Origin of the sequence: Corynebacterium sp. c25Ua_47 (genome assembly GCF_039907205.1) — a bacterium.
Classification (GTDB): Bacteria; Actinomycetota; Actinomycetes; order Mycobacteriales; family Mycobacteriaceae; genus Corynebacterium; species Corynebacterium hiratae.
Map to the genome: position 1 here is coordinate 56563 of NZ_JASBOH010000005.1, position 112391 is coordinate 168953.

The window sequence follows — 112391 nt, forward strand, 5'->3', positions numbered from 1 at the left end:
CGCAGCTCCTCCGGGTTCTGCTCCACCGTGATGGCGTGCAGGTCCGGGATGAAGTAAAAGGCCTCGTGCGAGTCTTGCAGGTCAATCCACTGCTTGAGCGCACCGAGGTAGTTACCGAGGTGGTAGGAGTCCGCCGTGGGCTGGATGCCAGAAAGGACTCGAGAAGCGGAGGTCGATGCAGAAGTGGAGTCAGTCATGGTTGACTACTCTACTCTGCCGCCTCCCGCGGGGAGGCGGTGCGTCGATTAAATCTTGCGGGAGGTCGGGCTAATGACGTCCATCATGACGGCGAAACCGGCCACCATGAACGCGCCGCCAACGCCCTGGAGGACGATCGGGCCAAGGAAGGCAAAGGACGGTCCGACGATGGTCCACCACCAGATACCCAGGGCAAGCAGAATAGCGCCGAGGACAAAGTAGATGATTGCGCGGGTCATGAGCATCTCCTGCGAAATAGAAAAGGACGTTAAGACGGGATTATCGTACCACTACTTGAATTCGGCTACTTGTACTTCACCAGAAGAGGAGAGTGATCGGACCAGCGCTCCTCCACCGTCGGCGCCTTCTCCACCCACGTGCGCTGCGCGCGCTCCAGCATAGACTTCGTGGCCGCTTGATAATCGATGCGCCACCCAGCGTCGTTATTGAAAGCCTGGCCGCGGTAGGTCCACCAGGTATAGGGCCCCTCAGCCTCCGGGTGCAGGCGCCTGGCGACGTCAAACCACTGCGGGTCCGCGGCCGCCTCCCAGGCGGTCTTGGTCTCATAATCCACCACGCCGAGCCAATCCCCGAGCCCCTTCTTCTCCTGCGGCTGCGCATCCGGGAAGGAGCCAAAGACGCGATCCATGAAAGCGCGCTCCTCCGGCAGGTGGCCGGACTTCTTCTCGTTGGGCTTGTTGTTCTTCAAGTCCTGGGCGCGGTGGCAAATATTCCAGTCGCCGCCGATAACGGCCTCCGGGTAGGCCGCAGCCATCTCATCTAAAACTTCAGAGAATTCATCCAAGAAGAGGTACTTCTCATCCTGCTTCGGCGAATCCACATCGCCGGAGGGCAGATACAAAGAGGCCACGCGCACGCCTTCCACGGTGGCAGCAATGAAGCGGCCGGATTCGGCGAAGGAGCCGAAGCCCACGGAGACGTCGCCAAGCGCATGCTTCGATAAGATGCCCACGCCCGCGCGGCCCTTGGCGGCGGATTCGGCCTGCACCAGGTTCCATCCGGCCTCCAGAGCCGGGGCCAGGGCCTTCTGGGTCTGCTCGGGGTTGGCTCGCACCTCCTGCATGAGGACGACATCGGCGGAGGTGGTATCCAACCACGCGTTCATCCCCGGGTTGTTCTCATTGCGCTGTTTGCAGGCCGCGCGGATGCCGTTGACGTTGACGGAGGCGATGGTGAAACTCATGCCGGTCAGTCTAACTCTGTTCAATAATCTTCACGGAAGGGCCCCGGCGGCGCTTGTCCCACATGGTGACGACCCAGGTGATGCAGCCGGCCACCGCCAGGCCTGCACCTGCCAGCGCGGTGGAATTATAGGAATACCCAGCGCCCACGACCGCACCGCCGATGGCCGCGCCCGCCGCATTGGCGATGTTGAGGGCGGACTGATTCAACGCCGCCGCGAGGGTCTGCGCATCCCCCGCCACGTTGACCAGGCGCAGCTGCAGGGAGGGCACGAGAATGGAACCGAAGAAGGCCAAGACACCAAAGGCAATCGTGCCCGCCCATGCGTTGTGGGCCAGGAAGTAGAAGGCCACGGACACACCGACCATGCAGATGAGAGCAAAGATGATGCCGAATTCCAGGTTTCGGTCCGCCAGCGCACCGCCGGCGACGTTGCCGACAGTCATACCGATGCCATAGGCCATGAGCACAATCCACGTGTGGCTCGGGTCCATGCCGGCGACCTCCGTCATGGTCCACGTGATGTAGGTGTAGACGGCAAACATGCCACCGAAGCCGACGGTGCCGAGGAATACGGTGAGCAGGACCTGGCTGTTTTTCAGCGCGCCGAGCTCGGTGAACATATCCGTTTCCGGCATGCGCGTCATGTGCGGGAAGAGGAAAAAGAGCAGGACCATCGTGAGCCCCGCAATGGCCACGACCACAAAGTACGCCGCATGCCAGCCCAATCCTTGGCCTAGGGCCTGGGCCGCGGGCACACCGATCACGGTGGCGATGGACAGACCCATGCCCACCATCGACATGGCAAACCCTTGTTTGCCCGGTGGCGCCATCGATGCCGCAGCCAGATTAGCTACGGAAAAGTATGCGCCATGCGGCAGACCCGCGATGAAGCGCGCCACCAGCAGGACGCCGTAGTTCGGGGCCAGGGCTGTCAGCAGGTTACCCACGAGCAAGAAGGCGATGAGCAGGATGATGAGGCGGCGGCGTGGGAGCTTGCCTGTAAGTGCGGCGATGACTGGGGCGCCCACGACGACACCGAGCGCGTAGACGGAGATGACTACCGACGCCGTGTCTTCCGTAATCCCGAAATCATCCGCGATGAGCGGCAGCAGGCCCATGGAGGTGAACTCCGTGGTACCGATGGCGAAAGCACCCAGCGCCATGGCAATCATGACGATGGTGCGGCGCGTCGCGGAGATTTCCGTCTGGCGTGGGACGGGGCGGCGTTGGATACGGGTATTCATCGGTTTCACGTGGGCAGACCTTAGTACTTCCCCTCCCGAGCTCGTAAGTCCAGCCGGAAAGGTTGTGCCAAGTACACAGACTTCCCCCGCTGGTGGTGCGAGTCACAGGGGGACCGGCACCGCGAGAAAATAAGACAGGTATCCTGTGAGGTTGAACAGTTTTCAACTTCTTTAGGAGAACCATGGCAAAGATTATCTGGACCCGTACCGACGAGGCGCCGTTGCTGGCGACCTACTCCTTCAAGCCCGTCGTGGAGGCCTTCGCGTCCACCGCAGGCATCGAGGTGGAAACCCGCGACATTTCCCTGGCCGGCCGCATCCTGGCCCAGTTCCCGGAGCGCCTTGGTGACAAGAAGGTCTCCGATGCCCTGGCTGAGCTCGGCGAGCTGGCCAAGACCCCGGAAGCTAACATCATTAAGCTGCCGAACATCTCCGCTTCCCTGGTGCAGCTGAAGAAGGCTATTGCTGAGCTGCAGGCAGACGGCTACGACCTCCCGGAGTACGAAGAGGCTCAGGAGAAGTACGACGCAGTCAAGGGCTCCGCCGTCAACCCGGTTCTGCGTGAGGGCAACTCCGACCGCCGCGCCCCGATTGCGGTCAAGAACTTTGCTAAGAAGAACCCGCACAAGATGGGCGCGTGGTCCGCTGATTCCAAGACCAACGTGGCCACCATGGACGCTAACGACTTCCGCCACAACGAGAAGTCCGTCATCATGCCGGAGGAGGATACCCTCTCCATCGTTCTGAAGACCGCCGAGGGTGAGCAGACCCTGCTGGAGAAGCTGCCGGTGCTCAAGGGCGAGGTTATCGACGGCACCTTCATGTCCGCCAAGGCACTCGATGAGTTCCTCAAGGCGCAGGTTGCTCGTGCCAAGGAGGAGGGCGTTCTCTTCTCCGCTCACCTCAAGGCCACCATGATGAAGGTTTCTGACCCCATCATCTTCGGCCACGTCGTGCGCGCTTTCTTCGCTGACGTCTTTGAGAAGTACGGCGAAGAGCTCGAGGCCGCTGGCCTCAACGGCGAGAACGGCCTGGGTGCTATCTACGAGGGCCTGGACAAGCTGGAGAATGGTGCTGAGATCAAGGCTGCCTTCGACGCCGCGCTTGTCGACGGTCCTGACCTCGCCATGGTCAACTCCCACAAGGGTATTACCAACCTGCACGTTCCGTCTGACGTCATTATCGACGCCTCCATGCCGGCCATGATCCGCACCTCCGGCCACATGTGGAACAAGAACGACGAGGAGCAGGACACCCTCGCCGTCATCCCAGATTCCTCCTACGCCGGCGTCTACCAGGCCGTGATCGAGGATTGCAAGGCCAACGGCGCTTACGACCCGACCACCATGGGTACCGTCCCGAACGTCGGCCTCATGGCACAGAAGGCTGAGGAGTACGGCTCCCACAACAAGACCTTCAAGGTCCCGGCTGCGGGCACCGTCGAGGTCCGCAACTCCAAGGGCGAGGCCCTCATCTCCCACGACGTCGAGGCCGGCGACATCTGGCGCGCCTGCCAGACCAAGGACGCCCCGATCCAGGACTGGGTCAAGCTGGCTGTCAACCGTGCTCGCCTGTCCGGCATGAAGGCTATCTTCTGGCTCGACCCGGAGCGCGGCCACGACGCCAACCTCATCGAGCTGGTCAAGAAGTACCTGCAGGATCACGACACCGAGGGCCTCGACATCTCCATCGAGGACCCGGTCACCGCGACCAAGATCTCCGTCGAGCGCATCCGCAAGGGCGAGGACACCATCTCCGTCACCGGTAACGTGCTGCGTGACTACAACACCGACCTCTTCCCCATCCTCGAGCTGGGCACCTCCGCCAAGATGCTGTCCGTGGTTCCGCTCATGGCTGGCGGCGGCCTGTTCGAGACTGGTGCCGGCGGCTCCGCCCCGAAGCACGTCCAGCAGGTTCAAGAGGAGAACCACCTGCGTTGGGATTCCCTCGGTGAGTTCCTGGCTCTGGCTGAGTCCTTCCGCCACGAGCACAACACCAACGGCAACGCCAAGGCTGGCGTGCTGGCTGCTGCTCTGGACAAGGCCACCGAGACCCTGCTGGATGAGGGCAAGTCCCCGTCCCGCAAGGTCGGCGAGAACGACAACCGCGGCTCCCACTTCTTCCTGACCCTCAACTGGGCCAAGGAGCTGGCTGCACAGTCTGACGACGCCGAGCTGGCCGAGGCCTTCAAGCCGGTTGCTGAGGCCCTCGAGGCCAAGGCAGGCGAGATTGAGCAGGCGCTTCTCGACGTCCAGGGCTCCCCCGTCGACCTCGGCGGCTACTACGCCCCGAACGAGGAGAAGCTCAACGAGACCATGCGCCCGGTTGCTGCCTTCAACGAGATCATTGATGGCCTGAAGAAGTAGTTCGGCGCTTCTCCTCTAGCCCCCACCGGCTCAGGCTTGGGCGGGCTCAGGCTAGGCCACCACAGAGGCTCGATCCACGACGAGTGGGTCGAGCCTCTTTTCTTGCTTCATTAGCCGCAAACAGGCCCAAACCAGCACTCCGCGACGCTATTTTTACCCGTTGAGCTGCGAAGACTTTTTCTTGACTGTTTCTTGCTTCTCGCGCATACTTTTACTCATGACTCCCATCAATTCTGCGCCTGAGGAACAACTTGTAGCCCGCGTGAAACGGTTTACAGCGCTTCCGGCTGAGCTACCGTGGCTCGAGTTCAAGGTAAACAAGCTGTCCTCTGGCGCGGAGATTGCAAAGTATGCCTGCGCTTTAGGCAACTCGGCGCGTCTGCACGATGAGCCAGCAGGATACCTCATATGGGGAGTAAACGATGACCACGCTGTCGTTGGGACGTCGTTTGACTGGCAACGCGCAAAGGGGAAAGGCAACGAAGACCTACTCCCCTGGCTCAACCGCGTCATTAGCCCAGCACCTGATGTGACATTCGACGAGGTAACGGTTGATGGGCACCTTGTTGTACTTCTGCGTATACCAGCTTCCTGGTCTTCCCCGTATTCTTTCGATGAAAAGCGTTATTTTCGCAAGGGCAGCTACGTAAAGAACCTCATGGATTTTCCCAATGAGGAACGTCAGCTCTGGCAGAAACTCAACCAGTTCGAATTTGAAAACACTGTAGTTGCTGAGAACCTTGAGCCCGAATCAATCACCGAACTTCTTGATCCCGAAGCCTTCTTCCTCAACCGACCAGAGCTCCCTCGCACGACCGGCGATGCTCTGATCGATACGCTACGAACCGCTAAGGCCATCTCCTACTCACACGAGCAAGGCTGGCATATTCCGGCATGGTCCGCGCTCATGTACGCACGTTCCCTTCAGGACTTTCCGGAGCTGCGCGAGCGTGCTCCCCGCGTCATGCATTTCAAAGGCACCTCGCGCACCGAAGTAGAACGTGAATGGGAATTCCCTGAAGGATACGCCTCTTCCTTCACCCACATAGTCACGCTCTTCAACACCATTCGCCCAGGCGGCGAACATATTGATTCCAGCGGCAAGCGCGTGGTAACTCCACTGCTACCAACGGTGGCCTTCCGCGAGGTCCTAGCAAATGCGCTCATGCACCAGGATCTCGAGCAACGTGGCCGATTCTTGACCGTAGAGATTTTCAGCGATCGAGTCGAAGTAACCAACCCTGGTACCCCTCTCATCGATCCCCAAAGGTTCATTGACTCGGCTTCCACCACACGCAATACCTATCTTGGCGAGGCTTTACGCCTGGCACACTTCGTCGAACAGCGAGGAAGCGGCTGGGACAAGATCGTTTCTTCACTCGAAGCGGAGCATTTCCCACCTGCTCTCATTCGCGCCAACGGAAGTACCACCGTCTCCCTCAGCGCCTACCGCCCCTTTGCGCTGATGACCATGGAAGAAAAGACCCAAGCCGTCTATCAACACGCTTGCCTTCGCTTCCTTGAGAACCTTCCCGTCAACAATTCGTCGATCCGTCAGCGCTTCGGGCTGAAGAACTCACAAGCCGCTCAAGCCACACGCCTGCTTGCTGCCACCGTCGAGGAAGGCCTCATCCACCCTTACGATCCCAGCGCAGGCCCGCGGTCATTGCGTTATGTTCCGTTCTGGAGCGAATAGGGATCGCTTTCTTGCTTCATTAACCACAATCAGGCCTAAAACAACACTCCGCGACGCCATTTGTGCCCGTTGAGCTGCGAAGACTTTTTCTTGACTGTTTCTTGCTTCTCGCGCCTTACTTCGCGCGTTTTCATCCTTTGAACACCGAGGAACCCAGTTAGTTAAAAAGTTTTTCACTACTTGGGAACCGAGAAGCCATCACCTCCGACTAGTAGTGCAGTTGATATCAGCGCCTGTCCATCGCCCCTCCTGAACGCCCCGCGAACGTTCAGCAGGGGCCTTCACCAAAGACCCTGAAAAGAGCACTACCTATGAGTCGGACGGCTCTGCGATCTTTCATTCAGCGCATTCACTTTTATGGCGGTATGTTCGTCGGCCCCTTCATTCTCGTTGCGGCATTGACTGGCTGCCTCTATGCCATGGCACCCACCCTGGAGAAGGTGGTGTACCACGACGTCATGTCCGTTCCGGCGGTCGAGCACCCCGTGAGCTTGGAGGAACAAATCCAGGCCGCGCAGCACAAACACCCTGACATGCCGGTCACGCAGGTCTGGCCAGCCACAACACCGACGGATTCCACGCGCGTGCTGGTTTCCGATGACAGCATCGACGAAAGCCTCCAGCGCACCGTCTTCATCAATCCTGCCAACGCCGAGGTCATCGGGGACTACCCCACCTACTCGGGCCTGGGTGAGATGCCGCTGCGCCGCTGGATTTCCTCCCTGCACGAAAGCTTCCGCTTGGGCAAGGTCGGTGAGCTCTACTCGGAGCTGGCCGCTTCCTGGTTGTGGGTCATGGCCTGCGGCGGACTTTATATGTGGTGGATTCGCCGCCGTCCGAAGAACAAGGCAACCTCGAACGCAGCGCAGCAGCAGCCCAAGCGCTCTGCCCGCTGGAAGGCCACCCGCCTGCATTCCACTGTTGGCGCCTGGATCTTCATCGGTCTGCTTGGCCTCTCTGCCACCGGCATCACCTGGTCCGGTCTGGCCGGCGACAACGTCGATTCCCTCGTCGAGCGCATGAACTGGAAGGCCACCCCCATCGAGACTGCCCTCCCCGGCACCACCGCTGAAACGCATGAGCACACCGGCCATGAAGGACATGAAGGTCATGGGGTTGGAGGGGCGTCGTCAAGCGCGAACGTGGCTGCCGAGGCCGAACGTGTCCTTGCCACCGGCCGCGCCGAGGGGCTGACCGGACCGCTGCGCCTGTACCCACCGGAGGACGCCAACTCCGCCTGGCAGGTCAGCGAACGCTGGGTGGAATGGCGCACCACCTCCGATGCAATTTCGGTAGATGGCACTACCGGCGACGTCATCGACCGCCAGCCTTTCTCCAGCCTGCCGCTGTTTAGCAAGCTCAGCAGCTGGGGCATATACCTGCACATGGGCATCATGTTCGGCCTTCCACTGCAGATTGCACTGCTCGCACTGGGTCTCGCCACCGCCGCTCTCGTAGTACTGGGGTACTACATGTGGTGGAAACGTCGCCCACGCTTCCTCCCGACTGCCCACTTCTCCTGGGCCACCACAGGGTTGGGCGCGCTTTTCGCCGCCACCGTGGGCGTCTTCCTGCCGCTCTTAGGAATCACTTTGGCAGCGTTCCTGATTCTCGATGTCATCCTTGTGAACCGTGCCACCGCCCCGCGCAGGGAACGCACGCCAATCCCGGTCGGATAATTTAGTGAAAGCCATCACATAGGGCGGAGCTTATTAGGTACGGTAGTTTCTTATGACTAACCCACTACTGACACCTTCCACGCTGCCCTACCAGCTCCCGCCGTTTGCGGAGATCAAGGTCGAGCACTACCGCCCCGCCTTCGACGAAGCACTCGCGCTTCACGACGCCGAAATCGCCTCCATCACCGACAACCCCACCACGCCTACGTGGGAAAACACCGTGGAGGCGCTCGAGCGCTCCGGCCAGGACCTCGACCGCGTCATGGCCGTCTTCGGCAACCTCTCCGGCACGGATGTCACCGATGAAATGGAGGAGATCGCCGCCGACATCTACCCGCGCCTGTCCGCGCACTATGACGCGATCTACCAGAACGAGGTGCTCTACGCGCGCATCAAGGAGGCCACGCCGCCTGCCGACGACGCGGAAGGCCAGCGCCTCCACGACCACCTCCTGCGCACCTTTGCCCGCAAGGGCGCGGACCTCGACGCTGCCGGCAAGGCCCGCCTGTCCGAGATCAACCAGCGCCTCTCCGCGCTCTCTGAAGAATTTGGCCGCAACCTCATGGCGTCTACCCGCGAGCGCGCGGTCTCCTTCACCGAGGAAGAACTCGAGGGCCTGCCCGCCGAGCGCATCGCCTCCGCCAAGGCCGATGCCGAAGCATTAGGCCGCGAGGGCTTCGTCATCCCGCTGGAGCTGCCGACCGTGCAGTCGGAGCTGAGCCGTCTGGCGCGGGAGGATGCGAGGGGGAGGCTGTATGCGGCGTCGGCAAGCAGGGGCTCCGAGAACAACATCCCGGGGCTCATCGAGGCCGTGCAGCTGCGCGCCGAGCGAGCCGAGCTGCTGGGCTTTGCCACGCATGCCGACTACGTCATCGCCGAGGAAACCGCCGCGACTGCCGACGCCGCCCGCACCATGCTCTTCGACCTCGCCCCCGCCGCCGCGGCCAACGCCGAAGGCGAGCAGAAGCTCCTCACGGAGGAAGCAACGCTCAACGGCCAGGGTTTCAGCTCCGCGGACTGGCCTTATTGGGAATCCAAGGTCCGCGCCCGCGACTTCTCCCTCGATGAGGAGGAGCTGCGCAAGTACTTCCCACTCGACCAGGTCCTGGAGAAGGGCGTCTTTGCCGCCGCCGAGCGCCTCTACGGCATCACCGTCACCCCGCGCGATGACCTCGAGGGCTACGCGGAGGGGGTTCGCGTCTGGGAGGTGCGGGACGGCAATCACGAGAGTAAGGGGATCGGTCTTCTTCTTACCGACTACTTCGGGCGTCCCACCAAGCGCGGCGGCGCATGGATGAGCGAGTTCGTGGGCCAGTCCCGTCTGCTGGAGCGCAAGCCGGTCATCGTCAACGTCATGGGCATCACCAAGCCCGCCGACGGCTCCCAGCCGCTGCTGAGCATGGACGAGGTCCGCACCGTCTTCCACGAATTCGGCCACGCCCTGCACGGCCTGCTTTCCGACGTCCGCTACCCCACCTTCGCCGGCACCAACGTCCCGCGCGACTGGGTGGAGTTCCCCTCGCAGATCAACGAGAACTGGGCGCTCGATAAGAACTTGGTCAAGGAGTACGCCCGCCACGTCGAGACGGGCGAACCTATTCCAGACGAACTTCTCGACGCCATCACCGCCGCCTCCGAATTCGGCCAAGGTTTCGCCACCTCAGAGTATCTGGGAGCGTCGATCATCGACCTCGCGTGGCATTCCCTGAGTGCTGCCGACGCCGCCAAGCTAGAGGCCACCCCGGAGGCCGTCGCCGAGTTTGAAGCCGAGGCCCTACGCGCGGCCGGGCTGGACAACGAGCTCATCGCCCCGCGCTACCGCTCGACGTACTTCAACCACATCTTTGCCGGTGGCTACTCCGCGGGCTACTACTCCTATCTCTGGGCCGAGGCACTCGATGCCGATGGTTTCGAGTGGTTCAAGGAGCAGACCGACCTGCGCGCGGCTGGCCAAAAGTTCCGCGACGTGATCCTGTCGAAGGGCGCATCCCGCGACTTCACGGAGGCTTACCGCGAGTTCCGCGGCCGCGACAAGGACGTTGCGCCGCTGCTCAAGCGCCGCGGCCTCGCCGGTGCCTAGTTCCCCGATGGCACTAGTGCCCACCATCAAGGCGTCCGGTGAGCTGCTCCAAGCGATGCCGGCTCGGGCCGTTTAAGCCGACGATGTCCACGGTCTTGCCCTTTTCGTGGAACTTGCTAGTAATGCCGTCCAAGGTAGCAACCGTGGAAGCATCCCACACCTCGGCACCGGTGAGGTCGATGACAATGTGCTCAGCCTCATCGGTGTAATCAAATTGGTACACCAAGTCATTCGACGACGCCCAGAAAAGCTGTCCGTGCAGCTGGTAGGACCGTACACCGTCGACAAGCTCGGAAGCATCCACTCGCACCAAATGAGCCACGCGGCGGGCAAAGCTCACCATCGCTGCCAGCACACCGAGCACTACGCCGACCGCCAGGTTATGCGTCACCAACGTGCCAGCCATGGTCACCAGCATCACCACGGTTTCCGACAGCGGCATAAATTTTAGCGTGCGCGGGTGCACTGAGTGCCAGTCCACGGTGCCTACCGAAACCATGATCATGATGGCTACCAGCGCTGCCATTGGGATCTGGCCAACAATGTCCCCCAACGCCAAGATGAGAACTAGTAGGAAAGAACCGGCAACCAGCGTGGACAAGCGTGTGCGCGCCCCGGACTCGCGGACATTGATCATGGTCTGGCCAATCATCGCGCAGCCTCCCATTCCCCCGAACAGTCCGGTAGCGATGTTCGACACGCCTTGTCCCCAGCTTTCACGGGTTTTGTTGGAGTGGGTATCCGTGATGTCGTCGACAAGCTTGGCAGTCATCAGCGATTCCATCAACCCCACCACGGCCACTGCCAGCGCATACGGCGCAATAATCTTGACGGTCTCCAGATTTAGCGGCACGTTCGGCCAGAACAGCGCCGGCAGCGAAGTCGGTAGATCGCCCATATCGCGCACGCGCGGAACATTAAGGCCCGCCAGAACCACCGCAGCTGTCAACACAACAATCGTCACCAGTGGAGCTGGCACCGCAGCAGTAATCTTGGGAAAGCCCACCATGATGCCGAGCCCCACGACGACGAGAACATAGACCATCCACGGCACATCGATAAGGTGCTCCAACTGTGCTGTAAATATGAGAATACCCAGCGCATTGACAAACCCCAGCATCACGGAGCGTGGGATAAAGCGTTGCAGCTTGGGCACGCCCAACAGCGCGAGCACAATCTGAAGCACCCCGCCCAGCATGACTGTGGCCACGAGATAATCCAGGCCGTGGTCTTGTGCCACCGGTGCCACTACAAGGGCGATAGCACCAGTTGCTGCGGAAATCATTGCCGGGCGGCCGCCAGTAAAGGCAATCACCACAGCCATAATCACGGAAGAGAACAAACCCACCGCCGGGCTCACCCCGGCGAGGATGGAAAACGCAATCGCCTCCGGAATCAGCGCCAAGGCAACGGCTAGTCCGGCCAACACCTCGATGCGCAGTCGCGTAGCTGAGGAAAAGGCATAGCGGAAGGAGGCCACAACACCCATGGGCGCTTCAGTGACCGTGGTAGTTTCAGTCATAGCAATCCTGTCGTTCGTATCCCCCGAGCTTAACCCTCAAGTAGCTTTAGGGTTTTGGACTTGCATAACTTTAACCGCTGCATAGGCGCGCGACAAAACATGGTCCCTAAGGAGGAAAGCCATGGCTGAATCTGGCTACAAAATCGGCGAGATAGCCGAGCGCACCGGCATTTCACTACCCACATTGCGCCACTACGACTCCGTCGGGCTAGTCTCTCCCTCTCACCGCAGCCCCGGAGGCTTCCGTCTGTACAGCGAAGAGGATCTGCACCGCATTTTGCTAGTCCGCCGCATGAAGCCGCTGGGGTTTTCGCTGGAAGATATGCGCTCATTTCTTGAGGCCGCTAATTCTTCCACGCCGGCTGCGCGCGAGACTGTCGCTCGCGTCCAACTGGAGGCACGTACGCGCTACGAGAAGCTGTCCAAGCAGCTGGCGTATGCCGAAGAGTTCCTCGATATAGTGAACAACTTGGCTTAGCACCCCCGAGAAGTTATCCACAGATTTCGTGGCGGGCGGGAGCTCGCCCTTGTTGGCAGGGTGCGGCGCTTTTACTCTGAGGTTCATGAGAGTTCAGACGTTCTTCGCCGCCCTCGGCCGCGCCATTGACCTGGTGGCCGAGTGCGCGGGCCTGTCTGAATCTGACTTAGTGTCTTTCGGAGCCACGTCTGCCGACGCCACCGTGTTCCTCTCCCTCCACCACACCTACTTCGGGCACACCTCTTCGACGAAGAAGCAGCGCACGGCGGTTGAAGCCGCCCGCCGGCGCGGGCACGGGCTGGTGACCTTGCAGCTTATCGAGCACTTCGTTGCCAAAGTCCGGGACCATAACAAAGCGTGGGATTTGCGGGTAGAGCTGTGCCAGACCAGCGCGGAGCTGGTGGAAAAGGTAGCGCGCAAGAGACTGCGTCAGATGCGCAAGCCCCGCACGTATGCCGAGCGTGCCAAGCTCACCCAGCACGGCAATGGCCTGGCCACCCTCACGGTAACTGCGGACTCGCTGCAGCTGACCGGTGTCTTTGAAGGCATCGACCAGGAACGCCCCGGCGAGAGTTTCTTGGAGAATCTGGAGGGCGGTGGCGTCAAAACTGAGGTTGCCACCATGGCGGTCCTGCAGCTCGATGACTACGCAGAGCTGCTCAAGGGCAATACCGACAAGGATGGCGAAGAATTCATCGTCCGCACAACAAGTGGCGCGACGATGACCGGCTCGCAGCTAGTGGAGCGCGCTCTGCTGGACAAGGGAGTTATTGTGGCGGTCAGCCGCGAGCATGGCCCACTCGATGTGTTTCGTTTCCAGCGCTTCGCCACGGCCAAACAACGCCTCGCCCTAGCTGCGGAGAACCCGTGCTGTGCGTGGGAGGGCTGCAAAGTTCCCTTTGAGAAGTGCCAAATCCACCACATCAAAGCCTGGGCCCGCGGCGGGCCCACCAACATCCTCAACCTGGTGCCGCTGTGTCCGTACCATAACGGCGTCAACGACGATGACCCCGATGCCCCGCCCTCACGTGGCCGCATGGATCGCATCGGCGGGCGGACGGCATGGATTCCACCTTATGACGCCGCTCCGGTCTTCACCAGCGCCTTCAACTAACACTTCAACTAAACCTTCCGCGAAGGCATTCCGCCACTGCCATGTAGTGCTCGAACCCCGCAGGAAATCCCCTCCTCGCGGGGCCTTCAGCGTGCCGGTTTAGCCGGCGTTACGCAGCGCTGTGGCGAGACCATTCATCGTGACCTGGATGGTCTTGGACACCAGGAACTGATCGTCGCCGCGGCGGTAGCGACGCAGCAGCTCCAACTGGATGGCGTTGAGCGGAAGCAGGTACGGGTAGCGCCGCTTGAGCGACCGCGCCTGGCGCTGGTTCTCACTGACTAACTCCGCGTTGCCGGTGACCTTGAGGTAGACCTCGCGGGTGCGCTCAAACTCCGCGGAAATCAGGCTGAAGATACGGTCCGCAGTTTCTTTGTCATCAACCAGGTTGGCATAGAGGCGTGCCAGCTGCATCTCCGCCTTGGCCATGACCTGCGCCATGTTGGCGAACACGGAGCGGAAGAAAGGCCACGTACGGTACAGCTCACGCAGCTCCTCCCAGCGCTTCTCCACTTCTCCATCGCCGCTTTTTACTCCGGCCTTTCCGGTTTCTGCTCCATCCGCAGTGGCATTTACTTCTTCTACGCTGGCCAGTCCTACTCCACATTCACCACTGGAGGATTGCTTAACCCACGCTGTCACCGCACTGCCCACGCCGAACCAGCCCGGAATGTTGGTGCGGGACTGTGACCACGACAGCACCCAGGGAATCGCTCGCAAATCCGTAATCGCGGTGGTCTGCTTACGCGAGGTCGGGCGCGAGCCCAGGTTAAGCTCGCCGATTTCGTGCAGCGGAGTGGACTGGGTGAAGTAGGCGATAAACCCGGGGTCATCAACCAGCTGGCAGTACGCCGTACCGCTCAAGTCCGCCAGCTCCCGCATGATGTCGTAGGCCCGCTCGGGATCCGCAATCGGCTCGGTATCCAACAACGATGCCTCCAACGCACCGGAAACGAAAGCCTCCAAATGACGGCGCGCGGTCTCCGGAGCTCCATACTTCGCAGAAATCACCTCGCCCTGCTCAGTAATACGCACCGAACCCGAGACCGCGCCCTTCGGCTGCGCCAGAATCGCATCATAGGTCGGGCCGCCGCCGCGGCCCACCGCACCACCACGGCCATGCGCCAAACGCAGCTCCACGCCGTGGCGCTCACACAGCTCAACTAGGGCCAATTCGGCGTCGTACAGCGCCCAATTCGCCTGCAGATACCCGCCGTCCTTGTTGGAGTCCGAATACCCCAACATAACCTCTTGCACATCCCCGCGCGAGCGCAGATGCTCGCGGTACACGGGCACCTGCCAGAGCTTCTCCAGGATGCCAGCACCCGCTTTCAAATCCTCGATGGTCTCAAACAGCGGCACCACATCTACCTGGTTCAGCCCCACCTCCTTGAGCAGCACCATCGGCTCCAAAATATCGGAGACCGTTCCCGTCATAGAGATAATGCAGTGCGACACCGACTTCGGTCCAAAGTCCCGCACAGCGCGGGCCGCCGCACGGAAAATCCCCAGCTCCTTGGCTGTATCCTCGGTGAATTCCTTTTCAGTGCCCGGGAAGAGCAGCGGACGATTTGTCTGCAACTCCCGCACCAGCAGCGCGACCTTCTCCTCCTCCCCCAGCCCGCGATAGTCCGAGGTAATGCTGGCTGCGGCGAAAATCTCGGTGAGGACGTTCTCAAAGGATTCCGAATTCTGGCGCATATCCAGCGTCGAGAGGTGGAATCCAAACGTGGTCACCGCCGAGCGCAATCGGGCAAGGCGGTCATCGGCGATGATGTCATCGTTGAACTGGCGCAGCGAGCGGTCGATCACATCCAGGTCCCGCTTGAGCTCCTCCGGAGACGCATAGGCGCTTGGCGACGCCTCCCCTTCCAACCTCGCCAGCACCTTCTTCCGGATGCCGAAGATGGCCCGGCGATAGGGCTCGTCGACGCGGGATTTTTCGTCGTTGTGGGCGGCGTCGGCAAGCGCGCCCAGTTCCTTGGAACTGGAGGAATATCGATCCGACAGGGAGAGCTCGCGCTCCAACTCGCCGAGCTCGTCGGCGTAGTACTGCAGCACCGTCGCCGCGGCCTTGCGGGTGGCGTAGGTCAAGGTGTGCTCGTTAACAAAGGGGTTGCCGTCATGGTCGCCACCAATCCAGGAGCCGGGGCGGACGACGGGGGAATCGGGAAGCTGCTGGCCAAAGGTCTCACGCATGGCGTGGCGAATGGCGCGGTTGAGGGCGGGAACCTGGTCGAGCAGTGAAAGCTTGTAGTAGCGCAAGCCGACGTCAATCTCGTCTTCGAGGGTAGGGCGGGCAATACGAATCAGCGCGGTCTGCCACAACAGAGTCATGCGCAGGTACATTTCCTTCTCGATCGCCGCCATGTCGCCGCCGCGGTGAGCTTCCTTGAGGAGATTCTTGATGCGGGTCTGGGTATCGAAGACGGTGCGGCGGCGGGTTTCGGTGGGGTGCGCGGTGAGAACGGGGGCGACGTGAGCGCCTCGGATGACGGAGGCGGCATCGGCGGGCGCGACGCCTTCTTCTTTGAGCTTGGCGAATGTCTTGCGCAGGGAAACCGGCGCCTCGACGGACTCGTCATCCAAGTCCTCCGCTAGATTCGCGATGAGCGCGAAATAGCTGAACGCTCGCGCCACGAGGTTGACTTTGGTGATGTCGAGGTCGCGGAAGATAGCGACGAGGTCTTCCGGCTTGGCATCGCCGTGGGCGATGTCGAAGGCCATGCGGCGGGTGGATTCGACGAGCTCAAAGACGTCCTCGCCCTCCTGCTGCGCGATAACTCGGCCGAGCACCCGGCCGAGGAAGCGGATGTCTTCGCGGACTTGTTCTGGGGCGGGTGTGCTCACGGCGAGGAGCCTTTCTGGGAGTGATGTGTTCGGCTGGCACATCTCAATGTAGCCCAGAGCACTATTGGGTGATAGTTATTTGCCGGAAGAGCTCGCGGGCAGAAAGGGGTGCGGACAGAAAGAGTTAATGGGCAAAGGACGCGAGCCACGCGGCGTGGAGGCGCGAGTCGCCGTTTTCTTCCGGATGGAAGCTCAGCGCTGTGACGTGTCCCTGCCTCACACCGACGATCACTTCGTGTCCCGCAGTAAGACGAGTTAGCTCCCCGTCATGCCCGGCACTAGCTGCGCACGCCACACCAGATTTAGCGCTCGCACCCGCACTGAGAACTTCACTGCTGCTTGCCGCGCCACTAGCCCTTGCCGCGCCACCAGCCGCAGTACCACGCGCAGGGGCAGGCACCGTGGCGATGACCTCGACGCCTTCACCCACGCGGGTAACGATGGGCGCGCGGATGAAGCTCGCCTCAATGTCTAGCGTGATGCTTCGGGCCCCTGTGTCATGAGCCTCGGTGTCGTCATGCGCCGCGGCGTCTCGGGACTCGGTGCGCCGCGTCCCGGCCTCGGAGGTCTCTACATCGGGTCGCTGACTTTGCATCGCGACGGGAACGACGCGCTCCTCGGAGAAGCGTTGGTTCCCGAAGGCGTTGCGGCGCACGGTGACGTCGATAAGCCCCAGCGTCTGCTGGCCCGGCGCGGGGTTCTCCAGGTCGCGAGCGCTGTAGATGAGCCCCGCGCAGGTGGCAAGAACCGGCAGCCCGCCCTCGACGGCTCGGCGCAACGGCTCCGCGACGCCGAAGGAGCGCGCCAGCTTATCGATGGTGCTCGACTCTCCACCGGGCAGAATGATTCCGCCCAGCCCGTCGAGATCCTGCGGCAGGCGCACCCGGCGTGTTTCAGCGCCGAGACTCTCCAACACGGAGAGATGTTCCTCCACACCACCCTGCAGGGCAAGCACGCCGACGAGTGGTCGCACCGCGTTTACCAACCGCGCTCAGCCAGGCGGTGCGGGGCGGGGATATCGTTGACGTTGATGCCCACCATGGCCTCACCCAGGCCGCGGCTGATCTTGGCCAGCTCGGCCGGCTGGTCGTAGAGGGTGGCCGCCTTAACGATGGCCTCCGCGCGCTTCGCAGGCTCGCCGGACTTGAAGATTCCGGAGCCAACGAAGACGCCTTCGGCGCCCATCTGGCGGACGAGGGCGGCGTCGGCAGGCGTGGCCACGCCACCAGCGACGAACAGCACGACCGGCAGCTTGCCGGTCTCCGCAACCTCAGCAACCAGGTCATACGGCGCCTGCAACTCCTTGGCTGCGACGTAGAGCTCATCGCGATCCAGGTTCTGGAGGCGCGCGATTTCACCCTTGATAGTGCGCAGGTGCTTGACGGCCTCGGAGACGTCGCCAGTGCCGGCCTCACCCTTGGAGCGAATCATGGCCGCACCCTCGGTGATGCGGCGCAGGGCCTCGCCCAGGTTGGTGGCGCCACAGACGAAAGGCACGTCAAAGTCCCACTTGTTGATGTGGTTGACGTAGTCGGCCGGGCTGAGCACCTCGGACTCGTCGATGGAATCTACGCCCAGCTCGCCGAGAATCTGCGCCTCCACGAAGTGGCCGATGCGGGCCTTCGCCATCACCGGAATGTCCACAGCGTTGACGATGCCCTCAATGAGGTCCGGGTCAGACATGCGGGCCACGCCACCCTGAGCGCGAATATCGGCCGGCACGCGCTCCAGCGCCATGACGGCGGACGCACCTGCGTCCTCAGCAATTCGGGCCTGCTCCGGGGTGACTACATCCATGATGACGCCGCCCTTGAGCATGTCAGCCAGTCCACGCTTGACGCGCGTCGTGGCGCGTCCCTGTTCAATCTTCTGTTCAGTCATGGCTCACATAGTGGCCCAGAAAATTGGTCCAAGACAAGAGCCATTTTCCGAGTGTCGAATTAGACCACTTATGATGGGGTCGTGTCTTTCCGCCTCGATCCATCTGATACGCGCGCGTTGCCGGTGCAGATTGCCGAAGCCCTCCGCACCCAAGTCGCGGCGGGCATTTTGCTGCCCGGCGAGCAGGTGCCGTCGACGCGTTCACTGGCGCGCGATCTGGGCATTTCCCGAGGCAGCGTGGTTACCGCCTACGAGCAGCTCACCGCCGAGGGCTACCTCACCGCGTCGGTTGGCTCGGGCACAGTCATCAACCCGCACCTGCCCCATGGGCGCACCCCACAGCCTCACCCCGCGCCGCGGCCCAGCTCTGCCCCACCGCGCGTGGAGTTGACCCCCGGCTTGCCCGATACGGCCGGAATCATCACCCCCGAATGGAGGGCGGCGTGGCGCAAGGCCGCGGTGAATCCTTCCGGCGATCTTCCCCGCGAGGTGGCCGCGCACCTGCGCCACATGCGCGGGCTCACCGTCGACCCGGCCTACGTCGTCATCACCGCCGGCGCCCGCGACGGCCTCTCGGTGCTGCTGCGCGCGCTGGGCGGCCACTTGCGCGTGGGCGTGGAGTCCCCCGGCTACCCCAGCCTGCGCCGCGTTCCCCAAGCTTTGGGCCACACGCTTGTCGACGTCCCCACCGACGCCCACGGCGTCACCGTCCCCACCGTTGACCTCGACGTTCTCATCGTCACCCCCTCCCACCAGCACCCTTATGGTGGTTCGCTGCCGGCGGCCCGGCGCGCGGAACTCGTCGAGTGGGCACGCAGCAACGACGTGCTCATCATCGAGGATGACTTCGATTCCGAGCTGCGCTACGTCGGCCAGCCTTTGCCCGCGCTGACCGCGCTCGCCCCGGAACACACGGTGTTGCTGGGCACGTTTTCTTCGGTGATTTCGCCATCGATTGCCTGCGGCTATCTGGTCGTGCCGCCGAGCTTGCGCTCGGCGGTGGATCGGGTGCGGGAGGTCTTCGGCCAGCCTGTCGGCGCAATCCCCCAGGCGGCGTTGGCGAACTATCTGGCCAGCGGTGCGCTGCGGCGGCATACCGGACGGATGCGCCGCGCCTACAAGCGCCGCCGCGACCTCGTCCAAGCCGCGCTGGAAGACGCCCCCGCTACCCTTCTGCCCATCCACGGCGGGCTCCATGCGGTGTTGCTGTGCGATAACGCCGTGGTCGACCGCGCGGCTTCCCTAGGGCTAACGCTCACCCCGCTGCGCGATTATTGGGGCGGCGTGGCCGCCGAGGAAGGCGTGGTCTTGGGCTTTGGGCATTTGAGCGATGTCGAACTCGCCGCCGCGCTGGATCTGGTCAAGCAGGCCTTAACTAGCTGACACGTAGCTAGCCTGGCGCGTAGCTGCCCTATCGCATACCGGGCTAGCTAGCGCTGGCCAAGGTCACGGTGGCGAGGGTACGACCGGTGGGTTGCTCGCTGCCACCCGCGGGTTCCTCGGTAACCATGACTTTGACCGCGGCACCGTCGAAGGGCATCCACACCCCATCGTGTGGGGCCTGACCGATAACCCCGGCTGAGGCCATCTCACCATCTGCACTGACTGCCCACACCTGGGCGCCCATGCCGTCGGCCAGTTGCGGCTGGCCATCGACCATCGCGCCGGATTTCGCCATCGAGGCGGAGGAAACGATATCCAGTTGCGCTCCCGAGGCATCCGCATTGCCCTGCATAAGGTCCTCTGCGCCCATGATGTCGTGCATGGATTTCTCGCCCGGCGATTCAGCCTCTACTTGCGCGCTATCCGGTGCATCTTGCTGACCCAACTGCAAGAGCTGCGGCGCGGCTACCACGCCTGCGACGAGCACTGCGGCGGCAGCCGGCACCGCTACGAAGGCCCGCCAGCGGCGGCGTGGAAGCTCGATGACCTCAGCAGCTTCGCCACCGTCAATTTCCGCAAAGACAGCATCTTTCATTCGCGCTGGCGGATGCACGTCTGGGAGGGAATCGAGGAAGTCGTCGAAAGTCTCATCAGAAAACTCATGCGTATTGCTCATCTTCCCTCCTTTCCGAGAATCGCTTTTAGCTTCTTAACGCCGTCGCGCACGCGCGTCTTCGCCGTACCCAGCGGTACTCCCGTTGATTCTGCCAGTTCAGCATGCGTCAAGCCATTGAAAAATGCGAGGGCTACCGCGGTGGAATGCGGCTCCCCAATCTCGTCGATGGCCCAGCGCAGGCGCTGCGCTTCGACATGTCCTAGGGCCTCATCTTCAAGAGGCTCGGTGTAGGTAGCCTGGTCCAACAGCGCGTCGCGGTCATCACGTTGCACTGCAGCAACGTGGCTACGCAGCTTATCGACGGCCCTCCCATGCGCCAACCTGCCCACCCACGACCGCGCGTTTCCCCGCTGCGGGTCAAATTTCGCAGCGGAAGTCCACACCTCAACGAAGACATCTTGGGCAACCTCTTCGGCTAAGGCAGGATTGCGCAGAACGCTCAGGCACACGCTGTACACGGTGGGCGCGAGGGCGTCGTATAGCGCGCTGAAGGCATGCTTGTCTGCCGCAGCGGTCTGAACGAGCAGGTCGTTCAGCCGCGCATGTTCATCAGGTGACATCGCAGACACGGGTGTAGAGCTTACCTCCAGCAGCGGGGCGGACATGGCACTTTTACTTGGTCATTTCTTCGCTTGGCGCCATCATCTCATCGCTCTTCATTTCCTCTGTCATCATGGAATCCGACTCCATGGCGTCCGAGCTCGGGGCCATCATCTCGGAGCTGGGCTTCATGTCCACCTCTTCCTTCTTGTCGTTGCAGGCAACCAGCCCACTGGCGGCAATGGCAAGTGCAGCGGCGGCGGTAACAAGCTTCTTCATTTCGGTGCTCCTTCTTTAGGTCTGCGGGTCCGGTGTTTCCGGGCCCTGTATCTCACCATTCGGAGCAACCCCCTGAAGCGGATTGGATGATTTAAAAGCAATCCGCTTTTCACTCGTGTTCCGAACTAGTTGCATACCCACTCCGCACACCAAACGAAGGAGCACAGGATGTTATCTACGCTATTCATCGGGTTTACCGGTGGCCTTATCACCGGCATCTCGCCCTGCATCTTGCCGGTCTTGCCGCTGGTCCTCGCAGTCAGCGGCGGCTCACGGTGGCGGCCATGGCAGGTCGTCGGCGGGCTGGTGACGAGTTTTAGCCTCGTCACTCTTTTCGCCACAACGCTGCTCAATGCCTTGGGCCTGCCCGCCGACGTCCTGTGGAAAGTGGGAATCGCGCTGCTCGTTCTCGTGGGCCTGGGAATGGTGTTCCCTCGCGTGCAGGAAGCCCTCGAGTGGCCTTTCCAGAAGCTCCCGAAAGCTGGCGGCTTGCAAGCCACAGCCCGCGACAAGGGCGGCTTCGTCGTTGGCCTAGCCATGGGGGCTGTCTTCGTTCCCTGCGCGGGCCCAGTACTGGCCGCAATCTCCGTGGCGGGCGCCACCGGGACTGTCGACGCCCACATCCTCCTCCTCTGCCTCTCCTTCGCCCTCGGCGTGGCGATCCCGCTGCTGGCTTTCGCTTTAGGTGGCAACGAGGTGGGCAAACGCGTCGATGCTTTCCGCTCCCACCAGCGCGAGGTGCGCATCACCGCGGGAATTGTGGTGATCGCTATGGCCGGCGCCATCTCACTCGGCGCGCCCGCGTGGCTGCAGCACAAACTCCCCAGCATCAACGCCGACGCCACGCCCGTTGAACAGGCCACCCTCACAGCCGAAGGAACCCCCGTGCCCGCGTTCGCGGGGCTGACCGGCTGGTTCAACACGGATGCGCCCGTCGATCCGCGGACCTCCGGCAAGGTCACGCTCATCGATTTTTGGGCCTATGCCTGCATCAACTGCCAGCGCAACAACACGCACCTGACTAAGCTCTATGCGCACTACAAGGACTACGGCTTCGACATCATCGGCATCCATGCACCGGAGTACGCCTTCGAGCACGAGGTCGACAACGTGCGCCGCGCTGCCCGCGAGCAGGGAATCGAGTACCCGGTGGCACAGGATAATGACTTCGCCACGTGGAAGAACTTTGGGAATCGGTACTGGCCGGCGCACTATCTCGTCGACAAGCACGGCATGTTGCGCCAATCCCACCACGGCGAAGGCGACTACGCCGAGACCGAGCGCCTCATTCGCGAGCTTCTCCTCGAGCGCGACCCCAGCATAGAACTGCCTGAGCCCATTGAAGCCGCCGATACTCACAGCGCTCCGCGCTCGCCGGAGACCTACCTCGGCACCGCACGCGCACAGTATTTCACCAACCCCGATTACCACGACGGCACGCACCAGTTCACCACGAGCGAGCCGCCGTTAGGTCAGTATTCGCTGGGCGGGACGTGGACGCTGGCCGGCCAGCCCATTACCGCCGGACCTCACGCGCGCCTGCGACTGAATTATCGCGCCGCCTGGGTACAGCTCGTAACATCAGGGAGCGGAACGGTTCGCGTGCACCGCGCGGATGGTTCGGTCCGCACCTTCGACATCACCCAGGACGGCACGGTGGATCTCGTCCGGGAACTTGACAATCACACCGAAACAATCGAGCTGGAAGTAAGCGAAGGGCTCTCGCTGTATTCCTTTACTTTTGGCTAGCGTGGGGATCATGAAGCTATCTCTACATGGACAATCCGCCGTGGCTGTCGAGGCTCCCCAGGGGCGCATCGTCATCGACCCCGGCCCCCTTTCAGACCTCAGCTGCCTGGAAGGCGCCGAAGCGGTGCTGCTCACGCACGCGCACGGTGACCACCTCGACGTCGATGCCGTGCGCGCGAGCGGCCTGCCAGTGTGGGGAACGCGCGAGGCCGTCGACGCCATCGGCTCCGGCACCGCAGTCCACACAGGCGAGGAGTTCGAAGTCCTGGGCCTGAAAATCCGCGCGGTGGGCGGGCTCCACGAGGAAATCCACCCCAACATCCCACGTCCGGAGAACCTGGGCTATTTCTTCAATGGAGTGCTGCACCCCGGCGACCAGTGGGTCACCTCGGAAGGACGCACGGTAGACGTCCTCCTGCTCCCCATCGCCGGGCCGTGGGTGCGCGGGGCGGATGCCGCAGATTACGCCATGCGCATCGGCGCGCGACTTACGGTTCCCATCCATGACGCCGTGCTTTCCGACGCCGGCAAGCAAATCACCGACGGCATGCTCCAACGCGCCGGCGTGAGCGGCTATCGGCGCCTGCGGGTTGGTGAAAGCATCGACGTTTAAGCCGAACCAACCGCTCGGTCTATTTTTATTCTCGGTCTTGCCTGCGGTTTCCACAAAGCCACTAACGGCACTGAACCGCTTGGTCTAGCCTTTGTGGCATGAGCACCAAATACGATAATTCCGAAGTCAACGAGTGGTCGTTCGCGACCCGCGCCCTCCACGCCGGACAGAACCTGGACGGCTCCACCAACGCACGCAACGTTCCGATTTACCAAACCACCTCGTATGTCTTCAACGACGCCGAGCACGCCGCCAACCGCTTCAACCTCTCGGATGCCGGCCCGATTTATACCCGCCTGACCAACCCCACCCAGGACGCACTCGAGGAGCGCCTCGCTTCCCTCGAGGGCGGCGTCGCCGCCGTAGCTTTCGCCTCCGGCCAGGCCGCCGAAACCGCGGCCATCCTGAACCTGGCCTCCGCCGGCGACCATATCGTGACCTCCCCGCGCCTCTACGGCGGCACCTCCACGCTCTTTACCGTGACCTTGAAGCGCCTCGGCATTGACGTCACCCTCGTCGAGAACCCGGATGACCCGGCCTCCTGGCAGGACGCCGTCCAGCCAAACACGAAGGCTTTTTACGGCGAGACCTTCGGCAACCCAGTCGCCGATGTTCTCGACATCCCTGCCATCGCCGAGGTAGCTCACAAGAACCAGGTCCCGCTCATCGTGGATAACACCATCGCCACCGGCGCGCTCGCCCGCCCGCTGGAGCTGGGCGCGGACATCGTCGTGGTTTCCACCACCAAGTTCTATACCGGCAATGGCTCCGCCATCGGTGGTGCCATCATCGACGGCGGCTCCTTCGACTGGACCATCGAGCGTGACGGCGAGCCCGTCTTCCCCTACTTCGTCACCCCGGACGAGGCTTACCATGGCCTCAAGTACGCCGACCTGGGCGCACCGGCCTTCGCCATCAAGGCGCGTGCGGGCCTGCTGCGCGATACCGGTGCCGCCATCTCCCCCTTCAACGCCTGGCTGACGCTGAATGGCATCGAGACGTTGCAGTTGCGCGTCGAGAAGCACAATGCCAACGCCCAGGCCGTGGCAGAGTACCTGGAGTCCCACGCCAAGGTCACCACCGTCAATTACGCCGGCTTGGACTCCTCGCCGTACAAGGCCACCAAGGAGAAGCTCGGTTACGCCTACACCGGCTCCGTGCTCTCCTTCGACATCGACGGCGGCCGCGAGGAGGCGTGGGCCTTTATCGATGCGCTGAAGCTGCACTCGAACCTGGCCAACATCGGCGATACCCGCTCCCTGGTGGTGCACCCGGCGACCACGACACACTCGCAGTCCGATGAGGCCGCGCTTAAGGCCGCGGGCATTACGCAGGCCACGGTGCGCCTGTCGGTGGGCATCGAGGATGTCAACGACATCATCGCCGACCTCGAGCGTGGGTTCGCGGCCATTGGTTAGCGCCATCCCGGAACTCGCGCCCGAAGGCGAGCTCGCCGTCGTCCCCATCGGTGATTTCACCACGGAAGCAGGCGCCGTGCTTGCCGACGCCCACGTGGCCTACCAACGCTGGGGCGCTTTTGCCGGCGACCCAGACGGCGTCAACAACGTCCTCGTGGTTGAGCATGCGCTGACCGGTGATTCCAATGTGGCGGACTGGTGGTCCGACCTGGTGGGGCCTGGCAAGGCTCTGGACACCACGCGCTGGTGCGTTATCGCGACTAATGCGCTGGGCGGCTGCAATGGCTCGACGGGGCCGAAGTCGCTGCACCCGGATGGAAAGCCGTGGGGCGGGCGCTTCCCGGCGCTGTCGATTCGGGACTTGGTGGAGGCCGAGCACGACTGCTTGAAGGAACTGGGCATTTCGCGTGTGCACGCGGTGCTCGGCGGTTCGATGGGCGGCGCGCGAACTTTGGAGTGGAGCTTGCTGCACCCGGAAAGCGTGTCCGCGGTGTGTGTGATTGCGGTGTCTGCCCGGGCTTCGGGCTGGCAGATTGGCATCCAATCCGCGCAGATTTCTGCCATCGAGCGCGACCCGTTTTGGCATGGCGGAAATTACTACCTCACGGACAAGACTCCGCGGGATGGTCTGGCAGCGGCGCGCCGCATCGCGCATTTGACGTATCGCGGCGAGCAGGAGATCGACGAGCGCTTCGGCGCTACCGCACAGCAAGGCGAGAATCCCTTGGGTCCGCACCGCCAGCTGAACCAGCGTTTCGCGGTGAACTCCTACCTGGATTACCAGGGGGCGAAACTCACCGAGCGCTTCGATGCGGGTTCCTATGTGGTGCTCACGGAGGCGTTGAACCGGCATGACGTCGGCCGCGGGCGCGGCGGGCTCATCAAAGCACTGGCCGCCTCCCAGGTGCCGACGATGGTCGTGGGCGTGGACACGGATATCCTCTACCCCTATCACCAGCAGGAGCACATCTCCCGCAACGTCAACCACCTGCTGGCGATGGCCAAGATTGTCTCCCCCGTGGGCCACGACGCCTTCCTGACGGAGACCCGGCAGATGAACCGCATCCTGCGCAACTTCCTGCTGCTCTCCGCGCCGAATGGCCTCGACGTGGGCCCTGCGTACGTCGGCGACGAATACTACATCTAGGAGCCCAGCGCGTCGATGGAGAAGGCCAAGAACGCCATCGCCGCGCCCAAGATTCCGGTAAACCAGGCATCGAAGCGCCGGGAGCGTACCGCAAGCACGCCGACACGGGAGGAGTCGCAGGTCAAGCGCACCAATGTAAGCCACACCAGCGCCCCGCCCAACAGCAGCGTGGCGCGGCGCCAGTGCTCGAACACGGCATAGAAACCCGACACCACAACCGCCACGACGAACAGGCCGATGGCCAGCCACTGGAGAGCCGGCGGCAGCGCCGAGGGCTTCAGGTGCGCATCGTGCGGGTTCGACAGGGACACCGGTGGCGTGGTTTTCCCGCGGGCTTGGCTTTCAGTCTGGCTTCCATTCTGGCTTCGAGGCTGGCCTTGAACAGGGCCCTGAGCTGGGCGCCGGGGCATTCGTTGTGCTCGGTGCTGCGGGCTTCCTTCTGATTGTGGGGACATGCTCATTACTTGGGCGTTCGTGTTGCGCCGTTAGTGAGCGGCAAGCTTTTCGGCGCGCTCGACAATGTTGCTCACCAGGAACGCGCGCGTCAGCGGGCCCACGCCGCCCGGGTTCGGGGAGACGTAGCCGGCCTTCTCCCAGACGTCCTCGGCCACGTCGCCGGCGAGTTTGCCGTCAACGCGGGACACGCCGACGTCGAGAACCGCAGCACCTTCCTTGACCATGTCGGCGGTGAGCATGTGTGCCTTGCCGGCTGCCGCGATAATGACATCGGCCTCACGGGTCTCCGCAGCGAGGTCCTTGGTGCCAGTGTGGCACAGCGTCACCGTGGAGTTTTCGCTGCGGCGGGTGAGCATCAGACCAATCGGGCGGCCCACGGTCACGCCGCGGCCAATAACCACGACCTTGGCGCCATCGAGCTCTACCCCAAAGCGGCGCAGCAGGTGGATGCAGCCATTCGGAGTGCAGGGCAGCGGGGCTTCCTCGTTGAGCACCAGCTTGCCCAGGTTGATCGGGTGCAGGCCATCAGCGTCCTTGGCCGGATCGATGAGCTCGAGCACGCGGTTTTCATCCAGGTGCTTCGGCAGCGGCAGCTGCACGATGTAGCCAGTGCAGGCGTCATCATTGTTGAGTTCCTCGATGACGCGCTCCAGCTCCTCCTGGGAGATATCTCCCGGCAGGTCCTTGCGAATCGAGTTGATACCGAGCTTCTCGCAATCACGGTGCTTCATCTTCACGTAGGAATGCGAACCCGGATCATCGCCCACCAAGACCGTAGCCAGGCCCGGGGTAATCCCCTTCTCCTTGAGGGCGGCCACGCGCTGGGCCAGGTCCTCAAAAATCTCGTCGCGGTACAAGTTGCCATCTAGTTTGGTAGCGCTCATGCACACCATCCTAGACTGATGCCTATGAGCAGCTTGCACATCGTCTTCGACAACCCCGTGATCCCTACCAACACCGGCAACGCCATCCGCACCGCCGCCGTCACGGGCGCGAGCCTGCACCTCATCGAGCCGCTCGGCTTCAACTTCGAGGACAAACACCTCAAGCGCGCAGGCTTGGACTACCACGACTTAGCGGACCTCACGATCCACAAGGATTTCGACGCCTGCATGGACAGCTTGCCCGGCGCGCGCGTTTTCGCTTTCACCACCCACACGGACAAGTGGTTCACCGACGTGGAATACCAGGAGGGCGATGTCCTGCTTTTCGGCACCGAACCCACGGGCCTGCCGGGGGAACACGCCTTTCACCCGCGGGTAACGGAGCGCGTACGCATCCCCATGATGCCGGCGCGACGCTCGATGAATTTATCTAACGCGGCGTCGACAGCCGTGTATGAGGCCTGGCGGCAGCTCGGCTTCCGTGGCGCGGTCTAACAAGTCGCGGCACAATATGGGTGAACTTTCACACCGAAGGAGACACCTTGCCTAGCCTGCGCCCACTGCTTGATTCCCTCATCACCCGCGTCGAAGCTTCGTCTGCCGCCCACGCCACGCAGATCGCGCGCGTGGATCCCATCCACCGCCCCGGCGCGGTCAACCTCGTGCGCTACATGGAATTGCGCTCCCAAGACGCCGTCGAACTCCAGGAAGGCCTCACGGCGTTGGGCGCCACGAGCCTCAGCCACCCGGAGCCCGCAGTGCTTGAGCGCCTCCACGCCGCGCGCAACGTGCTCGACGCCTTCGATGGCCACGCGCCAACCTACTCCGTGCAGCCCATCGCCACGGCTTATGCGGACGCGGACGATATCCTCGACGCCAACACCGAAGCCCTCCTCGGCCCTACCCAGGAGGACACGCACGCGCGCATCATGGTGACTCTTCCTGCTGAGGCTGCGGAGGATTATGAACTGGTCCTCGGTTTCGCCCGCGCGGGCATGGAGTTAGCCCGCATCAACTGTGCGCACGATGACCAGGCGGCGTGGACAAAGATGGTGGAGCACGTCCACCGCGCCGCTGAAGAGGTGGGGCGCGAGATTCTGATTTCCTGCGATATTGCTGGCCCCAAGGTCCGCACCGGCAGCATCGAGCCGGGTCCGCAGGTCATTCGCGTGCGCGGCGAGCGCACCGCTGCGGGCGAGCTGCTGAGCCCAGCAACGCTCGTGCTTCACGACGCCCCCTCCTCTACCCGCGCCCACGGGGTGGCGGGGGAGGCGTCGCCAAGCGCGGCCCGCCCGGCGGTAGCGCTGGAGGTGGATGACGAGTGGTTGGCGCGCCTGCACCCCGGCAGCGAGGTGCGCTTCACGGAAGCGCGCGGGCGCTCGCGTGTGTTCACCGTGGAGAGCGCGGAAGCAGGCGTGGCGGTGCTGCACGGTGATCGCAACTGCTACCTCGCCGAGGGAACGGTGTTGAGCCACGGCGGGGACGTCACGCAGGTGCATGGGGTTCCGGCACTGGAGCAGAAGATTCGCCTGCACCGCGGCGAGGAGTTGGTGCTGAGCACTTCGCAGGAGCCGGCGCGCATCGTCGAGGGCGAGGTGACCACGATTGGGTGCACGCTGCCGGAGGTGGTCGGTGCGCTCGAAGTGGGGCACCGGGTGATTTTCGATGATGGCGCCATCGCCGGCCGCGTCCGCGAGGTGCGGGAGAATGGTGCGGCGCACGAGGCCGTCGTCACCGTGGAGCATGCGGGACCGACCGGCACCAACCTGGCCGCCTATAAGGGAATCAACCTGCCGGATACCGACGTCCCGCTGCCCAGCCTCACCGAGGAAGACATCGAAGCACTTCGTTTTGTGGCCACGCACTGCGATATCGCGGCGGTTTCTTTCATCCGCACGCCGGCTGATGTGGCTTTCCTCTACGACACGCTCGAGGCGATTGCCGCCGAGCAGGAGTCCGAGGAGATGTCGCAGCGCGTGCGTGACCTGGGCATCGTGCTCAAGATTGAAACGGTTCCCGCCTATGAACAGCTGGGAAGTGTGTTGCTGGAGGGGATGCGGCACGCCAAGTTCGGCATCATGATTGCGCGCGGTGACTTGGCCGTGGAGTTGGGATTCGAGGAGATGGTCCAGGTGCCGGGGCGCATCATGAAGGTCGCGGAGGCGGCCCACATCCCGGTCATCATGGCCACGCAGGTTCTGGAGACCCTAGCCAAGACCGGGCTTCCCTCCCGCGCGGAAATCACGGACGCTGGCTATGCGCTGCGCGCGGAGTGCGTGATGCTCAACAAGGGGCCGCACATCACGGAGGCCATCCAGATTCTGGACCGCATGTCCCGCAAGCTAGGCCAATCGCGGCTGAAGAATCGCCAGAGGCTGCGCCAGGTCAGCAGCTGGACCAATCCACTCGCTTGATACGCGGCGTACCTGCGCCGCGTGGTGAGGATCACCTAAGAGATAGCCCTCAAAACCTAGACGGACCTATGTTTACTAAGGGTAACCTATAAAGGTAATGCTTATTCGGTAGTGCTTATTTAAGGAAGAGGGCTCACCGTGAAGTTATCTGAGTGCTCACGGCAAACCGCCGACGCTATCCCCACGGGGTGCACCATCACCCTGAGAGACGAGTGTATCTCCTGCACCTGCGACGCCGCACTGGCGGTGCGCCTCGGCGAGCTGGGTATCCGCCCCGGCGCCACGCTAACGATGGGCCCGCGCGTGGCCGGTGGCGCGCGTGTTGTCTCGGTGGGCAGCTGCCGCTATGCCATCGATAAAGCGACGCTACAGGCCATCGAGGTCTAAGCCATGTCCACCACGAAACCCAGCTGTCACGGCGATCCGGGCGGCGCGGTAGCCCCTGCTGGCGCGCCCATCATCGCGCTCGTTGGCTCCCCCAACTCTGGCAAGTCCACTCTCTTTAACGCCCTGACCGGCGCGAAGGCGCAGACCGGCAACTGGCCGGGAACCACGGTTGAGGTCAGCCGCGGTGCGTGGAAGATCGGTGACGCAACCGCCGATCTCATCGATTTTCCCGGCACCTACTCACTCGACCCGCTCAGCCCCGATGAGGCGCTGACCCGCGCCATGCTCATCGATTGCCCAGATGATGAGCGCCCCGACGCCGTCGTCGTGGTCGTCGATGCCAGCGCCGTGGCGCGCGGCCTCAACGTCGCGCTCCAGTTAGCGGAGCAGCCCTACCGCCTCATCATCGCGCTGACGAAGACCGACGTGGCCCTCAACCAGGGCCAAACAGTGGATCCCGTTGCGCTCGCTGAATCCACCTCCATCCCGGTGGTGGTGGTTGATGGGCGTAAGCGGGAGGGCGTCGAGAAGCTGCGAGAGGTTGTTGTTGATTCTCTGGCGGCTGAGCCCGTGCAGCTGCGCGAGGACGCAGGTTTGGAGGCCCGCTTCGCGGAGTTGGATGCGGCGGCGAAGGCCTCGGTGAGCGAGGTCGAGCACGCCACGCCCCTCTCCCACCGCCTCGATGCGGTGGCCCTTCACCCGGTAGTGGGGCCGCTGCTGTTTCTGGCCGTGATGTGGGTGGTCTTCCAGATCACCACCACGGTGGCCGCTCCCCTCCAGGATGGCCTGGAGGCACTGGTCTCGGGCCCCTTGAGTGACTGGGCGCGGGCGGGGCTAGAAGCCATCGGCTTAGGCCACCCTCTCATCACGGGCCTGCTTGTCGACGGCCTCATCGGCGGCGTCGGCATGGTCCTCACCTTCGCCCCGCTCATGGCGCTGATGTTCTTGTGCTTGGCGGTGTTGGAGGATTCCGGCTACATGGCGCGTGCCGCGGTGGTCACGGACCGTCTCATGCGGGCCATCGGTCTGCCGGGCAAGGCTTTCATCCCCATTGTCGTGGGCTTTGGCTGCAACGTGCCGGCGATCTCGGCCACGCGCGTGCTGGGCAGCCCGCGGCATCGCATCATGACCGCGCTGCTCATTCCGTTTACCTCGTGCTCGGCGCGCTTGGTGGTCTTCGTCATGCTTTCGGCCACGTTTTTCCCAGATCATGCCGGCAGCGTGGTGTTCATCATGTACGTCATTTCCATCGCGCTGCTCGTGCTCGTGGGTTTGGTGCTGCGCAAGACTCTGTGGCGCGCGGTTCCGGAAGAGGCACTGGTTATTGATTTGCCGACGTACCAGCTGCCCACCGTGCGCCTAGCACTGAGCGTGATGTGGACGCGCTTGAAGGGCTTCTTGCAGACGGCCGGTGGCATCATCGTGAGCACCGTGGTCGTGGTGTGGCTGCTCATGGCCATCCCGGTGGGTGCGGCGGTCCAGGACTCCTCCTGGGGAGAACCGCCGGCGCCGGAGGATTCGGCCTACGGGGCGGTCGCGCACGCCATCGCTCCAGCCTTTGCCCCGGCCGGCTTCGACTCGTGGTCCTTGGCGGGTCCGCTAGTCACTGGTTTCGTGGCCAAGGAGGCGCTGATTTCGACGTGGGCGCAGACCTACGCGGTCGAGGATGTCACCGACGCCTCCGCGGAGGAACAATCCCATAGCGCGCTGAGCGATCACGTGCGCACGGACTTCGAGCAGGCTTCTGGCGGCCACCCCCTCGCCGCGGTGTGGGCCTACATGCTCTTCCTGCTGGCCTACACGCCCTGCGTGGCCACGATTGCCGCGCAGCGGCGAGAGATTGGCTGGCGCTGGACGCTCTTCGGCTTCGGCGTCCAGCTGGCCACAGCGTGGGTGCTGGCTGTAGCGGCCTTCCAGATTCTGAAGGTGTTTATCTAATGCCCGCCTCCCCCATCCAGGCCGTGCAGGAAGCCATCGAATCCGGCGTGCGCTCGCGGGCGGCCATCGCGGCACAGACCGGGCTGGAGCCCGGCACGGTGGACCTCATCCTGGATCACCTCACCGCCAGCGGGGTACTCGATATGGAGCCACTCGGCTCCTGCCCCGCGGGCGGATGCGGGTCCTGTTCGGCGGCCTCGGCGTGTGCCGGCCCCAGCAGCACGCGTGGGCCGGTTCTGCTTAAGCTTCGTCGCTGCCCCTAACCGCGCTGTCACGGGAGTCTTCACGTGGGTTCTGCCGCGGCTCAACCTGTGAGATGTTGACGGATGAGTCCATGGGACTTAGCGCTGACTCCATGGCAGGCAGGCGGCGGGAGCGCAGGCGGGTGAGGAGCTCGGAGGCGTCGGCAGGCGTGAGGTCTTGACCAGCCATCTTCACGGGGCCAGCCACGAGGTCGAAGCGCACGGTCCGCACGCCCGCAAGGTGCCCCAACGGCCCCACTTTCAGCGTGAGCTCCTGGATGTGCGGGGTTCCAATCACCATGACGCGGCGGTTAATGCGGCCGCGGTGCACGATGGTCACGGGAAGCGGGGAATCCACGAGCGTCACCGACTGCTGCTTGCGGTCGAGGGGGCTGATCCACGTCGCCCGGCGCGGGGAGGTATAAGTGGGCTGGGTGTGCCCTTCGGGGCGCGCGAAATCCTCAATCTGCGCACGATCCAGATCGGAGATGAGCTCTAAAAGCTCCAGCGCCTGCTCGCGGGTGCCCACCGGCAGGATGCGCGTAGAACCAGATTGCTTGCCACTGCCCTTAGCGCCGTAGCCGGCCACCGACACGTTTACTTCGTACCAGCCGAAGCGCCGCCACAGGAAAGGCTGGCTCACCCGCACGCCGTGGATGCGACTGATGCGGATGGTCTGGCGGCGGCGGTCGGCAAGGCCATAGGAGACGTTGAGGGCGTTGGCGGGGACGTCGTGAAGCGCGGTGAATTTCCAGGAGGAATCTACCAGCCCCCACACGCGCCCCACGAAACCCACAATGATGGGCAGCAGCGCGGTCCACATACCGGGGATGAAGAGCAAGCCGCCGAGGACCAGCGCGGTAATCAGCGTGGGTAGGCGCAGAGCCTCGGCGGCAATCGTGCGCAGGATGGGAATGGCCGGGATCACAGCGGCAGGGGCTTCCTCTGCCGGCCGTCCTGGCTCCTCCGCCGGTCCACCGTTCGTGCGTCGCAACAGCTCAGCGCGCAGCTCTTCCGCTTTCGCCTTGGACAGGTACTCAATTTTGATCACCGAGGACGTACCGCCGGCGGTTTCCACGCGCACCGCCGCTAGGCCTAATAGGCGAGCAATGATGGATTCCACCACGTCCACTGCCTGGATGCGCTCATAGCGCGCGGAACGAAAAGACGTCGAGATAGCCCCGTGCCGCAGAGCGATTTCATCCTCCGTGAGCTTATATCCCAGCTTGCGCCACCAGATTCCGGAGACCAGCCAAATCACCGCACACAACAGCACGAAACCGCCAACGCCTAGCAGTGTGCCACGGCCAACCTCGCCGAGGTTGCCGCCCTGTAGGTAAGACACCACATCCGAAATCATGGAGGCGTTGATATTCACCGCGAAAATGGCCACCAGCGCCAGGATCAGCGACCAAAAGCGCAGCAGCGGGGTGAGGCGGTGGACGCGGGTGTAGCCGTCGACGTCGATAAGCGCGCGGTCCTTCACAGCCCACTCATCCTCTCACGTGCCTTGACGGCGAGGCGCTCGCGCAGGGCGTCGGCGTCGGCAGCAAGGAGGCCGGGGATGGTGGCGTCGCTGCTGGGCGACGCCGTGTGCAGCTTCACCTTCTTGAGCCCCATCGCCCGCTCGACGGGGCCGGCGGTGACGTCGACGAATTGGATGCGGCCATAGGGCACGACGGTGAAGGTGTGCCAGATTTTCCCGCGGGTGACGAGCAATTCGTCGGCGGTTTCCTGCCAACCTAGGTTTTTGACCTGCGCGGGGATGAGCCAGAGCTGATAGAGCGCCCACGCAACGAGCGCTCCGGCGACCCAATAGAGCCAATCCCACCAGAAATACGCCGCCGCGGCCGCCAGGGCGGCGAGGATGACGTCCCAGCTCAAGCGCGAAATGTAGCGGGCTTTAGTGAGTGACGGGGATACGGGGTTCATGCCAACACACTAACATGAACCCTTGACAAGTCGTTGGGTTTATACAACACTGTGGTGCATGTCCCCAAAGAAAAAGCCAACCCGCCCACTATTTAACCGGGTCCGCGTGCTCCGCGTTGAACGGGACATGACGCGCGCACAGCTTGCCGACGCCATCGGGGTCAACCCCCAAACCATCGGCGCTCTCGAGCGCGGCGACCACTCCCCCAGCTTGGACCTCGCCTTCAACATCTGCGAAGTTTTCAATCTACCCGTGGAAGCCGTGTTCTCCCGGACCGAATTCACCCCCATGTCCTCCGAAATCTACCGAAAGGACTAAACCACACATGTCCGCCTCTATTCCCGATTCCGTTAAGACCCGCAAGCGCTACATCACCCTGACCGACCTGTCCACCGCCCTCATCATTGCATCCATCCCCCTGCAGTTCTGGAGCGCCTTTACCTCACTCATGGTGGCCGCCCTTGGAACTTTGCTGTGCGCGTTGATGACCGCTCGCCTCCGCACAACGATTGGTGCCGCAGACCTGCCCAGGACAGAACTGGATGAGTATCAGATGCAGCAGCACCTTGAAGCCCGCGACGACGGCCTCAAATTCTCCCTCGCAGCACTCGTCATCCTGCTTCCGGTGACTGGCCTTATCGCCTGGGGTGCCCGAACCATGCCCATCATGGACGGCGTATTCGTCTCCCAGCTCTACCTCAAAATCATCCTGCTACTCATGGTGTGGGTGCCCTTCTCCGTGGCACGTTCCCTGGCCGGAAAGATGAACCGCGACGAGCTCATCTCTAAGGAATAAGCCGCTTAGCGGAAATCCCGCGAGCCGCGCGAGAGCGCCTCACCGAAGGCCAGCGGCTCCAGCTGGTCCGCGGCAACGGTGACCGCGCCGGAGGCGTTCTGCACGATGCCGCGCACGATGAGCGCGGGCGCTGTTCGCGCGGTGACTTTATCCCGGGCCCACAGGCCTGGCGTGACCATCACGTTCATCAACCTGGTCTCATCCTCCAAACCAAAAAAGACCACCCCGCCCGCTGTCTGCGGGCGCTGGCGGTGCGTGACCACCCCGGCGATGCGCACGCGGGTGCCATCCTCCACTGCCGGCAAATCCGCCGCGGATAGGATGCCGCGGGCCTGCAATTCCCCGCGGACCTGCTCCATCGGCTGCTGGTTGTGAGTCACGCCGGTGCTCGCCACATCCGCCGCCATGAGCTCAAAGGCGCTCATCCCCGGCAAAGACGGCGCTTCAATCGCCGAAAGCCCTGGCAACATCCCCGCCCGTTCTGTTGCGGCCACGCCCGCCTGCCACAGCGCCTGGCGGCGATCCACCCCAAAGACGTCCAAGGCCCCCGCCACGGCGAGGGCCTCCACGTGATCGACGGTGAGGTCGGCGCGGCGGGAGAGATCGGGGACGTCGCCAAACGGCGCGGCCGCTTCAATGCGATCGGCGGCCTTATCACCCAACCCCTTGATGAGGTTAAGCCCCAAGCGGATACGCGCCTGACCGTCCGAGCCCACCACCACGCGCGCCTCGCGGCCCGACTCGTTGACGCTGACCGGCAGCACCTCCACCCCGTGGCGGCGGGCATCCTGAATAAGCGACTGCGGCGAGTAGAAACCCATCGGCTGCGCGCGCAGCAGGCCCACGCAAAACTGCGCCGGGTAATAGCGCTTAAACCACGCCGAAAAGTACACCAAGGAAGCAAAAGACTGCGAGTGGGACTCCGGGAAGCCATAAGCAGCGAAGGCCACAATCTTGGCCCACAACTTATCCGCCACCTCCCCGACGATCCCGTTGGTTTCCTCCAAGCCCTCATAAAAGCGCTGCTTGAGCGCTGCCATCTTGGCCGGCGAGCGCTTCGAGCCCATCGCGCGCCGCAGGTCATCCGCCTCCGCGCCGCTGAACCCGGCGGCATCAACCGCAATCTGCATGAGCTGCTCCTGAAAGAGCGGAATCCCCAGTGTCTTGCCCAGGGACTTCTCCAGCACCGGGTGGTCATAGGTCACCGGCTCCTTGCCATCGCGGCGGCGCAGGTAGGGGTGCACCGAGCCGCCCTGGATGGGGCCCGGCCGGATGAGCGCGACCTCCACCACGAGATCGAAGAAGACCCGCGGCTTGAGCCTCGGCAGCGTGCTCAGCTGCGCGCGTGATTCCACCTGGAACACGCCCACTGCATCCGCGCGGCAGAGCATGTCATAGACTTCCGGGTCAGCCAGGTCCAGCTCCCACAGGTTGACCACCCGGCCGGTGCTCTCCTCCACCAAGTCCATCATGTGGTGCAGCGCTTCGAGCATGCCCAGGCCCAGCAGGTCGAACTTCACCAGCCCGGCCGCGGCGCAATCATCCTTATCCCATTGCAGCACCGAACGATTCTCCATGCGCGCCCACTCCACGGGCACAACATCCGCAATCGGCCGGTCGCACAGCACCATGCCGCCGGAGTGAATGCCCAGGTGGCGCGGCTGACCCAGAAACTGCTCGGCCAAGCATTCAACGTCCGAAGGCGCGAGCGCAATGCCCTTCGACCAGGCATCGGCCGAGCCCTGCGGGTAGCCCAACGCGCGGGCGGCATCCCGCAACGCCCCTTTGCGGCGGTACGTAATCACGTTGGCCACCTGCGCCGCCTTCTCGCGGCCGTGCTTGGCGTAGACGTACTGGATGACTTCCTCGCGCCGGCCGGATTCAATATCGATGTCGATATCCGGCGGGCCATCACGGTCCGGGGAGAGGAAGCGCTCAAAGAGCAGTCCCGCGGAAATCGGCTCCGCGTTCGTAATCCCTAGCGCGAAGCACACCGCCGAATTCGCCGCCGAGCCGCGCCCCTGGCACAGGATGTTCTCCCGTTTACAAAAGTCCACGAGGTCACACACGATGAGGAAGTAGCCGGGAAAGCCCAGCTGCTTGACGACACCCAGCTCATACCGCATCTGCTCCCACGCCCGCTCCCGAATCTCCTCTGGGCGCGTGGCATAACGTTCGGCAGCGCGCTCAAAGGTAAGGTGCTCCAGCCAGGACATCTCGGTATAGCCTTCCGGCACGTCGAAATCAGGCAGGTTCGGGGCCAGCGCCTCCCACGTGAAGCTGCAGTCCTCGAGGACGCGGACGGTTTCGGCAATGAGCTCGGGGCGCTCAGGCAGCAGGCGCGCCATTTGTTCCCCGGAGCGCAGCCAGGACGAGCCCATGGGGTGGGAGCTGGGGGAGGCGTCGGCAAGCGCGAGGCGTCTGGACAGGGCTTGTTTGGCTCCAGCCAACCGCGCGTGTTCACGCGTGGCGGCAGCCGGGCGCGCAGTGGCAATGGCGCGCGAAACCGGCAAGGAATCCAACAGTAGGTGGTGGTCCGCGTCCTCCGGGAGCTGGGTACATGCATACTCCAGAACCATGCTGTCTATTTTTATTCCCTCGACCAAAAGATCGAAATGCTCTACCCATTCCCAGCCCACCAGGAAGAGGCACTCGTCCTGCAGCTGCGCACCAATCTCCGCCAAAGAAGGATAGGATACAGCCCCCTTCTCCCCCGCCTCCATGTGAGCGCGGGAGATAAGCCGAGATAGACGCCTATAGCCCTCCGGGGTGCGCGCCAGGACGGTCAGCGGGGCTGGGTCGAGGCTGAGCTCCGCCCCGAAGACCGCAGGCAGGCCAACGTTGGCGGCGGCCTCCGCAAACTTCATAAGACCATAGAATCCATCCCGATCTACCAGCGCAATCCCCCGCAGGCCCAGCTCGACGGCGCGCGCCACAAGCCCCTCCGGCTCGGAAGCGCCACACAGAAAGCTATAGGAGCTCACCGCATGTAGCTCCGCGAAAGGCACGGCGGAATGCCCCACCTTCGGCACGTCCGTGGCCTGCGGTAGGTGGTCCACCGAGACCGGGACGGGCCCCGGGCGACCAGAGAGAATCCTCTCCACCCGGGACCACGGCAGCGCCTCACCCCCATTGAATCTCATAGCCCCACACACTATATTCGAACACAGGTTCCAGTCAAGGTTTTCGTTGAACAATTCTCCGAATAGACAAAGCGGTTCAATCGTTGCTAGTTTTTCGTGCAGCGCACAAATCCTGCGGTGACACGACTTGCCGCACAAACCAAGAAGGGACACTAGGAACCCACCATGAGCATCCGTCGCGTACTTGCTGCCACCTCGGCAGCCGTCATCGCCGCAACCGGCCTGGTTGCTTGCTCCTCGGACTCCGCTGAGTCCAAGGATTCCGGCGAGGCCATCACCAAGGACTCCACCATCACCATCGGCACCACTGACGCCAACATGGAAGAGTGGGCCGTCTTCCAGGACCTGGCCAAGGAAGCCGGCTACGACGTCAAGCTGGAGAACTTCGCCGACTACAACACTCCGAACCAGGCTCTGGACCAGGGCCAGCTGAGCACCAACAAGTTCCAGCACCTGAAGTTCCTGGCTGAGTACAACAAGGGCAACGGCACCGATCTGGTCCCGCTGGCCTCCACCGAGATCTACCCGCTGGCCATCTACTGGAAGGACCACAAGGATCTCGCTGGCATCGAGGGCCAGGAAGTCGCCATCCCGAACGACTCCACTAACCAGGGCCGCGCCATCGGCCTGCTGGTTCAGGAAGGCCTGGTCACTCTCAAGGAGAACAGCCCGCTGACCCCCACCCCGCTAGACATCGATGAGGACAAGTCCAAGGTTAAGGTCACCCCGGTAGATGCTGCCCAGACCCCGGCCGCCTACGGCGAGGGCAAGCCGGCTGTCATCAACAACTCCTTCCTCGAGCGCGCCGGCATTGACCCGAAGTCCGCCGTCGCTCAGGACGACCCAGACTCCGCCGAGGCTGAGCCCTACATCAACGTCTGGGCCGTGCGCGCCGACGACGCCGACAACGAGGCCCTTCACGAGCTGGCCAAGCTGTGGAAGGACCCGAAGGTCACCGAGGCCGTCCTGAAGTCCTCCGGCGACACCGCCGTGGCCGTCGACCGCTCCCAGGAAGAGCTCCAGGAAATCCTGGACCGCCTCGAAGAGCAGGTCTAAGCCCCGCGTAATCCACATGTCCCCCGCGCTCACGCTTGATTGCGTGACCCGGGGGATTTTGCCCGTTACTCCCTCCTCACTCATCACACGGACACGTACAAAGGAAACCCACGTGACTGAACAAACTGGCGCCCACCGGGGCACCCGGATTGAATTCCGCAACATCACCAAAGTCTTTAAAAACAAGAAAACCACCACCACCGCACTCGATAATGTCTCCCTGACCGTCGAGCCTGGCGAAATCATCGGCATCATCGGTTTCTCCGGCGCGGGTAAGTCCACGCTGGTGCGCATGATCAACGGTCTGGATAAGCCGACCTCGGGGCAGCTGCTTCTCGACGGCACCGATGTCGTCCCCCTCCCCGAATCCAAGCTGCGCGGCATCCGCCGCAACATCGGCATGATCTTCCAGCAGTTCAACCTCATGTCCTCGCGCACCGCGGCGGGCAATATTGAGTACCCGCTGAAGCTGCAGGGCGTCGAGAAGCAGGAGCGTAAAAAGCGCGTCCAGGAACTGCTGGAATTCGTCGGCCTGGCGGACAAGGGCGATAACTACCCGGAGCAGCTCTCCGGCGGCCAGAAGCAGCGCGTCGGCATCGCCCGCGCCCTGGCTAATAACCCTTCCCTGCTGCTGGCGGACGAGGCCACCTCGGCGCTCGACCCCACCACCACCCACGAGGTGCTCGACCTGCTACGCAAGGTCAACCGCGACCTCGGCATCACCATCGTGGTCATCACCCACGAGATGGACGTCGTTCGCTCCATCGCCGACAAGGTAGCCGTCATGGAAAACGGCCACGTCATCGAGGCCGGCAGCGTCTATGAGGTCTTTTCCAATCCGCAGACCAAGGTGGCGGAGAAGTTCGTGGCCACCTCGCTGCGCAACACCCCGGACGTCGTTGAGGCCGATGACCTGCTGGCCCACGAGGGCCGCCTGTTCACCATCAACTTGACGGAAAAGTCGGGCTTCTTCGACGCCGCCGGCAAGCTCGCGGACCAAGGCGTGTCCATCGCCGTGGTCCACGGCGGCATCACCACCTTGCAGAAGCATTCCTTCGGCAAGATCACCGTGCGCCTCAACGGCCCGGATGCGGCCATCGAAGATTTCTACGCACACATGCAACGCACCACCGATATTGAGGAGATCCAACGATGAACGTCACCTACCTCGCGCAGGCCAATTGGGACCGACTGGGCAGCACGCTTGTCGACGCCATCAAGGACACCCTCATCATGGTCGCCACCACCCTGGTGGTCGCCGGCATCATCGGCTTGGTTCTCGGCATCCTGCTCTACACCACCCGCCCGGGCGGCATCCTGCAGAACAAGCCCATCTACTTCATCATCAACATCCTGGTGAACTTTGTTCGCCCGATTCCCTTCATCATCTTGCTGGCCTTTGTCCAGCCGCTGACGGTGGCGGTGCTGGGCAGCTCTATCGGCCGTGAGCCGGCCACGTTCGTCATGGTGATTGCGGCTACCTTCGCGGTGGCGCGCATCGTGGAGCAGAATCTCGTGGCGCTGGACCCAGGCGTGATTGAAGCAGCCCGCGCGATGGGCGCTTCGCCGTGGAAGATCATCACCACGGTCATCATTCCGGAGGCGCTGGGCCCGCTGGTGCTGGGCTACACCTTCCTGTTCATCGGCATCGTCGATATGTCCGCGATGGCCGGCTACGTCGGCGGCGGTGGCTTGGGTGACTTCGCCATCGTCTACGGCTACCGCGCCTTCGAGTGGGAGGTCACCGTGGTGGCTACCCTCATCATCATTGTGCTGGTGCAGGCAGCGCAGTTCTTTGGCAACTGGCTCTCGGCCAAGATTATGCGCCGCTAACCGCGCGCCGCGTCCTGCGACGCGGCGCGTAGGATACGGACGCGGCGCGCGGCATAGAAACGAGAGGTCTTCGGTTCGTCTCCGCAGGAGGAGACGACGCCGGAGGCCTCTTTTTCTTCGAGTTCTACGTCCCATGCACGGCCATCACGGTGGCGCACAACGACGCCATTTCGCGCGGCGGGGTTTTCCGTTGCGGTGTTTTCCGCTGCGTCGACGGTGAGGTCGCCGTAGTGGAGGGGCTCGGAGGCGTCGAGAAGCTGGCGTGCCACCGCAAGCTCCGCCACTTGCCCTTGGGGCGTGGTGAGGCCGGAACCGCGGTTGGCGGGGTAGAAATACTCGCCGTGCAGCGCCTTGCCCACGAGCTCGCGGCCAGCTTCCACGTTGAGGCGGCCAAAGGAATAGCCCCACGGCATCAGCAGCACCGACGGCGCGAAGCGGTGCCCCTTGGTGTGGGAGGTTTCCCACACGGTCTCCTCAAATTCGCATGCCAGGGAGGCAGCAAGCGGGCGGCCCTTGATTGCGCAGCAGGCATCGCGCTTGGCGTGGGTGCACACGAGCACCAGCGGCAGGCACGTGCCGGTGGGGTGCTCCAGATCCAGATCGAGGATGTCCTCCGGGCCGTTCAGGACGTAATCCTGCACTAACCCCTCGCGTGCCCACACGACGAAACAACGGAAGTGCCCCGTCCCCCGCTCGTGCCCGGCGCGCCCGGGGCGGCGAATGAGCTGCAGGCCCGCCACGCCTTTGAGCTTGGCCTTGAGCTTCTCGGTGAGGCCTGGGCCAAAAGTACGACCATCCAGCACGTCGCGAGACCAGGCCGTAGGCCACTCAAAAAGGACATAAACAGATTCTTGTTTAGCGGTACCAGCCAGGGGCTCGACCTGGACATCGGAGCAGAAGGTCATGGCGCCATCTTAACTGGTATCACTCCTTTCACAACAATGTGGTTACGATGTTTACTTCAATGCATAGAATGTCTCGCGGTACCGCTACCCTCGGAGTTATGCCGAAACACAATCTCTTGCGCACAGCCGCCCCCGTGGCCGCACTCGTTGTCTCGGGTGCGCTCGTGCTTCAGGGATGCGCTCCGTCTTCCTCCTCGGACGGCGGTACCGACGGCCCCACGAAGACTCTCGACGCTACCTTGTCCGGCGCCTCCACCTCCACTGCCACAGTCACTCCTGCTGCCCCCTCCCCCGCCGCACCGGCTGGGCTGACTCCGCTGGGCGACGCCAACATGGAGATGAAAACCCTCCGCCCACCGGCTCCCTCGGAGCTGGTGGTGACCGATGTCCGCGTGGGCAAGCATGAAGGTTTTGACCGCGTGGTCTTCGAATTCGTCGGGAACGGTTCACCGGGCTGGTTCATTGATTACACCGATGCCCCCGCCCAGCAGGGCTCCGGCAACCCGATTCCTTTCAAGGGTTCCACCGCGCTCGACGTCAGCATCGACGGCACTGCTTATCCCTTCCAGCTCGATATGGAAGACCCGAATATCGGCACCGTAAACGGCGCCGGCGGGCTGGTAACCCAGGTGGTCAGCGGCGGTACCTTCGAGGCTCGCTCGCAGTTCGTTATCGGGCTTAATGAACGCCACCCGTACTCGGTTCAGGTGCTCACGGGGCCGACGCGCCTGGTCATCGACATCTTGAATTAAGCCGTTCAGGCATAGGTTGCCTCCACAGACCAGCGCCCGCCTGCCCACACGAGGAGCCAGGCGCGCTGGCCTTTCTCGTTTTCTCCGACGACTTGCAGACGCGCGCAGCGCTGCGCCGCGCCTGCTTCCCACCACCCGGTGTCTACGGGCCACGGGCCGGCCCAACCGGTCACCCGGTAGCGGTGGCACCCCCATCCCAGACCCGCCGGCTCCCCGGAAAGGAGGGCCTCGGCGGTGACGATGACCTCCTTCGAGGAGACGTCGATAAGCCGAATCCGCGCGGCCGGGTGCGCCAGGCTCGCCGGGAGCGGCGCCGGGATGCGCCCCGGCCAGGTGCCCTCCGGCTGCGGATCGCGCTGCTCGCCATAGGGGACGTACTCGATGCGCTCGGCCACCCCACGCCCGCCCGCTGGGCGGGGCTGCAGCACGCGGTCCACCCCCAGCTGGGATTGCACCCGCGCGATAACGCGCTTGGCCTGCTCCGCGGATTCGCCTGCGCCCCACAGGAGCCCATCCCCCGGCGGGGCGACCTCCACCGGCTCCAACGCCAGCTTGACGACGCCCCCTCCCTCACCCGGCGCACTTCCCGCCCGCGCAGCACTCAGCCAGCCATCGAGCTGCCAGCGCACGCGGTCTGCTGTAGCGGCCTCGCTGAGCGCTTCCTGGGTACGCCAGATCCGCTCCAAACGCTCGCCGCCCTCGAACTCCGCAGCAACGCGCAGCCGCAGACACACCACGCCGGCCTCATCGAGCACCACATGCAGGCGCGCCGCGAGCTGGCGCGCAGCAAAGGCCGCGGCGTCTACGCGCTCTAAGGGTTCTTCGAAGCCCTGCTCCACGCCCAGGTCCGGGCGTGCAAGCTCCGGCGCCACGCGCCGATCCGGTGCGGCCGCGGCCACCGCGTGGCACCGCCGTCCAGCCTCGCCGAAACGGGTGGTGACTTGGCGCAGCGGCAAACTCGCCAGCTCCCCTAACGTGCGCACGCCCAGCTGCTCCAAGGCATGCACCACGTCCGCCGCACACCCCAGCGCCACTTCCGCGGCCAATACTCCCACCGGCTGCTGAGCCAGAAAGTCGCGCGAGCCGCCTGCCGGGACTACCGCGCCCAGGTTGTGGTGGCGCGCGGCAATCAGCGCGGTGGCGATCTCATCGGCGACGCCGACGGTGGCGTCGAGGCGGGATCTGGAGGTGGCGTCGACAAGCATCTCTACCGCCTTCGCCTCACTGCCGTGGAAACGCCCGGCCGCGCCCGCATCCACAATGACCAAGCCCGGACGCAGCACCTCCACCGAGGAGGCCACCGCATCCAGCCCCGCGGCAATCTCCGCGAACACCACCCCGTCCCGGTCCGGGTTGACCTCCTCCACACGCAGCTCCGGTAGGAGAGCTTGGGCTTGGCGCACCCGCATCCCGCGGCGCACCCCCGCCCGGCGCGCTGCCGCGTTGCAGACCGCCACGCGGTGCTGGGCGGCGATAGCGCACGCCATCCTGTCGGCGTCCTGCAGCGCCTGGATAGGCCAATCCGGGAACCACAGCGCCGCGACCCTCACACGACCTCCAGGCGTGGGCGCGCGTCCAGACGCTGCCCACACGTGAGCACTCCACGGCGCGGGCGCATGCTTGCCGACGCCACCCGCACCCCTATATCAACTCCCCAAATACGCCCGCTGCCCCGGCCCAAGCCATGCACCGCGACGACCTCCGCACCTATCTCCATCGCCGTTCCTGGCAGCCGGGTTCCCACGGTGAGCAGGGCCGCCTGCCCTGCCCGCACTTTCGCCAGCACGGGGCGCGCCCGCGTGGGGCTCAGCTCGCCTGTGCCTTTGTGCACCACCAGGTCCAGCCCCTCACACAGCACGCTAGTTACCGCCCAGGGTTCCGCGCCCGGTTCGGGCACCGCGATGACCCGGGAGATATCTCCATCCTCAACCACCTGTGCGAGTGAGAGATCGGGCCAGCCCACCACCGCAACGTGTCCGCCCGCCGCGCTAACATGGGATATCAGCTCCACCACGAGAGCGGCACATTCCGCACAGACGGTTGCCCGCTTGCGGGGAAGGCCACCGCCCGGGAGCAGCTCAGATAGCCCTTCGGGGACGCCGAGAAGCTCCACCTCCGGCTGCACCTGCGCGGCAACATCCGGGGTTTCCAGGCGTTGAATCTGGGCGCGCAGGATCGCAATTTGCTCGGCCTGCGGTCCTCCCACCACACGAACACCTGTTTGATTCATGGCTCCTATTATGAACCTCTCTCCGGACGCGCGCAATTGCGCTGGTAGCGTTAGGCGCCATGAATCCCCTCCGCGCGCACACCACCCCAATCCCCACTCCGCTGTGGGTGCGACTCGGTTCCTCACTGTTGGCTGGTGCCGCCGTGGCGGTGGGTACCAGCCGCATCCACTTCGGTCTCGCGCTGGGGCTCAGCCTGCTCTTCCTCCTCGCGGCCTGCGCGCTCGTACTCCTACACCCCTACCGCGCGGACCTGCGTGATTATGCCCAGCGCCACAACGTCACCATGCTGCCCAACGCGGCACAGCTCATCCCGCTTATGGTGCTGTGGTTGATGGTCATGTTCTCCCCACTCCTCGCGCTGCCTGCCTGGGGCAGCGCGCTGGTGTGGGTGCTCGTTTCAGGCGCGGCCTTCCTGCTCTTTCCCCACGTCGACGGCTCCCGCAAGCTCGCCTACGCACCCCCTGCCTAAACCCAACCCGCCTAGGCCAGGCTGTTTAAGCCAGGTCGCGCGAGGTGGCCCAGCGCGTGAGCTGATGGCGGTTGGACTGCTGGGTCTTGCGCAAAATATTGGAGGCGTGTGTTTCCACCGTCTTCACCGAAATAAACAGCTGCTTGCCAATCTCGCGGTACGTATAGCCGCGCGCAAGCAACCGCAAGACCTCTAGCTCGCGCCGCGTGAGCGCATCCACCGCCGGGTCTTGTCCCTCCTCCGGCTCCGGCGCGGGCGAACCGGAAGCAAAAGCGTCGAGGACAAAACCCGCCAGGCGCGGCGAGAAATACGCATCCCCGCTGTGCACCTGCACCACCGCCTCGGCCAGATCCGGGCCGGAAATATTCTTCGTCACATACCCGCGCGCGCCCGCCCGAATCAGCGCAATCACGTCCTCCGCCGCATCCGACACGCTCAGCGCCAAAAACACCGGCCGCGCCGGCTGATTAGCCGTCGCGTTAATAACGGCGAGGCCACCGCCGTCGGGCATGTGGACGTCGAGAAGCACCACGTCCGGGGAGGTACGCGCAATGCCCTCCAGCGCCTCCGCAACGGTCCCGGCATCGCCCACGATCTCAATCTCCGAGGACGCCGCCAGCTCCGCGCGAACGCCCGCGCGAAAGACGGAGTGATCATCAACCAAAAAGACCTTCACCATGCTCATAACGCTACCGCGAGCTCCACCTCGGTGCCCTCCCCCGGGGTCGAGGAAATCCGCACGCGCCCACCAGATCCTTCTACGCGCGCGCGAATACTGTCACGAATCCCGTGCCTATCAGCGGGAATATCCTCCACGTCGAAACCCACCCCGCGGTCGCGCACAAAGATACTCAGCTCGCCCGCCAACAACTCCGCATAAACATCCACCGCGTCCACACCCGCATGCTTGCCGGCATTCACCATGGCCTCACGCGCGGCCTGGATAAGCAGCTTCGCGGACTCCGTCAGCTCCATGTCCTCACCCACCGTCACAGCAGATACCCGCATGTCGAAGAGATCTTCCACCTCCCCGCACGCCGATTCGAGGGCACCGAAACAGGTGGTGGGGGCGGCGGAGGGGGCATCGAAAAGCCAGGCGCGCAGCTCGCGTTCTTGGGCGCGCGCCAAACGCGTCACCTCGCGCGAATCCCCCGCCCGCTTCTGAATCAGCGCCAGCGTCTGCAGCACCGAATCGTGCAGGCGGGCGGCAATCTCGGCGCGCTCCTCCGAAACCGCCTTCGCCGCCTGTTCCTGAGATAGCGAGCGCCAGAGCTTCAGCACCAGCGGCACCACCAGCGCGCCAAAGCCCACCAGCGTCAGCGCCGTGGCCAGGATCGCCGAACCCGATCCGCTCTCCCACGTCACCGCCGCCACCACGACGCCACCGATGACCAGGACGGCACCGGCCGCCACAGCAACCAGGCCCACCGGCGTGTTCAGTCCGCGGTCATACGCCAACCACGCCAGCACCGCGCCGATGGCCACCACCGCCAATGGCACCGCCACGCTTAGCGACGCCCCCGAAACCCCCAACACACCCACCGCACTACCCGCCAGCGCCAGGAACACCAGCACGAGGGAGAGGGGGCTGCGGCGGGTGGAGGGGGCGTCGTCAAGCGCGGGCGTGAAAATCCACAGCCCGGCATAGGCCATCGCCCCCACCCCACCCAGCAGGGTCAACGCGGTCAAGGCGATGCGCACGGAGAGCGCCGAAACCCCCAGATTCTGCGCCAGCCCCGCCGCCACGCCGGCGACCACGCGGCCAGATTGGGGACGCGACATCACGGGATAGGGCGCCGCGTTTTCTGCGGGCACATAGGGCGAAGTCATACTAGCCATAGTCCCACGCGCCACCCCTCGGGCACATCAGGGACAACCCTGAGGTCAAAAAATCAGGGCGATTACCGATACCGCCGCGAGGCCCCACGCGGCACCATAAAAGCATGACGAAGAACAGCACACTCAACCAGATGTGGACGACCCGCCCCGTCCGCCTTCCCAAGAAACAGGGCGGTGACGCGCACATCGCTGGTGTCTGCGAAGGCATCGCGGTGCGCTACCAGCTTGACCCCACGATTGTGCGCGTGGCCTTCGTGGTCGCAGCACTCGCCTTCGGCGGCGGCATCGCCGCCTACCTCCTCGCGTGGGCGCTCATGCCGCGCTTCGGTTCGCCCTACTGCCCGCTCGATGCGGCCATGGGCAAGGATGGCGTCAAGGAGGAACAAGAGCTCGGCTGGGTGCTGATTATCGGCGTCCTTCTGACGTTTGGCTCCGGCCCGCTGTTCCTCAGCGGACAATTCCTCGCCGGCCTTCCGCCCGCTGCGCTGACCTTCGGCCTGTTGGCGCTGGCGTGGTACGCCCTTCACCAACGCGAACCGCTACCGCCCAGCGGGCTGTTGGCTGCCGAACAGCCGGTGCGCGAGGAACCGGTCAACCTCAACCCTTATACCCCAGCAGACGGCCACCCCTTCCCACCGGGGCGTACGACCCCGCCGTCCTGGGATCCACTCGGCGTGGTGCCCGATGCCTGGGACCTGCCGGAGCCGGGCCCGCGGGAGGAACCGACAAAGAAACGCGGTTCGCAGTGGGTCGAGGGTGCAATTGCCCTCGGCGCTGTGGGAGCTGCCCTGACGATTGCCTTCCTTGGCGTTACCTTCGTCACCGAGGCCGACGACGAGTCCGGTTTCAGCTTCCGCTTTAACGCCGGTGAACAGCACTTTGCCCCCACCAGCGTGGAGGAGCTCCAGGAGTACTATGACCTAGGTATTGGCACCTCAACGGTGGACTTGAGCCAAATCGAAGACCTCAAGGAAAAGCACGATGTCACCATCGACGTCGGCATCGGCAGCGTCGAGGTCATCCTCCCGAAGGACGTCCCTGTATCACTCACCTGTGACAGTGGCTTAGGAGAAAGCAACTGCACCAACCGCCATGACGATGATGCGCTGCTAGATATCCGCATCGACCAAGGCATCGGCGAGCTCACCGTCACCGGCTAAACTGGCCCACCATGATTCACTTCGGCAACGACTACCACCGCTCAGCCCACCCCCGCGTCCTCGAAGCCATTGCGGAGGCGGGTGGGGCTTATGCCGGCTATGGCGCCGACGAGCTGTGCGCCACGGCCGCTGAGCGCATCCGCACTGCCTGCCAGGCGCCGAACGCTGAGGTGCATTTCATGGTCGGTGGCACGCAGGCCAACGCCACCATCATCGCCCACCGGCTGCGCCCCTGGGAGGGGGTTATCGCGGCGGATAGCGGGCACATCGCCACCCATGAGACGGGCGCCATCGAGCACACCGGGCACAAGGTCATCACGTTGCCAAACCAGCTGGGAAAAATCACCGCCGCGCAGGTTCGCGCATACATGGATGAGTACCGTTCCTCCGGGGTGGAGGAACACATGCCGGAGCCCGCACTGGTCTACATCACGCAGCCCACCGAGTTCGGCACCGCCTATTCCCGCGCCGAACTCGTGGCCATGCGCGAGGTCTGCGATGAGTACGAGTTGGGCCTGTTTGTCGACGGCGCCCGCCTCGGCTACGGCCTGTCCGCTGCGGATATCACCCTGCCGGACCTGGCCACGCTTGTCGACGTCTTCACCATCGGCGGCACCAAATGCGGCGCCCTCTTCGGCGAAGCCATCGTCTTCCCCGCGGGTGCGCCGCGCTTTCGCAATGCGATGAAGCAAAACGGTGGCCTGCTGGCCAAGGGCTGGTTGCTCGGTGCGCAATTCGCCGCCCTCTTCAGCGCCCCTCCTACTGCCTCCGCCGACGCAGCAACGACCCTCTACGAGCAGATCTGCGCCCGCGCCAACGCCCAGGCCCAGCGCATCGCCGAGGCCTTCCACGCCGCAGGCATCGACATGCTCTTTGACTCCCCCACCAATCAGCAGTTCGCTCTGCTGACCCGCGAGCAGGAAGAGAAGCTCTCGCAAGACTTCGTGTGCCAGTTCTTCGAAGAACACGAAAACCTACGCGTGGTGCGGTTCTGTACGGCGTGGTCGACGGAGGAGGGGGACGTCGATAAGCTCTGCGCTGCGATTTCTGCGCTCAAGTAGCGAGGCTGCCCAACCTGGTTTAGGCTGTGGGCTATGCAACTGGGGGGTTACATTCAAGCACTAGCGCGCGGGCTGGACATCGTCGAGCAATGCGCCGGTATCACGCGCGCGCAGCTGGTGCAGATGGGCGCGCGGCCGGATTTCGCGGAGAAGCTCCTAGGGCTGCACGCGGTGTATTTCGGAGACACGATGTTCCGCTCCCGGCAGCGCAAGGCCCGCCGCACGGGCCACGACGTGTTCACGCTCCTCGATATCGAGCGCTACTGCTCCAAGCTCAAGGCCCGCAGGGCCTGGGAGCTGCGTCAGCTACTAGCTGCCACCCCGCGGGAGAAAATCCCCATGGTGGCGAAGGCCAAGCTCAAAGAATGGCGCCCGCCCAAGGACCCCGCCCCAGGCGTGCGGGTGACGCGGCGCGCGGGCCGCAACCACACGCTGAGCATTACGGATTCCTCGCTCAACATCTCGAAGCTGCTGGCCGTGCTGAAGACCACCGACAAGGACTTGCTCACCGCGGCGCATACCGTGTTTCGCGGCGGAGGCGGTTCCGGCCAGAAGCTGCAGTCCAACGTCATCGTGCGCTTGGATGAACTCGACCGCATCGTCGACGGTGATGGCGAGGAGATTGAACTGCAGCTGACCAATGGGGCCACGATGACGGGTGCGGAGTTCGTGCGCGAAAAGCTTGCCGACGTCGGACTCATCACCCTCGTCCATCCCCACCACGGCCCCGTGAACCTGTACATGGCGAGCCGTTTCGCCAACACTAAGCAGCGCCTCGCGCTGTCTGCGGAGCACCCGACGTGCGCGTGGCCGGGTTGCAACGCGCCCGCGGAGGATTCGCAAATTCATCACCTCACCCGTTTCCAGGACGGCGGGCCGACAAACATGGCCAACTTAGTGCCGCTGTGCGCGTATCACAATGCGGTCAATGACGATGATCCGGAAAAGCCCACCGGCCGCGGGCACCTCGACCGCATCGATGGCCGCGTGCACTACCTTCCGCCGTGGGCGGGGCCGCCAATTCCCATTGAAAGCCCGGCCCACCCGCCGCGCTCCGCTCCGGGGCCAGCTCGCGCATCGTCAGGTTCGTCGACATCCGGCCCGCCCGACCCACGCTCCACGCCGCGTGGGACACCAGCCCCTGTCTCCGGCGCGCCACCACATAACTCCGGCGAACCTCCGGACCCGCCACCGAGTTCATGAGTGCTTTTAGTCCGTAGACTTCGCCCTGATCTCACGGTGGAAGCGCCACCCCGCCGGCTCAATGGTTCAGCGGCTCGCGGGTCACCGCTCCGCCGAACCAACCGGTCGCAGGCTGCCGCTCCACAGCCCCACCAGCCGGAGACGCCCTACGACACACAGCCGCTTTAACCAGCCGCTCGCTGAGAAAATTTGCTCGGCGTGCGGCTACTCGCGCGCGCGATATAGAGGTATGCGTCCTTGTGCCGTGCGTACTAACGCCATCGATACTGGCAACGGGCACGCTAACGCCATGCAGACTGGTGCCTGTCGCGACCACCCCCTGGAGGGTACGCAGGAGCCTGGCACCGCGCCATCTGCCCCCATTCCGCGGAGCTGAGTGCTGGGAACCGAAAACGGGGAACGCGGCCGCGCCCTGTTAATTCAAGGCGCGGCCGCGCTACACAGCGTCTGGGAGTTTGCTTCGCTACCCGCTTTCTAGCACTGCGCTATCTCACTGAGATACTCCACTGCACTGCTACAGTGCGTGTCCCAGTGCCTTTCGGCTGCGCTTACTCCCACTCGATGGTTCCCGGCGGCTTCGACGTCACGTCGAGCACTACTCGGTTAACTTCCTTGACCTCGTTGGTGATACGGGTAGAAATCTTCTCCAGCACGTCATAGGGCAGGCGCGTCCAGTCCGCGGTCATAGCGTCCTCAGAGGACACCGGGCGCAGGACGATCGGGTGGCCATAGGTGCGGCCGTCGCCTTGCACGCCGACAGAGCGGACGTCGGCAAGCAGCACCACCGGGCACTGCCAGATCTCGCCATCCAGGCCAGCGTTGGTCAGCTCGGTACGCGCGATGAGGTCCGCCTGGCGCAGCGTCTCGAGGCGCTCCTCGGTGACCTCGCCGATGATGCGGATACCCAGGCCCGGGCCCGGGAAAGGCTGGCGCGCCACGATTTCCTCCGGCAGGCCCAGTTCACGGCCAACCGCGCGCACCTCATCCTTGAAGAGCAGGCGGAGCGGCTCGACGAGCTCGAACTCGACGTCGTCAGGCAGGCCGCCCACGTTGTGGTGGGACTTAATGTTCGCGGTACCGTCACCGCCACCGGACTCCACCACGTCCGGGTACAGCGTGCCCTGCACCAGGAAGGCGGCATCCTGGCCGTCCAGGGCCTGGTCGACGGCGCGCTCGAAGGAGCGGATGAACTCCGCACCGATGGCCTTACGCTTGGCCTCCGGCTCGGTCACACCAGCCAGCTTGGAAAGGAAAGCCTCGCGCTCATCAGCGGTGATGAGCTTGGCGCCAGTCGACGCCACGAAGTCCTTCTCCACCTGCTCACGCTCGCCCGCGCGCAGCAGACCGTGGTCGACGAAGACACAGGTCAAGCGATCACCGATGGCGCGCTGCACGAGGGCTGCGGCCACGGCGGAATCCACGCCACCGGACAGGCCGCAGATTGCGCGGCCTTCCTCGCCGATCTGCTCGCGCACATCGTTAATGAGCTGCTCCGCGATGTTCTCCGCGGTCCAGTTCTGCTCCAAGCCTGCCACCTCAGTCAGGAAGCGCGTGAGCACCTCCTGGCCGTGCGGCGAGTGGAGAACTTCCGGGTGGTATTGCACGCCGGCCATCTGCTTGGACAGGCACTCGAAGGCTGCCACGGGAGCGCCCTCGGAAGAGGCGGTGACCTCAAAGCCCTCCGGGGCTTCCGTGACCGAATCGCCGTGCGACATCCACACCTTGTGGGTGTCCTCCAGGCCCTTGTGCAGCACGCCGCCGGACACGGTCATGTCCGTGCGGCCGTACTCGCGGGCACCAGTGGAGGCCACGGTGCCGCCCAGGGCTTGGGTCATGGACTGGAAGCCGTAGCAGATACCAAAGACCGGGATGCCGAGCTCGAGCAGCTCCGGCTTCAGCGCAGGGGCGCCGTCCGCGTATACGGAAGACGGGCCACCGGAAAGGATCAGCGCGGCCGGGTTCTTGGCCTTGATGTCCTCCACGGAGGCGGAATTGGGGACAACCTCGGAGTAGATGTTGGCCTCACGCACGCGCCGGGCGATGAGCTGCGCGTACTGGGCGCCAAAGTCCACCACGAGGACAGGACGCGGGGTTGTATTTGGGTTAGTCACGGTCATCAGTTTAACGCAAGAACCCGCACCCTAGACCGCAGGGAGTGGCCCATAATCTTTCGCGGTGGCAGCTGCCTTGCTCAACGCTGCCCGAAACGCCCGCAAGGCTGGGTGTCCCTCGCGCCCAGCGCGAACCGCGGTGTAGAGCGTGCGGGTGGGATTACCAGGCAAGGCAACCACACGCACGCCTTCGATCTCTTCGAGAAAAAGGTCCGAGATCACCGCCACCGCGTGGCCCGTACGCACCAGGTGCGCGTGCAGGAACGGGTCCGGGGTTTCATAGAGCACACTGGGGTTAAACCCATGCCTGCGGCACAGCCGGTGGACGAACCTCCCCAACAAAAACTCCTCCGGGTCCATGGCAAAAGGGATTTCGTCATCGAACGCTGCAAAATCCTCCAATCGCAACTCGCTCCAGGGGCCGGTGAGTGGGGTGATGAGGCGGAGGGGGTCGTCGAGAAGCAGCTCCCGATGGGTGTGCTCATCCGTGGCGGGCATGTCCGACTCGTACTCCTCACCCAGGATGAGGTCCACCTCCCGGCGCGCCAGCAGCTCCATCGCGCCATCGGCTTCGCGCTGGATGATCTGCACGCGCAGGTCCGGGTACTCCCTGGCTAGCTCCGTCAGCGCCCGCGGGACCAGCGAGGACATGATCGTTTGAAACGTCGTGACCTTGATCGTGCCACGCACCGCGTTGGTTGATGCGATGACCTGTGACTCGGCCTCATCCGCCAAGGCGAGCATCCGCTCCGCGTAGGAGGCAAGGATTTCTCCCTGCTCCGTCAACCGCACTCGTCGGCCGACTTTTTCATAGAGCGCCACGCCTACTTCTTTTTCACACTGCGCCAGTTGTTGGGAGATAGCCGAGTGCGTATAGCGCAGCGATTCCGCCACAGCGGTGACGGTGCCGAGGCGTTGCAGCTCGTAGAGAATGCGCAGACGGTGCAGATCCAACATGACAGAATCCCTAACAGGTACGTGTTAAAAACTGTAGATAGACTAACAGTTCTTCCCGCCCCACAATGGACTGCATGACCAATCCGTTTGCAGTTTTGTGCGTCATCGGCTCGTGCATTTCGCTCCAGTTGGGAGCGAGCCTCGCCATCCAGCTTTTCCCCATTGGCGGCCCGTGGGGCACTGCCTCGCTGCGTCTGCTTTTCGCCGCCGTGATTCTGCTCGCCATTGCGCGACCGCGCGTGCGCACATGGAGCCGCGAGAAATGGATCTCTGCCACCATTTTCGGTCTCACTCTGGGCCTGATGAATGGCTTCTTCTATTCCGGCATCGAGCTGGTTGCGCTGGGGCCTGCCGTGACCATCGAGTTCCTCGGCCCGCTGCTGCTGGCGGCGTGTCTCTCCCGCTCGCTTCGCGACGCCACCTGCGTCGCCCTCGCCCTCATCGGCATGGGCCTGATGGGGCTGGACTCCTTCAACGGAGACCCCCTCGACCTGCGAGGTGTGTTCTTCCTGCTGTGCGCCGGCGCGATGTGGGCTGCTTATATCTTGGCCAGCAAGAAGGCCGGCGCGCTCTTTAGCGGTGCAGACGGCTTGGCTATGGCTTTCCTCATCGGCGGCCTCGTTCTCCTTCCAGTGGGTGGGCGCGGGGCGGTGGCGTTGGCCAGCGACCCCACCCTATTGCTGTTTGCCCTGGGCACGGGCGTGCTGGCCTCGCTCATCCCCTATTCGTTGGAGTTCCTGGCGCTGCGCAAGCTTGCGCCCAACGTCTTTTCCATCCTGATCGCTTTGGAGCCCGTTTTCGCCGCGCTCTTTGGCTGGCTCCTGCTTTCACAGAATATTTCTCAGCTCAAGCTGGCGGCTATCGGGCTGGTGGTGGTGGCCTCGGTGCTCCAAACCATGGCGCCGGCGCGAGGGCGCGTGGTTTTCCGCAAGGTGGCACTGCGCCCACGCCGCCTGAAGAAGCCCCGGCTGCTGTGGTTTCACAAGCCACGCAATCGCGGCTCTAACTCTAACGTTGAAGCACCATCGGTGCTCAACCCAGCAGAACGCTAAGCCAGCGCACGAGCCGCCGGGGGCAGCGAAGAAAACTCCGTCCCGAGCCAGGCTGAGCGGCGCAGCGCCCCAATGGACAGCTGCGCCTGCAGGACTAGCGAACGGCCAGACCAACCTTCTGGAAGGACTTCAGATCCGTGTAGCCGCACTTGGCCATAGCGCGCTTGAGCCCACCGACCAGGTTGAGCTCACCCAGCGGCTCGTTGGACGGGCCGTGGAGCACGACCTCCAAGGAAGGCGCACCCGCTGAGGCATCCTCGGCGGTGCCAGAAGCTGCGTTGCCAGAAGCAGCGGCGTCAAAGGCATCGGCGCCAAAAGTGCCGGTGCCCAGGAGGGCATCGGCCACGCCAACCGGCTCGATGAGGCCGCGCGGGAAACGCGGGTGGCCGGCCGTGGACGGCCAGTACCAGCCCTTGCCGCCGGCCTCCGCCGCGCGGGCCAGGACTGGCCCTAGAACGACACCATCGGCGCCACAGGCAATGGCCTTGGCGATGTCGGCGGAGGTGAAGATGTCGCCGTCGGCAAGCACGTGCACGTAGCGGCCCTCGGTCTCATCCAGGTAGTCGCGGCGTGCGGCCGCAACATCCGCGATGGTCGTCGCCATGGGGATATCGATGCCGACGGTCTCCGGGTTGGTGTTCACTCCGGAGCCAACGATAATGCCCGCAGCACCCGCGCGCATCAGGTGCAGCGCCGTGGTGTAATCCGCCACGCCACCGGCAATCACCGGGGTATCCAGCGAGCCGATGAACTCCTTCAAGTTGAGCGGCTCGCCACCAGTCTGCACGTGCTCGGCGGAAATCAAAGTGCCGTGGATGAACAGCAGCTCCGCGCCGGCCTTAATAACCACGGGCGCCAGCTCGCGGGCGTGCTGCGGGGATACGCGCACGGCCACGGTGACGCCGGAATCGCGCACCTGCGCGATGCGCTCGGCCAGCAGTTCCTCGTTCAGCGGTGCTGCGTGCAGCTCCTGCAGCGTCGACAGGTCGCCGAAGTTCTCCGTCACGCGGGCAATCGCGCCCTCCAGATCCTCGTGGCGGCCCCACAAACCCTCTGCGTTGATAACACCGAGGCCGCCCTGCTTGCCCATCTCGATAACGAACTCGGGAGTGGCCAGCGCATCGGTCGGCGCCGAGACGAACGGCACGTCAAAAGTGTAGGCATCGATGTGCCACGAGGTGTCCACATCCTTGGAGGAACGGGTGCGGCGAGTCGGCACCAGGGAGATCTGGTTCAGGTCATAGGTGCGGCGTGCCTCGCGGCCGACGCCGATTTCTACGTAATCGCGCATTGTTAGTCCTTAGCGGTAGTTCGGAGCTTCGACGATCTGCTGAAGGTGGTGCGGGTGAGACTCCTTGAGGCCCGCAGCGGTGATCTGGACAAACTGCTTGGTCTTGAGCTCAGCCAAGGTGGCGGAGCCGGTGTAGCCCATCGAGGCGCGCAGGCCGCCCACAATCTGGTGGACGATGGCATCGATATCACCGCGGAATGGCACGCGTCCCTCGACGCCCTCCGGCACTAGCTTGTCCTCACTCTTGACGTCGGCCTGGAAGTAGCGGTCCTTGGAGTAGGAACGCTTCTCCCCTGACAGGCCGCGGCCCTGCATAGCACCCATGGAGCCCATGCCGCGGTAGCGCTTGTACTGCTTGCCCTGGACCACGACGATGTCACCCGGCGCCTCCGTGGTGCCGGCCAGCATGGAGCCCAGCATGACGGCATCGGCGCCGGCTGCCAAGGCCTTGGCGACGTCACCGGAGTACTGCATACCGCCATCGCCGATAACCGGCACGCCCGCCGGGCCTGCCACGGCGGCGGCCTCCATGATGGCGGTGATCTGCGGGGCACCTACGCCCGCCACGACGCGCGTGGTGCAAATGGATCCAGGTCCGATGCCGACCTTGATGGCGTCGGCGCCGGCCTCAATCATGTCGCGGGCTGCTTCACGGGTGGCCAGGTTGCCGCCGATGACGTCAATGCGGTCGCCGAAGTCCTTCTGCACGCGGGAGACCATCTCCAGCACGCGGTTGTTGTGGGCATGGGCGGAGTCGACGACGAGGACGTCTACGCCGGCGTCGACAAGCTGGCCTGCGCGCTGGTAGGACTCCTCACCGGTGCCAATGCCGGCGGCCACGAGCAGGCGCCCGGAAGCATCCTTGGAGGCGTTGGGGAACTGTTCAGTCTTGACAAAGTCCTTGACGGTGATGAGGCCAACGAGCTTGTTCTCATCGTTGACGATGGGCAGCTTCTCCACCTTGTTGGCGGACAGCAGCGCCAGCGCCTCCTCCTTGCTGACGCCTTCCTTGGCCACAACCAGCGGCATCGGGGTCATAATCTCGGAGACCTTGCGGGAGAAATCCGGCTCGAAGCGCATGTCACGGTTGGTGCAGATGCCCACGAGGGTGCCCTGCTTATCGACGACCGGCAGACCCGAAATCCGGAACCGCGCGCACAGCGTGTCCACCTCGTCGATAGTCATGTCCGGGGTGGCGGTGACCGGGTCGGTCACCATGCCGGACTCGGAGCGCTTCACAATTTCCACCTGCTGCGCCTGATCCTCAGCAGAGAGGTTGCGGTGCAGGACGCCAATGCCACCTTGACGGGCCATGCCGATGGCCATGCGGGCCTCGGTCACGGTGTCCATCGCGGCGGAAGCCAGCGGCACGCCGAGGCGAATGTTGCGGGTGAACTGCGCCGAGGTATCCACCTCGGAGGGAACGACGTTGGATTCTGCCGGCAACAGCAGGACATCATCAAAAGTAAGGCCGTAGAGTGCAATCTTGTCGGGGTTGTCTCCGCCGGTGTGGACGTGGCTCATGAGGGTGGGGCTCTCCTAAACTGACCAGATAGTTTTATGCGGTAGCCCTCACTGTAGTGCGTGGACGCCCCGTAGTGGTAGCCGTGGGTGGACGAATCGGTGTCGAGAGAGAATTGCTATGCGCGCACGGAGTTAATAGGCTCGCAGACGTGAACTTTTTCGCCAACATGCCCCGCGATCCTTTCGCGGACGATCCCAACGACCCAGCTTCCTTCCTCGAGGAGGAGGACCACGTCGAGCCGCTGTCCGAGGAGGACCGTCTCGCCGTCATCCACGATCTGGCCATGGTCCAAGAGTTCGCGCGCGTTCTCAGCCCGCGCGGCATCGACGGCATTTTCTTTTTCTGCGAGGACTGCGAGGAAAACCACTTCTACGAGTGGGACATCATGGCCTCCAACATGCAGGCCACGCTGGCAGGCCAGCTCGCCCCTGTCCACGAGCCGGGCGCGGAGCCGGACCCCATGCGCTACGTCCCGTGGGATTATGCGGTGGGCTACCTCGACGGCATGGATTCGCGCTACTAACGCGCGCGGTTGGCGCGGATTAAGTACCGCGCCTTATACAACGAAAGAACCTCTCCTCCCCGCTGTGGGAAGGAGAGGTTCTGTGCGTTTTATTGCTGGAACTGCGGCGGCGGGAGTTGGCCGTTATCCCCAGTACCATCCCCGTCGGAGTTACCGCCCTGCGGAGGCGTTGGCTGCTCGCCACCACCCGGCTGGCTCGGCTCCGGGTAAGTAGGCGCTGGAGGGTTCAGCGGGTTACCGGCCGACACCGTCTGGGTGACCACAACGGTGGACACTGCAGTCTGGGTCTGCGTGACGGTTGCCGGCTCCTGCGGCGGCTGCTCCTCTTCCACCGGAACGGGCTTTTCCACGGTCTGCGTCTGCGTCACCGTGGCGCGGGGCTGCTGCCTCGTCGTACGCGGCGCTTCTGCCTCGCGTTCCCGCTTGGCCTGGTCCACCATCTTCCGGGCTTCTTCGAGCAACTGGCGGGTGCCGTCCATGTCTCCCTGCGCGGAACGCTTTTCCATTTCGTCGAGCGTTCCAGCGAGCTCCACTACGGACACATCCTCATTGTTCGTGCCGAAGAGCGACTGATTCACGCCATAAAGCGGCGATCCCGGGCCGGCGTTGACGACCACCGCTCCGCTACCCGCGATCAGCAGCGTAGCTGCGGCCGCGCCGATGAGGCCGTGGATGAATGGCTTGCCCCGACGACGGCGACGTGCCGCATCCAGGGAAATAACCTCCGGCTCTTCGTCCGCGCCTTCAATGAGCGGGGCCGGGGGCATCTGCTTTTCGACGTCCCCGCGCAACTCCAGCAGGAGCCCTGCCAGCTCATCACCGCCATCGGAGGGATCCGTTCCTTCGGAGAGAGTGGTGAGGAATGCATCATCATCAACCAAAGGCTGCAGCTGCTCAGCGACGCCCTGCTGAGGCTGGTCCTTCTTTGCCACGATGTCCTCCCTTCCTTGATAGAGAAATTCTTAACTTGTCGGTGCCAAGTGCCGATGGCTCACTGCTAGCTTGTGCTAGCCCCACTGCTGGTTCATTGTGTCTCGTGCGAGTCGAGGGATTTGCGCAATTGCGCCAGTGCACGATGCTGTGCCACGCGGACTGCGCCAGGGGTGGACTCCACAATTTCTGCGGTCTCCTCTGCCGACAGCCCCACAAACACACGCAAAATGATAATGTCCCGGGCCTTGTCACTTAACGTATCGAGCATGGCCCGCACTCTGTTACTACCGTCCACGACCAGAGCGGATTCTTCGGGGGTAGCGTCCTCAGCGGCGTCTTCCGGGACGTCGTCCGTGGGGTGGGTGTGATCGCGGCTGAGGGCGCGGTGGGCGTCGGTCACCTTGTGGGCAGCGATGCCATACACGTAGGCCATAAACGGGCGACCCTTGTCCTTGTACGTGCCAATCGACGTCGCCACCGCCAAGCAGATTTCCTGCGCCACATCCTCTGCCGTCGGTTGGCGGTGGCCGCCGATGCGGGCGCGGCAATAGCGCAGGACCTGCGGGTGAATAATGCGCATGATGCGCTGTAGGGCGCGGCGGCTACCGTCGACAGCGAGCGGAACGAGGTCCGCTAATTCCTTATCGCTGTCGCGCTTCGACGCCGCTGAGGAGCCGCTCGCGTCTGTAGCTTGAGTAGCCACTGCCATCCTTGCTTGTTCTGCTTGGTGTATTAGTTCATATTCTGCACGAATATCATGTCACAACCTTTGGTTGAAACCCGAAACGACGGGCCTATTCCCCACTCTTTGGCAGCTATGAGAAAAGTTCATACACCGTTCATCTTAGATGTAGGTGCAGGTCATCAAGGGTAAAAGTGAGAGTTTTCGGCCTGCTACACCTACATGTCAGCATTGCGTAACGCGCCGTTTACCCAAGGGGGACACACTTCTATCTCGTCTCACCTCGCCCCGGTGCTCAGGGCGCCACCCCGTGCAAAGGCTTGCCCACAGCACGATACGCACCCGGGCGCTCTATCTTTGATTAAGGAGAATCGAACGTGTCTCAGTCCTTCCTGCTCCCCGGGCCGAATGCGGACTTTTGGGATTGGCAGCTCCACGGGGCATGCCGTGGAGAAAACTCTGACGTGTTCTACCACCCGGACGGCGAGCGCGGGCGCGCCCGCGCTCAGCGCGAAAGCCGCGCCAAGGCGATCTGCCACACCTGCCCAGTCATCGAAATGTGCCGCGAACATGCCCTGGCCTCCGGCGAGCCCTACGGCGTGTGGGGTGGCATGAGTGAATCTGAGCGCGTCGTAGCTCTGCGCTCGCGCGACGCTCACGCCACCGTCAGCGCATAAGCCCCTCGCTTCACGCTTCGTAGCCGTAACGGAGCCAGACGCGTGGTTTCTTTAGATAGCATCATTTCCCGCTCGTACCGACAGTCTTCGCGTCGAAGCAACCCCCGGACTCCGTGCCCACATCCCAAGGGATCGCACGGCTAGCTCCGTAGAACAGTTACTCACCGGTGAGTCACCGGTGAATGCAGGACAAAGGCCCGCAGCCCCTTCCCCACGTACGGGGCTTGGGCGACGGGCCTTTTCTTGTAGCTCTTTGCTATTCCCGGAGAAACGTTGTTTCCCCGCGCTTTTAATGGGCGTGCGCGTGGCCGGCCTGAGCCGGCTCTTCCTCGGCGGGCTTCTCCACGACGGAAGCCTCGGTGGTGAGCACCATGCGGGCCACGGAGGCGGCATTGACCACGGCGGAGTGGGTGACCTTCACCGGGTCGATGATGCCCTGCTCGAGCAGGTTGCCGTACTCCAGGGTGGCGGCGTTGAAACCTTCACCGTTGGCCTGCTCGGCAACGCGGGCGACGACGACGGAGCCATCTAGACCGGCGTTCTCGGCGATCCAGTAGGCCGGGCGGGTCAGCGCGCGAGCCACGGCCAGCACACCGATCTTGGCCTCGCCCTCGAAGCCCTCAGCGAAAGCCTCGAGCTCCTGGGAGATCTGGACCAGCGCGGAGCCACCGCCAGCGATGACTCCCTCTTCAACGGCCGCGCGGGCGGCGTTGATGGCGTCCTCGACGCGCAGCTTGCGCTCGTTGACCTCGGTCTCGGTAGCGGCGCCAACGCGGATGACGGCAACGCCACCGGACAGCTTGGCCAGACGCTCCTCGAGCTTCTCCTTATCCCAGGTGGAATCGGTGCGCTCGATCTCGCGGCGCAGCTGCTCGCGGCGCTCCTCGACAGCCTCAGCGGTACCTGCACCATCCACAATCACGGTGTCCTCCTTGGACACGGTGACGCGGCGGGCAGAACCCAGCACCTCCGGGCCGACCTCCTTGAGGTTGATGCCAACCTCAGGGTCGACGACGGTAGCGCCGGTTACAACAGCCAAGTCATCCATGAAGCCCTTGCGGCGCTCGCCGAAGTACGGGGACTTCACGGCGGCGACCTTGAGGACCTTGCGGATGGAGTTCACCACGAGCGCCTGCAGCGGCTCGCCCTCGATGTCTTCAGCGATGATGAGGGTCGGGCGCGAGGACTCCGCGATCTTCTCCAGCAGCGGCAGGAAGTCCGGCAGGGAGGAGATCTTGTTGCGGACGAGGAGAATTGCGGCGTCGTCAAGCACGGCGTTGTAGGTCTCCTCTTCCGTCGCGAAGTACGGGGAGAGGTAGCCCTTGTCGAAGGAAATGCCCTCGGTGACGTCCACGGTGGACTCGATGGTCTGGGACTCCTCGACGGTCACGACGCCGTCCTTACCCACCTTGTCCATCGCGCCAGCAACCATCTCGCCGACCTCCGCATCGCGGGAGGAAACGGTGGCAACCTGGGAGACCTCCGCGGAGGAGTTCACCGGGGTAGCGCGCTTCTTGAGCTCCTCGACGACCTTCTCAGCCGCCGCTTCGATGCCCTTGTTCAGCTCGATGGGGTTAGCGCCGGCTGCCACGTTGCGCAGGCCTTCGAAGACGAGAGCCTGAGCCAGCAAGGTGGCGGTAGTCGTACCGTCACCGGCGATGTCGTTGGTCTTGACGGCCACGGACTTCACCAGCTGGGCGCCGAGGTTCTCAAAAGGATCGTCGAGGTCAATGTCGCGGGCGATGGTGACGCCGTCGTTGGTGACGGTCGGGCCACCAAAAGCCTTGGACAGCACGACGTTGCGGCCACGCGGTCCGAGGGTGACCTTGACGGCGTCGGCAAGCGTGTCTACGCCGCGCTGGATGCCCTCGCGGGCCTCCTGGTCAAATGCAATCAGTTTTGACATAGGGTTAATCGCCTACTTTTACTTCTCGATGACAGCGAGCAGGTCGCGAGCGGACAGCAGGAGGTACTCCTGGCCGTCGTACTTCAGCTCGGTGCCGCCGTACTTGGAGAAGATGACGGTGTCGCCCTCGTTGACGCCAACCGGGACGACCTCGCCCTTGTCGTTGGTGCGGCCCGGGCCGACAGCGACGACGGTGGCCTCCTGCGGCTTCTCCTTCGCGGAGTCCGGGATAACCAGGCCGGATGCAGTGGTGGTCTCAGCTTCAACGATCTGGACGAGGACCTTGTCCTCCAGCGGCTTAATGTTTGCCATGATGATTTCCTCCAAAGTGTTCCTAGTGCGCGTCCACGTGGACGCGCGCGTGCCGGTTGTGGGTGTCCAGCACAGCCGTCGTCGCGGGTGAACAACTGTGGGTCAAAACAACCTGCCTAGCACTCTACCCGCGCGACTGCTAGCCCTCAACGTTGTGGGCCGATAACCCGTTCGCCCTCCGCGAACGACGCGGCTCGGGTGTGTACAAAGCCGGCCAACGCCAGCTTGACGACGCCCAGGGCAATAAACATTGCGCCGAATATTACGGCGAAGGACGGCCACCACAACTCCTCTACCAGCGTTCGACCGAAGGAAGCCTGTGGGGTGAGCAGGTGCTGGAGGGGCAGGAGCGTCGCCAAACACAGCGCCCAGACCACGCCGGCCGCAGTCAGGGTGAGGCACGCCGCCTCCCCCACTTGCACGCGCGCCCAGGCCGAGGGGGCGGCGCCCGCCAAGGTGAGGCCACGAATATCGGCCGCGATGCGCCCGTGCATAAGCAGCGAGGTAAGCACGGCGCCCACGATGCTAGGTGCGAAGACTGGACCCAAAAGGGCGAGGAAGGCCTGCCACGAGGACAGGGTGCCTCCGGCGCCTGCGTCGTTCCCAAAGCGCAGGCCCGAGCCGACGGCGACGATAAAGCCGCCGACGAGCACCCACGGCACGATGTGCGGGGTGGAAAAGCTTCGGCGCATGCGCACATTAGCCCCAGCGATGCCGGCCGCGCGGGTCCATTGATCCAGGACGGGCATAAGCCAGGGCAAAAAGAGCGCGACAAGGATGACCAAGCCCATCTCGGCCGAGAGGAGGTCGCCGGGATCATCAATGTGTAGGCATCCATAGACCGTACTGCCGACAGCAACGGACGCGAGCAGGAATTTCACCATGAGCCACGCCGGGTGTGCGGTGGCGTGCGGCCGAAAGACTCGGCGCAGTGGAGGCAGCGCTCCGACTAGGGCCGCGGACATGCAGACAACTATCGCAATACCAACGACCTGGCCTGTAATCGCAATGTCTGGCAAAGGGATGCCGTCGCTGCGCAGGGCGCGCACGCACGGCGCGAGCAGTGGACGGGCCGGCAGCACACCAAGAAATCCGGCGGCCGCGCTGACCACCGCGACTTGGCCCAGAATGAAAATCAGGATCATCCACCCAGGCATGCCCACCATGCGCCAGGAACGGTAGACCGGCTCGCGCTCAGCGATGATAAGGCGCATCTGCGAGAGCGTCACCAGCACTACCACGCACAGTGACATGCCCAGCACTGTGCCGCCCAGAGGCCCAGCGGGGTTTTCTTCGGCTCCGGGGGAAGCGACCAGCATGGCTAGCGCTAGGGTGCACGAGGTGGAAGACACCACCAGGGTCAGCGCTACGGCCAGCCACGATAGCCAATTGGACTGTAAGTCCTTAAGCCACACCAGCATGGGCCACCTCCTCCAAGGAAATGACCCGGTCGGCCGCCTCGGCGGCAAGGTGCGAGTGAGTCACCATGATCACGCTGGCTCCATCGCGGGCAACGGCGTGAAGGTGGGAAAGGACGGTGGAAGCGGTGGCGTCGTCAAGCGCGCCCGTGGGCTCGTCAGCGAAGATATAGGGCGCTTGGGCCAGCAATGCCCGGGCGACAGCCACGCGTTGCTGCTGCCCACCAGAAAGCTGTGCGGGCAGGCGGCTCTCCAATCCAGCGAGACCGAGCGAATCGAAGACCTCTGCCACACGGCCGCGTGCAGGGCGCCGGCCGGAAAAGCGCGCCGTCAAGGTGGCATTGCGTTGCGCGTTGAGGGATTCCAGCAGGTTGTAGTCTTGGAATACAAATGCACGCTGCTTGCGCCCCGGCGCGTTGACTCGGCCGGAAGTGGGCTTATCGAGCCCGGATAACAGGTTCAGGAGCGTGGTTTTGCCGCTTCCCGATGGCCCCATGATGGCAACGAATTCGCCTGGGGCGATAGACACATTGACGCGATTGAGCACGGTGCGGCGGCCGTAGCGCTTACTAAGGTTTTCTGCTTTTAACATGCCTTTGATTCCACTCGGCCACGCACAACAATGACATGGGGCGGGCTGCCCGAAAAATGGTGGAGCTAGCTCCACTGCCCTTCCACCGGCATGGCGGATAGGGTCGAAGACTATGCGAACCTTCAAAGCCTGTGCGTGGAGCCTCCTCCTCGGCATGCTGTGTATCCCAACCTTGGTGATTTCGGTGCTGATGCTGCCGTGGATCCCGTTGGTGGGTCGCGCCGCGGAACTTGTCGGCCGGTTGGGCGCGCAGTGGATGGGCGTGGAAATTCCACCCCGGCGCGCAGATCGATGGTTTGATTGGCAGCAGTTCTATCACCTCGTGTTGCAGTTATTGATTTCGACTGCATGCTTTACCGCGTGGACGGCCCTGGGTTTCACAGCGGGTGTGCTAGCGATAGCGCCATTCGTACCTAAGGCCGAGTTCTCCGTTGGCGAGTGGTCCACCTCCAACCGACCGCTTATTTTCTTAACCTGCTGGCTGGCTGCTCTGTTGCTTGTGTTGTTACTGGTAGGTCTCAACCGCCTCTTGGTCTCAGCGTCGGTCTCGCTGACCCGACTGGCATTGAGTCCTTCGGCCGAGGAAATGGCGGCCTCGCGTGCCACGCTTATCGATGCCTTCTCCGGCGAGCGCCGCCGCATCGAACGCGAACTGCACGATGGCCCGCAGCAGTACCTCACCGCGCTCAAGCTCAACTTGGCCGCGGCAAAACTACAAGCCCCGCCCCAGGCACAACAGGCCTTGACTGACGCAGAACATAATGCCTCTTTGGCTCTGGCTTCATTGCGGGCGACAGTGCGTGGCATTGCGCCGCAGGTGCTTTTCGACGACGGGCTTATCCCCGCCCTCGACGAGTTACTCGCCCATTCCGGGCTTGAGACCACACTTCGCGTAGAGGGCGCTGAGAGCTCGATAGACGAGACCACAGCACTACTGGCCTATCATGCAGTCGCCGAGGCGCTCACAAACGCCTCTAAACACGGCGCAGCCACCGAAGCCGTGGTAACGGTCGCTTTTAGGGATATGCTGCGCCTAGAAATCGTAGATAATGGCATGGGCCCCACGGCCAAAGAGCCGGACGGTGAGAGTGCAGCTGTGGGTTCGGGCACGGGCCTCGCCGGGCTGCGTGAGCGTGCTGCTGCACTCGGCGGCACAGTAACCTTTGGTGCTGATAGCACCAATGCTACGGGTAAAGGCGGCGGCCAGCTGCTGGTCAAACTACCGCTGAAGGAGGCGGAATGAAGTTACTACTCGCAGAAGATTCCGCGCTCCTGCGCGCGGGTCTGGAGCAACTACTCGGTGCTCTCGGTCATAGCGTCACGGCGGTCACAGATGCCGAAGCACTGCGCGCCATCGCAGTGCAGGAAGACTTCGACCTCATTATCAGCGATGTGCGCATGCCGCCCACGATGACCGATGACGGGCTTCAAGCCGTGCACGATCTGCGGGCAGCCGACCCCACCCAACCCGTGGTGGTGCTGAGCCAATACGTAGCGGCAAGCTATCTCGACCGCCTCCTGGAGCACGGCGGATTCGGGTACCTACTCAAGGAGCGCGTTTCTGATGTTGAAGAATTCGTGCGCACGCTTGACGATGTCGCCCGCGGCGGCACCGTGGTGGACCCAGAGGTGGTCACGGCGCTGCTTTCTGCAAGGCACACTGGTCTAGCCCGGCTCACCGCTCGCGAGCGGGAGGTACTGGGGCTTATGGCCCAAGGATTGAGCAATAAAGACATTGAAGACACGCTCGTCCTTACCTCCGGAGCAGTAAGCAAGCACGTCTCCAATGTATTTATAAAGCTCGGGTTTCGACCCGAGGACTCCAACCGGCGGGTGAAGGCCGTATTGGCATGGCTGCGCCACACCGAGCGCTAGAAAAGCGCTGAGGCCCTACAAACAAGGGCTGGAATTAGACCTGCCGGTGGGAGTTCAGCACAGCCGCGCGCCACAGCTGGTACTCCTCCGGGTTGTCCTCGTGGTAGTTCTTCACCGCGCGGATGCCGTGCTCCACGGCCTCGGCGACCTCGTCGATGTTCTTGTCGTCACCGTCGGCAGCAACGAAGATAACCGGACCGCAGATGGAACGGATTGGGTCCTGCAAGAAGGCGGAATTGCCGGTCGCAGCTGCATTGCGCGCCAGGGAAGCCACCGGGTTCGGGTCGGCGCCTTCAGCCTTGGCGTTCGGGTTAAACAGCGCCGCGTAGGTCTGGCCATCATCCTGGAAGGCCACAGAGACACGATCCTCGGTGGTGCCGCCGAGGAATTGATTTGCGTGCTCGATCTCAAACTCGATGGTGCGGCGGGACAGATCGGGGTTAACGAGGAATCCAGTGGTCATAGCGGTGTGAGCTCCTTATGTGCGAGCGAGGCAATTATCGGTCATCACACTACCTGCACCCCGGGGGTTGCGCATCCGCTAGCGCGCAGCAGCCACGAGCGGCACTTCCACCTCAAGCTGTGTATCGGTCCCGCATGCCAGGCCGGAGGGTTCGGCGCCTTCGTGGATGAGTTGGGCGGCCACTGCCGCGATCATCACGCCATTATCGGTGCACAGCTTGAAGCGCGGCACACGCAGCTCGATGCCCGCGGATTCGCAGCGCTTCGCTGCCAGCGCGCGCAGACGCGAATTCGCCGCCACGCCGCCGCCGAGCAGCAGTACCTTGGCGCCTGTGTCCTGGCAGGCGCGCACGGCCTTGGCGGTCAGCACATCGGCCACCGCCTCCTGGAAGGAAGCGCACAGGTCCTCAACCTGGACCGTGGTGCCCTCGCGCTCGGCCTTTTCCACGTGGCGTGCTACCGCCGTCTTGAGTCCCGAGAAGGAGAAATTGTGGCGGTTGGGCCCGCGCAGGTCCTCGGCCTTGGACAAACCTCGCGGCAGGTCGATGGTGGGCTTTCCTTGGGCGGCCAGCTTATCGATGACCGGCCCTCCCGGATACCCCAACCCCAGGAGGCGGGAGACTTTGTCGTAGGCTTCGCCGGCGGCGTCGTCAAGCGTGGTGCCCAGTTCCTTCATGGGTTTGCCCACGGCCTCGACCTCAAGCAGCTGGGTGTGACCGCCAGAGACGAGCAGGGCCACCGAGTGCGGCAGCTCCTCGCCCTCCAGGTTGGCCACCGCGACGTGCCCGCCGAGGTGGTTGACGCCGTAGAAGGGCACGCCCCACGCGGAGGCGAAGGCTTTGGCTGCCGACGCCCCGACGAGGAGTGCGCCGGCGAGGCCCGGCCCCACGGTGGCGGCCACCGCATCGGGCTTCTCGATGCCCGCCTCCTCCAACGCCGCCTTCATCACCTGCGGCATGGCTTCGAGGTGGGCGCGGGAGGCGATCTCCGGAACCACGCCGCCGAAGCGCGCGTGCTGTTCCATGGAGGAGGCGACGACGTCGGCGCGGATCTCCATGTGTCCGTTCTCAGACAGCTCGATGATGCCCACGCCGGTTTCGTCGCAGGAGGACTCGATGCCGAGGATTAACATCTCTCACTCTTTCGTGGTCGGTACATGGTGTGGGCGTCCGCGCCGGAGGGCTGATAGTAGTTGCGGCGCAGGCCGTTGATGACAAAATCATAGGCCTCGTAGAGGCGAATGGCCGGATCGTTGCCCACACGCACTTCGAGGAAGATGGGCGCGTCGTGACTATCGGCGAGTTCGACGATAGCGTCCATCATCAGCCGTGCGATGCCGCGGCGCTGGGCGGCGGGGTCGACGCCGATGGTGTGGATTTCGTACTCCGGCCAGGCGGCAGGCCCCATCCGCCCCACGCCGGCGTAACCGAGAACTTCCGCGCGGTTGGCGTTGTGGTCGTCGCTTGCGTCAACCGCCCAGTAGGTGGTGTGGCCCGCCGCTATTTCCTGCTCGAAGGCACGCGCCGGCCATGGGTGTTCGCCGGGGAAGAGTACCTTTTCCAGCTCAGCACAGCGCGGCGCGTCCGCGGGGGTCAGTGGGCGCAGCCTCATGATTCGGGAGTGTCCTCGATGCCGCCGACGAGCGCGGCCGAGCGCGGCTTGGTCTGTGGCTCCACGGCATCGGGACGGCGAAGGTAGAGCGGGACGAGTGGCGCGGGTTCAGCGGACAGGTCAGCGCAGGCCACCAAACCCGCGGCGCGCGGTGTGGCCCACTCGCGGGGAAGGTCAGCGATACCATCCGGCAAACGCGGGGCGATGGACTCTGGGAACACGAGGCGCGCGGTCTCCGGACTCGAAAGTCCGGCGGCGCTCAGATCGAGGGTTTCCGGCTTCGATACGTTCGGGCCACTCCGGCGCTCCCCTTCGTCATAGGTGGCCCAGTAGACCTCTTTGCGGCGAGCGTCGATGGCCACCAGCCACTCCCCCATTCGACCATGCGCGATGGCATCCAAGGTGCACACGCCGTGTACCGGCACGTGGAGGGCCACGCCCAACGCGGAGGCGGTGGCCATGCCCACGCGCAGGCCGGTAAACGGTCCGGGCCCCGTGCCCACGACGATGGCGGAGAGATCTGGGTAGGTCAGGGAGGCGTCGGCAAGCAGCTCCTCGATGGTAGGGATGAGCTGCTCATTGTGGGCGCGCGTACCGCTGATGACGCGGTCGATGCTGTCGCCAGTGTCGGTGTCAACGATGCCCGTGACCAGATCCGTGGTGGCGGTATCGAGTGCGAGGACCTTCATTAGCCCACGAACTGCCAGGCAGGAGCGTCCTCATTGTCAGCACCCTGCTGCAACATCTGGTCATCACCGCGCAGGAACTGCAGCGGCTCGCCCGGCTGGATGCCGCGCAGCGGCGGAGCGTCCTGGCCCTGGGCCTTGGCCATCTCCACCTGCTCGAGGACGCCGGAGCAGAGGTCCACCTGGGAGCGGTTCAGCTTCTCCACCTGGTACTCCTGATTGACGCTGACGGTGACAAAGTAGTTCTCATCCTCCGCCACCTTGCCGTCGACGAAGTCGATACCGGCGACATCCACGCCGCCTTCCCCAAGCTGCTGCTCCGTAGCACCCGGGCAGACGACGAGACCGGCAATCCAATCCTGGCCGTAGACGTCGGGGACCAAGAGCGCGGAGAAGCTCAGGTTCTTCGGGTACGTGTCCAAGGTTTCACCCAACGTCGAGGAAGGCTCCTCCGGCGAACGGGTCATGGACAGCGCGATGAGCAAGCCAAGGACGATGGCAAAGCCGCCGATGACGACGGTCGTGATGAATTGGCCGATTTTATTCATGGGGATGTGCTCCTAATATTAGGGAGTTCAGTACGGGGATATCCTACGTGACCGCCCTGCAGCGACCCTGACCGGCCCTTCCGGTGCCGAGAAAAGGATCAGACGATCAACAGGGCAAGGACCTGACACATGAGGATCTTGCCGATCATCGCCGTGGGGTACACGGTGGCATAGCCGCGCTCTGCCAGCTGGGTGCCGGTCTGGGGGTTGAGGTAGGCCATGATCGCCGGGTTCGTGGTCATGCCTGCGGCGATGCCCATCGACTCATCAAACTTCAGGCGCAGCACCAGCATGGATACCGCGACGATGCCGATGGCGGAGACCAGCGACAGCACAATACCCACGCCCATATACTTCAGGGAGGTCGGATCCGACAAGGCGTCGCGGAACTGGCCGCCAGCCGACGTTCCCACGCCCGCCAGGAACAAGGTCAAGCCCAGCGTGGAGATAGTCTGCTTGGCGTGGAAAGGAAGCTGCCAGTTAATCGGGCCCGAGCGCCCCAGCGCGCCCAGGATGAGGCCGACGACGATGGGGCCGCCACCGAAGCCGAAGGACAGCGTCGTGCCGCCTGGCAGCGGAATCGGGATAGCACCGAAGAGCAGACCAATGAAGAGGCCGAGGGCAAAGGGGAAGAGATCGACGTTGCCGAGTTTGGCTTCGGAGTCGCCGAGGAAACGGCGGACGTCGTCAAGCCTGCCCGGCGCGGTGATGACGCGCACACGGTCCGAGTAGTGCAGGACGGTTTCCTCGTTCGGCACGACGTCGGAGTCACCGCGGCGCACGCGCGCGATGAGGAAGCCTTCCTTGACAGTGTCCAAGTCCTTGAGCTGATAGCCCGCAACACGTGGGCTGGACACGGTCAGGCGGCGGTAGACCAGGCCATCTTCCTCGTGGAGGTTGAGGTGGATCTCCTCACCCAGCTGGGAAATCGCACTATCGAGCGCTGGTGCCGTGCCGTTGAGCAAGAGCTCCATGCCGGCGCGCAGTGGCAGCTCCGGGTAGGCCAGGTTGTGGTTGTGGGGATTGTTGACGTGGCGGGTAGCGATGACGCGCTCGCCAGTCACCTCCTGCAGCTCCCCTACCGTTGCGTCAAAGTCGCGGGTCAGGCGCACCGCCCGCCACTCCAGCGGCTCCGCAATCATGCCCTCGGCGCGGGCGTCCTCAACGTGATTCACGCGCAGCGCCTTCGCGCCGATGGCCGCCACCAGGATGGTTCCGATAATGCAGCCAGGGTAGGCCAAGGAATAGCCCACCACCGGGGTGCTATCGCCGCCCAGGGCCTCGACGACCGCGGCCATACCGGGCGTCGAGCTCAGCGAACCTGCCAGCGTGCCCACGCTGATCGCGGGGTCCAGATCAAAGAGGCGCATCGCTAGGGTTGCCAGCCCCGCGAGCAGGAAGAAGAAGACGATGACCACCATGGACATCTTCCAACCGCGCCGGCGGAAATCTTCGAAGAAGCTGCGGCCAAAATTCAGGCCGATAACGTAGACGAAGATGGCCAGGCCAAACTGATAAACAAAGGCGGGGACCACGATGTCCGGGTTCGCCGCGGACAAGCCCAAGGCCACGAACATCGCCGCGGCGGCGCCGAGCGAAATGCCGAAGACATTGATCTTGCCCACGGCCAGTCCCACCGCCATGATCAGAAAGAGCGTCAGCAGGGGCTGTTCGGCAAGAAAAGCCAGCACGTTAGTTCACCCATTTCCATGTAAAGACGCGGACGTCATCGTCCGAGTCGCGGTTGATTGTGATGGCGAGGTACGCATCGGACAGGCGCTCCATGAAGCCCCCACCCCACTCGGCAACGACCACGGCGTCCTCGATTTCGGTGTCCAAGTCTAGACTGTCCAGCTCCCCCAACGGATCATCCGAATGATCGAGCAAGCGGTAGGCATCCACGTGCACCAACGTCGGCCCGCCCACGCGGGAAGGGTGCTCGCGCGCGATGACGAAGGTCGGCGACGTCACCCGTCCCTTCACCTGCATCCCGCGGGCAATGCCCTGCGTAAAGGTGGTTTTCCCGGCACCTAAGGGGCCGTCGAGGATCACCAAGTCCCCTGCTTCCAGCGCCGCGCCTAGCTCTTCGCCAAAGGCCTGGGCATCCTCCGGGGTAGCAGCCACACGGCGCCCTTCGTGCGGAAAATCACTGCGCATCGTTAGCTCCTTCACAATAGGTGCGCGTGGTGCGCCCGGTGGGGCGGCACACCACTTCATAGTTGATGGTGCCAGCGGCCGCGGCCAATTCTGTAGCGCTCATACCGCCGCGCCCAAAGATAACGGCAGTGTCCCCGGCGCGCACGCCATGAGGGTTCGCGCCGAGGTCGACGACGATCTGGTCCATGCAGACCCGCCCCACCTGCTGGTACAACTCGCCACCAATGCCTACCTGCAGCGCCCCCTGAAAGGCGCGCGGCAGCCCGTCGGCATAACCCACGCTGACGGTGGCGAGCTCGCGGTCACTATCCGCGGTCCAGGTCAGGCCATAGCATGTGGACTCCCCCGCCGAAATCGGCTTCACAGCAACAACGGAAGCCTCCCACGTCATGGCTGGTTCCAGCCCATGGTCGAGCCCGGCCACCGGTTCAAGCCCGTACAGGGCCACACCGGCGCGCACTTGTTCAAAACGTGCTGAGGGGCGAGTCAATGCCGCCGGCGAATTGGCCAGGTGGTTCAGCGGGCACTCCAGCCCCACCTCGCGTGCAAGCGCTAGGGCCTGGCGGAATTCCGCCTCCTGATGATCATTGTGCGGGTGCTCCGGCTCGTCCGCACAGGCAAAGTGGGACATGAGGCCTAGGACGGTGATGTGGGGGGCGTCGGCAAGCAGGCGGAAGGTCTCCTGCCACGCATGCTTGTCGACGCCCGACCGGTGCATCCCCGTTTCCACCATCACGAAGGCTTCGGTGGGCGCTTCGGCAGCCTCGATGAGGGCTCGTGCGTGCATCAAAGATGGGATGCCGATCTGAATACCAGCGGCAAGGGCTGGGGCGAGGTCCTCCGTTGGCTCCCACAGCCACGCGGCGATGGGAAGGTCCTCGATGACGCCTCGCAACTCCACGGCCTCGACGAGCGTGGCCACCCCGAAGGCGTCTGCCCCCGCCTTCGCCATGACCGGTGCGCAGCGCTGCGCACCGTGCCCGTACGCGTCCGCCTTGACCACGCACATGAGGCGGGCCGGGGCCACCGCCTCCTTCACGCGAGCAACATTGTGGGCAATAGCGTTGAGGTCAACGGTGGTTTTTAACATACCCACCATTGTGCCACTTGAGGGCTCAGCGCTATTCGACGGTCACCGACTTCGCCAGGTTGCGCGGCTGGTCTACGTCATAGCCCTTGGCGGTGGCTACACCGCAGGCGAAAATCTGCAGCGGAACGGTAGCCAACAGCGGCTGCATCAGAGTCGGTGCCTGCGGGATGCGGATGATGTGGTTGGCGTAGGCCTCGACCGCCTCGTCGCCCTCTTCCGCGATGACGATGGTGATAGCGCCGCGGGCGCGAATCTCCTGGATGTTGGAGACGACCTTGGCGTGCAGGGAATCGCGACCGCGCGGGGAAGGCACGATGACAAAGACCGGCTGGCCCTCCTCGATAAGCGCGATCGGGCCGTGCTTGAGCTCGCCGGCAGCGAAGCCCTCCGCGTGCAGGTAGGCGATCTCCTTGAGCTTGAGCGCGCCCTCCAGCGCGACGGGGAAACCGACGTGGCGGCCGAGGAAAAGCACCGACTTAGCGTTCTCCATGGCAGTGGCCAGATCGTAGACCTGTTTTTCGTTGTCGATGACTGCCTGGACCTTATCCGGCATCGCACGCAGATCATCCAGGACGGAGTTGACCTCATCGGAGAACATGTTGCCGCGCAGGCGCGCCAGGTAGAGGCCAAGTAGGTAGGTCGCGGTGATCTGCGCCAGGAAGGCCTTGGTGGAGGCCACGGCGATCTCCGGGCCGGCGTGGGTGTAGAGGGCGGCGTCGGACTCGCGCGGAATGGAGGAACCCTGGGTGTTGCAAATAGCAATCACCTTGGCGCCCTGCTGGCGGGCGTGGCGCACTGCCATGAGGGTATCCATGGTCTCGCCCGACTGTGACAGGGCCACGACCAGGGTCTTCTCGTTGACAATGGGATCGCGGTAGCGGAACTCGTGGGCCAGCTCCACCTCACACGGGATGCGGCACCAGTGCTCGATGGCGTAGCGCGCGACGTGGCCGGCATAAGCGGCGGTGCCGCAGGCGATGACGATGATCTTGTCGATGGACTTGAGCACCGACTCCTCAATGCGGATCTCATCGAGGACCAGGTTGCCGGTCTCGTCGAGGCGGCCGAGCAGCGTATCGCGCACTGCTGCTGGCTGGTCGTGGATTTCCTTCTCCATGAAGGAGTTGAAGCCGCCCTTTTCGGCAGCGGCGGCATCCCACTTGATCTCGAAAGGCTTGCCCTGGGCGGGGTTGCCGTCGTAGTCGGTGATCTCGATGTCATCCGCGGTGATGGTGACGACCTGGTCGTTGTCCATCTCCACGGCGGACTTGGTGTAGTCGATGAAGCCGGAGACATCCGAGCCGAGGAAGTTCTCCCCCTCACCCAAGCCGATGACCAGCGGCGAATCGCGGCGCGCAGCCACGATGCGATCGGCCTGCTCGGCATGAATAGCCAAGAGGGTGAACGCGCCTTCCAGGCGCTTGCCGGTCAGCTGCATAGCCTTGGTGAGGTCGCCGCCGGCCTCATTGTGGAACACATCTGCCAGAAGGGTGGCGGCTACCTCGGTGTCGGTCTCGGACACGAAGTTATGGCCCTTGGCCTCCAGCTCGCTCTTAAGCTCGGCGAAGTTCTCGATGATGCCGTTGTGCACGACGGCGAGCTTGCCGCCGTCCACGACGTGCGGGTGGGCGTTCAGATCGGTTGGACCACCGTGGGTTGCCCAGCGGGTGTGCCCAATGCCCAAGACGGAATCCTTCAGCGGGCGCGCAGCGATTTCAGCTTCCAGCGCAGCGACCTTTCCAGCCTTTTTGCGCCAGGAGATCTCCCCATCGGCGTACATTGCGACGCCTGCTGAGTCATAGCCGCGATACTCCAATCGGCGCAGGCCCTCCAGCACAACGTCGAGGGCAAAGTACTCACGACCATCGGTGTTATGGCCAATGTATCCAACGATTCCACACATGGAACGGAATTTTACAGCATGATTTATCGTGCCGAACCGCAAGGATCGTGCTTAAAACCTTCCCCCACCTATCTGGTACATGTCCACCTCTTTGTCTACGCTTTCCTCTATTCTGTAAAGCGTGTCTGCGAATTTGAAGAAGCATCTCGGTACGTTGTCCAAGCGCGGCCCGCACCGCGTCCTCGTTGGGGACCTGTCTTATGCAGGGCTAGAAGGCAAGGTCTACACCCCTGTTGAAGGCAAGGGCCTGCCCGCCGTGGCGTTTGCCCACGACTGGACGAAGAGCATCAAGGACTACCACGCCACCCTGCGCCACCTGGCCAGCTGGGGCATCGTGGTGGTTGCTCCCGATACGGAGACTGGTGTGTTTGCCAAGCACCGGAACCTGGCTGCTGACCTCGAATCGGCCCTGCAGATTGCCGCGGGCGTTAGGCTAGGCGCTGGCAAGATTTCGGTGTCCGCCTCCAAGCTGGGCGTTTTCGGCCACGGCATGGGCGGCGGCGTAGCCACCTTGGCTGCCGTGGATAACCCGAAGGTCCGCGCCGTCGCAGCCCTCTACCCCGCTGATACCTCACCATCCGCCGTTCAAGCTGCCCGCACCGTCAAAGCACGCGGCCTCGTTATCGGCGCGGGCCAGGATGACATCTTCCGCGCCGGCAACCCCGCAAAGCTGGCCAACGCGTGGGGCGGACCGGTGGCCTACCGGGAGATTGCCAAGGGCACGCAGTCCGGTTTCAGCGAGGATAAGTTCTTCAAGTTGGCACTTGGTTCCGGCTTCTTCCAGGGCTCCGCAGTCGAGACCGCCCGCGGCCTTGTGACCGGCTTCTTCCTTTCCACCCTGGCTGGCGAATCCAAGTATGACGGCTTTGCGGATGCCGACGCCTCCGCGAAGGGCGTTGAGAGCTTCACCGGCGAGGACTTAGCTCAACGCGCCGGCTTTGAGTACAGCAAATAAAGCTCCAACGAAATAGCGCTTCACAGCGCGGCTTTTCCTAACTATGGCAGGACGATCAGTTGTCGTCCTGCTTTAGTTGTTTTAACTTAGGGACTTCAAGAAAATACCAGGCAATAAGTGCAATGCCCGGCAGAAGCAACTGAGCGGCCGTCCACAGCTTTATATGGGACATTTCTCTGTCGAATTTAATCTCAATGCCAAGCACAACAAAAGCCACCAAGAGGTACAGCATGGGAAGAACGCCCCACAGGACGTCATGAAGCCAAGGCACTGTTGTCATGCGGCATTCTCCTCACCCTGGTTGATACGTGCAGTAGGCAGTCACCTCACGGTATCACCTGTGGCTGCGAGGAACCAGACTTGTTTCTCGCTGCTGATTCAGCTGCGCCTGAGCACCGACTGCACCTGACCGCGCGGCCGGCCCCGGCCCTGTCCCTGAGCTTGACTATGCGGCACGCCCCTAGACTCTGGGTTTCGCCCCGGCGTAGGTGCGTGCGGCGCATGTGTGTGCGCTTGGGCTTGGGCCGCGCGCTGAGCGGACTTCTCAAGCTCGTCCTGTGCCTTAGCCATCGCTTTCTCAAACTCCAGCAGCCGTGCGGCTGTGCGCTCACGGAATCCGCGTGCGAACTCATCGAAATCATTGTGCGGCATTACCACTGCCCTGCCTTTCGCGCCTGTACGGATGGGGAATCTGAGCTTTCTTCCGGTGCCGTTTCCGGTGTCATTTCTGGTGCGGCTCCCGCGCCGGGAGCCGGCCCAGACGCTGGCTCAGGGGGCGGTTCAGGGGCTGGTACCGGTGCAGGTTCCGGCACTGGTGCCGGTGCCGGCGCTTCCGCTGCCTGCATATGCGCCAGCTTCTCCGGTGGAGCTTCTGGCTCCGGAACGTTATTTAGCTCTGGCGGTGGTGGCGTGACTCCGTTGTCCGGGGCTGGTTCTGGTGCCGGCGGTGGACCTGGCTCCGGTTCCGGCTGCGGCTCTGGTTCTGGTTCGGGCTCAGGCGCAGGTTCCAGCTCAGGCTCCGGTAGGTTCTCAATGAAATCCACGGCGGCTTCAGCCAGCAGCCCAAGCCCCAGAATGGCAACTCCTACGCCTAGGATGCCCAGACTTCCGCAGCAGGATTCCTCCAGCTTACACTCACAGGATTCCGCGTTAGGACTCTCGCCGCTTTCTTCCTCACAGTCTTCAGCTACTACAGGCTCGTCAGGCTCCTCGACCTCTTCGACTTCCTGCACCGCCTCCTCTGGGCAGTCAGTCACCTCCGCTTGCACGGGTGCGGTGGGCACGTCAACCTCGCTGGGTGCCTCTATCCCGGCGTCGGCCGGCGTGGTGGTTCCCACGTCGCGCGGCTGCTCAGTGCAGGTACAAGACTGCTGCGACTCCTTCTCCGCGTGGCACCCGCACGGCTTGTGCTCTTCTTCTGTTGCGGTGGAATCGGGTGTGGGCTGCGCTTGCGCTGCGGGCTCAGTCGGCACGGTATGCGGCGTGTTCGGTTTCGCTGGCCGAGGCTTATCCTCAGCCGGCGGGCATTCTTCTTCCGAAACCCCTGCGGGCTGGGTTGGCGCAGGTTTTTCTGGCGGTGCCACCGGTTTGTCTGGTTCCGGCTCGACTGGTTGCTGCGGTGGAGCGGGCTGCGCTGTCGGCGCCGGTGGCGTTGGCTGGGCTTGCGCCGGTGCCGTTGGTTCTGCGGGGCTCACAGGTTTCGTCGGTTCACAGGGCTCAGGATCCGGTTGTGGGCACTCCTTCGGCTTCTCCTCGCAACCGCATTCAGGCTCAGGCGGGGTTTCCGGCAGCTCCCGCTCGCATACCTCGGTGCAGCGCTTTTCAAACTCGCCGTAGCAATTTTCAATGGCAGTGTCGCGGTCCCGACAGGTTTGCGAAATGGTGTCATTCGTCTGGTCGATTAGGTCACCGCCAATGCGCGAAATAACTGGGACGATGGCCTTGCCCAACGGGTGCCGCTGCAGCAACATGGTCAAGATATTCAGCAGCGGAATTACTGCAGAAATCAACTCCGCTACGGCAGATTCGGAAACACTGACCACGTCTTCGATGGCCTCGGAGCACTGCTGCGCGGACTCCACCAGATCATCGGCTTCGTCCCTTTCCTTCTCAAAGTCATCCTGCACGCCGCGCAGGTGATCCATGATCGCTCCCCCAGCCAGCGACAGCACCGTGCCAAGGAGGAAATCCCGCAGACCATTGCCGCCGCGCAGTGGACGTCGCGCGCCCATCGCCGACGCGGTATGCGTCACGAGCTCTCCTGGGTTGATCCCGTCGACGGAACCCACCATGTCCCCCAACAAATCAATCGGTGTGCTGGGACCGGAGTAGCCGCCAAGGCTCGCAGCCTGAAACTGGGAGACTACCTGTGAATAATCGCCCAAGAGCGACTTGATCATCGTGGACATCAGTTCGCCCCCGTTTCCTGGCTGCCGAATTGGCCAGCGAGGCCACGGTCGACGTCGCCAAACGCCCGCACCTGCTCACGCGCGGCGCCCGCGGTGGCCGATATGTTCTCCAAGCGCCACGCACCGCGCTCGTGTAGCCGACTCAACAACGCCTGAATCTGCGCCCCATGCCCGCTAAAATCCCGCCCCGCAGAAGACGGGGCAAAGCTCGGTCTGTCCCCGCGGTGTGCGTCACTTTGGGCGCGGGCTTGGTCCATGACGTCGTCGAGAAGCCGCGTGGCTTCCTCCTCATCAAAAAATACGTCGGGCATGTGCGCCCTCCTTCTTGTCCACAACAAACAGTGATTCCTGCTCTTATTGGACTGAGAAAGCCACCCGCCGGTTCCCCCACCGCGCAGAAAAAGAAGAAACCCCAGGCCAAAGGCCCAGGGTTGCGATTATGCGGGTAGAACTAGACAGCGGCAACGACGGCAGCAAGCTTGCCCGCTACCTTGCGTGCCTGCTCCTTTTCAGCTGCTTCCACCATGACGCGGAAGAGCTCCTCTGTGCCTGAGGGGCGCAGCAGGACGCGGCCCGTATCACCAAGCTCTGCCTCGGCGGCGGCAATAGCTTCCTTGACTTCGGGGGCATTGAGGATGACCGCCTTATCGGACACCGGCACGTTGATGAGCACCTGCGGCAATACCGTCATCACGGAGGCCAGCTCCTTAAGGGTCTTGCCGGACTTAGCCATGCGCGCCATGATGGACAGTCCCGTCAGTGTGCCATCGCCAGTGGTGCAATCATCCGGCAGCACGACGTGACCGGACTGCTCGCCGCCCAGGGAGAAATCACCGCGGTTGAGCTCCTCCAGCACGTAGCGATCCCCCACGGCGGTTTCCTTGACCTCAATGCCCTGCTCCTGCATCGCCAGCTTCAGCCCCAGGTTCGACATCACGGTGGCCACCAGGGTGTTGAAGCGGAGGTCGTTCTCTTCCTTCATGCCCACCGCGAGGATCGCCATGATCTGGTCACCGTCAACGACGTTGCCCTCAGCATCGACGGCTAGGCAACGGTCAGCGTCACCGTCGTGGGCCAGGCCCAGATCAGCGCCGTGCTCGACGACGGCCTCCTGAGTCTTCTCAATGTGGGTCGAACCGCAGTCCTCGTTGATGTTGAAGGCATTGGGCTTGTTGTGGATAGCAATGACCTCAGCGCCCGCTGCCTCATAGGCCTGCGGAGCAACCTTGGAGGCAGCACCGTTTGCGGTGTCGACGACAACCTTGATACCGCTCAGATCCGTGGTGACGACCTCTGCTAGGTGCTTGAGGTAGCGCTCCCGGCCGTCGGGGGCCTCCGAAATAATGCGACCAATCTTGGTCCCCGTGGGCCCACCGTCGGTGAGGTTGTCCATGGCAGCCTGGATGCGGTCTTCCACCTCATCCGGCAGCTTCTTGCCGCCCGCGGAAAAGAACTTGATGCCATTGTCCGGCATCGGGTTGTGGGAGGCGGAAATCATCACGCCGAGGTCCGCCCCAAAATCATCGGTGAGGAATGCGATGGCCGGGGTCGGCAGCACGCCGATGCGCACGACGTCGACGCCGCGTGAGGCCAAGCCCGAGGCAATCGCCGCATCCAACATCTCGCCCGACACACGCGGGTCGCGCCCAATAATCGCCAGCGGGCGGCGCTCGTAGGACTCCCGGTCCGAGGTCAGCACCTCCGCCGCTGCCTGCCCTAGGCGCAAAGCCAGAATGGGAGTGAGCTTCTTGTTCGCGAGGCCGCGAACTCCATCGGTTCCAAAAAGTCGAGTCATAGTTGTTTATTATGCCCGCTCCCCCTTGCCTGGCGCAGGTCGGCTCGTTCTTGTTGTGTAGACTTCTTCCCACCTTCTGCCCTGTGAGCAGGGCCGGTGGGGAGTTTCCCCAGTTAACGCGCGCGCTGGGCCGTCCTCTGCTTGAATAATCACCATGTCCTATGCGAAAGGCTTGACTCGCGTGAGGGAGTCGAAGGGAGTGAAACTCTTCAAAGCCCTCACCGATGGTGTGCTCACCAAGTTCAACATGGCGGTACTCGTTGTCGCAGCGCTATTTCTGGTGCTCGGAAATACCGAGCCCGCGGAAACGGAAGAACCTGCAGTCATCGCTCCGGGCGAAACGGTGGAGTTGCAGCAGGCCCAGGTGGTCGTCGATAAGCCCCGCGTCGAGGCCAGCCAAGTCCACGTCACCGCCACGTTCCTCAACACCCAAGACACCGCCTTCACGGACTACCAACAGATGTTTAGCCTTACCCGCAATGGTGAGCCTATCCCCTTTGAGCAGTTCTCCATCGCGCCTTCACTGGAGAACGGGGCGGTGACCAGGCCCAACCCCGGGGTTCCCTTCGCCGTCGACATCACCGTCGACGATGCCCCCGGAACAGCGCTTGTTCTCAACGATCTGACGGTGCGCAAATCCAGCCTGGACATGTCCTACCGCTGGTTTGACCCCACCCCCGTAGCAGAGATGGAGTTGGCATGACCCACCGCAAATCTTCCTCCCTGCCCCTGCTCAACCGCAAGAAGGTCCCCATGATCGCCGTGGCCGCAGCGATCACCTCCCTGGGCATCTTCATTAGTGACCAGATGCCCGATCCGCGCGAGGTGGAATTCTCCCACTTTGAGTACACCGACGAAATACCCGGGCACACCCGCATTAGCCAGGTAGACGTCCACACTCGCCCGCTGGCGTCTGGAGACTACGCGGAATTCACCGGTACTCTGCCCGAGGGCGAGGAGCTCAGTGAGCTGTATGAAGTAGCCGTCGATTTCACGCTGGAGCGCACTCACTCCTACCCCCTGAGCCTGAAATTAGAAGACTCCGAGGGCCGTGTTTTCCGCACGACCACACCGCAATGCGACGCCGAGGTCGTCTCCCTCCCCATGACATGTACCAGTCTCTTTGTACTCCCAGAGGATTCGCTGGGCCCCGCCACGCTGGCGCTAGAGGTGGAGAATCTCCTCGGCGACTTCCACCAACAACCGGTCCCCATGGGCAAGGAACTTCACACAGCCGTGGAGGTTAAAGCATGACGTCCCAAGACACAGCATCGAAGAAGGCCTCGAAGGCGTGGTGGTGGGCAGCAACTCTTCCGGCGCTCGCGATCATGGTGGCGGCCTCCTCCTCCGTCATGGTGCACGGATACCGACCGCTGTCGGTCCATTCGACCGTCGAGGCCACCAAGCAAGAGCCCGCCGAGTTCAGCTTTGATTATCAGCTAGACCAGGACACCGCCCAGCGCTCGGCGACGGTCACCCTGGCCGCCATCGACAGGGCAGACCCCTCCGAATTCGGCTCCCTTTATGCCGACAAGAACCTCATGGATCCCCCTGCGCTCCCCGGGGACACCGCACTCTACAAGGCCACCGTGGACTGGCATGCGGATCCGGAAAGCCCACTTGAAGGATGCGAGGTCGGGCTCCGTGACGGCCAAGGGATCGAGCAACCTGTCCGCCTCGTGTTGTCCCCGCAGGACGTGCCGACCGATATGCCCGCCGCCTTCCCCAACCTCTGTGAACCCGAAGGGGCTGCGGGGCCGATGGCCATCAATCCTTTCGAACTAGATGCCAATATCCTCCCCGAGCCCAGCGCGCGGCCGGCTGAATGGGAGATGACGTACTACTTCGTCACCAACGCCGATTTCGAGCCTTCCGAATTATTCGTCACCTGGGGCGCCCCTTATGAGGTGCGCCTGCGCACAGGCGCTTAGAAGCCTTCTGCGCGGACAACCGCCTCAACGTCCTCCGCGCCCGGATCGGTCTTGTTCCACGGCCACGACACCATTACCTTCTCTTCTGGGTAGTAGACGAAAATGTCGCCACCGCCGAATCCATCCTTGCCCCATTCGTTGACGAGGACTTCCGGGGCGGAACCATTCGCCTCGCGAACAGTACGGGTCGACGTCTGGAAGGCATCGTCCTGATAGTCGGGCAAGGCTCTGTACATCTCTTCGGCCTCCTCCCCAATGACAATGTCCCGCGGACTATGGAATGTCATGAGCCCCTCAGCGTCCTGCTCCTTGGTAAGCCACGGCTTGCAGGAATAGCCGTGGGCTCCTTCTAGCAGAGCATTCTCGGATTGCAGCGGTGCTTCGGTACACAGGGCGATCTTCTCAATGAAGGCCTCCGGCAAGACGTCCGCGGTCTCAGGGCGCAGGTTCACGATGTGGTCCTCCCGCAGGTCCGGACGCGCCAGCTCCTCGCTGGACCCGCGCCTGTTGATCTGCTCAACCGTAATCCCGCCAGCAATCAACACCACCGCGACAACCAGGGTGAGAATGTTCAGCTTGCGCGCGCTGATGTGGGTATCAGGATCGGTCGTGGCTTCTGCGCGATCCACGTCACCGGCTTGAGTGTGCTCAGTAGTCTGTGTCACCGATTCCACCTACTTCTCTCCCGCCTGGCTCGCTGGGACGGCAGATTCAGCGTCCGGCTCTTCGCCTTGGTTTTCGTCGGTGCTCTCATCTGCGTCCTCCGCCTCGGCGTACTCAGCGTTGAGGAAGCGGTCCAGCGCGGCTACCACCAGCGGGAGCGCAACGAGGAAGTACACGGCTCGGGCAAGGACCAGCACATAAGGCTCAAGCCCAATGGTGATGGTCCCCAGCGCCAGCGGTTTGATGATGGCACGCAGGGCATAGATTACGCCCAGCTCAGCGCCCGAAGCCAAGACGAAGACGAGGCAGAAGGTCAGCATGGGGACCGCACCGGCGACTGCCAGCGTCTTGAAATTGCGCCACGCATTACGGAAGGGGCCGACGAGTGGCTGCGCGGCGTTGTCCAGCATGTCTCGCGTCGTTCGGAAGGCTGCTTCCGAATAGCGACGCCCATAATCGGCCCACATCTTCTGCTCGGCATGCGGGGAGAGCTTTCCTCGTTCGGCGGGACCTTCGATGGGGGCATCGGCTACCGTCTGCAGGGGCGGTACCGCGTCCTCCTCGCCTGACGTGTCCGGCTCAGAACTGTCCTTCTCTCTGGTCAGGCTCGTGTTGTAGACCACCGCGCCGAGGGTCAGCCATGCGAAGGGCACGACGATAAAGTTGCCGATTTGCGCCGCGTTATTCCACAGCCACCCAATCACCGCACCAATGACCCAGGTGTGGGCGACGATCCAATCCTTCGCCGTGACAATAGAGTCCCACACGGGGCCAATGCCTTGCCGGCTAAGAATCCACACACGGACCTTCTCAAAATTGCTGGTGATACTTAGCGACGCCGTGGCCATCCACAGCACCTCCAGGTACGCCGCCGCAGTGGCCACGCCAAAGGCGCGCTCCCCCAACTGCAGCGCACCAATGAGTTTGCGCAGCACCACGATAGAAATGAGAAACCCTGCAAATAGCCATCCGGAGTTTATGAACGAGCGCCCGAAATCATAATCGAGAAAGCTAGTGGCCACCTCGATGGTCACGGAGTCGTAGACAAAGGTCCGCGCGTCATCCCGCAACAGGCCGTGGGAGGAATACACGGTAAGGAACGGGATGAGGAGGCCACCGACGGTCAGCAGCGTGGTCTTATCCAGTTTGCTAAAGCGGGTCTCGCCGCCAAAGAACTCCATGGACGGCTGCATGATCCAAAAGCACACGATGACGCCGGTCATCACAGAAAGCGGCGCAAAGGGGAAGATGAGCGTGGCGGCCAACGGCGAATACTCAGAAATAACCACCGCCAACCACAGCACCGCCGCGCGCACGGCCAGCGACAGGCAAATCACCGTGATCAGCTGCGGCAGGTACCGCCACAGCAGCTTTGCTGCGTCCAAGGGGACTGATAGTGCGTCCCGCGCGCTCTCAAGAATGACTTTCACGCCGCTTAGTATAAGGAGAATCACACCAGTGCGCTGCCCGAACGGGGAAAGCCGCCACCTCCCCCGAAAGGGAAGCAGCGGCTTTCGAAAATGCAGTATGCGCGAAGATTAACGCTTGGAGTACTGCGGGGCACGACGTGCCTTGTGCAGACCAGCCTTCTTGCGCTCCACGGCACGAGCATCACGGGTGAGCAGGCCAGCCTTCTTCAGGGCCTGGCGGTCAGCCGGGTTGTAGATGTTCAGTGCGCGGGCGATAGCCAGACGCAGGGCGCCGGCCTGGCCGGTCGGGCCACCACCGGTGACGGTGACCTTGAGGTCAAACTGGCCCTCGCGCTCGAGGATGGTCAGCGGCTGCAGGATGTCCTGCTGGTGCAGCTTGTTCGGGAAGTACTCGTCAAAGGCACGGCCGTTGACAGAGATGTTGCCGGAACCAGCGACGAGGCGGACACGAGCGATGGCGCGCTTACGGCGGCCAACGGTCTGAATCGGGCCCTCGTGGATAGCCGGGGCAGCGGTCTCAACCTCAGCCTCGGTGTCGGTTGCCAGGGAATCACCGATGGTGTTGGTGAACTCCTCGGTAGCGGCGGTTGCTGCAGCGATGTCGGCAGCGTCGGCTACATTGTTGTCGATGTTCTGCTCGGTCATTACTGTGCCACCTGCTTAAACTCAAAGGTTTCCGGCTTCTGGCCGGCGTACGGGTGCTCCTCGCCCACGAAAACGTGCAGCTTCTTGATGGAGGCGTTGGAAAGCTTGTTGTGCGGCATCATGCCCTTCACAGCTTCCTCGATAACGCGAACCGGGTTGGCGTCCAGGGACTGACCAAGGGTCATGGACTTCAGGCCGCCCGGGTAGCCGGAGTGGCGGTAGCGCATCTCGCGCTCGCGCTTGTTGGAAGAAATGTGGATCTTGTCCGCATTCAGGATGATGATGTGGTCGCCGCAATCAACGTTCGGTGCGTACTGGGGCTTGTGCTTACCGCGCAGCATGTCAGCCACGGTGGAAGCAAGCTTGCCCAGAACCACGTCGGTAGCGTCGATGACGTACCACTTGCGGGTGATGTCACCGCTCTTCGGGTGGAAAGTAGACAAAATGACTCCTTGAAAGTCTGTCTCGGAACTGCCGGCCAACGCTATGTAAGCCCCTACGCGGTACATACAGCGGCCGGTGGAGACCTGCAGCACGCGCGCACCCACGTAGACGCGGGTGCGGACACATAGGTGTTTCACTTTAGTATGAGGCTGTTTGAAAACCCAAAACGCCGATATCGCCCCTCACCAACGCCTCCATCCCCAGATACTTCGGGGTGGGGGTAGAGACAGAAACGTTGATGAGAAGCGATACCGGCGCCTTTCACTAGGTGGGCAGAAAGTGCTGACTGTGAGGTGGTGCGTCCAGCCCTTCCATTGACTGCACCCCCTCTCCTAGCCCTTCACGCCTTCCTCCACGCCACCCACCGCTCATGGTTGTGAATGGTGATGGAAGACTGCGCCCATACTCCTAGCGAAAGACCCGCAGTCGAGACGGTTTAGCCCCAGCTAGCGGCGGCGCGGCGGTTGACGTCACTCATATTGTCATTGCCCTGGGACACCGTGGTGGAGATGGTCGCTAGCACCGTGTTGAGCTCGGCGGCAGCTTTATCCCACTTGGCCTGCGCCGCGTTATATGCGGCGGCGCTTTCTCCCTCCCATGTCGATACCATCGGCTGCAGGGTGGCCTTAAGGTCACCGAGGAGCCCGTTGATGCGGCCGGAGGTGGAGTTGATGTCGGCGGCGGCACCAGCGATGGCGCCAAACTGATACTTAATTCCAGACATTGCGTGTTCCTTATCTTCTGTGTGCTCGTGTGTGGTTCAGTGCGTACGGCTATAGGAGGCTGCGGCTCTGTTTAAAGGGCCAGGCCCGCGCCGCCGACGTTGTCGAAGGACTGGGCGTTATCTGCCTCAACCGAATCAAAGTTTCGGGCATTGTCCCTGATGTTGTCGCTGATGGCGGTCAGTGCCTCACGCAGCTGCTGTGCGGAGGAGTTGTAGCGCTGCATCAGGTTGTCAAAGGAAACCTGCGCGCGGCCTGCCCAGCTGGCGCGGACGGAGTCCACAACTCCCTGCAGACGGGTGAGCTCACCCTGTACCTCGTCATTGGTGGAGTCGACGCGGCCGGCGGTGGCCACCATTACGTCGGCTTCTGTGCGGAACGTTTGAGTCATTGTTCTCTCCCTTTCTTTGTTCCCTACCTGGGGCATGCCCTTTTACTACGGGGCCTGATGTGTGTTTCTTTCCCCCCGAGAAGCACCCTGTGTCCTTCTCACCCTTATTGGACTGAGTTAGTGGCGCATCGGTTCCCACCGGTTTCAAAGTTTTTAATTTTTCTGGCTTGCCGCTGCTTAGTCCTTCTTAACCAGCGATTCCGCCGCCATTCGGCACGCTGCCTTCTGCACCACGTTGGGCTCGAACTTGGTGTGGCAGCCCACGGACATCTGGTGGCCTTTGTCCTCCCACATCATCCAGGTCACCCGCGAGCCATCGCCGGGGTCCTCGGTATAGGTCAGCCGCCCGGACTCCTCTACCGGATCACGGAGGGCGGGATCGGATTCGATCTGCTCCTTGATCTCCGCAAAAAGGACGTCAACGGGCACGTTGAAAAGCGGATCTGCAGCGACAAGGATCCGCAGGTTGGGATCCTCACCGGCCGCGGTAACGAGCCCATCTTCCACGCTGGTACGAAAACCCTGTGGCAAGACCAAGGACATCCCTTCCACGTCGATGGCTTGTTGGCCCGGACGCAGCTGCGCACTGCCGGTATCCCCGGGCGAGCCTTGCGTCCCGCCCTCCTCAGTCGGCGCGTCCGAGCTCTGGGTCGGGGCCGTACCCGGCGAATGGGCAGCACTGGAAGTACTTACCGCCGTCTGGTGTGGTGTCGCGGCTGCTAAGGCTGCGTCTTTGCGTCCCACGGCCCACCAGGACACTCCGGCCACGACGAGCACCATGACCGCGATGGCAATATAGAAGGGGTCGATGCCTCCCACGAGCGCGGAGAAGCGATGTGGTGCCGCACGGTGGGATCGTCGCGCGCGCGTGGCTCGCGGCCGCTCAGCTGTCACGGTGTCTGCATGGCCCTCGTCGTGCCCGTCCACAACCGCCCTTGTAAGAGTCGGTGTTTGTTCCACCACCGGCGGCGATGGTTCTGGTTCCACTACCGTCGCGCCTGCACCGGTGAGTTGGCGGCGCAGGATGCTCACTGCCTCGTCAGTGATGTCCGTACCGGATGGATCCGCTACCACCTCGGCGCTTACCTCCGGCCACTCCGCCCCGCAGACCTTTTCTGCCTGGTCAAGGACGGCGTCGAGCGCCCAGCCTTCGGCGATGCCAGTGCCGGGTAAGTCATAGCGGTAGATCGTCTCCGGCCCCTCATAGATCGTGGCGGCGTCGAGCACCGTGATAACGAGTGTGGTCTCTGGCGTAGTCGACGGTGTGCGCAGTGCATGAGTCGCGGTCATTGGTTATCTCCCTTGCTGGATGTGGTGTGTGGTGGTTCTTCTGGTGTGTCGGTGTCCGGCACATACACCTGTGCCAGGCCTTGGGGTGCCCCACGCACGACCCATTGGCCGCGGCCGGGCGGCAGCGCTACTGGTTTGATGCCGAAGATGGCGCCTTCGTCGCGGTCGGCGTCGAGAAGCAGCAGTGCTGGCTGCAGGTCGCGCACTGCCGAGAGGAACTGCCCAAACAGCGCGCGCCCGATTCCTCCTGATTTGCGTGCGAGCACTAGGTGCAGGCCCACATCGCGGGCGTGCGGGAGAATCTCCACAAGTGGTGCCAGGGCAATGTCGCTGACCAAGTCGAGATCATCGATGACAAGGTAAATATCCGGCCCCTCCCACCAGCTCCGCGCGGCCAACTGCGCGGGAGTGACCTCGGGGCCGGGAAGGCGCTGCTCTAAGGTGCGGACGGTATCGAGGATGGCCTGGGTGGCCGCGCTTGCCGACGCCCCGTAGACCGCCACCATCTCCTCATCCAGCGTCCCCAAATGTGCCCGGCGCTCATCGATAACCACGAGGCGGGCTTCCTCCCGGTTCAGTTGGCTGATACCGGCGAGAATCACGCTGAGGAACTGCGACTTACCGGAACCTTGAGAACCAATGCACACGAGGTGGGGCTGCGTGGTCGGATCCCACGTCAGAAGGTCCAGGTCCGGCCCGCCAATTCCCCAAGCCACCCCGGCTGGTGGGCTCCCGGCTGGTTGGGGAAGCTCGGTGAGCAGGGCGGGCAGCATCTTCAACGGCGGGACCGGCTGGGCGTCCGCATGCACTCCACAGATATGAGCGATATCCTGCGGGGACGTCGCAGCGAAGAGCAGGTTCTCCCCCGCCAGCGTGATGCCCCGACCGGGCGCTGCCGGGAGTTTTTGTTGTGCTTTGCGGTCAATGAGGGAATCCATGGCTTCACCCAGACGCAGCTCGAGGCGCGCCGCGATAAGGTCCCGGATTGACGGCCGCAGGCTGGTCCACCGCGCCGCCGCGATCAGGACGTGTACGTGGGAGGACGCACCATCTGCGACCAGCTGAGTAATCGGCTCGGCGAGATCTTCAAAATCCGCCCCAGAGGTGCCAATGTGGTGCCAGCCATCCACAATCAGGAAGGTGTGGCGGGATTCCGGGCGACGCACGAGGCCAGCGACTTCGTCGACGATGCGCCGTACCTTCTCCGGTTCCTCGCGGCCGGCCACCCCGGCCACGTGGGGCAGCCGTTCCAGAACCTGCAGTTGTCCGCCACCCAAGTCGATGACATAAAAGCGCACCTGGTCCGGCGAGTGCCGCAGTGCCATTCCGGAGGCGATACTGCGCAGCGCCATTGACTTGCCCGACTGCGGCCCACCGCACAGGGCCAGGTGCCCGCCACCCGTCGTGAAGTCCACGGTGAGTAGGTCTTGGCGCTGGTGGTAGGGGCGGTCGATAAGCCCCACCTCGGCGCACAGCCCGCCGCCCGCGCCGGGCGATTCTACCTGCACAGCGGCGACACTGGACAGCTCCACCACGGCGGGCAAGGGCGGCAGCCAGATTCGCCGCGCTGATTGACCGCGCCCGGCGGCTTCGTCCCGGGCAGCCCCCACCACGGTGTCAAGGAGGGTGCTCGAGGAGTCCACGAGTACTGCGAAGTCTAGGTCCTCCTCCACCACGCGGTGCCCGGTGAAAAGCTCTAGGCGCGCCGTGTGCTGTGCGGAAGCATCATCTTCTAGCGCTACCCGGCGCGTCACCGGGCCGGACACATAGGAGGCCTGGAAACGTGTGGGGGCATCGGCATCCGTCTTGAGGTAGCCGGATCCCGGCTGGGCGGGGAGGTGGTAGGCGTCGGGCACACCGAGGACCTGGCGGGACTCCCCGGCGGAGAATGTCTTCAGGCCAATGCGGTAGGACAGGTGCGAATCCAATCCCCGTAGGCGCCCTTCTTCCAGGCGCTGGGAGGCCAGCAGCAGGTGCACGTGTAGTGAGCGGCCGAGCCTTCCCACTGCGACAAAAAGCTCGGCGAAGTCCGGGTGCTGGCCCAACAGTTCCGAGAACTCGTCCACCACGATGACCAGCGCCGGCAGCGGCCCGTGCTCCGCCACCGCGGCAGCGGAAGCATTGAACTCGCCCACATTGGCAAAATTGCCCGCCTTGCGCAGCAGCTCCTGGCGGCGGTTCATCTCCCCGGAGATGGCATCGTACATGCGCTCCACCAGGGTAGATTCCTCCTCCAGGTTGGTAATCACGGCGGAGGTGTGCGGCAGCTCCTCGCAGCCGAGAAAGGTCGCCCCACCTTTGAAGTCCACGAGCACGAGGTTGAGCTCCTCCGGGCTATGCGTGGCGGCTAAGGCCACGACGAGTGTCCTGAGCAGCTCCGATTTTCCGCTGCCCGTAGCACCGATGCACAGCCCATGCGGGCCCATGCCGCCCTGCGCCGACTCCTTCAGGTCGAGCACCACCGCCTGCCCGGACTCGTCCACACCGATGGGCACGCGCAGGCGTTCGACCGGGCTGCGGCCTTGCCACATGCCGGAGGCCTGCAGCGCATCCACGTCCCGGTAGCCCAGCAGCACAGGGAGGTCCGCATCGCGACCGTGCCGTGGCGTTGCCGTAGCATCGCCGCCGAAGGGGCGGTGATAGGGCGCAAGCGTGCGGGCGTGGAGGAGGGCCGTGGAAACGTCGACAAGCGCGCAGCTACCCAGCTTCTCCTCCCCCGCGGCGGTGACCACGGACAGCGCGCCTTCCGCCCGCAGGTAAATGCCTTCGTCCTCCGCACGGCGGCCCAGCGGCGAATGAGGTGTGACACCCACGGCGATGGTGGTCGTCGGGGCGTCTTCCGACGCTCCCTCTTTGTCGAGTACACCACTATGCCGGTGGTCCTCCTCCACGACGCGGATACGAAACTGAGCGCTCTCCGGATCCCTCGAGTGCGGCAGCCACTTCAGCCACTCCCAGCTCTCCCCGTGGTACTCAATGCCCACGGTTTCCGGGCCATGCAGTACCGCCAGGTGCAACAGCAGCGCGCGGGCCATACCGTGCGCATCCGCACCGGCCAGCCCCACGATAGGGAAGGCTTGGAGCTGGATGACCACCGGCATATCCGCCAGCGTTCCCACCGCGCGCACGGTCTGGCGCAGGCTCACCGCACACACTGGGTCGAGGTCTTCTGCGGCACCCGAATCTGGAACATTGATCGGCGTGCACAGTGCCATCGGCCCCGTCCCCACCCGCACTTCCAGGGCATCCGGGGCATCTGCCGTCCGCTCCCACAGCCGCGGGGTGGGAATCAGCGCGCCAAGCTGTTCGGGGTCAGGGTTGCGGTGTTCCTCGTGCGCACGTTGCGCCGCCCCGCGCTCTAGCGCTTCCTCCCGCAGCGCCTTGAGGTGACGCAGGTACGTCCGGCGAGTTTCGTCCGGATCCTGCCCGCCTCCCTGCGGGTTGAACATCATGGCCATGCTGGCCAGCATCATGAGCGGGAACATGAGGCTCATGGGGCTTATCCGGCGCGCATCACCCGCGCCGAGAACCATGAGCGCCACCATGCCCACCATGGCCGCGATCATGACCAGCGGCATAAGCAGGCGAACCAACGGAACGGGCTGGGCACGGGCCGCCTCCGGCACGGCCTCGGCATCAATGCTGCCTTGCGGCAGTGGTGGCGCTGGTTCCCGATATGACGACAGCCCGGTGTCAACGACGCGTGTAGGTACGCGCATGTCAAAGTCCTTCCCCCCGAAGTACTCCACCGCCTCCTTAAGCGGTGGACAGCGTGCCACCAGTAAGCCACAATGTGAGGCAATGGGCAAGGGGTTGCCCAGAAATTTTTCTCGGGGGAGGTATTTTCCATGACTCGCGCACTCGCGCATTCTGTCCGTGTCACCGTCCGTATCCACGCAGGCCAGACCCGCAAAGAAGCGGATATCTCACTGCCGCTTTCGTCCAGCCTCGGGGAGGTGCTGGGGGAGCTGCTCGTGCTTGTCGACGTTCCCCCAGCACCCATCCTGTGGCGCGCCACTACCGCGGCGGGCAAGACCATATCGATGACCACGCCGCTGGATCGCACCAGCGTGGAAGAAGGCTCCGTGCTGGTGCTCAGCCCTGATGCACCGGCGCCAGCACCCATCGTGCGCGACGCCGCGGAAGCATTAGCCGCCGATGTCTCCGCCACGCAGCTTTCTGGCCTGGCTGGGCTGTGGGGTGTGGCGGGCCTTATCGCCGGCGGTGGGCTCCTTGCCGCAACACTGTCCCCCACGGTCGGCTGCGCCGCCACTGCACTCCTCGCCCTCGTTCTTGCGGTATGGACGCGGCGAGGATCTCTGCTCGCCACCGCGCACGTCGCCGCGGGGCTGGCGGGCGGGTTAGCCACTGGCGCAGCATTTGTCGCTGGACCTGCAGGTACCGCGGTGCCGGCGGCACCCGTCGTGGGGGCCGCGACCGCCGTCGGTGCGACGGCGGTGCTCTCCCACCTGGTACGCATCGGCGGGCTGCGGGACCGGGCTACTGCCGCGACGTGGTGCCTGCTCGTGCTCGTCGGTCTCCTCGGCCCCGCCCCGCTCCTCGCAGCCACCGTGGGCCTGTTGGCGGGCGCTCCCCTGCTGACCACGCGGCTGGCGGGTTTGCGCGTGCCGCAGCTTCCCACCGCCGGGCAAGACTTAAGCATCTCGGACGAGGTACCCACCGATAACGCGCTCGCTGCCCGGCGCGCCGGGCAGGCCTACGAGGGCATCGCGGTGGGCTGCGCGGTGGCGGGCATCCCTGCCCTGCTCCTCATCGCATTAAACGCCAACGCGGCGGCAACCCAGGGGGCCTCCCAAGCGCTGTGTGTAAGTATCGCTGGCGGGGTCATCGTGCATGCAGCACGCCATGCCCGGCCCATTGCTGCGTGGGCACTGGGAATCTATGGCCTCGCCGCTGCGTGTTCCGCGGTGGCTGTGCCGCTGCGCGAGTGGCAGCGGCTTTCTGCGCCAACCACGGAAACATGGGTGCTCAGCGTCATCGCGGGGCTCATCGTTGTGGCCATGCTGTCAGTACCGGTGTGGGCAGGCAAACTACGGCAGATTGAGCCGACCACCATCGTGTGGTTCGAGCGCGCCGAAGCCCTCGCACTGGCTGCGTGTTTGCCGCTCGCCGCACACCTGGCTGGGCTCTTCGAGTTCATTAGGGGGCTGGGCTCATGATAGCTCTAATTAGAATCGGCGCCGCCAGCGCTGCTCTTGGCGCTGGTCTGGCGTGGGGGTCCTGTGTGTTGCCCGGGCCGGTAGCTGCTGCCCGCGAGCCAGACACCGCGTGCGCGGAGGCTACCCTCGCCGCGGCAGGGCCGCAGCCTTCCGCGCAATACTCGGACTATCGCGCGCGGCTGCATTCTTTTGCCACGGGTGCCGGGGTGAAGGTCGCGGTCATCGACACCGGAGTGGCCGCGCACCCCCAGCTGCGCGTGACACCGGGAGCGGACTTCGTAACCCCAGACGAGCCCGACCCGCTGCGAGACTGTGACCTGCACGGCACGGTGGTGGCCGGGGTCATCGCAGGAAGAGAGCTCGGCGTGGCCCCGGATGCGGAAATCTACGCCATCCGGCAAACCAGTTCGCATTTCAGGCAACCGGCGCCGGATAACTCGGCAGGGGCCGATGGTTCAGCGGAGGAAGACCACGGTTCCGGAACGCTGGCCAGCCTGGCTGCTGCCATCGAGGATGCCGTGAACGCGGGAGCTCAGGTCATCAACGTCTCCGTCGTGTCCTGCGTCCCGCCGGATGCCGCCTCACGGGTGGATCGATCGGGCTTGGACGCAGCGCTGCAGCGCGCGGAGGACGCTGGGGCGGTGGTGGTGGCGGCGTCGGGAAACGCGACATCCGGTGGCTGTGAACAAGGTGATGTGGTCTTCCCCGCCGTGGCGGATACTGTCCTCGCGGTTGGCGCCCTAGCCACCCCGTACGACCTTGCGGATTACTCCATCGCTGCACCTCTCAGCGCAGAGGGCAACGTACCACTCGCCTTGGAACCCGGCGGCGGCTGGGCCAGTGCCAAGGGGGATACCCTCTTTCAAGGCACGTCTTTCGCCGCGCCCCTGGTCAGCGGAACGCTCGCTCTGCTGGTGCAGCGCTACCCCGACGAGTCCCCGGCGCAGCTGCGCCAACGCGTCATCGATTCCGCCGAGCCCGGCCACGGGGTGGTCGATCCCCTCACCGCGGTGACCTTTCGTCCTGCGGCCGAAACCCGCGAGGAGCGTTCCTTTGCGGTGACACCACTGACAGCACCGGCCGCCCAAGGCTGGCCTATGGTGCGCCTACTCCTCGGGGCCCTGGGGTTCCTCGTCCTCGTGGCTGTTATCAGTGCTCATTCTTTAAGGCCTCCGCGCGGCTCAAGGCAGAACCTTCCGGCAGCAGACGCAGAATCTCCCACGGCACCTGCTCCGGTTCCCCCAGGCCCAGCGCGTTTAGCTCCCCGGCGCTAGCCAGCTCGTGGCGCCTGCCGGTGGCAGAGACCACGTGATAACCATGCCCGCTGTCTACGCCCACGCCCGCCCGCAGACCGGCGAAACGCTGCGCCGCCGAATCACCCGGCAAGTCCACGGTGGCTGACACCGGGCGCGTCATACCGGCTCCATGCTGGTGCGTCGCGCACAACCAGCCCTGCTCAGGAGACAGGAAGTCCATGCGGGTAGCCGGGAGGTTGAAGGTCGGTGGGACGTCGCCAAGCGCGGCTACCTCCTGCGACTGTGCCGGCAAACGCTGCGCGCCCATGCCGACGAGCATCTCCGCCTGGGTGGGAGTGATGGCGAAAACGCCCTGCTCCGTTCGCGCCCACAGCTGTTCGCCGGTATCCAGAATCTCTGGTGGCGCGGCTGGGAAACTCAGCGGCTCCAGTTCGGCGAAGGCATTGAGTAACTCCGCGGGCACGCTCCACACCGCCGTCTCCGCGGTCATCCCCAAGGCGCGGCGCAGTACCCTGCCTTGCGTGCTCGTGGCCTCGGGCAACACGACGCGCCCTTGGCCGGTGAGCAACCACTGCGTGCCCTCGGATTCCGCCACGGCGGCATGCTCTTCGTCGAACCCGGGAACGGCGTGGTGCGCCACCACGGTCACGGTGCCGACGCGACTGCTGGACTGCCAGTTCTCCCCTTCGGTGGATTCCTCCAAGCAGGCTGACCAGCTTGGCTCCTCCCCTGTCGCAGCGGCAAGGAGGTTCGGGGCATCCGCAATCCCCAGCGGGGTGCCTAAGCTTATCTGGTCTAGAAAGCTATCCCCGGCCGCATGTGGCTCCACCGCTTCGTTGGCAATGAGCCGGGCCGACGCCAGGTTAGCCACCGGGTGGTAGGTGCCATTGACCAGAGCTAAAAGCTGTCCCTCCGCAGAGCGGACCACGGGCGCATCCCCGGGTTGCGGATCCGGTTGCATCCACGCAATGAGCCCCGAACCGAGGCTAAGGAATGCGACTGCGGCTACTCCACCGAGCAGAGCGCGCCGGCGCCGTTTCAGCGGATCATGGATCATCCTGATATCGCCGAAAACGAGGCCATGCTCGAGCCGGCGCAACAAGAACTTGTGGCCCGATACCTGGGCCTTGGTAGTAGGCAACGCGCGTGCCATGAGAATCCTCCCCGAATCAGTGCACCCCCCTCCCTGGTGCAGTGGGGTCTAGATTAACCCAACTCCGTGTTTTCCGCAGCGCGACGGCTGCGAGTCATCTTCGCGCGTGCAGCCAATTGGTCTGCGTCGGGATAGTCCACGCCAACCAGGCTCAGCCCCGCGGCCGGGGCGAGGGGAATCTGGGAGGACCTGCTGGTTTCCTGAAGCATCTGGGCCGCGAACTCCACATCGCGGGAACCTTCGCCCACTCGCAGGCAGCATCCCACGAGGCAGCGCACCATGGACCAACAGAAGGCATCGGCGCTAACGTGTGCCTCATAAAGCTTCGGTTCTGCGGGCGTTGAGACGTCCTTCCACTCGAAGGCGAGCAACTCGCGGATGGTCGTGGCGTGTGGCTTGGCCTTGCAGAAGGCCACGAAATCGTTGAGACCCACCAACTGATCGGCGGCGGCCTGCATTAGGTCCAGGTCCACCGGCTTGAGCCACGTTGCGGTGTCCCGAGCGCGGGTCGGCAGCGCGCCGCGCGGATGAGTGGTGATGCGGTAGACGTAATGGCGGCGCAGGGCGGAAAAACGTGCGTCGAAATCGTGCGACACCTCGGTGCAGGCGTGCACGCGGACGTCGACCGGCAGCAGCTTGGCCAAGCGCCGGACCAGTTTGGCGGGATCGCCATCGATGCTGCGCTGACTTAGTGCGGCGCGAGTGGTGTCGAAGTGCGCCACCTGACCGCTGGCATGCACGCCCGCGTCGGTGCGCCCAGCCACCGTGAGCTCCACCGGGTGGCGCAAGACCATAGCCAGCTTCTCCTCGATGGTCTGCTGCACCGTGCGAAGGCCGTCCTTCTGCCGGGCCCACCCGTGGAAGTCGGTGCCGTCATAGGCCAAGTCCAATCGCAGACGAACGCTTTCACTCATGGGGGTTGATGATACCGTGCGCTCGACGTGCCGTGGGGACTGCGTCCGTGGTCGGTTTTAACAAATAGGGGTCCAAAAATCGCAGTTTTCAGGCCACTATTTGTTAAAACGGTACTTCATCCAGGGCACGGCTCCCCGCTCTGCGCCGTGGCCCGTAGAAAACGACAAAGGCCCGCGCCCCACTACAGTGGTGAACGCGGGCCCTTTAAGACCTAAGAAGAACTACTTCTCCTCGGTGGTCTCCTCAGCCTCAGCCTCGGTAGCCTCAGCGGACTCAACCTCAGCCTCTTCAGCCTTAGCTTCCTCAGCCTGCTTGGAAGCAGCAGCGCGAGTAGCGCGGTTAGCCTCAGAGGTCACGGTCTCCTCGAGAACGAGGGAGATCTGGGACATCGGGGCGTTGTCGCCGGAGCGGTTGTCCAGCTTGATGATGCGGGTGTAGCCACCCTCACGGTTCTCAAACTTCGGTGCCAGCTCGTCGAAGAGGTAGGCAACAACATCCTTGTGCGGGATGAGCTTGAGAACTGCGCGACGGTCAGCAACGGTGCCGGCCTTCGCCTTGGTGATGATCTTCTCGGCGTAAGGACGAAGCAGCTTCGCCTTAGCGTCGGTGGTCTTGATTGCGCCGTGCTCGAACAGGCTCGCTGCCATGTTGCTCAGCAGGTGCTTCTGCTGGCTGGCGGAGCCGCCGAGACGCGGACCCTTCTTGGGGGTAGGCATTATGTACTCCTCGTGTGCGGATTAATTGAGCGCGCGACGGGGCGCAAAAAGCCGCGCCGTCACGATTCAGTGGAATTCTTTACTCGGAATCGTCGGAAGCCGGGTCCTTGAAGTCGCCGGTCTCTGCGTCGTAGCCTTCGAGCTGGGTCGGGTCGAAGTCCTCAGGGGTGTCCTTGAGGGCCAAGCCCAGGTTAGCCAGCTTGATCTTTACCTCGTTGATCGACTTCTGACCGAAGTTGCGGATATCCAGCAGGTCCGATTCGGTGCACTCAGCGAGCTCACCGACGGTGTGGATCTCCTGGCGCTTCAGGCAGTTGTAGGAGCGGACGGAGAAGTTCAGATCCTCGATCGGCATGCTGTAGGCGGCGATGTACTCCGTCTCCTGCGGGGACGGGCCAATCTCAATGCCCTCAGCAGCGGTGTTCAGCTCGCGAGCCAGGCCGAAGAGCTCGACCAGGGTGCCGCCGGCGGAAGCCAGGGCGTCGCGTGCGGAAATCGAGTTCTTAGTCTCGACGTCGATGATCAGCTTGTCAAAGTCAGTGCGCTGCTCAACACGAGTAGCTTCGACCTTGTAAGAGACCTTCAGCACCGGGGAGTAAATCTGGTCGACCGGAATGCGGCCGATTTCTCCCGAGGTGGCGGCAGCCGGGACGTAGCCACGGCCGCGCTCGACGACGAGTTCCATCTCCAGCTTGGCGGACTCATTCAGCGATGCGATGTGCAGATCCGAGTTGTGGATCTCCACGCCGGCCGGCGGCTGGATATCGCCTGCAGTGACCTCACCCGGGCCTTCCTTGCTCAGGTACATGACCACCGGCTCGTCGGAGTCGGAAGACAGAACCAGACCCTTGACGTTAAGGATGATTTCGGAAACGTCTTCCTTCACACCATTGATGGTGGTGAACTCGTGGAGCACACCGTCAATCTTGATGGAGGTTACTGCCGCGCCCGGGATGGACGAAAGCAGCGTGCGACGAAGCGAGTTACCGAGGGTGTAACCGAAGCCCGGCTCGAGCGGCTCGATAACGAACTTAGAGCGAGACGAGTCGATGAATTCCTCGGTGAGCTGAGGACGCTGGGAAATAAGCATGGAGTTTCTCCTTGTCGGCGCCCGCTATTTGACGCCGGTAGAAGGGGTAAAGATGAAAGTGTCGAAGGATTACTTCGAGTAAAGCTCGACGATGAGCTGCTCCTGCAGCGGAACGTCGATCTGAGCGCGCTCGGGCAGCTGGTGCACGAGGATGCGCAGGGTGTCCGGAACGACCTGCAGCCACGCCGGAACGTTGGCGTCAACCAGGCGGTCCTGAGCCTCTTCGAACCATTCCATCTTCTGGGAACGCTCACGAACATCGATGATGTCATACTGCGTAACGCGGAAGGACGGAACGTTGATCTTCTTGCCGTTCACGGTGAAGTGACCGTGGGAGACAAGCTGGCGAGCCTGGCGGCGGGTGTTGGCCAGACCTGCGCGGTAGATCACGTTGTCGAGACGGGACTCGAGCAGAACGACGAGGTTGTCACCGGTCTTGCCCGGGAGACGGTTAGCCTCGGCGTAGTAGCGGCGGAACTGACGCTCCAGCACACCGTAGGTGTACTTGGCCTTCTGCTTCTCCTGGAGCTGCAGCAGGTACTCAGATTCCTTGATGCGGTTGCGGCCAGCCTGTCCCGGAGGGTACGGGCGACGCTCAAATGCCATGTCGCCGCCGACCAGGTCGACGCGCAGACGGCGGGATACGCGGGTAGCGGGGCCAGTATAACGAGCCATTTTCTTACCTCTTCCTTTCCCTTAAACCTTGCGGCGCTTGGTCGGACGGCAGCCGTTGTGCGGCTGTGGGGTGGCATCCGTGATCGAGGAAACCTCGAGGCCTGCAGCCTGCAGGGAACGGATGGCGGTCTCGCGGCCGGAGCCCGGACCCTTGACGAAAACGTCAACCTTCTTCATACCGTGGTCCATGGCCTTGCGGGCCGCGTTCTCAGCAGCCATCTGCGCTGCGAACGGGGTGGACTTACGGGAACCCTTGAAGCCGACGTGGCCGGAGGATGCCCAGGAGATGACAGCACCGTGCGGGTCCGTGATGGACACGATGGTGTTGTTGAAGGTGGACTTGATGTATGCGTGGCCAGCGGCCACGTTCTTCTTTACGACGCGACGACCACCACGGCGCGCGCCGGAACGAGTCTTGGGTGGCATGTTTTACTTCTTCTTTCCTGCGATCGTCTTCTTCGGACCCTTGCGCGTACGAGCGTTGGTCTTGGTGCGCTGACCACGAACGGGCAGACCACGGCGGTGGCGGATGCCCTGGTAGCAACCGATTTCAATCTTGCGACGAATGTCAGCCTGAACCTGGCGGCGGAGGTCACCCTCGACCTTCCAGGTAGCTTCAATGACGTCACGCAGCGCCGACAGCTGATCGTCGTCGAGGTTGTCGGTGCGCAGGTCGGGAGAAATGCCGGTCTTTTCCAGCAGTTCCTTGGCACGGGAAGGCCCGATGCCGTAGATGTAGGTGAGAGCAACCTCCATGCGCTTGTTGCGCGGGAGGTCAACACCAGCTAGACGTGCCATATGGCTAGTCCTTTCGGGTTGTTACGATGGTTTTCTCCTCATCCGTCCCCCGCCACGCATACGCTTCGACCCGGGCCGTGCCGGGGAAACTGTGGGCATGCTTAGCAGCGTGGGCTCAGGCCATCGCAGCCTGAGGTAAAAAAGGACGCACGAAGGGCGCGTCCCGTGGGTGAGGAGGCTTACAGTCTTTACTTGTAGCGGTAGACGATGCGTCCGCGGGTCAGGTCATAAGGAGACAGCTCCACAACAACGCGATCCTCTGGGAGGATGCGGATGTAGTGCTGACGCATCTTGCCCGAGATGTGGGCAAGAACCTTGTGCCCGTTGTCGAGCTCGACGCGGAACATTGCGTTGGGCAGGGGTTCGACGATGCGACCCTCAACCTCGATTGCGCCTTCCTTAGCCATAACCTCTACTTTTCTGATGGAGTTCTTTTCGCCACGCTTGGCGACGCCTCCACCTGCATGTTTGGTGTCTACTGCCTGGTGTCCTCAGCAGCCAATCCGGCTGCGTACAGACACCAGCACTAAAGCATACGCTGCGAGAACGGGTTTTCCAAATACAGAAACCTCCCGTCGCACTAAAGCGCGGGAGGCAAATGGTGTCTAGCGGTGGCTTGCCCACCGCTACGTCCTAGTAGATGAAGACCTTGGAGCCCATCGGCACATCATTCCAGTAGCGCACGGCATCCTGGTGGGTCAGGCGCACGCAGCCATTGGACTGGTAGGCCGGGGAGCCCTCGTGGAAGGCGTGGCCGTTGTTCGTGAAGTACATTGCGTAAGGCATCGGTGCGTTACCGAATTCCCACGAGATCTCGTCCTTCACCTTACGGTTGATGTAGTACGTGCCGGCCGGGGTTTCCTCACCCGGCTTACCGGTGGACATGCCCTGCGCAACGTAGGTGACGTTGCCGTTGCCGTCCTGCAGCCAGGTACGGCGGCCATCGCGGTCCACGCAGATACGCGCATCTGCCGGGCACGGGCCAACATCGAAGCGCTGCGCCTGACGCTCAGCCTCAGCCTTGCGCGCGGCTTCCTCAGCGGCGGCCTTCTCGCGAGCAATCTGCTCAGCGTGGGCGCGCTCCTCAGCTTCACGAGCAGCGCGAATCTCCGCGTTCTTCTGCTCGATGAGGCCCGGGAAGACGAGCTCAATAGCGCCATCGATTACTGGGCGAAGAGCATCGACTGCCTGCGGGTTAACATTCTGCAGCGCTTCCAGCATTTGGTTGCGGCTAGCCCACGCGTTCTCACGGGTCTGGCCAGCGAACTCATCAAGCTGGGACTGGACGTTGGAGGACAGGGAATCAATAGAGGGGACCGTCTGTGCATGTGCGGCCGGGGCGACCGAGAGAGTAGCGGTCAGAAGGCCGATTGCGGTGGCTCGGCGTAGGGAGCGAGCACCAGCGCGGGAGCGAATTTTAGACATGGCAAGAAGTATAAACCTTCCGACCATGATTTCCTACCCGAAAGACGTGTTTTAGTAGCGCGGGGTCAGGATTCGGGGACCATTCTCCGTCGCCGCGACGGTGTGCTCCCAGTGCGCCGACCACGAGCCATCGAGGGTTACCACGGTCCAGTCATCCTCTAAGACCTCGCTGTCCTCAGTACCCAGGGTCAGCATCGGCTCGATGGCCAACACGGAACCTTCCTGGATGAGGGGACCGCGCCCTGCCTTGCCTTCGTTGGCCAGGTAGGGCTCCTCGTGCATCTCTCGGCCGATGCCGTGGCCGCCGTAGCCATCGACGATAAAGAGCTCGACGCCGAATTTATCCTCGGCGCGGTAAGTCGCCTGCTCGAGGGCAGCGGAGACGTCGGTCAGCCGGTTGCCCGGAACCATCGCCTTGAGGCCCTCGTGGAGGACCCATTCGGTGGCGTCGCTCAGCGCCTGCGCTTCGGCGCTGGGCTTACCGACGCCAAACGTCCACGCACTATCCCCCACCCAGCCGTCGAGAGTGGCACCGCAGTCGATGGAAACAAGGTCCCCCTCAGCCAGCAGCATTTCCTTGCTGGGGATGCCGTGGACGATGACGTCGTTGACGGAAGCGCAGATGGAACCCGGGAACCCGCCGTAGCCTTTGAAGGTGGGCACGGCACCGGCATCGCGGATGGTCTGCTCGGCCACCTCATCGAGTTCCAGAGTGCTCACGCCCACCGCTGCGGCAGCGCGTACCGCCTGCAGGGCGCGGCCGACGATCTCGCCGGCCGCCTGCATGGCATCGAGCTCGCCTGGGGTGCGGGCGGGGATGGTTTTAGTGCGTCGTCGAAAAGCCATGGCTTAAAAGGCAGATTACTTGCCCATGGCCTTCAGGGTGCGCTCGTTGATCTCCTCAACGGAACCCTCAGCCTTCACGGAGATGATGGCATCGCCGTAGTGCTCAATAAGCGGGAAGGTCTCCTCGCGGTACACGCCCAGGCGGGTGCGGATGGTCTCCTCGGTGTCGTCTGCACGACCGCGGGCGAGCATGCGCTCGACGACGACGTCCTCGGACACCTCAAAGTTCAACACGCCATCCAGCTTGAGGCCCTTGTCGTCAAGGAGCTTCGCCAGGATGTCGGCCTGCTCCACGGTGCGCGGGAAGCCGTCAAGGAGGAAACCTTCCTTGGCGTCATCCTGGTTAAGGCGGTCCTCTACCATGCGGGCGGTGACGTCAGTCGGCACCAGCTTGCCGGCATCGATGTAGGACTTGGCTTCTACACCAAGCGCGGTGCCCTCACCAATGTTGGCGCGGAAGAGGTCACCGGTGGAGATGTGCGGAACGCCGAGCTTCTCGCTGAGGAGGGCGGCTTGGGTGCCCTTGCCGGCACCGGGAGGGCCAAGGAGTACGTAACGCATTACTTAAGCAGTCCTTCGTAGTTGGATTGTAGAAGCTGGGACTCGATTTGCTTGACCGTAGTCAAGGCAACCGAGACCATAATGAGGATGGCGGTACCACCGAAGGCGGAGGTGCCGCTGGCACCTGCAGTGCCCACGCCGAGGTCCAAGAGGATATTCGGCAGAACAGCGATGAGCGCCAGGTAGATCGAACCGACGAACAGCAGGCGGTTCATCACGAAGCCTAGGTACTCGGCGGTCGGTCGGCCCGGGCGGATACCCGGGATGAATCCACCATACTTCTTCATGTTGTCGGCTTGTTCCGCAGGGTCGTACTGAACCGATACGTAGAAGTAGGAGAAGAAGATGGTGAGCACAAAGTAGAGGACGATGTACTGCCAGGAGCTCGGTGCTTGCAGGTGAGCAATGACGTTGCGCTGCCACCAGTTATCGGAGACACCCGGGGAGCCGGAGTTGACGATCTGGGTGATGAGCACCGGCATGTAGATCAGCGAGGAGGCGAAGATGACCGGGATAACGCCGGCCTGGTTGACCTTGAGCGGCAGGTAGGTGGAAGAGCCACCGTACTGGCGGCGGCCCACCATGCGCTTTGCGTACTGCACCGGGATACGGCGCTGACCCTGCTCGATGAAGGTAATGCCCGCGACGAGAACGATGAGGCCCGTGAGAACCATGGCGAAGACCAGACCACCATTGTTCTGGAAGATGTTGACGCCGTCGGTAGGAAGGCGGGTAGCAATACCGGCGAAAATCAGCAGCGACATGCCGTTGCCGATTCCCTTCTCCGTAATCAGCTCACCCATCCACATCACCAGGATTGCACCAGAAGTCATGGTGATAACGAGCACGACGAGGGTGAAGAAGTTGCGGTCCTCCGCCAAGACGCGCACGCCCTGGCCCAGGAGCTGCTCGCGGTCCGCCAAGGCCACGATGCCCGCGGACTGCAGCAGGGCCAGCGCAAGGGTGAGGTAACGCGTGTATTGCGTCATCTTCGCCTGACCGGACTGACCCTCCTTCTTCAACTGCTCGAAGTGCGGAATAACCACGGTGAGCAGCTGCACGATAATGGACGCCGTAATGTACGGCATGATGCCGATGGCGAAGATCGACAGCTGCAGCAGCGCACCACCGGAGAACAGGTTGATCACCGAGTACAGGTTTCCGGACTCCTCCGTAAGGTCACGAAGGCGACCGGCGATGGTGGCGTAATCAACGCCCGGCGACGGGATCTGCGCGCCAACGCGGTAGAGAATAATCATCACGAGCGTGAAGATGATTTTCTTCCGCAGGTCGGCATCTTTGAAAGCCTGCAAAATGGCGGACACTACTCAATCCTCCTGGCCTACCGCGCTTGCTGTGCGGTTCGAATTCGCCGCGCACGGGGGTGGATCTCATCTGTTCCCAAAAGTTAAGAACCTTCTTAAGGTCCTTCATAGGAACGCTTGGACAGTTTTGACCCCATTACCCTACCAGCCCCGCCCCCTTTCGCCACATTGGCCCCGCGAAAACCAGGCTTATCCTTCTCGGATTAGTTTCCCCCTTAGCGCCATCGACGCATGAGGCCTACCATGGACCGCGTTGCCCTAAGGCAATGTCCTTACAACATTTCTACGTCTTTTCGACCTCTCAAGCGGCGCCCCGGGGCGCCACAGAGTATGGCCGTCTTCTATCTGCCTAACCTTAATCCGAAAGTAGTATGTAGTTTTATGAGTAAGCGATTCTCCCCAATGACCGTGGCTGAGATCATCGATACCTTCGTTCCCAGCCCCAACCCCTTCCGCTGGGAAGCTTTCGACGGTTCCGCAACCGGCCCAGCCGACGCGCAGTTCACCGTCAAAATTAATAACCTGCAGGGTCTGGCCTACATCGCCACACACCCGGGCGATGTAGGCTTCGCCCGCGCCTACGTCACCGACGGAATCACCGTCGAGGGGGAACACCCGGCACACCCCTACGGCATCTTCGACGCCTTGCACGCAATGTATGACAAGTTCTCCCGCCCGGACGCGAAAACCCTTGCCCGCGTCGCGCGTTCCTTGGCTTCGATGGGCGCTTTTCAAATCCAGCCGGTCCCGGATGTCGAGCGTGCCTCGTGGCTGCGCCGCAAGCTCCATGAGGGGCTGTCCAAACACTCCAAGGAGCGCGACGCAGAAGTCATCTCCGATCACTATGACGTGGGCAACGACTTCTACGAGCTATTCCTCGGCGACTCGATGACGTACACCTGCGCCTACTACCCCTCCCCTGACGCCACGCTCGACGCGGCCCAAGAAAACAAGTACCGCCTCATCTTCGACAAGCTACGACTCAAGGAGGGCGACCATCACTTGGACGTCGGCTGCGGCTGGGGCGGCATGGTGCGCTACGCGGCCAAGCGCGGCGTGAAGTCCTTGGGAGTCACCCTCTCCAAGGAACAGGCAGAGTGGGGCCAGGCCAAGATCAAGGAGGAGGGCCTAGAAGATCTCGCGGAGATCCGCTTCCTGGATTACCGCGACGTCACCGAGGAAGGCTTCGACGCCATCTCCGCCATCGGGTTGCTCGAGCACATCGGAGTCAAGAACTACCCGGACTTCTTCAGCTTCCTCCACGGCAAGCTCAAGCCGGGCGGCCTCATGCTCAACCACTGCATCACCTACCCGGATAACCACAAGACGCCGAAGGGCGGGTTCATCGACCGCTACATCTTCCCCGATGGCGAGCTCTCCGGCTCCGGCACCATTACCAAGTGCATGCAGGATGCCGGTTTCGAAGTCGTCCACACGGAATCCCTCCGCTTCGACTACATGCGCACGCTGCATGATTGGTGCGAAAACCTCAAGGAGAACTGGGAGGAGGCCTGCTCGCTAGTGGGCCTTCCCACTGCCCGCCTGTGGGCCATCTACATGGCCGGCTCCGAGTGGGGCTTCGAGCACAACATCATCAACCTGTACCACTTCTTGGGCGTCAAACTGGGCGATGCTGGCTCCCGCGCCGGCGTGCCCGAGCGCCGCTGGTGGGAAGATTCGCGCTTCTAAATCTTGAAGGAGTTCTATGTTGATCGATCTCATCCGCAATCATCGCAGCGTCGACGCAATCGAAGTCCCGCCGGTGGGTTGGAAGGCGCACGAGGAGGGCGTCGAGAAGCTGTTGCGCAGCTTCCACGCGGTGCCGAAGGATAAGCGCGTACGTTTGGCCAAGAAAACCTCGAACCTCTTCCGCGGGCGCAGCGAGCAGCAGGCGGGCCTCGATGTGTCCGGCCTGGGTGGGGTCATTGAGGTCGATCCGATTGCGCAGACCGCCGAGGTCCAGGGCATGTGCACCTACGAGGACCTTGTCGACGCCACCTTGCCGCACGGGCTCATGCCCTTCGTGGTGCCGCAGCTCAAGACCATTACGCTGGGCGGCGCCGTGACGGGCATGGGAGTCGAGTCCACGAGCTTCCGCGACGGCCTTCCCCACGAATCCGTCCTGGAGATGGATATCCTGACCGGCACCGGGGATATTGTGACGTGCTCGCGCGAGGAGAACGTCGATCTCTTCCGCCTCTTCCCCAACTCCTACGGCTCTCTAGGCTATGCGGTGCGCCTCAAGATTGAGCTGCGCGCGGTCAAGCCCTACGTGGAGCTGCGTCAGGTGCGCTTCAACGACTTCAACTCACTCACGCACGCGCTTGACGACGTCTCCCTCACCCGCACCTACGACGACGTCGAGGTCCACGGTCTCGATGGCGTGGTCTTCTCACCGGAGGAGTCATACCTCGTCATGGCCCGTTTCACGGATGAGGAAGGGCCAACCTCGGATTACACGCGGGAGAAAATCTTTTATCGCAGCCTCCAGCACCAGAGCGGGATCCGCCGCGACCGCCTCACGGTGCGCGACTATATCTGGCGCTGGGATACGGATTGGTTCTGGTGCTCCCGCGCGTTCGGCGCGCAGAGTCCGCGCGTGCGCGAGGTGTGGCCGCGACAGCTGCGCCGCAGTTCCTTCTACTGGAAGCTCGTGCGCTTAGACCGCAAGTACGAGCTGGAGTACAACTTCATCAAGAAGCCGAAGGGTCTGCCCCGCGGCGAGCGCGTGGTCCAGGACATCGAAGTCACACCGGACAATCTGCCGAAATTCTTGGATTGGTTCTTCCAAGCCTCCGACATCCAACCGGTGTGGCTCTGTCCGATTCGGCTGCGCGAGGGCGTCGAGGACCTCATCGGCACCGGCTCGCTTGCCGCTGATTCCCCGGCCCCGTGGCCGCTCTACCCCCTGCGCCCAGGACAGACCTGGATCAACGTCGGTATTTGGTCCGGCGTGGAGGGCAATCACGTCGATCCCTCGGCCCCTGGCAATGGCGCCTTCAACCGCGTCATCGAGGCCAAGGTCAGCGAACTCGGCGGACATAAATCCCTGTACTCAGAGGCCTTCTACTCCCCTGAGCAGTTCGCGGAGCTCTATGGCGGCGACCTGCCAGAGCGCATCAAGGCCGTGACCGACCCTGATGATCGCTTCCCGGGCCTCTACGAGAAGACGGTCAACGACGCCTAACGGCCCCACCGCACGCTGTGCCTCAGCATCACCACGGCATACTGTGCCTCAGCATCACCGCCGCGCCTTATGCAACCAACTAGGCCCGCATAAATTTCTCACCATAAGGTTCCTCTCAAAAGGCATTAATACCTTTTGAGAGATGCCTTTTGCGGGCCTCCCGCAGCCAAAGCCCTGGTCATCGCATAACATCTGGACCATAAGGTTCCCCTCAAAAGGTACTAATGCCTTTTGCGGGGCTCGCTGGGTAAATCCCCAGGTCATCGCATAACACTGAAGCCATAAGGTGCCTTTCAAATGGTACTAATACCCTTTGTGTCCTAGGCCAGGACCAAAAACGCCAGAAGCCCTCCCGAAGGCCACCGAAAGGTGGCGCCCGGGAGGGCAGTGGCTCTCACAGAGCCTGTAAGAGAATTACTTGGTTGCGGTGGCGGTGCCGCCAGCAGCCTCGATCTTCTCGACAGCAGACTTGGAGAACTTGTCAGCGGTGACGTTCAACTTAACGTTGATGTCGCCGTTGCCCAGAACCTTGACCGGCTGGTTCTTGCGAACCAGGCCAGCAGCGACGATGTCCGCAACGGTGACGTCGCCACCGTTAGCGAAAGCCTCTGCGAGGTCAGCAACGTTGACTACCTGGTACTCAACGTGGTTCGGGTTCTTGAAGCCCTTGAGCTTCGGCAGACGCATATGGATCGGCATCTGGCCACCCTCGAAAGCAGCGGAAACCTGCTTACGAGCACCGGTGCCCTTGGTACCGCGACCAGCGGTCTTACCCTTGGATGCCTCACCGCGGCCGACGCGGGTCTTGGGCTTATTGGAGCCTGCGGCCGGGCGCAGGTCGTGGAGCTTGATGATATCAGCCATAGTTTACTCCCCTGCCACTTCTTCGACGGTGACCAGGTGACGCACCTTGTGAACCATACCGCGGATGATCGGGGTGTCCTGCTTAACTACAGAGTGACCGATGCGCTTGAGACCAAGCGACTCCATGTTTGCGCGGTGGTTCGGCTTGGTGCCCACAAGGCCCTTTACCTGAGTAATCTTCAGAGCCATTGCTTATGCCTCCTGACCTGCGCGCTTGCGCAGCATCTGGGCCGGTGCGACGTCCTCGAGGGACTTGCCACGACGTGCGGCAACTTCCTCCGGACGAACCAGCTGCTTGAGGCCGTCCACGGTAGCGCGGACGACGTTGAGAGCGTTGTCGGAGCCCAGGGACTTCGACAGAATGTCCTGCACGCCAGCGCACTCAAGCACCGGACGAGCAGCACCGCCGGCGATGACACCGGTACCCGGAGCGGCCGGCTTCATCATGACGATGCCAGCTGCGTCGCGACCCTCAACCGGGTGGGTAATGGTGCCAGCAATCATCGGGACGCGGAAGAAGTTCTTGCGAGCCTCTTCTGCACCCTTCTGGATTGCGGCCGGGACTTCCTTGGCCTTGCCGTAGCCGACGCCCACCATGCCCTGGCCGTCGCCAACGACGACGAGAGCGGTGAAGGACATGTTGCGGCCACCCTTAACGGTCTTAGCGACGCGGTTGATGGTCACAACGCGCTCGATGTACTTATCGCGCTCGTTGTCCTGCTGGTTGCGGCGGTCGTTACGACGGCCGTTGTTGCGACCCTTGCGGTCGTTGTTGTTCTCGGCGGAGCGTCCGCCGTCACGCTGTTCACGGTCCGACATTAGGCGTTCCTTCCGTTGATGTTTCCGTATGCCTTAATCATTAGAACTGCAGACCACCTTCGCGAGCGGCGTCGGCCAGCGCAGCAACGCGGCCGTGGTACTTGTAGCCTGCACGGTCGAAGACGACCTGCTCGATGCCAGCAGCCTTGGCGCGCTCAGCGATGAGCTGGCCTACCTTGGCAGCCTTGGCCTTCTTATCGCCCTCGAGTGCACGCACGTCGGCTTCCATGGAGGAAGCTGCAGCCAGGGTGTGGCCGGCCAGGTCGTCGATGACCTGGACGTGCATGTGGCGGGAGGAGCGGTGAACGACCAGACGCGGTGCCTCAGGGGTGCCGCGGAGGGTCTTACGGATGCGGAAGTGGCGGCGCGCGCGTGCTTCACGACGACGCGAGGAAATGTCCTTGCCAACCGGGGTGCGCTTTGCGTTTTCAGTGTTAGCCATTGCTTACTTACCCGTCTTTCCGACCTTGCGGCGGACCTGCTCGCCGTCGTAGCGAATACCCTTGCCCTTGTAAGGATCGTCCTTACGCAGGCGGCGGATGTACGCGGCGACCTGTCCAACCAGTTGCTTGTCAATACCAGATACGGAGAGCTTGGTTGCGCCATCCACAGCGAAGGTGATGCCCTCCGGAGCCTCGATGAGGATCGGGTGGGAGTAGCCCAGAGAAAACTCCAGGTCCTTGCCCTTCTGCTGGACACGGTAACCGACACCGAAGATTTCCATCTTCTTGGTGTAGCCCTCGGTCACGCCAACAACGGCGTTGTTGACCAGGGAGCGGGATAGACCGTGCAGGGCGCGGTTCTTGCGGTCGTCATCCGGACGGGAGACCTTGATCTCATCGTCCTCGACGGCTGCGGTGATCGGCTCCGGCAGCTCAACCTCGAGGGTGCCCTTGGAACCCTTAACGTTGACAACCTGGCCGTTGATGGTGATCTCGACGCCCTTCGGGACGGCGATAGGTGCTAGACCGATACGAGACATGTGTCAATCCTCCCTTACCAGACGTAGGCGAGAACTTCTCCGCCTACACCCTTCTCCTGAGCCTGACGGTCGGTAAGCAGACCCTGAGACGTGGAAATGATGGCCACGCCCAGGCCGCCCAGAACCTGCGGCAGTTCGGTGGACTTTGCGTACACACGCAGACCCGGCTTAGACACGCGACGCAGACCCGAGAGGGAACGCTCACGGTTGTTGTACTTAAGCTCGAGGGTCAGCTCGTGGCCCTCGACGGAGTAGTCAGCGATGTAGCCTTCCTGCTTCAAGATCTCAGCGATGTTGGCCTTGATCTTGGAGGTCGGCATCGACACGACGTCGTGGTGCGCATTAGATGCATTGCGCACGCGCGACAGCATGTCGGCAATAGGATCAGTCATAGTCATATGAGTGACCTGTAACCTTTCTCGTTGCGGTTCCCGTAAAAGCTCACCAAAGCGTTTTCCGTGTGATTTCGGGCTACTCACGCTCCCCGCGGTCAATACCGCGAGGCGCTCGCCACCCTTTGATACAGACAACGGTCCGCTATCTACGGCGAGGGGCCTACAACAAAGTAGATATGTTCAATTCTTCCGGCTTGGCACGTTTCCGCACCTCCTGCGCTGTTTTCGCGGCGCAGGAGTGGGAAAATGCAAGTCCGTCGGCTTACTCTACCCGCTGACATGCTGTTTTCCAAAACGCGTTAGCATGAGAAGTCATGAGTGAAACACCAGACCCCATCCGCACCGCCCACCAGTGGCTCCAGGAGGCCGCCGAGCTTCTCGACGTCTCCCCGGCCGACGCCACCGCCCTCGTCACGGAGTTGCTGGATCTGACCAAGGATGTTGCCCACACCCAGTCCCGGCCGGCCGCTCCCCTAACGGCCTACCTGGTGGGCCTAGCGTCTAAGGACACAGAGGAGGCCCGCGCTCACATCGCCACATTGAAGGAGGCCCTTAACCGATGAGCGGGCGCATCAACGCCACCTTTGCCGTAACCAAGGTGCGCCTCGATGAGAACGGGCAGGTCACCCAGGTAGATACCCGCGGCGATACCGTCGCCGGCGAAGAGCCGCTGGAGATCCGCGTGGGCGGGCAGACGCTGACGACGACGATGCGCACGCCGGGACACGACGTCGAGCTAGCGCATGGTTTTCTTCATTCCGAAGGACACATCGAGAAGGTCAGCGATGTCCGGGAGGCCCGCTATTGCGCTGGCGCCTCGGTGGACGGGCGCAACCCCTATAATCTGCTCGATGTGGAGCTGGCTAACCCGCACGCCATCACGCTGGCTGATCTGCGCCTGACCACCACCACATCCGCCTGCGGGGTGTGCGGCACCTCCTCCATCGAGGCGCTGATGAAGCAGAGCCGCTACGAGATTCCGCGGGTGCCGGTGGATCCGGGGATCGTCGCCAAGCTGCCCGAGGCCCTCAAGCGGGAGCAGAAACAGTTCCGCAAGACCGGCGGCATTCACGCCGCTGGGGCCTTTACTCTCGACGGCGAGCCCGTCGTCGTCCGCGAGGACGTGGGCCGCCACAACGCGGCCGACAAGGTCATTGGCCACCTGCTCATGGAAGGCATGCTCCCCGCCTCCGACCTCATCCTGGTGATGAGCTCGCGTGCGAGCTTCGAGCTGGTCAACAAAGCTGCCATGGCCGGCTTCGGCATGCTCGTTGCGGTCTCCGCCGCTTCCTCCCTAGCCGTGGAAACCGCCCGGGAGACCGGCATGGCGCTGGTTGGCTTCGCGCGCGGCGACCGCTTCAACCTCTACTCGGGCGAACTTAATCGCGGTACGCTTCCGGGCCAGAGTTAAGCCAGGCGTACACGCCGCCAATAAGGAAGCCGCCGCCGATGAGGTTTCCCACCCACACGATGGACCAGTTGGCCAGGACCGCACCGAGAGTAAACCCCTCAGGCAGCGGGCTCGCACAGAAGAAGGTCAAGGTCATCAGGCAGAAGTTGGCGATAACGTGCTCCAGGCCCAGGCCCACAAAGCAGGCGATGATCGGCACGATGACGAAGAACTTGGACACCACGTCCTTGGCAAAGACCGCGCCGACGATGGCCATGTTGACCACGAAGTTGGCCAGCATGGCCTCCACCAGCAGCCCGCCTGGGCCCTTGATGAGCTTGCCCATCGCGAGGTTGGCAATGAGATGGTTGGGGTCGATTCCGCCCAGCTTGGCCGACATTCCCATGGCTGCGGCAAAGAGGGCAGCACCAACCAGGTTAAACAGCGTCGTGACCACCAGCAGCCACAGGCCCTTGCCCCAGCCCACCTGTTTAGTTACGGCGCCATAGACCATGTACATCATGTTGCCGGTGGCCAGCTCCGCGCCGAGAAGGACGATGGCAAACAGTCCCAAGCCGAACAGGCAGGCAAAGACCAGCGAGCCCAGGCCTTCCACATGCTTCTCGACGCCCATCCCCATCACCGCAGCAAACGCCGTACCGATGGCGAGGTACACACCCGCCAGGGTGGAGCGCACAGCGAACCGGCCAAAGGACTCGTCGAGCAACGCAACCTTTTTCTTTACCGCGGCTGCCGAAGCATCATTCAGGGACATCATTCACCTCAGGGGAATCGTTAGTTCGCAGACGCCAGTAGTTTACTCCCCGCTTGTTCGAACCTCATAGGAAGCGATGACTCTGCCTTGCCCCTAGAACGCAATATCTCCGTCCTGACCCAAAAGGCATGCAAGCGCAAAAATCCCCGGCCTCCTTACGGAGTACCGGGGATGCTCTTCACCTATGTATTAGGCGGAAGAATTCGCTACGTTACTTGAACGGGAAGCCGAGC

112 protein-coding genes and 3 pseudogenes (2 of these 115 only partly in view) are annotated in these 112391 nt (G+C 63.3%); 41 read left to right on the plus strand and 74 right to left on the minus strand.

Annotated features, from left to right (window positions below; all coding sequences use genetic code 11):
* The 4 genes from trpS to QKE52_RS06090 all read right to left on the minus strand — a co-directional run.
* Positions 1 to 197, minus strand: the 5' portion of a protein-coding gene (gene trpS / locus QKE52_RS06075) for a tryptophan--tRNA ligase (RefSeq protein WP_070511442.1). It extends 838 nt beyond the left edge of the window; 197 of the gene's 1035 nt are visible here — the first part of the coding sequence; its start codon is at positions 195 to 197; its stop codon lies beyond the left edge, outside the window.
* Between the two features lie 48 nt (positions 198 to 245).
* Complete coding sequence (locus tag QKE52_RS06080) at positions 246 to 437, minus strand: hypothetical protein (RefSeq protein ID WP_049157254.1); 192 nt, start codon at positions 435 to 437, stop codon at positions 246 to 248.
* Between the two features lie 65 nt (positions 438 to 502).
* Positions 503 to 1402 (minus strand): exodeoxyribonuclease III, encoded by a 900-nt coding sequence (locus QKE52_RS06085; RefSeq protein ID WP_347948391.1) that lies wholly within the window; start codon positions 1400 to 1402, stop codon positions 503 to 505.
* Positions 1403 to 1412: 10 nt separating this feature from the next.
* Positions 1413 to 2648 carry an MFS transporter gene (locus QKE52_RS06090; RefSeq protein ID WP_347948434.1) on the minus strand — a complete coding sequence of 412 codons (1236 nt, stop codon included), beginning with the start codon at positions 2646 to 2648 and terminating at the stop codon, positions 1413 to 1415.
* Positions 2649 to 2830: 182 nt separating this feature from the next.
* Here QKE52_RS06090 and QKE52_RS06095 point away from each other — a divergent pair, with 182 nt between their 5' ends.
* From QKE52_RS06095 to QKE52_RS06110, 4 genes are all read left to right on the plus strand, one after another.
* A complete protein-coding gene (locus tag QKE52_RS06095; RefSeq protein WP_347948392.1) occupies positions 2831 to 5014 on the plus strand; it encodes an NADP-dependent isocitrate dehydrogenase in 2184 nt (727 codons plus the stop codon).
* A gap of 217 nt (positions 5015 to 5231) precedes the next feature.
* Positions 5232 to 6710, plus strand: a complete 1479-nt coding sequence (locus tag QKE52_RS06100; RefSeq protein ID WP_347948393.1) for an RNA-binding domain-containing protein — start codon at positions 5232 to 5234, stop codon at positions 6708 to 6710.
* A gap of 311 nt (positions 6711 to 7021) precedes the next feature.
* Complete coding sequence (locus tag QKE52_RS06105; RefSeq protein ID WP_347948394.1) at positions 7022 to 8389, plus strand: PepSY domain-containing protein; 1368 nt, start codon at positions 7022 to 7024, stop codon at positions 8387 to 8389.
* A gap of 52 nt (positions 8390 to 8441) precedes the next feature.
* Positions 8442 to 10469, plus strand: a complete 2028-nt coding sequence (locus QKE52_RS06110; RefSeq protein ID WP_347948395.1) for a M3 family metallopeptidase — start codon at positions 8442 to 8444, stop codon at positions 10467 to 10469.
* A gap of 13 nt (positions 10470 to 10482) precedes the next feature.
* Here the strand turns inward: QKE52_RS06110 and QKE52_RS06115 are convergent, their stop codons facing one another.
* Positions 10483 to 11991, minus strand: coding sequence for a SulP family inorganic anion transporter (locus tag QKE52_RS06115; RefSeq protein WP_070530668.1), 1509 nt, complete (start codon positions 11989 to 11991; stop codon positions 10483 to 10485).
* Positions 11992 to 12112: 121 nt separating this feature from the next.
* Here QKE52_RS06115 and QKE52_RS06120 point away from each other — a divergent pair, with 121 nt between their 5' ends.
* Entirely contained in the window at positions 12113 to 12469 is a 357-nt protein-coding gene (locus QKE52_RS06120; protein WP_070530670.1) for a MerR family transcriptional regulator, read from the plus strand.
* Between the two features lie 85 nt (positions 12470 to 12554).
* On the plus strand, positions 12555 to 13583 hold the full coding sequence (locus QKE52_RS06125) for an HNH endonuclease signature motif containing protein (RefSeq protein ID WP_070530672.1): 1029 nt from the start codon (positions 12555 to 12557) through the stop codon (positions 13581 to 13583).
* A gap of 99 nt (positions 13584 to 13682) precedes the next feature.
* Here QKE52_RS06125 and ppc read toward each other — a convergent pair whose 3' ends face one another.
* From ppc to pdxS, 4 genes and pseudogenes are all read right to left on the minus strand, one after another.
* On the minus strand, positions 13683 to 16433 hold the full coding sequence (gene ppc, locus QKE52_RS06130) for a phosphoenolpyruvate carboxylase (protein ID WP_347948396.1): 2751 nt from the start codon (positions 16431 to 16433) through the stop codon (positions 13683 to 13685).
* Between the two features lie 124 nt (positions 16434 to 16557).
* Positions 16558 to 16662, minus strand: a pseudogene (locus tag QKE52_RS06135) (pyridoxal 5'-phosphate synthase glutaminase subunit PdxT); the annotation flags it as partial.
* A gap of 366 nt (positions 16663 to 17028) precedes the next feature.
* Positions 17029 to 17406 (minus strand): annotated as a pseudogene (gene pdxT / locus QKE52_RS06140) (pyridoxal 5'-phosphate synthase glutaminase subunit PdxT); the annotation flags it as partial.
* Positions 17407 to 17411: 5 nt separating this feature from the next.
* Positions 17412 to 18314: a pyridoxal 5'-phosphate synthase lyase subunit PdxS gene (pdxS, locus tag QKE52_RS06145; protein WP_347948397.1), complete on the minus strand. Its 903-nt coding sequence runs from the start codon at positions 18312 to 18314 to the stop codon at positions 17412 to 17414.
* A gap of 81 nt (positions 18315 to 18395) precedes the next feature.
* Here pdxS and QKE52_RS06150 point away from each other — a divergent pair, with 81 nt between their 5' ends.
* Positions 18396 to 19697, plus strand: a complete 1302-nt coding sequence (locus tag QKE52_RS06150) for a PLP-dependent aminotransferase family protein (protein WP_347948398.1) — start codon at positions 18396 to 18398, stop codon at positions 19695 to 19697.
* Between the two features lie 43 nt (positions 19698 to 19740).
* Here QKE52_RS06150 and QKE52_RS06155 read toward each other — a convergent pair whose 3' ends face one another.
* The 3 genes from QKE52_RS06155 to QKE52_RS06165 are packed head-to-tail and all read right to left on the minus strand — an operon-like array spanning position 19741 to position 21192.
* Complete coding sequence (locus tag QKE52_RS06155) at positions 19741 to 20373, minus strand: anti-sigma factor (RefSeq protein ID WP_049157096.1); 633 nt, start codon at positions 20371 to 20373, stop codon at positions 19741 to 19743.
* A complete protein-coding gene (locus QKE52_RS06160; protein ID WP_046648380.1) occupies positions 20370 to 20978 on the minus strand; it encodes a sigma-70 family RNA polymerase sigma factor in 609 nt (202 codons plus the stop codon). The genes QKE52_RS06155 and QKE52_RS06160 overlap by 4 nt, the downstream gene beginning before the upstream one ends.
* Before the next feature lie 7 nt (positions 20979 to 20985).
* Positions 20986 to 21192 carry a hypothetical protein gene (locus QKE52_RS06165; RefSeq protein ID WP_046648381.1) on the minus strand — a complete coding sequence of 69 codons (207 nt, stop codon included), beginning with the start codon at positions 21190 to 21192 and terminating at the stop codon, positions 20986 to 20988.
* 168 nt (positions 21193 to 21360) lie between these two features.
* Between QKE52_RS06165 and QKE52_RS06170 the strand changes: the two genes are divergently transcribed.
* From QKE52_RS06170 to QKE52_RS06185, 4 genes are all read left to right on the plus strand, one after another.
* Positions 21361 to 22941 (plus strand): cytochrome c biogenesis protein CcdA, encoded by a 1581-nt coding sequence (locus tag QKE52_RS06170; protein ID WP_347948399.1) that lies wholly within the window; start codon positions 21361 to 21363, stop codon positions 22939 to 22941.
* A gap of 10 nt (positions 22942 to 22951) precedes the next feature.
* Complete coding sequence (locus QKE52_RS06175; RefSeq protein ID WP_347948400.1) at positions 22952 to 23554, plus strand: MBL fold metallo-hydrolase; 603 nt, start codon at positions 22952 to 22954, stop codon at positions 23552 to 23554.
* A gap of 98 nt (positions 23555 to 23652) precedes the next feature.
* Positions 23653 to 24972 carry an O-acetylhomoserine/O-acetylserine sulfhydrylase gene (locus QKE52_RS06180; protein ID WP_046648383.1) on the plus strand — a complete coding sequence of 440 codons (1320 nt, stop codon included), beginning with the start codon at positions 23653 to 23655 and terminating at the stop codon, positions 24970 to 24972.
* Entirely contained in the window at positions 24920 to 26119 is a 1200-nt protein-coding gene (locus QKE52_RS06185; protein WP_246822427.1) for a homoserine O-acetyltransferase, read from the plus strand. Before QKE52_RS06180 ends, QKE52_RS06185 begins: the two co-directional genes overlap by 53 nt.
* Here the strand turns inward: QKE52_RS06185 and QKE52_RS06190 are convergent.
* On the minus strand, positions 26116 to 26430 hold the full coding sequence (locus QKE52_RS06190) for a DUF3017 domain-containing protein (RefSeq protein WP_347948401.1): 315 nt from the start codon (positions 26428 to 26430) through the stop codon (positions 26116 to 26118). The genes QKE52_RS06185 and QKE52_RS06190 overlap by 4 nt on opposite strands.
* A gap of 174 nt (positions 26431 to 26604) precedes the next feature.
* Positions 26605 to 27459, minus strand: coding sequence for a bifunctional methylenetetrahydrofolate dehydrogenase/methenyltetrahydrofolate cyclohydrolase (locus tag QKE52_RS06195; RefSeq protein ID WP_049157086.1), 855 nt, complete (start codon positions 27457 to 27459; stop codon positions 26605 to 26607).
* A gap of 24 nt (positions 27460 to 27483) precedes the next feature.
* On the opposite strand from QKE52_RS06195, the gene QKE52_RS06200 reads away from it, so the two are divergent.
* The 5 genes from QKE52_RS06200 to QKE52_RS06220 all read left to right on the plus strand — a co-directional run bounded on the left by QKE52_RS06200 (position 27484) and on the right by QKE52_RS06220 (position 32461).
* Positions 27484 to 27954 (plus strand): tRNA (cytidine(34)-2'-O)-methyltransferase, encoded by a 471-nt coding sequence (locus QKE52_RS06200; RefSeq protein ID WP_347948402.1) that lies wholly within the window; start codon positions 27484 to 27486, stop codon positions 27952 to 27954.
* A 47-nt stretch (positions 27955 to 28001) separates the two neighbouring features.
* On the plus strand, positions 28002 to 29873 hold the full coding sequence (locus QKE52_RS06205) for a pyruvate kinase (protein WP_347948403.1): 1872 nt from the start codon (positions 28002 to 28004) through the stop codon (positions 29871 to 29873).
* 138 nt (positions 29874 to 30011) lie between these two features.
* A complete protein-coding gene (locus QKE52_RS06210) occupies positions 30012 to 30260 on the plus strand; it encodes a FeoA family protein (protein ID WP_070545976.1) in 249 nt (82 codons plus the stop codon).
* A 3-nt stretch (positions 30261 to 30263) separates the two neighbouring features.
* The gene (feoB, locus tag QKE52_RS06215; RefSeq protein WP_347948404.1) at positions 30264 to 32198 is read left to right on the plus strand and encodes a ferrous iron transport protein B; all 1935 of its coding nucleotides are present in this window, start codon (positions 30264 to 30266) and stop codon (positions 32196 to 32198) included.
* Positions 32198 to 32461, plus strand: coding sequence for a FeoC-like transcriptional regulator (locus QKE52_RS06220; protein WP_049157080.1), 264 nt, complete (start codon positions 32198 to 32200; stop codon positions 32459 to 32461). Before feoB ends, QKE52_RS06220 begins: the two co-directional genes overlap by 1 nt.
* Here the strand turns inward: QKE52_RS06220 and QKE52_RS06225 are convergent.
* Positions 32439 to 33926, minus strand: coding sequence for a PH domain-containing protein (locus QKE52_RS06225; protein ID WP_347948405.1), 1488 nt, complete (start codon positions 33924 to 33926; stop codon positions 32439 to 32441). The genes QKE52_RS06220 and QKE52_RS06225 overlap by 23 nt on opposite strands.
* On the minus strand, positions 33923 to 34372 hold the full coding sequence (locus QKE52_RS06230) for a PH domain-containing protein (protein ID WP_158396983.1): 450 nt from the start codon (positions 34370 to 34372) through the stop codon (positions 33923 to 33925). The genes QKE52_RS06225 and QKE52_RS06230 overlap by 4 nt, the downstream gene beginning before the upstream one ends.
* Before the next feature lie 58 nt (positions 34373 to 34430).
* Between QKE52_RS06230 and QKE52_RS06235 the strand changes: the two genes are divergently transcribed.
* Both QKE52_RS06235 and QKE52_RS06240 read left to right on the plus strand, forming a co-directional pair.
* Complete coding sequence (locus tag QKE52_RS06235) at positions 34431 to 34691, plus strand: helix-turn-helix transcriptional regulator (protein WP_039673876.1); 261 nt, start codon at positions 34431 to 34433, stop codon at positions 34689 to 34691.
* A gap of 7 nt (positions 34692 to 34698) precedes the next feature.
* Positions 34699 to 35169 (plus strand): hypothetical protein, encoded by a 471-nt coding sequence (locus QKE52_RS06240; protein WP_049157075.1) that lies wholly within the window; start codon positions 34699 to 34701, stop codon positions 35167 to 35169.
* A gap of 5 nt (positions 35170 to 35174) precedes the next feature.
* On the opposite strand, the gene QKE52_RS06245 is transcribed toward QKE52_RS06240, so the two are convergent.
* The gene (locus QKE52_RS06245; protein WP_347948406.1) at positions 35175 to 38312 is read right to left on the minus strand and encodes an error-prone DNA polymerase; all 3138 of its coding nucleotides are present in this window, start codon (positions 38310 to 38312) and stop codon (positions 35175 to 35177) included.
* 165 nt (positions 38313 to 38477) lie between these two features.
* Here QKE52_RS06245 and QKE52_RS06250 point away from each other — a divergent pair, with 165 nt between their 5' ends.
* The 3 genes from QKE52_RS06250 (at position 38478) to QKE52_RS06260 (ending at position 41201) form a co-directional block, all read left to right on the plus strand.
* Positions 38478 to 39368 (plus strand): MetQ/NlpA family ABC transporter substrate-binding protein, encoded by an 891-nt coding sequence (locus QKE52_RS06250; RefSeq protein ID WP_049157071.1) that lies wholly within the window; start codon positions 38478 to 38480, stop codon positions 39366 to 39368.
* 112 nt (positions 39369 to 39480) lie between these two features.
* A complete protein-coding gene (locus tag QKE52_RS06255; protein WP_071410164.1) occupies positions 39481 to 40524 on the plus strand; it encodes a methionine ABC transporter ATP-binding protein in 1044 nt (347 codons plus the stop codon).
* Positions 40521 to 41201, plus strand: coding sequence for a methionine ABC transporter permease (locus QKE52_RS06260; RefSeq protein ID WP_070702157.1), 681 nt, complete (start codon positions 40521 to 40523; stop codon positions 41199 to 41201). The genes QKE52_RS06255 and QKE52_RS06260 overlap by 4 nt, the downstream gene beginning before the upstream one ends.
* Here the strand turns inward: QKE52_RS06260 and QKE52_RS06265 are convergent.
* Positions 41198 to 42106 carry a sucrase ferredoxin gene (locus QKE52_RS06265; protein ID WP_347948407.1) on the minus strand — a complete coding sequence of 303 codons (909 nt, stop codon included), beginning with the start codon at positions 42104 to 42106 and terminating at the stop codon, positions 41198 to 41200. The two genes, QKE52_RS06260 and QKE52_RS06265, sit on opposite strands and share 4 nt — an antisense overlap.
* 98 nt (positions 42107 to 42204) lie before the next feature.
* Here QKE52_RS06265 and QKE52_RS06270 point away from each other — a divergent pair, with 98 nt between their 5' ends.
* A complete protein-coding gene (locus QKE52_RS06270) occupies positions 42205 to 42858 on the plus strand; it encodes a hypothetical protein (protein WP_083312713.1) in 654 nt (217 codons plus the stop codon).
* Between the two features lie 5 nt (positions 42859 to 42863).
* On the opposite strand, the gene QKE52_RS06275 is transcribed toward QKE52_RS06270, so the two are convergent.
* Positions 42864 to 44408, minus strand: coding sequence for a DNA polymerase Y family protein (locus QKE52_RS06275; RefSeq protein WP_347948408.1), 1545 nt, complete (start codon positions 44406 to 44408; stop codon positions 42864 to 42866).
* A complete protein-coding gene (locus QKE52_RS06280; RefSeq protein ID WP_246822504.1) occupies positions 44405 to 45088 on the minus strand; it encodes a hypothetical protein in 684 nt (227 codons plus the stop codon). Before QKE52_RS06280 ends, QKE52_RS06275 begins: the two co-directional genes overlap by 4 nt.
* 59 nt (positions 45089 to 45147) lie before the next feature.
* Between QKE52_RS06280 and QKE52_RS06285 the strand changes: the two genes are divergently transcribed.
* Entirely contained in the window at positions 45148 to 45558 is a 411-nt protein-coding gene (locus QKE52_RS06285) for a hypothetical protein (RefSeq protein WP_070545959.1), read from the plus strand.
* Positions 45559 to 45583: 25 nt separating this feature from the next.
* On the opposite strand, the gene QKE52_RS06290 is transcribed toward QKE52_RS06285, so the two are convergent.
* Positions 45584 to 46237, minus strand: coding sequence for a response regulator transcription factor (locus QKE52_RS06290; RefSeq protein WP_070680521.1), 654 nt, complete (start codon positions 46235 to 46237; stop codon positions 45584 to 45586).
* A gap of 2 nt (positions 46238 to 46239) precedes the next feature.
* Entirely contained in the window at positions 46240 to 47388 is a 1149-nt protein-coding gene (locus tag QKE52_RS06295) for a PspC domain-containing protein (RefSeq protein ID WP_210384387.1), read from the minus strand.
* A 113-nt stretch (positions 47389 to 47501) separates the two neighbouring features.
* On the opposite strand from QKE52_RS06295, the gene QKE52_RS06300 reads away from it, so the two are divergent.
* The 3 genes from QKE52_RS06300 to QKE52_RS06310 are packed head-to-tail and all read left to right on the plus strand — an operon-like array spanning position 47502 to position 50821.
* Complete coding sequence (locus tag QKE52_RS06300) at positions 47502 to 48557, plus strand: PspC domain-containing protein (RefSeq protein WP_347948409.1); 1056 nt, start codon at positions 47502 to 47504, stop codon at positions 48555 to 48557.
* Between the two features lie 11 nt (positions 48558 to 48568).
* Positions 48569 to 49618, plus strand: coding sequence for an aminotransferase class I/II-fold pyridoxal phosphate-dependent enzyme (locus QKE52_RS06305; RefSeq protein ID WP_347948410.1), 1050 nt, complete (start codon positions 48569 to 48571; stop codon positions 49616 to 49618).
* Between the two features lie 33 nt (positions 49619 to 49651).
* Positions 49652 to 50821 carry an HNH endonuclease gene (locus QKE52_RS06310; RefSeq protein ID WP_347948411.1) on the plus strand — a complete coding sequence of 390 codons (1170 nt, stop codon included), beginning with the start codon at positions 49652 to 49654 and terminating at the stop codon, positions 50819 to 50821.
* Between the two features lie 548 nt (positions 50822 to 51369).
* On the opposite strand, the gene guaA is transcribed toward QKE52_RS06310, so the two are convergent.
* Both guaA and QKE52_RS06320 read right to left on the minus strand, forming a co-directional pair.
* Positions 51370 to 52938 (minus strand): glutamine-hydrolyzing GMP synthase, encoded by a 1569-nt coding sequence (gene guaA / locus QKE52_RS06315; RefSeq protein WP_046648408.1) that lies wholly within the window; start codon positions 52936 to 52938, stop codon positions 51370 to 51372.
* 24 nt (positions 52939 to 52962) lie between these two features.
* Positions 52963 to 53889 (minus strand): LysR family transcriptional regulator, encoded by a 927-nt coding sequence (locus tag QKE52_RS06320; RefSeq protein ID WP_347948412.1) that lies wholly within the window; start codon positions 53887 to 53889, stop codon positions 52963 to 52965.
* Positions 53890 to 53963: 74 nt separating this feature from the next.
* Here QKE52_RS06320 and QKE52_RS06325 point away from each other — a divergent pair, with 74 nt between their 5' ends.
* Entirely contained in the window at positions 53964 to 54941 is a 978-nt protein-coding gene (locus QKE52_RS06325) for an EamA family transporter (protein WP_347948413.1), read from the plus strand.
* 94 nt (positions 54942 to 55035) lie between these two features.
* On the opposite strand, the gene QKE52_RS06330 is transcribed toward QKE52_RS06325, so the two are convergent.
* Together QKE52_RS06330 and guaB are read right to left on the minus strand one after the other, a co-directional pair.
* Positions 55036 to 56232 carry a GuaB3 family IMP dehydrogenase-related protein gene (locus tag QKE52_RS06330; RefSeq protein WP_347948414.1) on the minus strand — a complete coding sequence of 399 codons (1197 nt, stop codon included), beginning with the start codon at positions 56230 to 56232 and terminating at the stop codon, positions 55036 to 55038.
* A 9-nt stretch (positions 56233 to 56241) separates the two neighbouring features.
* Complete coding sequence (gene guaB, locus QKE52_RS06335) at positions 56242 to 57756, minus strand: IMP dehydrogenase (protein WP_347948415.1); 1515 nt, start codon at positions 57754 to 57756, stop codon at positions 56242 to 56244.
* Positions 57757 to 57905: 149 nt separating this feature from the next.
* On the opposite strand from guaB, the gene QKE52_RS06340 reads away from it, so the two are divergent.
* Entirely contained in the window at positions 57906 to 58280 is a 375-nt protein-coding gene (locus QKE52_RS06340) for a DUF5319 domain-containing protein (protein ID WP_046648414.1), read from the plus strand.
* An 89-nt stretch (positions 58281 to 58369) separates the two neighbouring features.
* Here the strand turns inward: QKE52_RS06340 and QKE52_RS06345 are convergent, their stop codons facing one another.
* Both QKE52_RS06345 and QKE52_RS06350 read right to left on the minus strand, forming a co-directional pair.
* Positions 58370 to 59212, minus strand: coding sequence for a hypothetical protein (locus QKE52_RS06345; protein WP_046648415.1), 843 nt, complete (start codon positions 59210 to 59212; stop codon positions 58370 to 58372).
* A 92-nt stretch (positions 59213 to 59304) separates the two neighbouring features.
* The gene (locus QKE52_RS06350; protein WP_046648417.1) at positions 59305 to 59922 is read right to left on the minus strand and encodes a sigma-70 family RNA polymerase sigma factor; all 618 of its coding nucleotides are present in this window, start codon (positions 59920 to 59922) and stop codon (positions 59305 to 59307) included.
* Between the two features lie 350 nt (positions 59923 to 60272).
* Between QKE52_RS06350 and QKE52_RS06355 the strand changes: the two genes are divergently transcribed.
* Positions 60273 to 60572 carry a WhiB family transcriptional regulator gene (locus QKE52_RS06355; protein ID WP_046648418.1) on the plus strand — a complete coding sequence of 100 codons (300 nt, stop codon included), beginning with the start codon at positions 60273 to 60275 and terminating at the stop codon, positions 60570 to 60572.
* 289 nt (positions 60573 to 60861) lie between these two features.
* Here the strand turns inward: QKE52_RS06355 and groL are convergent, their stop codons facing one another.
* The 4 genes from groL to QKE52_RS06375 form a co-directional block, all read right to left on the minus strand.
* The gene (groL, locus tag QKE52_RS06360) at positions 60862 to 62478 is read right to left on the minus strand and encodes a chaperonin GroEL (RefSeq protein ID WP_347948416.1); all 1617 of its coding nucleotides are present in this window, start codon (positions 62476 to 62478) and stop codon (positions 60862 to 60864) included.
* Between the two features lie 18 nt (positions 62479 to 62496).
* Positions 62497 to 62796, minus strand: a complete 300-nt coding sequence (groES, locus tag QKE52_RS06365) for a co-chaperone GroES (RefSeq protein WP_167595557.1) — start codon at positions 62794 to 62796, stop codon at positions 62497 to 62499.
* A gap of 140 nt (positions 62797 to 62936) precedes the next feature.
* A complete protein-coding gene (locus QKE52_RS06370) occupies positions 62937 to 64211 on the minus strand; it encodes an FtsX-like permease family protein (protein ID WP_347948417.1) in 1275 nt (424 codons plus the stop codon).
* Positions 64195 to 64800, minus strand: coding sequence for an ABC transporter ATP-binding protein (locus QKE52_RS06375; protein WP_070521548.1), 606 nt, complete (start codon positions 64798 to 64800; stop codon positions 64195 to 64197). The genes QKE52_RS06370 and QKE52_RS06375 overlap by 17 nt, the downstream gene beginning before the upstream one ends.
* 112 nt (positions 64801 to 64912) lie before the next feature.
* Here QKE52_RS06375 and QKE52_RS06380 point away from each other — a divergent pair, with 112 nt between their 5' ends.
* Both QKE52_RS06380 and QKE52_RS06385 read left to right on the plus strand, forming a co-directional pair.
* Positions 64913 to 66043 (plus strand): histidine kinase, encoded by a 1131-nt coding sequence (locus QKE52_RS06380; RefSeq protein WP_070521551.1) that lies wholly within the window; start codon positions 64913 to 64915, stop codon positions 66041 to 66043.
* Positions 66040 to 66675 (plus strand): response regulator transcription factor, encoded by a 636-nt coding sequence (locus tag QKE52_RS06385; protein WP_070521553.1) that lies wholly within the window; start codon positions 66040 to 66042, stop codon positions 66673 to 66675. The genes QKE52_RS06380 and QKE52_RS06385 overlap by 4 nt, the downstream gene beginning before the upstream one ends.
* Before the next feature lie 34 nt (positions 66676 to 66709).
* Here the strand turns inward: QKE52_RS06385 and QKE52_RS06390 are convergent, their stop codons facing one another.
* The 9 genes from QKE52_RS06390 to glmS all read right to left on the minus strand — a co-directional run bounded on the left by QKE52_RS06390 (position 66710) and on the right by glmS (position 75132).
* The gene (locus QKE52_RS06390; protein WP_144268716.1) at positions 66710 to 67138 is read right to left on the minus strand and encodes a hypothetical protein; all 429 of its coding nucleotides are present in this window, start codon (positions 67136 to 67138) and stop codon (positions 66710 to 66712) included.
* A gap of 78 nt (positions 67139 to 67216) precedes the next feature.
* Positions 67217 to 68269, minus strand: coding sequence for a tRNA (adenosine(37)-N6)-threonylcarbamoyltransferase complex transferase subunit TsaD (tsaD, locus tag QKE52_RS06395; RefSeq protein WP_046648420.1), 1053 nt, complete (start codon positions 68267 to 68269; stop codon positions 67217 to 67219).
* Positions 68263 to 68748, minus strand: a complete 486-nt coding sequence (gene rimI, locus QKE52_RS06400; RefSeq protein ID WP_293776321.1) for a ribosomal protein S18-alanine N-acetyltransferase — start codon at positions 68746 to 68748, stop codon at positions 68263 to 68265. The genes tsaD and rimI overlap by 7 nt, the downstream gene beginning before the upstream one ends.
* Complete coding sequence (gene tsaB / locus QKE52_RS06405; protein WP_293776323.1) at positions 68745 to 69437, minus strand: tRNA (adenosine(37)-N6)-threonylcarbamoyltransferase complex dimerization subunit type 1 TsaB; 693 nt, start codon at positions 69435 to 69437, stop codon at positions 68745 to 68747. The genes rimI and tsaB overlap by 4 nt, the downstream gene beginning before the upstream one ends.
* Positions 69437 to 69982 carry a hypothetical protein gene (locus tag QKE52_RS06410; RefSeq protein WP_046648423.1) on the minus strand — a complete coding sequence of 182 codons (546 nt, stop codon included), beginning with the start codon at positions 69980 to 69982 and terminating at the stop codon, positions 69437 to 69439. Before QKE52_RS06410 ends, tsaB begins: the two co-directional genes overlap by 1 nt.
* A 98-nt stretch (positions 69983 to 70080) precedes the next feature.
* Positions 70081 to 71673: an aspartate:alanine exchanger family transporter gene (locus QKE52_RS06415; protein ID WP_070511356.1), complete on the minus strand. Its 1593-nt coding sequence runs from the start codon at positions 71671 to 71673 to the stop codon at positions 70081 to 70083.
* Between the two features lies 1 nt (position 71674).
* A complete protein-coding gene (gene tsaE, locus QKE52_RS06420; protein WP_070754639.1) occupies positions 71675 to 72139 on the minus strand; it encodes a tRNA (adenosine(37)-N6)-threonylcarbamoyltransferase complex ATPase subunit type 1 TsaE in 465 nt (154 codons plus the stop codon).
* Positions 72129 to 73229, minus strand: coding sequence for an alanine racemase (gene alr, locus QKE52_RS06425; RefSeq protein WP_175973961.1), 1101 nt, complete (start codon positions 73227 to 73229; stop codon positions 72129 to 72131). Before alr ends, tsaE begins: the two co-directional genes overlap by 11 nt.
* A gap of 31 nt (positions 73230 to 73260) precedes the next feature.
* Positions 73261 to 75132: a glutamine--fructose-6-phosphate transaminase (isomerizing) gene (gene glmS / locus QKE52_RS06430; RefSeq protein WP_070511354.1), complete on the minus strand. Its 1872-nt coding sequence runs from the start codon at positions 75130 to 75132 to the stop codon at positions 73261 to 73263.
* A gap of 121 nt (positions 75133 to 75253) precedes the next feature.
* Here glmS and QKE52_RS06435 point away from each other — a divergent pair, with 121 nt between their 5' ends.
* Positions 75254 to 76087: a dienelactone hydrolase family protein gene (locus QKE52_RS06435; RefSeq protein ID WP_293777355.1), complete on the plus strand. Its 834-nt coding sequence runs from the start codon at positions 75254 to 75256 to the stop codon at positions 76085 to 76087.
* 55 nt (positions 76088 to 76142) lie between these two features.
* Here QKE52_RS06435 and QKE52_RS06440 read toward each other — a convergent pair whose 3' ends face one another.
* From QKE52_RS06440 to glmM, 5 genes are all read right to left on the minus strand, one after another.
* Positions 76143 to 76367 (minus strand): hypothetical protein, encoded by a 225-nt coding sequence (locus QKE52_RS06440; RefSeq protein WP_049157023.1) that lies wholly within the window; start codon positions 76365 to 76367, stop codon positions 76143 to 76145.
* Between the two features lie 98 nt (positions 76368 to 76465).
* Complete coding sequence (locus QKE52_RS06445; RefSeq protein WP_071407382.1) at positions 76466 to 76738, minus strand: hypothetical protein; 273 nt, start codon at positions 76736 to 76738, stop codon at positions 76466 to 76468.
* Positions 76738 to 78495, minus strand: coding sequence for a zinc metalloprotease (locus QKE52_RS06450; protein ID WP_293777358.1), 1758 nt, complete (start codon positions 78493 to 78495; stop codon positions 76738 to 76740). The genes QKE52_RS06445 and QKE52_RS06450 overlap by 1 nt, the downstream gene beginning before the upstream one ends.
* Complete coding sequence (locus QKE52_RS06455) at positions 78495 to 78806, minus strand: hypothetical protein (RefSeq protein ID WP_053089098.1); 312 nt, start codon at positions 78804 to 78806, stop codon at positions 78495 to 78497. Before QKE52_RS06455 ends, QKE52_RS06450 begins: the two co-directional genes overlap by 1 nt.
* A gap of 140 nt (positions 78807 to 78946) precedes the next feature.
* Complete coding sequence (gene glmM, locus QKE52_RS06460) at positions 78947 to 80290, minus strand: phosphoglucosamine mutase (RefSeq protein WP_046648432.1); 1344 nt, start codon at positions 80288 to 80290, stop codon at positions 78947 to 78949.
* Between the two features lie 154 nt (positions 80291 to 80444).
* Here glmM and QKE52_RS06465 point away from each other — a divergent pair, with 154 nt between their 5' ends.
* Genes QKE52_RS06465 through QKE52_RS06475 form a run of 3 tightly spaced genes read left to right on the plus strand, consistent with a single transcriptional unit; the run spans position 80445 to position 82221 of the window.
* Positions 80445 to 80993, plus strand: coding sequence for a hypothetical protein (locus QKE52_RS06465; RefSeq protein ID WP_347948418.1), 549 nt, complete (start codon positions 80445 to 80447; stop codon positions 80991 to 80993).
* Positions 80990 to 81544, plus strand: a complete 555-nt coding sequence (locus tag QKE52_RS06470) for a hypothetical protein (RefSeq protein ID WP_046648434.1) — start codon at positions 80990 to 80992, stop codon at positions 81542 to 81544. The genes QKE52_RS06465 and QKE52_RS06470 overlap by 4 nt, the downstream gene beginning before the upstream one ends.
* Complete coding sequence (locus QKE52_RS06475) at positions 81541 to 82221, plus strand: hypothetical protein (protein WP_293777364.1); 681 nt, start codon at positions 81541 to 81543, stop codon at positions 82219 to 82221. The genes QKE52_RS06470 and QKE52_RS06475 overlap by 4 nt, the downstream gene beginning before the upstream one ends.
* Here QKE52_RS06475 and QKE52_RS06480 read toward each other — a convergent pair.
* The 8 genes from QKE52_RS06480 to eccCa form a co-directional block, all read right to left on the minus strand.
* Positions 82218 to 82886: a hypothetical protein gene (locus QKE52_RS06480; RefSeq protein ID WP_293777366.1), complete on the minus strand. Its 669-nt coding sequence runs from the start codon at positions 82884 to 82886 to the stop codon at positions 82218 to 82220. The genes QKE52_RS06475 and QKE52_RS06480 overlap by 4 nt on opposite strands.
* Positions 82887 to 82895: 9 nt before the next feature.
* A complete protein-coding gene (locus QKE52_RS06485) occupies positions 82896 to 84314 on the minus strand; it encodes a hypothetical protein (protein ID WP_070545921.1) in 1419 nt (472 codons plus the stop codon).
* A gap of 108 nt (positions 84315 to 84422) precedes the next feature.
* Positions 84423 to 84959 carry a 30S ribosomal protein S9 gene (rpsI, locus tag QKE52_RS06490; protein WP_046648438.1) on the minus strand — a complete coding sequence of 179 codons (537 nt, stop codon included), beginning with the start codon at positions 84957 to 84959 and terminating at the stop codon, positions 84423 to 84425.
* The gene (rplM, locus tag QKE52_RS06495) at positions 84959 to 85402 is read right to left on the minus strand and encodes a 50S ribosomal protein L13 (RefSeq protein WP_010189505.1); all 444 of its coding nucleotides are present in this window, start codon (positions 85400 to 85402) and stop codon (positions 84959 to 84961) included. Before rplM ends, rpsI begins: the two co-directional genes overlap by 1 nt.
* A gap of 437 nt (positions 85403 to 85839) precedes the next feature.
* Positions 85840 to 86127, minus strand: a complete 288-nt coding sequence (locus QKE52_RS06500) for a WXG100 family type VII secretion target (RefSeq protein WP_046648439.1) — start codon at positions 86125 to 86127, stop codon at positions 85840 to 85842.
* Positions 86128 to 86198: 71 nt separating this feature from the next.
* Positions 86199 to 86516: a WXG100 family type VII secretion target gene (locus QKE52_RS06505; RefSeq protein ID WP_046648440.1), complete on the minus strand. Its 318-nt coding sequence runs from the start codon at positions 86514 to 86516 to the stop codon at positions 86199 to 86201.
* Between the two features lie 177 nt (positions 86517 to 86693).
* The gene (locus QKE52_RS06510; RefSeq protein WP_347948419.1) at positions 86694 to 87806 is read right to left on the minus strand and encodes a type VII secretion-associated protein; all 1113 of its coding nucleotides are present in this window, start codon (positions 87804 to 87806) and stop codon (positions 86694 to 86696) included.
* Positions 87803 to 91525 (minus strand): type VII secretion protein EccCa, encoded by a 3723-nt coding sequence (eccCa, locus tag QKE52_RS06515; RefSeq protein WP_347948420.1) that lies wholly within the window; start codon positions 91523 to 91525, stop codon positions 87803 to 87805. Before eccCa ends, QKE52_RS06510 begins: the two co-directional genes overlap by 4 nt.
* A gap of 129 nt (positions 91526 to 91654) precedes the next feature.
* Between eccCa and eccD the strand changes: the two genes are divergently transcribed.
* A complete protein-coding gene (eccD, locus tag QKE52_RS06520; protein WP_046648454.1) occupies positions 91655 to 92986 on the plus strand; it encodes a type VII secretion integral membrane protein EccD in 1332 nt (443 codons plus the stop codon).
* Positions 92983 to 94260, plus strand: a complete 1278-nt coding sequence (locus QKE52_RS06525) for a S8 family serine peptidase (protein WP_232745388.1) — start codon at positions 92983 to 92985, stop codon at positions 94258 to 94260. The genes eccD and QKE52_RS06525 overlap by 4 nt, the downstream gene beginning before the upstream one ends.
* Here the strand turns inward: QKE52_RS06525 and eccB are convergent.
* From eccB to secY, 12 genes and pseudogenes are all read right to left on the minus strand, one after another.
* A pseudogene (eccB, locus tag QKE52_RS06530) lies at positions 94208 to 95395 on the minus strand (type VII secretion protein EccB); the annotation flags it as partial. The gene QKE52_RS06525 and the pseudogene eccB sit on opposite strands and share 53 nt — an antisense overlap.
* A 53-nt stretch (positions 95396 to 95448) precedes the next feature.
* On the minus strand, positions 95449 to 96309 hold the full coding sequence (truA, locus tag QKE52_RS06535; RefSeq protein ID WP_071407390.1) for a tRNA pseudouridine(38-40) synthase TruA: 861 nt from the start codon (positions 96307 to 96309) through the stop codon (positions 95449 to 95451).
* 222 nt (positions 96310 to 96531) lie between these two features.
* Positions 96532 to 97026 carry a 50S ribosomal protein L17 gene (gene rplQ, locus QKE52_RS06540; protein ID WP_347948421.1) on the minus strand — a complete coding sequence of 165 codons (495 nt, stop codon included), beginning with the start codon at positions 97024 to 97026 and terminating at the stop codon, positions 96532 to 96534.
* A gap of 79 nt (positions 97027 to 97105) precedes the next feature.
* Positions 97106 to 98116, minus strand: coding sequence for a DNA-directed RNA polymerase subunit alpha (locus QKE52_RS06545; protein ID WP_010189530.1), 1011 nt, complete (start codon positions 98114 to 98116; stop codon positions 97106 to 97108).
* Positions 98117 to 98185: 69 nt separating this feature from the next.
* Positions 98186 to 98791 carry a 30S ribosomal protein S4 gene (gene rpsD / locus QKE52_RS06550; RefSeq protein ID WP_010189536.1) on the minus strand — a complete coding sequence of 202 codons (606 nt, stop codon included), beginning with the start codon at positions 98789 to 98791 and terminating at the stop codon, positions 98186 to 98188.
* A 21-nt stretch (positions 98792 to 98812) separates the two neighbouring features.
* Positions 98813 to 99217 (minus strand): 30S ribosomal protein S11, encoded by a 405-nt coding sequence (rpsK, locus tag QKE52_RS06555; RefSeq protein ID WP_010189540.1) that lies wholly within the window; start codon positions 99215 to 99217, stop codon positions 98813 to 98815.
* 3 nt (positions 99218 to 99220) lie between these two features.
* Complete coding sequence (gene rpsM, locus QKE52_RS06560) at positions 99221 to 99589, minus strand: 30S ribosomal protein S13 (RefSeq protein ID WP_039673764.1); 369 nt, start codon at positions 99587 to 99589, stop codon at positions 99221 to 99223.
* A 188-nt stretch (positions 99590 to 99777) separates the two neighbouring features.
* Positions 99778 to 99996 carry a translation initiation factor IF-1 gene (gene infA / locus QKE52_RS06565; RefSeq protein ID WP_003854422.1) on the minus strand — a complete coding sequence of 73 codons (219 nt, stop codon included), beginning with the start codon at positions 99994 to 99996 and terminating at the stop codon, positions 99778 to 99780.
* A 226-nt stretch (positions 99997 to 100222) separates the two neighbouring features.
* On the minus strand, positions 100223 to 101014 hold the full coding sequence (locus QKE52_RS06570; protein WP_070511331.1) for a L,D-transpeptidase: 792 nt from the start codon (positions 101012 to 101014) through the stop codon (positions 100223 to 100225).
* A 51-nt stretch (positions 101015 to 101065) separates the two neighbouring features.
* Positions 101066 to 101860 carry a type I methionyl aminopeptidase gene (map, locus tag QKE52_RS06575; RefSeq protein WP_049156995.1) on the minus strand — a complete coding sequence of 265 codons (795 nt, stop codon included), beginning with the start codon at positions 101858 to 101860 and terminating at the stop codon, positions 101066 to 101068.
* Positions 101861 to 101875: 15 nt separating this feature from the next.
* A complete protein-coding gene (locus QKE52_RS06580; protein WP_049156993.1) occupies positions 101876 to 102421 on the minus strand; it encodes an adenylate kinase in 546 nt (181 codons plus the stop codon).
* A complete protein-coding gene (gene secY / locus QKE52_RS06585) occupies positions 102421 to 103746 on the minus strand; it encodes a preprotein translocase subunit SecY (protein ID WP_046648460.1) in 1326 nt (441 codons plus the stop codon). The genes QKE52_RS06580 and secY overlap by 1 nt, the downstream gene beginning before the upstream one ends.
* Before the next feature lie 381 nt (positions 103747 to 104127).
* On the opposite strand from secY, the gene QKE52_RS06590 reads away from it, so the two are divergent.
* The gene (locus QKE52_RS06590; protein ID WP_293778419.1) at positions 104128 to 105435 is read left to right on the plus strand and encodes a class I SAM-dependent methyltransferase; all 1308 of its coding nucleotides are present in this window, start codon (positions 104128 to 104130) and stop codon (positions 105433 to 105435) included.
* A 16-nt stretch (positions 105436 to 105451) separates the two neighbouring features.
* The gene (locus QKE52_RS06595) at positions 105452 to 106933 is read left to right on the plus strand and encodes an FAD-binding oxidoreductase (protein ID WP_347948422.1); all 1482 of its coding nucleotides are present in this window, start codon (positions 105452 to 105454) and stop codon (positions 106931 to 106933) included.
* 414 nt (positions 106934 to 107347) lie between these two features.
* On the opposite strand, the gene rplO is transcribed toward QKE52_RS06595, so the two are convergent.
* From rplO to rpsH, 6 genes are read right to left on the minus strand one after another with little or no spacing between them, the layout of a single operon-like run.
* Entirely contained in the window at positions 107348 to 107797 is a 450-nt protein-coding gene (gene rplO, locus QKE52_RS06600; RefSeq protein WP_070511323.1) for a 50S ribosomal protein L15, read from the minus strand.
* A gap of 3 nt (positions 107798 to 107800) precedes the next feature.
* Positions 107801 to 107986: a 50S ribosomal protein L30 gene (gene rpmD, locus QKE52_RS06605; RefSeq protein ID WP_010189565.1), complete on the minus strand. Its 186-nt coding sequence runs from the start codon at positions 107984 to 107986 to the stop codon at positions 107801 to 107803.
* A 3-nt stretch (positions 107987 to 107989) separates the two neighbouring features.
* Positions 107990 to 108616 (minus strand): 30S ribosomal protein S5, encoded by a 627-nt coding sequence (gene rpsE, locus QKE52_RS06610; protein WP_046648464.1) that lies wholly within the window; start codon positions 108614 to 108616, stop codon positions 107990 to 107992.
* 40 nt (positions 108617 to 108656) lie between these two features.
* The gene (gene rplR, locus QKE52_RS06615) at positions 108657 to 109058 is read right to left on the minus strand and encodes a 50S ribosomal protein L18 (RefSeq protein ID WP_046648465.1); all 402 of its coding nucleotides are present in this window, start codon (positions 109056 to 109058) and stop codon (positions 108657 to 108659) included.
* Positions 109059 to 109061: 3 nt separating this feature from the next.
* A complete protein-coding gene (gene rplF, locus QKE52_RS06620; protein ID WP_049157327.1) occupies positions 109062 to 109598 on the minus strand; it encodes a 50S ribosomal protein L6 in 537 nt (178 codons plus the stop codon).
* Between the two features lie 14 nt (positions 109599 to 109612).
* Entirely contained in the window at positions 109613 to 109996 is a 384-nt protein-coding gene (rpsH, locus tag QKE52_RS06625) for a 30S ribosomal protein S8 (RefSeq protein ID WP_049157329.1), read from the minus strand.
* Positions 109997 to 110307: 311 nt separating this feature from the next.
* Here rpsH and QKE52_RS06630 point away from each other — a divergent pair, with 311 nt between their 5' ends.
* Together QKE52_RS06630 and fdhD are read left to right on the plus strand one after the other, a co-directional pair.
* Entirely contained in the window at positions 110308 to 110556 is a 249-nt protein-coding gene (locus QKE52_RS06630) for a DUF6457 domain-containing protein (RefSeq protein WP_049157331.1), read from the plus strand.
* Positions 110553 to 111404 (plus strand): formate dehydrogenase accessory sulfurtransferase FdhD, encoded by an 852-nt coding sequence (gene fdhD, locus QKE52_RS06635; RefSeq protein ID WP_070511319.1) that lies wholly within the window; start codon positions 110553 to 110555, stop codon positions 111402 to 111404. The genes QKE52_RS06630 and fdhD overlap by 4 nt, the downstream gene beginning before the upstream one ends.
* Here the strand turns inward: fdhD and QKE52_RS06640 are convergent.
* The gene (locus QKE52_RS06640; protein WP_070511317.1) at positions 111373 to 112158 is read right to left on the minus strand and encodes a formate/nitrite transporter family protein; all 786 of its coding nucleotides are present in this window, start codon (positions 112156 to 112158) and stop codon (positions 111373 to 111375) included. The two genes, fdhD and QKE52_RS06640, sit on opposite strands and share 32 nt — an antisense overlap.
* A 211-nt stretch (positions 112159 to 112369) precedes the next feature.
* Positions 112370 to 112391 carry the 3' end of a 50S ribosomal protein L5 gene (rplE, locus tag QKE52_RS06645; RefSeq protein WP_046648471.1) on the minus strand. The gene runs 530 nt beyond the window's last position, so only the last 22 of its 552 coding nucleotides appear in the window; its start codon lies beyond the right edge, outside the window; the stop codon is at positions 112370 to 112372.

Coding starts and splice junctions, on each gene's coding strand:
- QKE52_RS06080 (WP_049157254.1), bottom strand. CDS start 437: ATGACCCGCGCAATCATCTACTTTGTCCTCGGCGCTATTCTGCTTGCC.
- QKE52_RS06085 (WP_347948391.1), bottom strand. CDS start 1,402: ATGAGTTTCACCATCGCCTCCGTCAACGTCAACGGCATCCGCGCGGCC.
- QKE52_RS06090 (WP_347948434.1), bottom strand. CDS start 2,648: ATGAATACCCGTATCCAACGCCGCCCCGTCCCACGCCAGACGGAAATC.
- QKE52_RS06095 (WP_347948392.1), top strand. CDS start 2,831: ATGGCAAAGATTATCTGGACCCGTACCGACGAGGCGCCGTTGCTGGCG.
- QKE52_RS06100 (WP_347948393.1), top strand. CDS start 5,232: ATGACTCCCATCAATTCTGCGCCTGAGGAACAACTTGTAGCCCGCGTG.
- QKE52_RS06105 (WP_347948394.1), top strand. CDS start 7,022: ATGAGTCGGACGGCTCTGCGATCTTTCATTCAGCGCATTCACTTTTAT.
- QKE52_RS06110 (WP_347948395.1), top strand. CDS start 8,442: ATGACTAACCCACTACTGACACCTTCCACGCTGCCCTACCAGCTCCCG.
- QKE52_RS06115 (WP_070530668.1), bottom strand. CDS start 11,991: ATGACTGAAACTACCACGGTCACTGAAGCGCCCATGGGTGTTGTGGCC.
- QKE52_RS06120 (WP_070530670.1), top strand. CDS start 12,113: ATGGCTGAATCTGGCTACAAAATCGGCGAGATAGCCGAGCGCACCGGC.
- QKE52_RS06125 (WP_070530672.1), top strand. CDS start 12,555: ATGAGAGTTCAGACGTTCTTCGCCGCCCTCGGCCGCGCCATTGACCTG.
- pdxS (WP_347948397.1), bottom strand. CDS start 18,314: ATGACTGAACAGAAGATTGAACAGGGACGCGCCACGACGCGCGTCAAG.
- QKE52_RS06155 (WP_049157096.1), bottom strand. CDS start 20,373: ATGAGCAATACGCATGAGTTTTCTGATGAGACTTTCGACGACTTCCTC.
- QKE52_RS06160 (WP_046648380.1), bottom strand. CDS start 20,978: ATGTCCGCCCCGCTGCTGGAGGTAAGCTCTACACCCGTGTCTGCGATG.
- QKE52_RS06165 (WP_046648381.1), bottom strand. CDS start 21,192: ATGAAGAAGCTTGTTACCGCCGCCGCTGCACTTGCCATTGCCGCCAGT.
- QKE52_RS06170 (WP_347948399.1), top strand. CDS start 21,361: ATGTTATCTACGCTATTCATCGGGTTTACCGGTGGCCTTATCACCGGC.
- QKE52_RS06175 (WP_347948400.1), top strand. CDS start 22,952: ATGAAGCTATCTCTACATGGACAATCCGCCGTGGCTGTCGAGGCTCCC.
- QKE52_RS06180 (WP_046648383.1), top strand. CDS start 23,653: ATGAGCACCAAATACGATAATTCCGAAGTCAACGAGTGGTCGTTCGCG.
- QKE52_RS06185 (WP_246822427.1), top strand. CDS start 24,920: ATGTCAACGACATCATCGCCGACCTCGAGCGTGGGTTCGCGGCCATTG.
- QKE52_RS06195 (WP_049157086.1), bottom strand. CDS start 27,459: ATGAGCGCTACCAAACTAGATGGCAACTTGTACCGCGACGAGATTTTT.
- QKE52_RS06200 (WP_347948402.1), top strand. CDS start 27,484: ATGAGCAGCTTGCACATCGTCTTCGACAACCCCGTGATCCCTACCAAC.
- feoB (WP_347948404.1), top strand. CDS start 30,264: ATGTCCACCACGAAACCCAGCTGTCACGGCGATCCGGGCGGCGCGGTA.
- QKE52_RS06220 (WP_049157080.1), top strand. CDS start 32,198: ATGCCCGCCTCCCCCATCCAGGCCGTGCAGGAAGCCATCGAATCCGGC.
- QKE52_RS06230 (WP_158396983.1), bottom strand. CDS start 34,372: ATGAACCCCGTATCCCCGTCACTCACTAAAGCCCGCTACATTTCGCGC.
- QKE52_RS06235 (WP_039673876.1), top strand. CDS start 34,431: ATGTCCCCAAAGAAAAAGCCAACCCGCCCACTATTTAACCGGGTCCGC.
- QKE52_RS06240 (WP_049157075.1), top strand. CDS start 34,699: ATGTCCGCCTCTATTCCCGATTCCGTTAAGACCCGCAAGCGCTACATC.
- QKE52_RS06245 (WP_347948406.1), bottom strand. CDS start 38,312: ATGAGATTCAATGGGGGTGAGGCGCTGCCGTGGTCCCGGGTGGAGAGG.
- QKE52_RS06250 (WP_049157071.1), top strand. CDS start 38,478: ATGAGCATCCGTCGCGTACTTGCTGCCACCTCGGCAGCCGTCATCGCC.
- QKE52_RS06260 (WP_070702157.1), top strand. CDS start 40,521: ATGAACGTCACCTACCTCGCGCAGGCCAATTGGGACCGACTGGGCAGC.
- QKE52_RS06265 (WP_347948407.1), bottom strand. CDS start 42,106: ATGACCTTCTGCTCCGATGTCCAGGTCGAGCCCCTGGCTGGTACCGCT.
- QKE52_RS06270 (WP_083312713.1), top strand. CDS start 42,205: ATGCCGAAACACAATCTCTTGCGCACAGCCGCCCCCGTGGCCGCACTC.
- QKE52_RS06280 (WP_246822504.1), bottom strand. CDS start 45,088: ATGAATCAAACAGGTGTTCGTGTGGTGGGAGGACCGCAGGCCGAGCAA.
- QKE52_RS06285 (WP_070545959.1), top strand. CDS start 45,148: ATGAATCCCCTCCGCGCGCACACCACCCCAATCCCCACTCCGCTGTGG.
- QKE52_RS06290 (WP_070680521.1), bottom strand. CDS start 46,237: ATGGTGAAGGTCTTTTTGGTTGATGATCACTCCGTCTTTCGCGCGGGC.
- QKE52_RS06295 (WP_210384387.1), bottom strand. CDS start 47,388: ATGACTTCGCCCTATGTGCCCGCAGAAAACGCGGCGCCCTATCCCGTG.
- QKE52_RS06300 (WP_347948409.1), top strand. CDS start 47,502: ATGACGAAGAACAGCACACTCAACCAGATGTGGACGACCCGCCCCGTC.
- QKE52_RS06305 (WP_347948410.1), top strand. CDS start 48,569: ATGATTCACTTCGGCAACGACTACCACCGCTCAGCCCACCCCCGCGTC.
- QKE52_RS06310 (WP_347948411.1), top strand. CDS start 49,652: ATGCAACTGGGGGGTTACATTCAAGCACTAGCGCGCGGGCTGGACATC.
- guaA (WP_046648408.1), bottom strand. CDS start 52,938: ATGACCGTGACTAACCCAAATACAACCCCGCGTCCTGTCCTCGTGGTG.
- QKE52_RS06320 (WP_347948412.1), bottom strand. CDS start 53,889: ATGTTGGATCTGCACCGTCTGCGCATTCTCTACGAGCTGCAACGCCTC.
- QKE52_RS06325 (WP_347948413.1), top strand. CDS start 53,964: ATGACCAATCCGTTTGCAGTTTTGTGCGTCATCGGCTCGTGCATTTCG.
- QKE52_RS06330 (WP_347948414.1), bottom strand. CDS start 56,232: ATGCGCGATTACGTAGAAATCGGCGTCGGCCGCGAGGCACGCCGCACC.
- guaB (WP_347948415.1), bottom strand. CDS start 57,756: ATGAGCCACGTCCACACCGGCGGAGACAACCCCGACAAGATTGCACTC.
- QKE52_RS06350 (WP_046648417.1), bottom strand. CDS start 59,922: ATGGCAGTGGCTACTCAAGCTACAGACGCGAGCGGCTCCTCAGCGGCG.
- groL (WP_347948416.1), bottom strand. CDS start 62,478: ATGTCAAAACTGATTGCATTTGACCAGGAGGCCCGCGAGGGCATCCAG.
- QKE52_RS06370 (WP_347948417.1), bottom strand. CDS start 64,211: ATGCTGGTGTGGCTTAAGGACTTACAGTCCAATTGGCTATCGTGGCTG.
- QKE52_RS06375 (WP_070521548.1), bottom strand. CDS start 64,800: ATGTTAAAAGCAGAAAACCTTAGTAAGCGCTACGGCCGCCGCACCGTG.
- QKE52_RS06380 (WP_070521551.1), top strand. CDS start 64,913: ATGCGAACCTTCAAAGCCTGTGCGTGGAGCCTCCTCCTCGGCATGCTG.
- QKE52_RS06385 (WP_070521553.1), top strand. CDS start 66,040: ATGAAGTTACTACTCGCAGAAGATTCCGCGCTCCTGCGCGCGGGTCTG.
- QKE52_RS06390 (WP_144268716.1), bottom strand. CDS start 67,138: ATGACCACTGGATTCCTCGTTAACCCCGATCTGTCCCGCCGCACCATC.
- tsaD (WP_046648420.1), bottom strand. CDS start 68,269: ATGTTAATCCTCGGCATCGAGTCCTCCTGCGACGAAACCGGCGTGGGC.
- rimI (WP_293776321.1), bottom strand. CDS start 68,748: ATGAGGCTGCGCCCACTGACCCCCGCGGACGCGCCGCGCTGTGCTGAG.
- tsaB (WP_293776323.1), bottom strand. CDS start 69,437: ATGAAGGTCCTCGCACTCGATACCGCCACCACGGATCTGGTCACGGGC.
- QKE52_RS06410 (WP_046648423.1), bottom strand. CDS start 69,982: ATGAATAAAATCGGCCAATTCATCACGACCGTCGTCATCGGCGGCTTT.
- tsaE (WP_070754639.1), bottom strand. CDS start 72,139: ATGCGCAGTGATTTTCCGCACGAAGGGCGCCGTGTGGCTGCTACCCCG.
- alr (WP_175973961.1), bottom strand. CDS start 73,229: ATGTTAAAAACCACCGTTGACCTCAACGCTATTGCCCACAATGTTGCT.
- glmS (WP_070511354.1), bottom strand. CDS start 75,132: ATGTGTGGAATCGTTGGATACATTGGCCATAACACCGATGGTCGTGAG.
- QKE52_RS06440 (WP_049157023.1), bottom strand. CDS start 76,367: ATGACAACAGTGCCTTGGCTTCATGACGTCCTGTGGGGCGTTCTTCCC.
- QKE52_RS06445 (WP_071407382.1), bottom strand. CDS start 76,738: ATGCCGCACAATGATTTCGATGAGTTCGCACGCGGATTCCGTGAGCGC.
- QKE52_RS06450 (WP_293777358.1), bottom strand. CDS start 78,495: ATGTCCACGATGATCAAGTCGCTCTTGGGCGATTATTCACAGGTAGTC.
- QKE52_RS06455 (WP_053089098.1), bottom strand. CDS start 78,806: ATGCCCGACGTATTTTTTGATGAGGAGGAAGCCACGCGGCTTCTCGAC.
- glmM (WP_046648432.1), bottom strand. CDS start 80,290: ATGACTCGACTTTTTGGAACCGATGGAGTTCGCGGCCTCGCGAACAAG.
- QKE52_RS06465 (WP_347948418.1), top strand. CDS start 80,445: ATGTCCTATGCGAAAGGCTTGACTCGCGTGAGGGAGTCGAAGGGAGTG.
- QKE52_RS06470 (WP_046648434.1), top strand. CDS start 80,990: ATGACCCACCGCAAATCTTCCTCCCTGCCCCTGCTCAACCGCAAGAAG.
- QKE52_RS06475 (WP_293777364.1), top strand. CDS start 81,541: ATGACGTCCCAAGACACAGCATCGAAGAAGGCCTCGAAGGCGTGGTGG.
- rpsI (WP_046648438.1), bottom strand. CDS start 84,959: ATGACCGAGCAGAACATCGACAACAATGTAGCCGACGCTGCCGACATC.
- QKE52_RS06500 (WP_046648439.1), bottom strand. CDS start 86,127: ATGTCTGGAATTAAGTATCAGTTTGGCGCCATCGCTGGTGCCGCCGCC.
- QKE52_RS06505 (WP_046648440.1), bottom strand. CDS start 86,516: ATGACTCAAACGTTCCGCACAGAAGCCGACGTAATGGTGGCCACCGCC.
- QKE52_RS06510 (WP_347948419.1), bottom strand. CDS start 87,806: ATGACCGCGACTCATGCACTGCGCACACCGTCGACTACGCCAGAGACC.
- eccCa (WP_347948420.1), bottom strand. CDS start 91,525: ATGCGCGTACCTACACGCGTCGTTGACACCGGGCTGTCGTCATATCGG.
- eccD (WP_046648454.1), top strand. CDS start 91,655: ATGACTCGCGCACTCGCGCATTCTGTCCGTGTCACCGTCCGTATCCAC.
- QKE52_RS06525 (WP_232745388.1), top strand. CDS start 92,983: ATGATAGCTCTAATTAGAATCGGCGCCGCCAGCGCTGCTCTTGGCGCT.
- truA (WP_071407390.1), bottom strand. CDS start 96,309: ATGAGTGAAAGCGTTCGTCTGCGATTGGACTTGGCCTATGACGGCACC.
- rplQ (WP_347948421.1), bottom strand. CDS start 97,026: ATGCCTACCCCCAAGAAGGGTCCGCGTCTCGGCGGCTCCGCCAGCCAG.
- QKE52_RS06545 (WP_010189530.1), bottom strand. CDS start 98,116: ATGCTTATTTCCCAGCGTCCTCAGCTCACCGAGGAATTCATCGACTCG.
- rpsD (WP_010189536.1), bottom strand. CDS start 98,791: ATGGCTCGTTATACTGGCCCCGCTACCCGCGTATCCCGCCGTCTGCGC.
- rpsK (WP_010189540.1), bottom strand. CDS start 99,217: ATGCCACCCAAGACTCGTTCCGGCGCGCGCCGTGGTGGTCGTCGCGTC.
- rpsM (WP_039673764.1), bottom strand. CDS start 99,589: ATGGCACGTCTAGCTGGTGTTGACCTCCCGCGCAACAAGCGCATGGAG.
- infA (WP_003854422.1), bottom strand. CDS start 99,996: ATGGCTAAGGAAGGCGCAATCGAGGTTGAGGGTCGCATCGTCGAACCC.
- QKE52_RS06570 (WP_070511331.1), bottom strand. CDS start 101,014: ATGTCTAAAATTCGCTCCCGCGCTGGTGCTCGCTCCCTACGCCGAGCC.
- map (WP_049156995.1), bottom strand. CDS start 101,860: ATGGCTTTTCGACGACGCACTAAAACCATCCCCGCCCGCACCCCAGGC.
- QKE52_RS06580 (WP_049156993.1), bottom strand. CDS start 102,421: ATGCGTTACGTACTCCTTGGCCCTCCCGGTGCCGGCAAGGGCACCCAA.
- QKE52_RS06590 (WP_293778419.1), top strand. CDS start 104,128: ATGAGTAAGCGATTCTCCCCAATGACCGTGGCTGAGATCATCGATACC.
- QKE52_RS06595 (WP_347948422.1), top strand. CDS start 105,452: ATGTTGATCGATCTCATCCGCAATCATCGCAGCGTCGACGCAATCGAA.
- rplO (WP_070511323.1), bottom strand. CDS start 107,797: ATGGCTGATATCATCAAGCTCCACGACCTGCGCCCGGCCGCAGGCTCC.
- rpmD (WP_010189565.1), bottom strand. CDS start 107,986: ATGGCTCTGAAGATTACTCAGGTAAAGGGCCTTGTGGGCACCAAGCCG.
- rpsE (WP_046648464.1), bottom strand. CDS start 108,616: ATGTCGGACCGTGAACAGCGTGACGGCGGACGCTCCGCCGAGAACAAC.
- rplR (WP_046648465.1), bottom strand. CDS start 109,058: ATGGCTAACACTGAAAACGCAAAGCGCACCCCGGTTGGCAAGGACATT.
- rplF (WP_049157327.1), bottom strand. CDS start 109,598: ATGTCTCGTATCGGTCTAGCACCTATCGCCGTCCCGAAGGGCGTCGAG.
- rpsH (WP_049157329.1), bottom strand. CDS start 109,996: ATGACTATGACTGATCCTATTGCCGACATGCTGTCGCGCGTGCGCAAT.
- QKE52_RS06630 (WP_049157331.1), top strand. CDS start 110,308: ATGAGTGAAACACCAGACCCCATCCGCACCGCCCACCAGTGGCTCCAG.
- fdhD (WP_070511319.1), top strand. CDS start 110,553: ATGAGCGGGCGCATCAACGCCACCTTTGCCGTAACCAAGGTGCGCCTC.
- QKE52_RS06640 (WP_070511317.1), bottom strand. CDS start 112,158: ATGTCCCTGAATGATGCTTCGGCAGCCGCGGTAAAGAAAAAGGTTGCG.